The sequence below is a fragment of the Priestia filamentosa genome (assembly GCF_900177535.1).
GTDB lineage: Bacteria > Bacillota > Bacilli > Bacillales > Bacillaceae_H > Bacillus_I > Bacillus_I filamentosa.
This window is the reverse complement of the sequence record NZ_FXAJ01000007.1, coordinates 1-115,343: the sequence shown is the minus strand read 5'-3', so window position 1 is coordinate 115,343 and position 115,343 is coordinate 1. Positions and strand designations below refer to the sequence as shown.

The following is a 115,343-nucleotide window of genomic DNA, read 5'->3' as shown; positions in this document are numbered from 1 at the left end:
TATATCCATCTCTAGCTTATGAGGCTAATTTCTTGCATTCTTCTGCACATTTGAAACAAACTTCTGCACATTTTTGACAATGATCATGATCGTGTTTTTTGCACTCGGTCCCACAGGCTTCACAAATATCTGCACACACTTGAGCTAATTCAGGAACAAAGGGTGTGCCTCTTCCTAAAGCTTGTTCTAAATAAGCACAAATATCTGCACACTCTCGATCCAAACGAATGCATTGAGCCATCATTTTAACATTATCTTCTTTCAAGCAGGCATCATAACAGTGATTACAAGTAGACATACATTCATGTAGAGTTTCAATAATAGATTGATAGTTTTCATGTGACATATTAGAATTCCTCCTATTATTTTTTCTTCTTTAATTACAGTAGACTTTTTTCTCTTTTGTTAAACGTATGAATGTATAACAGAGAGTTTGCATTATGTGCAATTTTCTCTAATAATTTCACTAAAAATAATATAGGAAAGGAAGTTATATCATTGACAAAACAAAGGTACTCTAATATTTACCATAGTAGAGGTAATCAACTATTATGTTATGGTATTTAGATAATAACCTATAGTATAAATATAGATGAACGTCCAGAATAAATACATATAAATGAAAGCAGTATTTATAAGAAAGCAAGATATCCTTTAAACATAGGGAGAAATAATGGACAGAGAATAAAAGGATATAGGGAATAGGTGAAATGAATGAATACAAGACAAAAGGAAGTTCTGTTTTTATTGTTGTCTGAATCTGGTGAACATGTATTGGTGCAAGATCTTGCGGATCGAGTGAATTGTTCGGAAAAAACAATTCGTAATGACTTTAAAGCAATTGAGGACTATCTTACGAAGTATTCGAGCGCACTTCTTGTTCGCAAACCTGGACTAGGGGTGTACTTAGAGATTGAGGAATCTGAAAAAATAGATTTATTTAATAGACTGTATCGTGTTCATAATCGTACAAAGTATGAATCAGATGAAGAAAGAGTGTTGAAGATTGCTTATAATTTGTTGATGAATGTAAAATCAGTTACAGCACAGGAGATGGCTACTGAGCATTTTGTCAATCGGGCCACCATAAAGAAAGATTTAGATAACATTGAAAAGTGGTTAAGTCGTTTTGGATTAACGATCATTTCCAAACAGCGAGTGGGATTGATAATTGAGGGAAATGAAAAGGATAAAAGGAAAGCGTTGGCTAGATTACCAGATTTGATTCGTAATTCAGATTTTACGATTCAATTTATTAAGAAGCAATTTCTATATCATGAAGTTGAATTTGTGATGAATGAATTGAAAGCGCTACAAAAACGGCATTCCTTGTTCTTTACAGATGATACATTTGAAAGTTTATTGACGCACACGTTACTTATGATACGGAGAATAAAACTTAAGCAGTCTATTTCAATTTCTGAACAAGAAATTAAAATAATGAAAGAAACAAAAGAATACAAGTGGACGTTGGAGTTTTTAAAACAGCTAGAGTTGGTTTTTGCGATTCGTTTTCCAGAAGAAGAAGCGATCTATTTAACAACTCACATTTTAGGAGGGAAGCTTCGTTATCAGGAGAAAGCAGAAGGAGAGAGTAAGTTTAGTGAAAACAACTTAATTCTTTCCCAGGTTGTTCAATATCTGATTGCACGTATGTCACAGTTAAATGAAATAGATTTCAGTAAGGATTCAGTTCTTATTGATGGATTGCATATTCATTTATATCCAACATTGAATCGATTGCATTATGATCTTTCGCTATCGAATCCGATGCTTCATGATATAAAAAGAATGTATCCTTATATGTTCGATATGCTAATTCAAGTATTAGAGGAAATGAATGAGACGCTTGCTGTTTACATTCCGGAAGAGGAAGCGGCATATCTTACTTTACACTTTGAAGCCGCAATGGAACGTTTGGATTATCAAGAAAAATCTAAAAAAGTTATTATTGTTTGCCATATGGGAATCGGAATGTCACAGTTGTTACGCACAAAGATTGAACGGAGATTTCGTCATGTTCACGTGATGGGGTGTATAGCGAAAGCAGATTTGGAGTCGTACTTAGCGTCACATCAAGATGTAGAGCTTATTATTTCTACAATCGCCCTTCCTAAACTCGCTCTTCCTCACCTTGTCGTATCTCCGTTATTAGAGTGGACAGAAGAAAAAAAACTAGAAGATTTTATAAAGCAACTGGATAAAACACATTATAAAGAAAAAAAAGACTTTGTTATGTTAAACTACACAACGCCGTTTTTAGTGTTTTTACAACAAGAGGTGAACCACCCTTATCAGTTAATTGAAAAGTTAGCAGAAGCTTTGCATAGTAAAGGTTATGTTGATAAAGATTATGCAGAACATGCGATTATAAGAGAAAAAATGTCGGCAACAGCGATTGGGTCCGGGATTGCCATTCCCCATGCAAACGCTAAGTTTATTAAGGAATCAGCTATTGCCATTGCGACATTAAAAGAACCAATTGAATGGGGAACGGAGGAAGTATCACTTGTATTCATGCTAGCGGTTAAGAGCGATGGGAAAGAAGTAACAAAGAGACTATTCCAAGAGCTGTCTTATATAAGTGAACAACCATCTTTTGTTCAAAAGCTGACAAAGGAAACAAATGTAATGAAGTTTTTATCTTATTTGCATAATTAAGCAAAAAGTGAGGTTGAGATACCTCACTTTTTTATTATGGTAAAAGGTCGATTTTTCCGGAAGTTACGGTAAAAAACGAAACTTTTGTCATATTCATCTTAATATATATTAAATGTAGGCGCTTACAAAAAAGAAGTGAGGAGGATTGGAAATGAAAATATTAGCCATTACATCGTGTCCGAATGGGATTGCCCATACATATATGGCAGCGGAAAATTTACAAAAAGCAGCGGATAAATTAGGAGTTCAAATGAAGGTTGAAACCCAAGGTGGCATCGGGGTAGAAAATGAACTGAACGAGCAGGATATCCGAGAAGCAGACGGTATTATTATCGCTGCTGATAGAGCTGTAAATAAAGATAGATTTATAGGAAAGCCATTATTAGTTGTTGGAGTACAAGATGGTATTCGTAAACCTGAGGAATTAATCCAGAAAGTAGTAAGTGGTGATGTACCCATTTATCGTTCACAATCTAAAACGCTAGAAGGGAATAGAACAGCGAAAAAACAAAATCCAATATATCGTCATTTAATGAATGGAGTATCTTTCATGGTGCCATTCATTGTGGTAGGTGGATTATTAGTTGCCATTGCGCTAACTCTCGGGGGAGAAAAAACACCAGGTGGTTTAGTTATTCCAGGGGATTCTTTTTGGAAAACAATTGAACAAATTGGCAGCACATCCTTTACATTTATGGTACCAATTTTAGCAGGATATATTGCGTATAGTATAGCGGATAAGCCTGGACTTGTTCCTGGTATGATTGGTGGATATATTGCGGCAACGGGAAGTTTTTATGGAAGTGAAAGCGGGGCTGGTTTCCTTGGCGGAATTATCGCTGGTTTCCTAGCTGGTTATATGGCATTAGGAATTAAAAAAATAAAAGTTCCAAAAGCGATTCAACCTATTATGCCCATTATTATCATTCCAGTAGTTGCTTCACTTATTGTAGGGCTTGCATTTGTATTTATTATTGGGGCTCCTGTCGCACAAGTTTTTGAGTCATTAACAGCTTGGTTAGCAGGTATGCAAGGTTCAAGTTCTATTCTTTTAGCACTTATTTTAGGAGCCATGATTTCTTTTGATATGGGTGGACCGTTCAATAAGGTAGCCTTCTTGTTTGGTTCAGCGATGATTGGAGAAGGAAACTATGAAATTATGGGCCCAATTGCTGCAGCAATTTGTATTCCGCCAATTGGAATGGGGCTTGCTACGTTTATAGGAAAGAGAAAGTTCCAAACATCTGAAAGGGAAATGGGGAAAGCAGCATTTACAATGGGGCTATTTGGTATTACTGAAGGTGCAATCCCATTTGCAGCACAAGATCCCCTTCGTGTTATTCCAAGTGTTATGGCGGGTTCTATGACAGGTGCCGTTATTGCAATGATTGGTCATGTAGGAGATAGAGTAGCACATGGCGGTCCCATTGTTGCTGTATTAGGAGCGGTAGATAATGTAGTGATGTTCTTTGTAGCTGTAATTGTAGGATCTACTGTGACAGCTATTGTAGTAAATGTATTGAAGAAAGATATATCAAAGATAAAAAAGCAGGAAGTTGAACAAATAAAAGAAGTTTCAGCAACAAGAGAAATGCCACAAGTACACCAAGAAACTCAAGTAGAAAGTAAACAAATTGTTATTCAAAAACTAACGGAAATTATAAATTTAGAGCTCATTGAAACTGATTTAACAGGGGAAACACGCGAGGAAATCATTGATGAAATGATAGGGAAATTAAACCATGTCGGTGCACTTCATTCAGAGGAAAAATTTAAACAAGCCATTATGAATCGTGAGCAAGAAGGTACAACAGGTATTGGCATGAATATTGCGATTCCACATGGGAAATCAGATGCTGTTAAGAAACCAAGTGTTGTATTTGGAATTAAGCAATCAGGTGTAGATTGGAAAAGCCTTGATGGAACAGAAGCGAAGTTAATATTTATGATTGCTGTACCAAAAGAAAGTGAAGGAAATGAACATTTGAAAATCCTTCAAATGCTTTCTCGAAAACTGATGGATGACAGTTATAAAGAGCGATTATTATCTGTCCAAACAAAAGAAGACGCATACAAGTTACTAGATGAAATTGCATAAAATGGAGGATTTTAATTATGACTGAACCATTATTTTTTGCACCAGTTTTTCAAGAAAGAATTTGGGGGGGAACAAGATTAGTTTCTTTTGGATATGAGATTCCATCAAGTCAAACTGGGGAGTGCTGGGCTTTTTCAGCGCATCCACATGGACAAAGTGTTGTTAAGAACGGAAAATATAAAGGATTATCTTTAGGTGAATTATGGGAAGAACATCGAGATTTATTTGGGAATGCGGAGGGAGAACGTTTTCCTCTTCTTACAAAAATCTTAGATGCCAATCAAGACTTATCTGTTCAAGTTCATCCAAATGATGAATATGCTAGTATCCATGAAAATGGAGAACTAGGAAAAACAGAGTGTTGGTATGTAATTGATGCTGTAGAAGATGCAGAAATTATTTATGGGCATCATGCAAAAACAAAAGAAGAATTAATTGCTATGATTGAAAATCAAGAATGGAACAAACTGTTACATCGAAAAAAGGTAAAACCAGGAGATTTCTTCTATGTCCCAAGCGGAACGGTTCATGCGATTGGTAAAGGGATTTTAATATTAGAAACACAGCAGAATTCAGATACAACTTATCGATTATATGATTATGATAGAAGAGATACTGAAGGGAATTTACGTGAGATTCATCTTGAAAAGAGTATTGAAGTGACTGAGACACCATTTACACAAAATCAACTATCAATTATGCATCAAAAAGTAGAAAATTTGAGCATAACACACTTTGTTCAAGGAGATTATTTTTCGGTAGAAAAATGGGAGCTAAATGGGTTAGCCCATTTAAAACAGCAAAAGCAATTTCTTCTTGTTAGCATAATTGATGGAGAAGGGGAACTAATAAAGGAAAATAAACGTTATTTCTTCAAAAAGGGAGATCATTTTATATTGCCTACTAGCTTTGGAGAATATGAACTTGTTGGTGATACTAAATGTATTGTTTCAAGTTTGTAAGAATTGTATTTATTAAGCGTAATATATTACTTGTTACTGATAATACTAGAGAATCTGTTTAATGACATTTTCCCTACAAAATAAGTATAAAAAAGCTTTGGGCTAACCAAAGCTTTTTTTATTCCTGTTACTACAGCTATTTTACTTAATTCGATAATATTTTCTAACAATAAGTAAAATCTATTTTTGGGGAGTACGAGATAGAATCATAGTTTTCTAACCAAGCTAACTCATTATTTTTGTCAAAATTATCATTTACTTAGCAATAAAAAAATAGCAATAATGAATAAAAATTTATTGTAAATCAATAAACTATGTGTTAGATTCAAGTTGATACTAAATAAGTGAGGTGCTTTTTATGAACAAAGGAACAACCTTCTTTTTAAAGATAGCTGTTATTCTCATGGGAATTCCAGTTCTTGCTTTATGCATATTTTTAGTGCCTGAGGTAGGGAGCTATGCAGCAGAGTTGTACCCAGATATGGCGTATATAAAATATCTTATTTTCATTGATTTGTATGCAGCGGCGATCCCTTTTTACATTGCTCTGTATCAAGCTTTTAAACTTTTAAGCTATATTGACAAGAATAAAGCGTTCTCTATAATTTCTGTAAAAGCTTTAAAGAATATAAAATACTGTGCCATCACAATCAGTATCTTATATGTGGGCGGCATGCCACTTTTATATCTCATAGCGGAGAAAGACGACGCCCCAGGTATTATATTAATTGGATTGGTGATTATTTTTGCTTCAATGGTAATTGGGGTCTTTGCTGCTGTTCTTCAAAAACTATTAAAAGAAGCGATTGATATAAAATCAGAAAATGACTTAACGGTCTGAGGTGAACACAATGGCAATTATAATCAATATCGATGTGATGCTGGCTAAAAGGAAAATGAGCGTTACGGAACTTTCGGAGAGGGTTGGAATAACGATGGCTAATCTTTCTATATTGAAAAATGGAAAGGCAAAGGCAGTTCGATTATCAACTTTAGAGGCGATTTGCAAAGCATTAGAATGTCAACCAGGAGATCTTCTAGAATACAGACGTGATGAAGATACCCAAGATTAATAAAGTAGGAATATGTAACATAGAGAGGAAGAGAAAGTTATTCAGGGGTGAACTTATGTATATAACCCTAAATCTATTCAGCTACACTAAGCAGGACTTCCATATATTTAGAAAAAAACTTTGGGGAACAGAATCATGAGGGCACTAAAACAACTCGTTCGTTTTGGTTGGGAGCAGGCCCTCTCATGTTTGTTTCCTGTCGTTATTTTTGCCTCTTTGGCTTTTACACAAATCCTGCCAATATCTTTCCTGCCGCGATATGACTGGCTGCTCATCATCTGTCTTCTGATGCAGTGGTGGATGGTGCGTTCTGGGCTTGAAACACAGGATGAACTAAAGGTTATCACATTGTTTCACCTTATTGGACTCTTTCTTGAACTTTTTAAGGTACATATGGGTTCCTGGTCTTACCCAGAGGAAGGATATTCTAAAATTTTTGGAGTACCTTTGTATAGCGGATTCATGTACGCAAGTGTAGCGAGTTATCTTTGCCAGGCGTGGAGGAGATTTAAGGTTGAACTGATTAAATGGCCATCATTTTTGGTAGTTGTACCTCTTGCAGCGGCAATTTATTTGAACTTTTTCACCCACCATTATTGGATTGATATTCGTTGGTGGTTATCTGGACTTGTTATTATCGTCTTTTGGCAATCATGGGTCACATACGAAGTGAATGGAACTCGTTACCGTATGCCAATCGCCCTTTCTTTTGCGCTCATCGGTTTTTTTATATGGATAGCCGAAAATATCGCAACGTTCTTTGGAGCATGGGAATACCCAAATCAAACTGATGCATGGAGCCTCGTACATCTAGGAAAGGTGAGTTCATGGCTCTTATTAGTGATTGTTAGCTTTCTTATAGTAGCGACGTTAAAGCAGGTTAAGGGAGAAACCTATTAGGATAGATACTAGTTAATTTTTATGCTGTTAAGAACTCTCTTTTAAAAAGTCAAATCCTTAGCATAATAAGGCATTGGGTTTTTGGAAGTTGAAGTTCCTCTAGTGGATAAAATTGCGAATAAGATAAACTGAAAAAAGCAACGTTAGAATTGTTGCTTTTTTCTTTATAAATAGCTTTCCAAAATGCATTTAGTAGGGGGGGGTGAAAATATTTACTTAACCTATAGGGGGAGTTTATTTAAGTTTTTTATCGAGTACATTTATAGAGTAACAAAAAAAGAAAAGGCACAGAACTTTTAAGCGATACGGGAGCCGCGCCTCTCTAACTTTCCCAAAGATGTTTTATGTAAATTGAAAATACATAATCTATCCATTTTCTAACTCACTAAGTTATGTCTTAGTGAGTTTTTGTATGGGGAAATTTATAAACAGAAGAAAAATGGGGATATTATTAAAGTCTTGAAAGGAGACTTTAATTGTTTATAGATCGGTGGATATTATTAAGTTCTTTATTTATCGGAGTATTTTTAATATGGAAGTTTGTGCCGCGTGAGAAAGCAAGGGAAGCTTGGATTATAGCTTTATTTCTTCAAACCATCACATGGGTATCTGGCCTTTTTGTAGTACAAATGAAGTGGATTAGCTATCCTGTAGCATTATTACCAAGAGTAAATGAAATAAATAAGACAAGTTTTAATTTTGAATTTTTTTTATTTCCCGTATTAGCTATTTTATTTAGCCTAAATTATCCTACTTATCAGCCTTTATGGTTGCGATTCTTTTACTATACATTCATTATTGGCATTTTCACTTTTATAGAAGTTTTATTAGAATGGAAAACCAACCTTGTTGAGTATGATGAATGGAAATGGTATTGGACTTTCATTACGGTATGGATTTCTTTATTTCTCAACCATCAATATTATTCTTGGTATAAGAAGAAGTGGTTAAAGGAGTAAATGATGAAAAAAGAAGTTGTCATTTTAGCAATTTCATGGCTACTAGTTATTATTTTGTATATCGGTAAAGTCCCCCGTGACGTAAAAGGAAAAGCTCACATCTCGTTCTTATTTGCTCAAACTTTATCATGGATATATATTTTTTATTCCGTCTATTTTAAACGTATTGAATTTCCCTTTAGAGAATTTCCTTATGCAACAAAGCTTAGTTTTTCATTGCATTATATGATTTATCCAGCTTTCGCAATGTTTTTTGAGTTAACATATCCAAAGTCTAAAAGTGTAGCACGAATTATTCTTCATTATGTGCTTTTTGCGGGGATGACAGAATTATATGCTTTTTTGATAGGGCATTATACAGAGCTAGCAAAACCACTTAAATGGGGATATCTAAATATTATGATTTATGCTGTTTTACTATTAATTACTCATCATTTTGTAAGTTGGTTTGAAGCAGGAAAAAGATACAACTAATAAATAAAGGCTAAGGGAGATTATCTCTTGGCTTTCGTCATAATAATTTAGATTCAACCTGTAAATAATATACATATCCTGAACAATTATTCTCTGGAGGTACCTAAATTATGACGACACATCCTACTCAGCTAACTTCAGCTGAAATAGCTTGTATTTGGACGAACTATATGCAAGATAGTATGTCCGCATGTGTATTATCTTATTTCTTACAAACGATAGAAGATGAAGATATACGTCCCCTTATTCAAGAGGCGTATGATGTCTCTTGTGCTCATATTAAGGAGTTAACCATATTATTTCAACAGGAACAGATTCCACTCCCGACAGGATTTACAGATAAGGATGTGAATGTGAATGCTCCTCGGTTATATACAGATGCTTTTATCCTTCAATATTTAGCTCATATGACTAGAGTAGGGATGCTTGGATATAGTGGGTTCACCTCTATGGGGGCGAGGAAAGACCTCAAAACATATTTTATAAAAGGACTGCGAGAAACATCTGATTTATTTGATAAAACGACAGATTTATTATTAGAAAAGGGGTTATATATTCGAGCACCTTATATCCCGTACCCAACCAAAACGGATTTTGTAGATAGTCACAAATATTTAAGTGGTTTTTCTCTATTCAGTAAACAACGGCCATTAAATGCTATAGAAATTTCCCATCTATACATGAATAGTGTCACTAACCATATCGGAAGTAAACTGTCTCTTAGTTTTGCCCAAGTCTCCCCTCATGAAGAAATTCAAAAATGGATGTTAAGAGGAAGAGATATTTCCCGAAAACATATGCGGATTTTCACAAGGATTCTTCTCGATAGCGATATAGAATCGCCTATTTCATCTGATGTTGCCATTACAGATGCTACAACACCGCCTTTTTCGGATAAACTGGCTATGTTTCATATGGGGATGTTAAGTGCAACAGGAACAGGAAATTACGCCACAGCAGCATCAGCTAGTCAAAGAACGGACCTCATTCTTAATTATGAACGTTTATCCTTTGAGGTGGCTCAGTATGCTAAGGATGGAGCCGATATCATGATTAAGAATAAATGGATGGAGCAGCCTCCTACAACATTAGATAAAGAGAAACTGGTAAAAAAGAAGGAATGAATCTGTAAGAAGAGTTTATGAAAGAACAAGTTCGTAAAAATATAATAATGTAAATAAGCTTTGGATATCATCTAGATTATAAAACGAGAAGAAACGACTTGAATCAGTCGTTTTCTCATTTTTAAAGATAATAAATAACTTTATAGAAGTGTTATGGCTCAACTTCATCTTATTGATGTTGTATGAAAATGATATTCACATGTTCCTGTCAGCTGTTTCAACACTCATTCCAGGTCGCTTCATTCGTTAAACAAGTATGACAGCCAAATCCTATATAAACCAATAGATATAAGCGAAGAAGGGAGTTTTTAATGAATGGAGAAAGCGAAAATAAGCGGAATTCAACTCTTTGCTATGATGTTTATCTTTGAGTTAGGAACAGCCTTGGTTGTCAGCTACGGAGGAGAGGCGGGAAAGGATGTCTGGCTTTCCATTCTCCTAGCAATGAGTGGAGGGGTTATCTTATCGTTTATCTATTATTTTTTATTTCGTCAGTATCCTAACTTACTTCTTACGGGATATACACGTGAAATATTCGGTAAATACGTTGGATGGATTGTTGGTTTGTTATACTGTGTCTACTTTTTGTATATTTGCGGGAGAAACATACGGGAATTCGGAGATTTATTAGTTTCGTCTACCTTAACAGAAACCCCCTTATTGGCAATCAATCTTACACTTGTGTTAGTGATATGCTATGTCATTCATCTAGGAGTGGAAGTAGTAGGGAGGACAGCGGAAGTATTTATTGTTATTTTACTTTTGTTAGGGGGAGCGGGGAATTTTTTTGTTCTTGTATCAGGAGATGTTGATTTTAAGCATATCCTTCCTTTTCTTGAACACGGATGGAAACCTATCTTTACTACAGCTTTTCCTCATCTACTCATTTTCCCGTTTGGTGAAATGATAGCCTTTACGGTGATCGCGCCATATTTAAATCAACCTCAATTAGTAAAGAGAGTATGGCTGACAGCCTTAATTTCAAGCGGACTTATTTTAGGATGGACGGTCATGTTAAATATATCTGTTCTTGGTGTAGAAGTGATGCAAAAGTCTACCTTTCCAACGTTAACAGCAGTTGGGAAGGTCAATCTGTTGGATTTTATTGAAAGACTTGACGCCATTGTGGTTTTTACATTATTGATTACTGTCTTTTTCAAAGCATCGGTCTATTTGTATAGTGCGATTATTGGAATTGCTGATTTATTTAAATTAAACAGGTATCATCCCATTCTTTTACCCATAGGAATTATTGTTATTTTTCTATCTCTTACAATGGCTTCTAGTTTTTCAGAACAAGGGGAAGAAGGTTTCGTTACAGAGATTATTTCTTTCGTTATGTTTGTCATTGTTCCTTCGTGTATGCTGCTAATCTCTAGTATCCGTTCGTATTTTAAAAAGAAATGGAACGAGCAATAAATTTTATATTAATGCTTTATTAAACATGAATGAAAAGAGAATTTAGCATAATAACAGGGGAACTAGAGATTTTTACATTTGGATTAGAAACATATTTAGAAGGATTTTTCTTTGTCTTATTTCGAATTATTAATCGTTATTTTTTACCCTGTTTTGTGAACTAGCCGTGCATATCGTATGTTTATTCTATTACTAATGATTAGCTTGTTTTTGCTAAAATGTTAATTCAATGATATTAAATTTTATAATAGCAATATATCCATAATAACTAACACTCAGTATCTAATTTATACACTAAATCACTTGCCTACATTTGTATGTATTACTCCAAAAACTCATTTTTTGACATCTAAAGTATAGTGTTCATCTTTGCTCTGGTTATAAAAACAACTAAACTGATTTTTTTCCATTACTATCATTATCAATATCACCCCATAACCTGGAAATGTATCATTGAATCATCTTTCTTATCAGAAGTAGTTTTTGCTATTATTTAACGCTATAGCGATTTTCTTAATTCCTTCTTCAATTTTATATTCTTCTATATTAGAAATATTCAATTTTAAAATTCTTTCATTCAAAACGCCATCTAAATAATTTCCATCAATAGGTTCTAATAAAACTTTATGTTGATTTAAATGAGAAATAAGTAAATTTAAGTTGACTCTCTTTGGTAATACAATGTGACTATGCATACAAATTTCCGAGGGGAATTGATATACAGACAAATGTTTTCTTAAAGCATGCTGAAGTATGGTTGCGCGGGCCGCATAAGTACCGCTTACTCTAGCACGATAATGATTAAACATGCCACTCTTTATATAAAGTTCCAATGCTGCTTGTGAAATCATGGAGCTGTCAATATCCGTTGTTTTTTTATATCTCTGAAAGAGAGGCGTTAATAATGGTGGTAAGACCGCAAACCCTATACGTAATCCAGGGAACATAATTTTAGAAAAACTTTTTAAATAAATCACATGATTGTGTGTATCATACGAAAATAGCGGATCTACTTTTGTATTTTGTTCAAAATCGGCTAAATAGTCATCTTCTACAATATAAACATCATATCTAGCGGCTAAAGATAGAATGGCTTCTTTTTCTTTTTTACGATAGGAAGTGCCTAAAGGACTATGAAATCGTGGCATCGTATAGAAAAATTTAATATCATGAGAACAGAAAATTTCTTCTAATTCCTCTAAATCAATTCCATTTACGGTCCTTCTAATCCCGATTACTGGTAGCTTATAGGTTTTTATAAAGTCCATATAAAGATGATAACTTGGCTGTTCAACAAGTATCGTTTTCCGATGATTAGGGAAAGGCATGAGACTAAGAATCGCCAAAGCTTGCTGAACGCCTGAAGTAACGAAAATATGATCTGAATGTGTAAATATTTGATACGTCTCTAATAGTTTTCTAGCCTCATCAATTAAGGAAGGCAAACCATTTGGGGTTCCATAATGAAATAACTCTTCTTGATACGTATCAATTGCTTTATTCATGCAATGTTGAAAGTCTTTATAAGGAAAGGCATGCCATGTTGGAGATGATGTAGCAAAATCTATAAAATCGGTAGTAGAAGGTTTATGTGGCATTTGATGATCTACTACATAGTAACCACTTTTAGGAATAGCATAAATCAAGTGTTGATCTTCTAGTTTATTGAGAGCCGTTAATATCGTACTTTTACTACAAGTAAATTGCTGAGATAAATCGCGAATAGATGGCAACTTTTCACCCGCCTGTAAATCAGCCATTTGAATTCGATCCTTTATGTTATTGTATATCGATTCGTATTTAAACATATGAGGCCTCCTTATTATCTGTATCGGTACAGATGCGTATTTATTATATCGCAAAAAGTTCTAAGATTGATTATGATGGATTTATCGATCGGATAAAAAATAGAAGGAGTAATTTGTATGACTGAAAAAAGTAAAGCTTATATTGCTGCGATAGCCTATGCATTTATTATTGGGCTATCCTTTATGTTTGTTAAAATGACTTTGGTGGTGGCTACACCACTAGACACACTTGCTCATCGCTTTACAATTGCCTTTGTTGGAGCGACGATTTTTATACAATTCACTAAAGATAAATTAAAGATACGTTGGAGAGATATCGCTAGAATCTTACCTTTAGCACTGCTATATCCAATGCTATTTTTCGCTTTTCAAATATTTGGTTTAGCTAGGACATCTTCTTCAGAAGCTGGAATTATACAAGCTACAATACCTATTTTTACATTGCTATTTGCTATTGTAATTTTGAAGGAGAGAGCAAAACGTGTTCAGCTTGTTTTTATATGTTTATCAGTGATTGGCGTCATTTACTTACTTGTGATGAATGGGACAGGAGCTAAAACAGCAAATTTAGTCGGAAGTGCACTTATTATTATTTCCTCTATTGCTTCTGCCTTATATAATGTTTTTGCAAGAAAGCTTACACAACAATATTCGTTATTAACTATAACGTATGTTATGACATTATTTGGTTTTGTCGTGTTTAATAGTATGGCAATTGGAAGTCGTATGATAGAAGGAACAATGGGTGAATTTTTTCAACCATTTTTACATGTAGACTTTGTATTAGCTATTTTATATTTAGGAATATTATCATCACTTGTTACGTCATATCTTTCAAATTTTGCTTTGTCCAAAATTGAAGCAGCCAAAATGAGTGTTTTTAGTAATGTGGCTACGCTAATTACAATTGTAGCTGGCGTTTTATTTTTACAAGAAACTTTCCACTTCTATCATTTAATTGGTGGAATTATCATTATCATTGGTGTTGTAGGGACAAATTTTGTTGGTGTAAGGGGTAAAACCAATAAAAAGGCATAGTCCCTTACACTTGTTGTGATGAAGAATTATACGATATCCATAAATGAGATAGTGAATAAGCAAGAGCTCTTCTAAAATTAATAGATGCTTAGTTAAATATTGAGGCAGATATAAAAGTGAGCAATGTACAATAGAACTATTAACCACTTATAAGAAAATTTCTATTATAATTAATCAATAAGAAATGAAAAAACTGTATAGAAAAGAAAGAGAAGGCACAGATTCCTTGTTTACCAAGAAGTTTGTGCCTATTTATTGTGATGAAGATAAATGATCGAGACTAAAAAATTATATTTTCTAAGGTGGAACAGAGATTCTAATTCATGAAAATTTTATGTAAAATCGGTGAACTTTTTATAAAGATATGTTAGAAATATACATTATTATAAAGTGTAGATGATAGAGAAGCGGGATATTGTATCTCTACTCTAAGAAAGAACGTTGCAAACCATAAGAATAAGGGTTGCAGCGTTTTTTTCTTATATAAATATGTTGTACACGAATTTAATCCATTACTCTCCTTTTTTATATCTTACAAAAATGTAAGAGACTTTGTAAGTTAAAACAATAGGTGTTTTTAATCCTGTTTTGTAAGATCAGTAAAGGAAATATTGATAAGGAGCGTTGTTGCATGGAAAGGAATACTATAAATCCAAGAATTGAGTCACTTGATTATATTCGAGGTTTTGCATTGCTGGGCATTATTTTAGTCAATATTCTTGCTCTTCTTGACATAAATATTCCAGCACCACATACACCCGATGTAAGCTATCAACGATTTTTATACTTATTTGTAGAAGGTCGCTTTTATTCCATATTTTCATTTCTATTTGGAGTAGGGTTTTATATCTTTATTACTCGCGCAAAGGAAAAAGGGAAAAATGGCTATATTCTATTTTTACGCAGAATTATTATATTGTTGGCTTTTGGAGTCATACATTCTATATTTCAGCCAGGAGAGGCATTAAAGTATTATGCTATTTGCGGTTTTATTGTGATGCCTTTCTATAAAGTGAATAAGCATATTAATTTAGCTATAGGTATAACTTTGTTAATTTGGTTCGGAGTTATGGGAGAGAAATTACTATTAACTCTTCCACTTATTTTATTAGGTCTTTCTGCTGGACAGTACAGAGTATTTGAAAACTTATCCCAAAAAACAAAGAAAGTCTTTGTCTTTACAGTAATCACATTCTTCCTAAGTTTGTTTGGGTTAGTGGTCCAATATAGTTTAATTCCCCAATCTCCTTTTCAAAATATGATTTTATATTCTGAGGATGGAGCAATGGATCAAGCTAGTGAATTTTTGAAAATGGGTGTGACAGTCGGGCCCATTATTTCAGCTTTTTACGTGGGATTACTGCTGCTCTTGTTGCAAACAAAGATGGTAAGAATATTGCTATCACCACTCAAATATTACGGCCGTATGGCGTTAACCAATTATCTTGGACAAACAGCATTTATTTTACTAGCAGGAAACTTATTATTCAAGTCTGCTTCAGCTATGACGTATATGCAATCCCTATATATATGTTTAGCTATTTACTTAATTCAAATCATTTTCAGTCTTATTTGGCTACGATTATTTAGAATGGGACCTCTTGAGTGGATTTGGAGAATTGTGACGTATTGGAAAATGGGGCCTTTCCTCATGAAAAAATGAAGGATAGCTAAATAAAAAGAAAAATTGGAGGATAAAAAATGCAAGCATCAATTGTAGACGTGAAAAATGTCAAAAAATCATATGGTAAAAAAGGTGAAAACCAATTCCTAGCCTTAAAAGGCGTGTCATTCTCGATTCAAGAAGGTGAATTTGTTGGAATTATGGGTCCTTCTGGTTCCGGAAAAACTACATTGTTAAATGTAATCTCGACATTGGATCAAGTTACAGATGGCAGTATTCAAATCGAAGGAAAAGATATTACACAAATGAAGCAAGGGGAGCTATCTGATTTCCGTTCTCAAAGGCTCGGGTTTATTTTTCAAGACTTTAATCTATTAGATAATCTATCTATATATGAAAATATCGCATTGCCTCTTTCTTTACAAGGTGTTGCTTCTCGTCACATTGGTCCTAAAGTCGAAAAAGTTGCTGAAATGCTAGGGATTTCAGCAATTTTAAAAAAGTATCCTTCAGAGATTTCTGGTGGACAAAAACAGCGTGCTGCAGCTGCAAGGGCACTTGTTCATGAACCAGCTCTCATCCTAGGAGATGAGCCAACTGGAGCTCTTGACTCTAAAAATGCCACGAGTTTATTAGAAGCAATGGCAAATTTAAATGAAGATCAAGACGTTTCCATTTTGATGGTTACACATGATCCCTTTAGTGCAAGTTACTGCAAACGTATTTTGTTTATACAAGATGGTGAATTGTATAAAGAAATCCATCGGACTGCTTCACGTGAAGTATTCTATAAAGAAATTTTAGATGTGTTAGCTAATATAGGAACACAAAAAGCATAAGAAAGAAGGTTCAAACATGTTATTTAAGCTTTCCATGTCCGGTATGAAAAATAAACTAAAAGATTATATTGTGTTACTAGCTGGACTTGTAATGTCTATTTCGATATTTTATTTATTTCAAACACTAGCATTGAACAAAGCTTTTATTGAAGGAAATTCTATCATTCAGTCTATTGGATTCGTTTTTCATACTGGTTCATTTTTATTAGCAGTTATTACGTTCTTCTATATTTTATACGCCAACTCATTCCTGCTGTCGTTACGGCAAAAGGAATTTGGAATGTATATGATGTTAGGGGCCAAAAAACATAAAATTACAATACTTATGTTTATTGAAACCATCGTTTTAGGAGTTGTCTCTCTTTTCATTGGAATTGTCTTAGGCATTGGTCTTGCACAAGGAATTGGTCAGCTACTCATGAAACAGCTAGAATTTACCGGAGGAGGATATCATGCATTTTATATCCCATCTATGACTATAACGAGTATCTTTTTCCTTATCATGTTTACCTTATCAGCTATGATGAATAGTATAAAACTTTCACGTGTAACCGTACTCCAACTTGTTCATTCAGAAATGCAAGTAGAACGTGTTTATATGAAAGGAAAGAAGAATGTTATTGGTTCATTTCTAGCATTTATTTTATTAGCTATTGGTTACACTTCTATGATCAAGATGGGTGTACTTAAAGAAGTAGGAATCATCATTGCATTAATTGCAACTACTTCAGGAACGTATCTGCTTTTTATCTCACTTCTTCCTTTCATTATTAAAAAATTGAAGAACAATAAAAAGCTGAGAGAAGAGGGGATAAATGCTTTTACATTTGCTCAGCTGAATTTTCGTGTTAATAGTTTAACAAAAGTATTAGCAACTGTAGCCATGTTAGTTGCTCTTGGAGCGGGAGCGATTTCGGCTGGGATGGCATTTAAAAATAATGTTCTACTTATGGCAAATGGTTCGGAAATATATGACATTGTCACACATAACCCAACAGCACAAGAAAATAAAATTTTAAGTCAGATTACATTTAAACAAAAATATCAATATCGTTATAAAACAGATGATAAGTATGTCTATTATCTAAAAGAAGATTTAGAAAACAATCGTCCTTTGGTGCATAGCAAGGAAGGTAGAGAAGGGTTTAATGAATTTAAGCCGGTTTCTGAAAATCTTCCTTCAGGGTCTGTTTTAGAAGATAGTATTGAAAAGAGTAACAGTTCTGTCCAAATTCCAACCAAATGGCAAGAAGCCCTCAATGGGATTGAACCTTATTATGTACATCCAGATCACAAAATTAAAATCGTAGATGAGAACATTTATGGAAAGATTCAAGGAAAAGAAGGTAGTGTTTTTATCGGAAACACAGGAGAGTTTGAATCTTATAAAGAACAATGGAAGAAACTTGATGATTTACAACTCCATAAATATCAAAATATAGACGCTGAGCAACTGAGAAGTAAATACTCAACTTATGAGATGTTTTATGGCGTTTCAAGTGGGACAGTATTTATGGGTTTCTTTTTAGGGATTGCCTTCTTAGCCATGATGGCAAGCTGTTTAATGTTTAAGATTCTTTCAGGTGCATCAAAAGATATTATGCGTTATCAGATGCTTCGAAAAATCGGAGTGCGTCAGGAATTGTTAACGAAGTCCATATATAGAGAGATATTTTTGGTTTTCTTATTTCCAGCTCTTATTGGAATTGCACACGTATTGATTGGGATGAATATTTTCTCATTTATTTTAATTAATCCTTACTTCCGTGTTTGGTTTCCAATTGTTATTTTCTTAATTATATATGCTGTATATTACTTGATTACTGTTCGATTATATAAAGGGATTGTTCTTCCGAAGAAAATTGAAGAATGAAATGGGCTAATTAGCTTCATTAAATTAAAAGCAGGGATAACTTAATCTTATTTATTATCCCTGCTTTTTTCTGTTGCCTTTTGTTCTTGTTTACGACAAGTTTTAGGTTTTCGAAAAAACAAACGTGAAAGTTGTTCCTACACCTATTTGACTTTGAACTTGAATAATTCCATTATGTCCTTCAACGATGGCCTTGCTTAACGAGAGACCAATTCCCACAGATCCAGATTTTTTGTTTTTCTTTCCTTGATAAAACCTTTTGAAAATATTTCGTATTTCATCACGTTCTATGCCGTTTCCTTGATCACGGATATGTATCTTACATAAAGTATCACTCTTTTCTAACATAATTGAAACATTTTTACCTGGTGGAGTATGCTCGATAGCGTTTTTAATGACATTCACTAATGCTTCTGTCATCCAATCTGAATCGTGTTTCAAATTATAATCTTGTGCTTCTAAAACTGTTACTTGAACTCCTTTTTGTATTGCAAGTTCTTTTAAAATGTTTACACTTCCTTCAATTGTGCGAACAAGAGAGTCATGCTTTTTCTGAAATTGAATAGCACCGATATCTAGCTTGGCGAGCTTTAAAAGACTCTGTATAAGCCAATTCATTCGTTCTAGCTGTTGCTTTCCTTGTTCTAAAAACATAAATTGCTGATCTTTTGACAGCTCTTTTTCGGTCATAATATCGTTATACATTGTTAAAGCGGCTAAAGGGGTCTTCAATTGATGAGAAATATCTGACATTAAATTTACAAGAAAACGTTTTTCCTTCTTCAACTCAGCGATGTTTTCTTGGATTACGACACGCATCCGATTAAAACTATGTAAAAGTTTTGAAATGTCGCCTTCTCGAATTTCAGGAAGTGATGAAATAGATTTTCCTTCTAATACTTGATCAGCGTAGGCTGTTAGCCCGCGAATTTTAGTATATATTCTTTTTGAGAACCAGTAGTGTATCCCTATTAAACAACCAAAAAATAATAGGAAAATGAAAATAGCACAAATCATGAACGTTTTAAAAAACTCATTTAATTTTGGGAAGAACACCATAGAAAGGTCGGATGAAATTCCGTGTTCGTGTAGAATATTCATTCCTATCCTTTTGTCATCCTCGCTCACATCTTTCGTAAGGAGGACCATTAAATCTTCTTGAAGCTCTGGATGTTGATCCAATAGTGCCCCCGTAATAGCAGCGTTTGACTCTACATATTCAGTTTTAAACTGCTGGCCAAAAAAGTAGGTTCCATACCCAATAATGACAGTAAACAGAAGTGAAAAAATAAGAAAAAACCTCCGCATACTTTTCATCTCAGGATTTTGCCATAACTCAAAGAAACTTATTCTCTTATTACTCGTTTGTTCCATTTATACCCGAGCCCCCGATGTGTCAAAATATACTCTGGATAAGCAATCTCGTCCTCAATTTTTTCACGTAATCTTTTAATATAAACCGATAATGTATTATTTTCGAAAAATCCTCCTCCGCCTTCTAGAAGTAGATCAAAGATTTTTTCCCTACTTAATATTTTTTCTGGGTTGTTCATCAATATTAGTAATAACTTGTACTCTTGTGCGGAAAGGGGAATTTCTTTGCGATCTTTTTTCAATAGCACACGTTCTATATCAAGAGTAATTGAACCGCTTTTTAAAAGATGACCAGAATCAGTTTTTCCTTTTCTTCTTAGTACGGCTCGAATACGTGAAAGTAGTTCTCTCACTCTAAAGGGCTTTGTAATATAATCATCGCCTCCAATATCTAGACCAAGTACAACATTTACTTCATCATCCATTGCAGTAAGAAAGATGATAGGGATATCAGATTGCTCCCGAATATATTTACACATTTCATAACCATTTCCATCTGGAAGTGTAACATCAAGAAGAGCTAAATCGAATGACTCCTCCTTCTCAAAGACTTCCTTACACTCTTGAACCAACTCTACATGCGTAATATCATATCCTTCTTCTTTTAGTGAAAAATCCAGCCCCAATGCGAGTGAGGCATCATCTTCTAATAATAGTATTCGTGTCATATTTCTCTCTCCGTTTCTTATTCATTTCGCAATGTATCCTTCCATTGGATCTTTTTGAGTATTCTTGACGAAACTCTCGCTGAGATATAACAAATGATTAAAATTCCAAACCAAGAAGTAATATATAATTTTAAATGTCCTGTCCCTTGTGGAGTTCCACTACTTAAAAACAGTAAAAATCCCACAACTTTTGCTACAGTACTTCCTATCATAACGCTTATAATCCCATAGAGTATTCCTTCTGCTGTAATCATCCTTCTCATGCTTTTTATAGACATTCCGATGGCTTGTAAAGTCGCATATTCACTTTTACGCAGAATGATGTTCATAAAGGTAGTGTTAAAGATATTTAATACTGCTATAAAGCCAATTACAATGAGGAATCCATAGAGCAATATTTGTACCTGTAAATACAAAGATGATAAATTGCGCTGAATTTTCAATTCATTAACAATATCGATATTAGGATATTGAACTGCTAATTTATTTAAACTTTTTTCAACCTTTTTTTCATTGTTATTACTATTTAAGAAAAGTGAAATGCGATTTACCTTTTGATTATTTATAAAAGAAAGGACTTCAGGATAAGCCATAATTTTGTTCTCGAATTGATTGAGCTTAACTATTCCTGATATTTTCACCTTTTTCACATCATTTAAACGATCTGTGTCATTAGTTTGAAGCCGAACGTAAACTTCATCCCCAACTTGCACCGAAGATTTGCTATTATTTGCTTGAATGTAAATGACTCCTTGCTCTTGAATTAATTTTTTCTTATTTAATGAACCATCTATAAGCTTCTTCATCAAAAACGTTTTATTTTCATCAGTAAGAGAGGTAATTGTTAAATTTATAGAGGAGAACGACTTTCCATCTAAATTTACAACTTGATTTCCTTGTACCTTCATTTTATCTGAAGCCATCGATGGGAGTAACATTTGAGCAGGGGAACTTTCATAATGAATGTACTTTTCTTGCACCTCTGAAATATTTTCTAAATCTCTCCATAGCGAAGTAGGTAATCGCTCTGGCTCATAAAAATTAAGTTGAAACTCTCCATCTGTTTTTTCCTTTAACTCCATATCGAGTAATTCAGTAGAAAAAATTGAAAAAGTAATAAATAAGAAGACGCTGAAGGACAGAGAAAATATAATAGTTAGAGATCTTAACTTGTTGCGTCTAATATTCCTTATTGCCATAACAGTTTCAATATTTATCCACTTTTGCATAAACGTATTTATCTTTTTAATTTTAAAAGTATTACGGTTAATAGGGGTTTTTATAGTAGCTAATGGAGATATTCTGCTTGCAATTTTTAATGGGATTAATCCTGAAATGATAAGGGATAATAATCCGATTAAACTACTTAAAATAAAAACAGTAGGAGACAAAATAATCTTGAAATAAAATAATGAAAGTTCATTCTCTTCAAAAATGAACTGATAAGCGCTTAAAATAGCCCAAAACCCTAAAATCCCTAATAGGAGACCAATCGGTATGCCGATTACTCCCAAAAGAGCCATTTCGTATACAATCATTTTTTGAATTTGTCGTTTTGTAGCACCTACTGTTTTTAATAAACCTATATGACGAAGGCGTTCTACAACACTAATTTGAAAAGTATTGAAAATAAAAGCTATCGTTGCAATAACAACAATGACAGTTGGCAAAATATAAATTACAGATTTAAATGCATTACCATTTCCATCTCCAGTGTTATTCCAATATTCAAGATCAATTAATTGATAATTTAGTTCAACATTTTTTTTAGGAATATAAGTTAAAACCTGGTTGTATACTTCATGAAAGTTTGCCTGTGGGTCTAATTTAACATAAACTTCCATATCATTGGTCTTTTGGATTGTTTTATGAACGTTAAATGCTTGCAAATCTTGGTCTTCTCGAAGACTTTGATTATTCTCTACGATCTCTTGTATATAAAAAGAATGTTCTAATCCGGAGGCATCCATTAGGTTTACAGTTTTTTTTATATTTCCATCTTTTTTATATTTGGCTGCTGCCCATTCTTCCATAATTAGGCCATTCTTCTTTTGTTTATGGATAGTATGGAAAGGCAACATAGAATAGGCTTGCATGTCAATTGATTTAAGTTTAAATTTACTGTTATCGTTAAAAAATAGAGTTTGTTGAGATGATAAACCGACTTTTTTAACTTGTGGGTTTGCCTGTAAACGTTTAGCATCTTGAATATTAACATGCTCTATTTTTATATGATAAGAACCATACTCAATTCTCGTTTTTTCAAGAGAATATTGCTGATAGCTAATTAAGAATGTTCCGATTGAAGTAATGAGTGCAATAGATAAAATAATTCCTAATAACGTAAGTAAGGTTCTTTTTTTATGATGCAATAAATACTTTTTTGTTAACATTTGATGAATTAGCATTTCTATTAAGCCCCTTAATGATAAGACATATCTTTTTGTATAGAACCATCTTCTATTTGTATAATTCGACTAGCTCTTTCTGCTATCTTCATATCGTGCGTAATGATAAGCAAAGTTTGTTTATATTTCTTTGCAGTTAATTGGAGAAGATCTATCACATCATTGCTTGTCTGACTATCTAAATTTCCAGTAGGTTCATCAGCCAATATATAAGAAGGTCTATGTATTAAAGCCCTAGCAATTGCCACTCTTTGTTGCTGTCCTCCAGAAAGATTTGAGGGTGATGCATAAAGCTTATCTTTTATATCTAAATAATTGATAATCTCATCATAATAAGCATGATCAACTTTCTGATGATCAAGCAACACGGGTAATTGTATATTTTCTTCAACATTCAGAATAGGTACGAGGTTAAAGGATTGAAATATAAAACCAATTTTTCGACGACGTAAAATAGAAAGGGCTTCATCTGATAAAGAGTACATGAATTCACCTTCTATTTTAACTTTGCCTTCTGTAGGGGCATTAAGACCACCAATCGTATGAAGTAGGGTACTTTTCCCAGAACCTGATGAACCAACAATTGCAACAAACTCTCCTGACTGAACGTTTAAATTGATTGTATTTAAAGCCGTAACCGCATTTTTTCCTTTGCCATATACTTTGCTAACGTTCTCTAATCGAATAACCTCCAACTTGTTCTCCGCCTTCCTACGTATTAATTTAGGTTTAGTATACTATACTTAAATGTTTTTCTATTCTAACTGCAGAAAGAGAAAACAGGCCTGCTCGTTTTATAGGGCAGACCTGGACATTTTTATTTTCCTACTTTAACTAGTTGAACTTCATCCACATTGAATTCGCTTAGTTTTTTATCAGGATTTTTATCATATTTTATAACAGCCATTTTCTTTTCCGTTCCCTTAATTGCAGTAAACTGAGAGTCATCTACAATTAAAAACTCATCAACGTAGCTTCTTCCATCTCCTATAATTTTATTTCCTCCATATATTATTTTTGAGTTTTGGCCAGCAAGATTCATTTCTTTAACTTCTTGTTTTGCAAAAAGTGCGTTAATATCCTTTGTCACTTTCGGTAACGATGTAATAGCTTCAGTATCATTATCCTTTGTTACTTCTTTAAGTAGTTTTTTTTCGACGAGAGCTTTTGCAGTTGTTTTATCCAAAATCATCATATCTTGTTTTCCATCTTCAGCAACCTTAATTGTATACTCATCTTTTTCCTTAATATCTTTCTTATCTTGATTTAAAGCATCGCTAATTTGCTGTTGATTTCCATATAAAATTACTCCGTTAGCCTTTTGAAACGCATCCTTGGTAGCGCTACACCCACTCATTAACGATCCTACAACAATGACTGTAGCACAAATACTTAATAATCTTTTCATTTCTTAAATCTCCTTTTTGGTTTTATATTGAAAGCATTCAAGTTAAATGAAATGTTTCTTTTCATTTAAATGACTCAATCCATATACCGCTTTTGTTTCATCAATCGAAACTTCTATAACCACTGAATCATTTATTATCTTTTAGTTAATTCAATTGTAGAAGATAAACTCATTCTTACCTATCTATCTAGATGACAGCTGTCTTACAATTCTGTAAGACAGAATTAAAAAAGTGAACTTTTCCATTTAGGAAAGTTCACTTTTTACTCTTTAAAATCAATTATTTATATGATAACAAGTTATTAAATATAAGAAGGGGAGTTAATCCTTAAATTCGATAATTAAAATTATATAAATTAGATTTCTACCTCTACAACTATCCTAAACATCTAACACTTGTCCTTTTAGCCAGCGGTTATCTGAAGAAGCAAGAAACGCGGCTACATCTGTAATGTCTTCAACTTACCCTAATCGTTTGAAAACAGAAGATTCAGTAGTAAAGTGTCTTATTTCTGGATTATCGAGTAACTTAGCATTAATATCTGTCTTCGTATAGCTGAGTATATAGGATAAAGAGAAGGAGCCTTATATGGAATAAGGCTCTTTATTATCTAGTCATGTTATTTATGTTTGTAACAGGGATTATGTAGAAGAACATTCAATTTGGTGGTTGTCCGTATTTATGATATTTGTTGATCCTTTCGGTTGTGCATAATAAGTGCTTTTTAAACCGAGTATGCCTAAATAAGAGACTAATCCTACACCAACTAATAATAAAAAAACAATACTTATAATTCGTTTATTAATGTTCATTTTTAGCATCCCATGTTCCGATTCTTCTCCTGTCTGCGCCTCCGTAAACTTGGTTATTTTCTTCATCAACAACAAGCGCTTGGACGCCTCCATAAAAAAATGGATTCTCCTTTATATATACGTCATATCCTCTTTGTGAAAGTTCCCCGATGATATCATCTGACATTGTTTCTTCAACATATATCTTGTTTCCTTCTATAATAAATCTCGGTGCATCAATTGCTTCTTGTAGCTCTTCCCCATACACAATGTGACGAAGTAATACTTGAGATAAAATCATCGGAATTCGTTTTCCTCCTGGTGAACCGATGCCAATTAACTTTTCATCACTAGCTAAGATCATTGGAGAAGAATGGCTTCTTGGACGTTTTCCTGGTTCTTTTTTGTTTAGGGAGTTTTCATTTGTTGAAAAGTGACTAAGAGAATTGTTTATAAACATTCCATTAATCATTGTACCTGAACCAAAAAAGTTTCCAAGTGAGTGTGTGGCTGAAATCATTGTTCCTTCTCGGTCAGCAATGACAAAGTGAGTTGTATTATCATAGCCTTTTTTATCTGCTGTTGAATCTTCCAATAAAACATCACTTGGCAAATCAGAAAGATCAAGATCTTCTTTTAAAGATTCAATGTATGAATCCGTCACAAGTTTGTCCATATCTTTTGAGAAATAACGTGGATCTGCAACCGTATCTAATCGTTTCTCATAGGCTACTTTGATAAACTCTCCTAAAGAATGAGGGAAATCAGCCTGATCTGGTTCAATATTTTTGAGATCAAACATCTCAGCTAATTTTAAAATTTGCTCAAGAGTTGTTCCTCCTAAAGGTGGTGGTGCGCTAAAAATCCGGTAGCCAAATACCGTTGATTCTACAGGAGGTTCTTTTTCGACTTCATATCTCTGAAAATCACTTTTTTCCACTCCTAGTGCTTGAGATAACTCGGTTGCCATCTCTCCTTCGTAAAAATCCTTTGCTCCGTTTTCTTTTACTCTTTCTAGCGTTTCAGCAAGCTCTGGTTGCTTGATCGTCTCACCAACTTTTATAACAGTATCTTCATTGAAAAATGGGGATGCTGATGATTTTGAAATGCGATAAGATGCAGCTTGGAGGCGGTCAACTAAGTATTGATCGGCTTCAAAACCTTCTTTTGCTAACTTAATGGCTGGTTCCATTAGCTCGCTCATCTCAAGTGAGCCATAATCTTCGTGAAGTTTTTCAATACCCTTCACAAAACCAGGAATACCTGCTTGAATTTCTGGAGTTTCTCCGGAATATGGAGCAATTTCTTTATAATCATAGGACATTGCTTTTCCATCTTGCAAAACAATAGCTGCGCCTCCCCCTCCAAGCCCTGAACCAAAAGGCTCGACAACAGCTAGTACATAGGAAACAGCTACAGCCGCATCTGCAGCGTTTCCTCCTTTCTTTAACACATCCATACCTGCTTCAACAGCGAGGGGGGTGATTAGCACTTACCGCAAAAGCTTGATTATTCTTGTTCTCAACTGGCTTTGGGTTATTCATCAATGGTTCGTATGAAGGCACACCCAACTGAATGAGACCTGCACGCTCATACCCCCATACAATGAGAATACAGGTAAATAAAATAAGTATGATCCATCTCCAATATTTTCTCATGGTTTGTTCTCCTGAGTTATGTATTTGCTTTCTATTATACATTTCATTTTATAGCTTTATAATTATTTTGTATTCTCTTATTTTTATCACACCACAATGTATCCTTAGGATATAAATACTAGAAGAGTAGATAAGGAGAGAAAACGATGGTGTATAAAATCAGGTTAACAGGCTATCCGACGAGCTTAACTCGTACTTGGCTTTTGATAGAGAGGAAAAAGGAGAAGACAAGAAAGGAAGATTTGAAAAGATATATTTCATAAATTGAATCCGGATAAAAGTACGATAAGGTTGTTTAGGGGAGGGGTGATGGAGTTTTCTATTGCGAAAAAAGCATAAAAACAAAATAAAAACCTTTCTTTTTAATGCTCTGTTTTTTATTATTATTAATAATCCTTTTTCTAGATCATACTTGATAGGTAAGATATATTTTACTGAAATACGTTAAATATGATCTATATTTATCAGGTTTATATATTGGAAAGATTTATAAATAATAAAAAGAACACAACTAATATAAGGTTTTTCTTTTATATTTTTTTAAGAAACGGGATTTTCAGCGAATGAACGTTAAAATCAAAGGAGTTGAAAAAATTTGTTAAAGGGGCACTTTTTAAACCTTTCATGATAAAATTATTAAATAGCCTTCTCTTATTTCCCGAGCAAATTTCAAGGGAAGAGTGGAGTATCCAGTCATCATAGTAGCATGTTTTTTAGCGGTGTTCATTATACACTTTAAGTAAAAGTGACAATAGATCTCTTTTTTTCAGAGGGATGAAGTAATAAATTCTACATTTTTTCTTGGTTCTATCGTAAATAACGACAATAAGGATAGTAATACTGTATAATTTTTACTTAAGTTAATATTATAAGATAAGTACTTAACCTCAATCTATTAGGCAGAAAATAAATGGTGAGTTTTGAAAGGGGATACATAGTTTTGAACACAAAATATCTAGATTTACTTGCACAAAAGTATGATTGTGAGGAAAAAGTAGTAACTGAAATTATTAACCTTGAAGCTATTCTTAATCTTCCAAAGGGGACAGAACATTTTGTCAGTGATTTACATGGAGAGTATCAAGCTTTTCAGCATGTGTTAAGAAATGGTTCGGGGAATGTAAAGGAGAAAATCAAAGACCTCTTTAAAAATGTTTTATCTGAAAAAGAAATCGATGAATTTGCTACATTAGTTTATTATCCTGAAGAAAAGTTACCGTTAATGAAGGCTAACTTTAGAAATAAAGAAGAATTATATCAATGGTATACGGAAATCATTGACCGCATGATTAACCTAGTTTCGTATGCTTCTTCTAAATATACGCGTTCTAAACTACGTAAAGCATTGCCAGATCAGTTTGTTTATATTATAGAAGAGCTGTTGTACAAGAAAAATGAGTTGGCAAATAAAGAACATTATTATACAAAAATTATCCAGCAAATTATTTCTTTAAAACAAGCTGACAAACTTATTATAGGTCTTGCTTATACAACACAGAGATTAGTTGTGGATCATCTGCATGTAGTAGGGGATATTTATGATCGTGGACCTGAACCGGATAAAATTATGGAAACGTTAATCAATTACCATTCTGTTGATATTCAGTGGGGGAATCATGATGTACTATGGCTAGGTGCTTTTGCAGGTTCAAAAGTTTGTCTTGCTAATATTATTCGTATTTGTGCTAGATACGATAATTTAGATATTATTGAAAATGTATATGGAATCAATCTTAGACCCCTATTAAATCTTGCGGATAAATACTATGATGACAATCCAGCCTTTAGGCCAAAAGTACAGTCAGAGAAAAAACTATCCCATCAGGAGCTATCACAAATTACGAAAATTCATCAAGCTATTGCGATGATTCAGTTTAAACTAGAAGCTCCTATTATTAAAAGACGCCCTTATTTTAATATGTCAGAAAGGCTTCTGCTTGAGAAAATCGACTATGACAAAAATGAAATAACGATATATGGGGAAACGTATTCACTAGAAAATAGCTGTTTTGCAACGGTTAATCCGCTACAGCCGGATCAATTATTAGAAGAAGAAGAGCAAGTGATAGAAGGGTTATTATTTTCAGTTCAGCATTCAGAAAAGTTGGCTAGACATATGAATTTTCTGATGAAGAAGGGCAGTCTTTATTTGAAATATAACGGAAATTTACTAATACACGGCTGCATTCCTTTAGATGAAGAAGGAAATATGGAGAAAATGGCAATTGAAGATAAAACGTATTCAGGACGTAATTTACTTGATGTGTTTGAACGCTATTTACGCCATGCTTTTGCACATCCTCAAGAGACAGATGACCTTGCAACAGATATGATCTGGTATTTGTGGACAGGAGAATATTCATCACTCTTTGGGAAAAGAGCGATGACAACTTTCGAGAGATACTTTATTAAAGATAAGAAAACGCACAAAGAGAAGAAGAATCCATATTACTATTTGCGTGAAAATGAGGAAGTCTGCCAGAAAATTCTAGCTGAATTTAACCTTAATCCTGAGCATGGCCATATTATAAATGGTCATACACCTGTTAAAGAAATTGAAGGAGAAAATCCAGTTAAAGCGAATGGAAGGATGATTGTTATAGATGGGGGTTTTTCAAAAGCATATCAATCTACAACAGGTATAGCTGGATACACTTTATTATATAACTCCTACGGGATGCAGCTGGTTGCCCATAAACATTTTAATTCAAAAGAAGATATCCTCTTAAACGGAATGGATGTTTTGTCAGTAAAAAGATTGGTGGACAAAGAACTAGAGCGGAAAAAAGTTATAGAAACTAACGTCGGAAGAGAATTACTACAGGAAATTTCTATTTTGAAAGATCTGAGGGAATATCGATATAGTTAAAAGTTAAAAAAATATTATAACAACATATTAAATTGTAGAAGTTTTGCGGGCAGTTAGGACGTTCATTTAGATTTTAATGATAGCTTCTTAATTGTCCTTAAAAATAAACTTGGGGAAAGAGAAAGAGCACAAACTCATTGCCACTCAATGGGTTTGTGCTCTTTTACTTTTTCAAAGGTATGGTATGTAAATAAAGTTTATTTTCTAACTACAGCTAACAGTTTACGGGATGTCACTGAAAAGTATGGAGGGTAACCATTTGTTCATTAATCTTCCTTACACATAATGTTTATTAGCAGAAGAAAGCAATCTTTAAGAATTACTTTTAATTTTCATTTTTTGCATTTAAAACCAAATAATTACAAAAAATGTTTGACTTTGAATCACCCAATATATAGAATTATATTGAATTAAAGATATTTTATTTTAGAATAAATGATCCCAGGGGGAAAAATCTGATGACAAAAGATTTTTATTCAGTCTTAAAAGAAAGACGCTCGTATTATGGAATTAATAAAGATGTTCAAGTATCCGATGAGAGAATTAAAGAAATAGTAGAATTTGCTGTAAAATATACTCCGTCTGCTTTTAACTCTCAAACAGCACGTCTTGTTGTATTAACAGGAGAAGCTCATGATAAACTATGGGATATTACAACTGAGACTTTAAAAAAAGTTATGGGAGATAGAGATTTTACTAGAACCCAACAGAAAATGGATTCATTTAAAGCAGGATATGGAACGGTATTATTCTTTGAAGATGAAAAGGTAATCGAAGGTTTTCAGGAACAGTTCGCTTCCTATGCTGATAACTTCCCTCTTTGGTCACATCAAGCATCAGGTATGCACCAATTAGTAGTATGGTCTGCATTAAAAGCAGAAGGACTAGGAGCGTCTTTGCAACACTATAACCCCCTTATTGATGATGAAGTGAAAAAAGAATGGAATATCCCTTCTAATTGGAGATTAATTGCTCAAATGCCTTTTGGGAATCCAACTACAGAACCAGGTGAGAAAGAATTTAATTCTCTCGAAGATCGTGTAAAGCTTTATAAATAATAAAGGATAGCTAAATATTTAACTCTCTTGTTAAAATGCATGGATTACCCCTCATTAGGTTTAGCTATAAATTGATCAAAATAAATGGTAGGTGAACCGTTCAATTCATGGACGGTTCATTTATGTTCAAACACCTTTAGTAAAAAAGAACCCCTTATATAAATAGAGGGATACATAAGTAGTCTGTCTAATTTTATAGATTTATATACATATATTTTTTAAAAAGTTTTCCTGAGTGATTTATGTTTGATAACCAACATTCTAGTAGCTGATTTTGTATATCGTATATAAAAAAAATAAAATTTTTATTGAATTTTCTGAAAGAAGTTAATAGAATATATCTGTTAAATAATTAAATGAGGTGTTGAAATTGAAAAAGTTGATTTACCTTTTTATTTTTTTGTTGTTTACAGGAATATTAGGTTATACAGCTCAAGCTCAAACACCAACTAAAGAACGTGCTTCTAAAGAAAGACTTCATATTAACAAACTAGATGTTGATGAATTTTTCGCTAATGAGAATGGAACTTTTTTATTACGTGATGTTAAAACAGGAAAAACCTTTGTCTATAATAATCGGAGAGCAACTACAAGGCTCACACCAGAATCTACATTTAAGGTTCCTAATGCGTTGATTGGATTACAAGTTAAAGCTGTTCGAGATGAATATGATGTAAAACGTTGGGATGGGGTAGAGAGAGAATTTGATACCTGGAACCGCGATCATACTCTTGGATCAGCTATGCGTGAATCAGCCATTTGGTATTATCAAGAGATGGCTAGAGATATTGGAGAGCCGCGTATGAAAGAGTGGGTACACAACATCTCATACGGAAACGAAGATATTAGTGGAGGAATTGATCAGTTTTGGTTAAACAGCTCTCTAAAAATTAGTGCCCTTGAACAAGCTAACTTTATAGAAAAATTGTATAAAGAAGAGCTTCCTTTTGATAAATCAGTTATGAAAACGGTCAAACGAATGATGATTCAAGAGGAAGGAGATCACTATACACTTTATGGGAAAACGGGAACAAGGCTGTCTGATATGGGACTAGGATGGTATGTTGGTTTTATAAAAGTAGACAATCATTCTTATGTCTTCATAACAAATGTTGATGATTCGGGGACAAAAGCTAAAAATATCACATTGAATATCTTAAAAAAGTACAACTTAATGACAGAATGAAAAACAGAGGATACTGAGGTTTATTTAAAATAAAGCATAAAATGATTAAAATTAACTATAGAGAAATAGTACTAATTAAAAACGCTTAGGTCATTAATGGTCTAAGCGTTTTTATTATCTATAAGGGTGTTATGTGAAAATAATGCCTTTTAAAATGATGGATGTTTTGTACAGTCTTTCATGTTATCAGTATAAATTACGAATGATTTTATTGATTTTCACTTAATTTTCACTTTTCCTGGATAAAGTATAGATTACTAAAGAAGCACCTACTTTGTTGGGTGCTTTTTCGGTTTCATGTAGAAGAATAAAAAAGGGAGTATACGTTATGAAACACATGTTACTAAAATCAATGACTATTTTTACTTTACTCATGATCTCGTTATGCGGAATGGCAGGCGAACAAACAGAAGCTAGCACAACAGATTATCACGACCTCATTATTGTTAATAAGTATTACAATAAAATTGCTTATTACCGCAACGGTTACTTGGAGATGCTAGAGCCTGTAGCTACAGGAATGAGTTGGGATAAAACACCGGTAGGTTTTTTTGAAATTGTAAACAAAATTAAAAACCGTCCCTATTATACAGGTAATATCTCTGGAGGAGATTCAAGAAATCCATTGGGTAAGCGTTGGTTAGGAATAAATGCGAATGGTACATCTGGTGATACGTATGCTATCCATGGGAACAACAATCCGAGTTCTATCGGAAAATACGTGAGTCAAGGTTGCATTAGAATGGATAATACAGCCATTGAGAAGCTCTTTGATCAAGTTCAAGTAGGAACGCCAGTGGCGATTACGTATTCTTACAAAAGTTTTGCAGAATTAACTGATTTATATGGGTATGACATACGCTCATAACCGCGTTTATTTTTTCTATAACTATTACATTTATTGAGAATACTGGAGGGATAAAGACAGCGTGCTTTAATCAACATCATCATTTATAACATGTCACATAATATAACCGTTAATGAATTTTAATTGATAGAAAAAAGAAGTTCAGCGACATCTTCATAAATCAAATTGTTTACTTAGTCTAAAGAATTTTAAATTCTTCTAGTTTCAAATATCCGTCATTAATTTAGTTAATAAAAGGTAAGATTGCGAAGTTATCAGTGCATTCTATCCTTGTGTATTGGAATGAATTATATGGAGTTGATTCTTTATCAAGATAATTTAAGCATAACCTTATTCGTTTTCATTTAATTTTCACTTTTCCTTGATAGAGTATAAATTGTGAAAGGGGAGGTGCAATTTTTAAGCTATCTTCTTCTTAGTTTTCAAACCTTTTGTGAATTGAATGGCACTGGATTAGACAAGATTCATCTTTTAAGGAAGAGAAGACACTAGAGAAGGCCCCCTGAGTTAAAATATTGAGGAGGAAAATACAATGATAAACAAGAAAAAGGTATTAGGATATGTGATGGTTGGAGCTTTAGGTTTGAACATGTTAGGAGCAACTTCTACGTTTGCAGCCGAAAAGGAAACCTCAAACAAAACTCATTCATCATCTCGAGTAGAAGCTTCTGTATCGCACGATAAGACTACAGTAAACATAGAGTTGAAAAAACTACAAACCGAGGCAAAGAAACTTAACATTAAAGTGGATGGGAAAAAAGCAGATGTTTTAAAGAAAGAAATTGAAGAATGTCAAAATCTCCATAAACAAGCGAAGAAATTAGGTCTTGAACCAGATGGAAAAACACCTGATACTCTAAAGAAAGAAATTGAAGAGTGTCAAACCCTTCAAAAACAAGCAAAGAAGTTAGGTCTTAAACCAGATGGAAAAACACTTGGTACTCTAAAGAAGGAAATTGAAGAATATCAAACCCTTCAAAAACAAGCAAAGAAGTTAGGTCTTAAAGTAGATGGAAAAACACTTAGCATTCTCAAGATAGAAGTCCAACAACATCTCAAACTTTAAATATAGAAAGAGGAAATTTTTCCTTTTAATGTGAAATCATAGGAAAGAAGGAGAAAGATGAATCAATCTATGAATTCATGCCGTGTATCATATAATCGCCAGAGAATGACATTAAAAATTAAGCAGGAGTCCATGAGACAACTAAATGAATTAGCAAGTAACATGAAGTATAGCCGAACAGCTGCAATAGAAGAATGTATTCAATTTTTCTACAAAGGAGGAGGGGTGAAAAAGAAAGCTCTGAATCAGAAAACGATTAATTAGAATGAGTCAGGTAACAAAAGGGGTTGGGCATCTTTCATATGTCTAACCTCTTTTGATTAAATTTATCATTTTTCCTTGAATAGTATGAAAATATGCTTTTTTGTTTGGATTTTTCTTTATGAACAACCTTACTTACACAGTAGATAAAGTGAAATGAGAATCAATTATAGTAAACAATCTCATTTAAGGAGTCATAGAGTGTAAAAATCTTGAAATGCCTTAGAAGCTTTCCTTGCTATGTGAAATTCAAATCACTTTCACTTCTGAAAAATTCATATTCTATGTTGAAGTTGTTCCTACCTATTGTATAAACATCTTGATACTCCAATGATTTTTTAAAACTTTTTCCGATTTCTTCTGAGAGCTCTTTGTTATTCTCTTTATAAAACTGAGACTTTAATAATATGGAACAAGTAGGATAGAGGAGTGAGTCAGAAGTAATCTCCAATTTCAAACAATTTAGTTAGTATTAGAAGATAATACATTCATGGAAATATAAGATGGGAGAGCTATGAATTTGAGGCTTAATTTTTTGTTAAATATCCGTAAATCACGAAATAGAAAGAGAAAAGATATAGTTAGAAGCACTCAAACTAGTTTGACTTTTTTATTTAGTGCGGTTCTTGTGCTATTTCTTATTCTATTTATCGTAGGGATTTATTTATTGCTTTACATCAACATTTTTAATAACCAAGAACGTGAATTAGAATCTACCATTAAGCGGGAGGCACATCTTGTAGAAGCTTATTTAATAGAGAATGATGAAGAAACTTTTCAAGAGGGCGAAAGTCAAGGCCTCATTGCCGCGAATCATGATCACTTTTTCTACTATATAACCAATCCTCAAGGTAATTTACTTGTAGGAGATGAAATGGTTCCTCCACTACGTAACCAATTAACAAATTTAGTGAAGAATTGGACTCCAAAACATAATGAAATACACCAAGCCGTCGTTCAGGTAAAGGATATGAGAGATAGAGAGATCCTAAATGATACATCACCTGATTTTACGAATGTTCAGGAAGTCCGGCTTATGATTGCAGGTCAATCGATTTATTATCAAGATCAATTAATTGGAACGCTTTATATGGGAAAGAATATCTCGTTTGTTTATGATTCATTTAAACGGCTGCCGCTTTTTTTAATCGGAATCATTATTTTATTTGGTGGTGTGGCAGTATATATTAGTCACTTAATGTCAAAAAAAGCGATGATACCGATTACGCAAGCCTTTTCTCGGCAAAAGGAGTTTGTTGCTGATGTGTCTCATGAACTGCAAACTCCGCTAAGTATACTTTTATCCTCCATTAATTCAATGGAGATGAACGAAAATTCAAGTAGAAAAGAATATGCTTCAAAATTATTAGAAATGATGAAAAAAGAAGTTAAGAAAATGACGAAATCAGTAAGCACTTTACTGACATTAGCACGTTCAGATACGGGCATAATAGAACGACCGGATAAAACATTCGATTTCCGCCCTTCTGCCAAGAAAACCGTTCATTCTATTGAAAACTCAGCAACAAAAAAACAAATTAAGCCTCAAGACCAAGTCAGCTGCTTTTACGAGGAAACCAAGAAAGACTAACCCAATTGTTATACAAATTATTAAGTAATACAGTGAAGTATATACCAAACGGAGGCGAAGTTTACTTGATTTTGTCTATTGAATCCTCTAGTCCTTAAATGTTTCAAATAGTTGTACAAGAAATAGGGATTTGAAATCACCGTGCGAGTGCTGAATATATATAAGAACCATTTATAAAAAATACGGGAGTTTTAATAATTACTACTAGATAAATAATAAAAAGGAGTTTGTTAATGATGAATATCCTCTTAGCAGAAGATGACTTGCAACTTGGTGAATTAATAAGTTTTATGCTTAAAAAGAAAGAGGGATATAAAGTAGATTGGGTAATGGAAGGATCGGATGCCTATGATTATGCTCTTGCTGCTCACTATGAAATTTTAATACTAGACTGGATGATGCCCAATGGAGATGGAGTAGAAGTATGCCGCCGTTTAAGAAAAAAGGGGTATTCTGGAGCGATTTTAATGTTAACAGCAAAGGATACTGTCCAAAATCGGATAGAAGGACTTGATTCAGGGGCAGATGACTATCTTATTAAACCATTTGAAATTGAAGAGTTACTTGCCCGTTTGCGTGCTCTTTCGCGTCGAAATTATGCTCCTATCAAGGAAGAAGAAATCCATCTCCTTGATATGATACTAAATCGCACAAGTCAGACAGTTCTTCAAGATGACCAAGAAATTCAGTTAAGTCCACGTGAATTTCAATTGTTAGACTTATTACTGCAAAATAGGGGACAAGTATTACCTCGTGAACTGATTCTTGATCGAATTTGGGGATATGATACAGATGTGTCCATTAAAACGATTGATGCAACAGTTAAGCTATTAAGAAAGAAACTCGGTCAATTTGGGAAACATGATATGATCCAAAGTATAAGAGGGGTGGGGTATAAGTGTGAAAATTAACTTTCTTTCACGTATACGCAATGTAAGGAAGCGGCGGGAAAGGGATCTTTTTAAAAGCACTCAAGCACGTTTAACACTTTTATACAGTGGACTGCTTATACTGTTTCTTATTGCTATTGTGACAATTGTTTATTTAGTATTTTACACAGTTAATTTAAATGGTCAAAAACACGAACTTGGAATATTAGTTAGACGAGAAACAAGTCTTGTAGAAGATTATTTAAGGGAAAATGGAAGAGAAGCTTTTCAAAGGAGGGAAAGTCAAGACCTCATTGTTGCGGATTATGATCGGTTTTTTTATTATATAACAGATCCCCAGGGAAATTTACTTATAGGAGATGAAATGGTTCCTACACTACGTAACCAATTAACAAATTTAGTGAAGAATTGGACTCCAAAACATAATGAAATACACCAAGCCGTCGTTCAGGTAAAGGATATGAGAGATGAAAAAATCCTGAAGAATACACCGCCTGATTTTACGAATGTTCAAGAAGTCCGACTTATGATTACCGGTCAACCGATTTATTATAAAGATCAATTAATTGGAACGCTTTATATGGGAAAGAATATCTCCTTTGTTTATGATTCATTTAAACGGCTGCCGATTCTTTTAATCGGAATCATTATTTTGTTCGCTGGTGTGGCAGTATATATTAGCTACTTGATGTCAAAGAAAGCGATGATACCAATCACAAGAGCCTTTTCTCGACAAAAAGAGTTTGCGGCTGATGCTTCTCATGAGTTGCGAACCCCTTTAAGTGTGCTCCTTTCTTCGATTAATGCCATTGAAATGGTCGGAACCCTGAATGAAAAGGACTATGCTCAAAAATTATTAGGCACGATGAAAGAAGAAGTCAAAAGGATGACGAAACTAGTGAGTGCTTTACTGACATTAGCTCGTTCAGATTCAGATTTAATAGAACGGGCGGATGAGATATTTGACTTTCGTCCTGTTGTTGAAAATACGGTTCATTCTATTGAAACGTTGGCAAAAAGAAAGCAAATCAAGCTTCATTTACAAGCTCCTAATCAGTTGCTGATACGGGGAGATTCAGAAAAGCTAACTCAATTGTTATACATTTTACTAGATAATGCAGTGAAGTATACACCGAACGGAGGAGAGGTTTACCTGACTTTATCCATTGAGTCCTCTAGTCCTCAAATGTTTCAAATAATTGTTCAAGATACAGGCATCGGTATTGCCCCGGAAAGTTATGATCTAATATTTGCACGCTTTTACAGAGAGGATAAAGCACGTTCAAAACAAATTGCCGGACATGGGCTAGGTCTCTCGATTGCGAAATTGATTGTGGACGTTCATCAAGGAACAATTGCCGTTTCGAGTGAACTAAATAAAGGGAGTACTTTTAAAGTCCAAATTCCTTTTTCAGTTAAACCTCACCAAAAAGCAGAAGGTAAGATTCATTAACCTTAAGCTTTTGGTGGGGTTATTATAATTTTAAAATAAAGTTTGATGAAAAACGTATAAACGGATATTTTACGCAGAATTTATTTTAATTTAACACCTGCTTTGATTTTCACTATTCTTTCACCATTTTCTTTTAGAATGAGATTGAAGGAAAAGAAAGAGAACATTAAAAATACGATATTTAAAAATGAAAATAATTAGGAGAGATACAATGAACCGATCATTATACATAGACTGGCTTCGTATTCTTGCTACTATAGCCGTTGTTACGATTCATCTAGCTTATGAAACTTTAGCTGTTAATTTGCATGATCAGCACTTATCCAATTGGTTAACTGGAAATTTATTTGATTCAATGTCTCGTTTTGCCGTTCCTGTTTTTGTAATGATTAGTGGTGCTTTATTATTAAACGATAAGAGGGAGTTAACGTATAAATTCTTTTTTCAGAGGCGTTTTAATAAAGTACTCATTCCTTTTATAGGGTGGAGTGCTATTTACTATGTATACGAAGTTCATGAAGGGAATTTTCAACTTTCGATATCTGATTTTATCGAATTAATCTTATCGAATAGCATTAGTGTTCATCTTTGGTTTATGTATATGATATTGGCCATGTACATCGTTACCCCCCTATTAAAGATTTTTGTAAAGCATGCTTCTAAGAAAGATATACTATATTGTTTATCATTATGGTTCCTTGTAGCCGTCCTGCTTAGAATTTTAAATCAATACTTTGAACTTAGTTTCTACATTGAGCTTAACTATACCGCAAATTATGTAGGATACTTTATTCTAGGATATTATTTATCACATTATGAGATTCCAATAAAGTGGAGAAGAATGAGTTATATAGGGATAGTAATTGGTTTGTTTTCTACATTCGTTGGGACGTATCTTGCTACTCTGCAAACAAAAGGAGTTTTGAATGAATTTTGGTATGAAGATCAATCTCCTAATGTGCTTTTAGTATCCATTGGTTTATTTATCTTCTTTAGATATCAACTTACAAAGAGAGAGATGAAGATTCCTTATCTTGCTCAACTTATAAATACATCAAGTTTTGGAATCTACTTAATTCACATTCTAGTAATAAGAGTTCTCTATGATTCTGTCATTATGAAGTTATTCTTGAATTTACATGCATTTATTGCAATACCTATCAGTATATTAATCGTAGTATGTATTAGCTCCATCACCGTTTTTATTATAAAAAAAATCCCTGTAGTAAAAAAACTCGTTCCGTAAATCAAGTATTAATATAAGAAAGAAAATGAATATATGTCTTTACTTTTAAAAAGTATAAAAAGCTCAGATTGGTAAAATCTGAGCTTTTTTATTTTGCTAAAAACTATTTTGTTTTCATCGTTTTTTCACTTTTAAGAAGTAAAGTTACATGTATAACTTACAATAATTAATATTTCACCTTAGGAGGTCTTCATATGATAAAGAAAAAAATATTTGGCTATGTAATGGCCAGAGATTCATCTGCACGTTTAGGAATAATATATGACTACTCTGCAAATCAACAAACCGAAAGGCAGGATATAAAAACTTTATTCAAATATTTAAATAAAAATGCTGAGGAGGATGACTACAAACATTTTATCAAGTCTTATTCCGTTGAAGCGGCAACAGATATAGCTGCACTTTATGATAAAGCGCCTTTAGAACTTAAAGAATTAATAGATACGTTATATCAAGAAACTGGATCAGACTTTGTGGTTATGAACATGTTAGGAATAAAAGTACCGAAGTCATAAAACGGAAGTTAAAAATAAAAAAGTTGCTAATTAAACTATAAAAAGATGACTAGAAGCATAGAACTTTTACAATTTGTCATATAGATGACTATTTCACTTTAAACGATGACTTAAGGAACATGGACAAGTTAGATAGGCGCCGTTTATAGAGAATAAGTCATTAATTGACTGTAGATTGTAGTCTACATATCTGTACTAAAACTTCTTAAGAGATTTGTAGATATATTAAAAAGCTGAAACTGTTTTGTTTATAGAATCAAGGAGTGGTAATTCTGTTTAAGAAAATTCTTTTGAAGTTGCGTGACTATAGATTGTCAAGAAAATCGAAAAAAACAGAGGGAACAAGTTTTATCTTTCAGGATTTATCTGGAAAACGATGGTCAACAATTAGGATAGCTACAATTATATTTATGATATTTACTGTTGTTGTTAGTTCAGTGATTGGTGTAAGTTTGTTCAAAAATCCAAATTTAGCGGCATTAGAATTAGAAGAGGAAAGCAATATTACATCAATTAATGAATCAATTACATCTTCAAGTGAGGATTCATTTCAAGTAAGTTTGAATAATCAAAACGCTGTTTCTGAAGTAAGTGAAGATGAAATATATGCTTTCTATCAAAAAGACGATGATACTAGTAAATCTTCGTTAGTAGAAAATATTGAGTCCCTCGGCGTCGTCATTCCTGACTGGTATAATTTAACCTCCAATCAAACAATTACAAAATCCATAGAAGACGAAATTGATGCGTTAGCCAAAAAAAATAATGTAAAAGTAATACCTCGACTAAGTTTAGAAAGTGCATCAGATCAAGAAACATTACATGAGTTACTTCATTCATCTAAGTCACGTACAGCATTCATTAACTCTTTATACGAACAAGTGAAAGAGGACAAGTACGCTGGAATTAATATTGATTTTACAGGGTTGAATGAGGATGATAGGCAACTTTTTACAACGTTTATGTCTGAGCTGTATGATCTATTTTACAGCCATAACCTACAGGTTATCTTAACTGTGCCACCAGATGATGGAGCCTATGATTATTCTTCCCTTTCAGAAACCGTAGATCGTATGATTTTAATGCTTTTTGATGAACATTACGAAGCAAGTGAGCCAGGATCTGTGGCTTCTGCTAATTGGTCTCAACAAATATTGGATGAGTTCCCTGTTTCCTCCGATAAGCTAATCGTTTCCTTAGCGAACTTCGGATATGATTGGACTGTAGATAGTGAAAAACAAGGGGAATATTTAACATATTCAGAAATTATGGAAAAAGTATCTGAATCAGACTTAAAAGTCCAGTGGGATCAAGACAGTAGAACGCCTTACGTAAGATATACAGAAGATTATCAAGAGCATATCATTTGGTTTTTAGATGCAGTAACATCCTATAACCAATTAAAATTAGCTATGGAACATGGAATAAAAGGAGTTGCTATCCAAAACCTTGGTTATGAGGAAAGTAGTTTTTGGGATATTTTAGATGATACAACTTCTATAGAGGATAATGTTAGTGAGCTGAAAACAATAGAAAATGTAACACCAATTCAATTCACAGGAGATGGCGATATTATCAAAATCTCTTCAGATTCTGAGGAAGGATTAAGGAGTCTTAAATTAGATAGAGAGGGGCTTATCAGTCTCGAAACTTATAAAAAATACCCTGTTCCTTATTATATTGAACGGTTTGGAGGAACAGAAAGTAAAAAGGTAGCCTTAACCTTTGATGATGGACCTGATCCAACTTTCACACCTCAAATACTTGATATTTTAAGCGAAAAAAATGTAAAAGGAACGTTTTTTGTTTTAGGAAAACAGGCCGCTCTTTATCCTGAAGTAGTAGAACGAATATATAGAGAGGGACATACAATAGGAAGTCATACGTTTAGTCACTCAGATATAACAGAAGATAGTTCTTTGACATTAAAAGCAGAATTAAATTCTACTCAACGACTTATCGAACAAATTACAGGTCATTCTACAAATCTGTTACGTCCGCCTTATACTACGGATGCTGATTATTCGGTAGATGAACTTTCGTCCGTATTTGAATTTCAGGAAATGGGTTATACCATGGTTGGTTCTTTAATTGACAGTAGGGACTGGGAATCTGAATCGAGTGATGAGATTGTCAAACGAGTAACAGAGACGAATCTCGGTAACGGTAATATCATCCTTCTTCATGATGCTGGAGGAGACCGGTCTACTACCACCGAGGCTCTTCCTGAAATCATTGATACTTTGCGTGAGAAGGGCTACACTTTTGTAACACCTAATGAGTTAATAGGAAAAGATCGTAACGATGTTATGCCTACAGTGGAGGAAAGTTCGAATTTATATATGGTGTTTTATAAAATAGCGGATACTGTATATATTTTCTTATCAAAGTTTGGAACTTTATTCTTCACGCTCGCTATTATTATAGGGATTACTCGCTTATTATTCTTAGTGTTCTTTAGTTTTAAACATAAAAAGAACTATAAAAATAGACAAAGAAAAGAAGGGTTTAATCCATCTGTCAGTGTTATTTTGCCAGCTTATAATGAAGAAAATGTAATCGAAAATACGATTCATTCTATTCTAAAGAGTGACTACTCCAATTTCGATCTTATTGTTGTAGATGATGGTTCTACTGATCAGACAGCTAAGATAGTTTCTGATCGATTTCAACATGATGAGAGAGTGAGTCTTATTACAAAACAAAATGGCGGAAAATCATCGGCAATTAATAGAGGGTTTAACGAATCTAACGGAGAAATCATCGTTATTTTTGATGCTGATACTTCTATTGCCCATAATGCCATATCATTACTAGTTGATAATTTTAGTGATGAGCAAATAGCAGCTGTCGCAGGTAACGTTAAAATAGGAAATGTCCGAAATCTTCTAACCTTATGGCAACATGTTGAGTATGTAACAGGTTGTAACCTTGAAAGACGTTCTTTTGATGAACTGAATTGTATCACGGTTGTACCGGGTGCTATCGGAGCTTGGCGTAAAAAAGCTGTTGTCGAGGTGGGATATTTTGAAGACGATACATTAGCAGAAGATACAGATGTTACCTTAAAACTGTTGCGTAAAGGATATCAGATCACTTATGAGCCAAATGCTTATGCTTATACTGAAGCACCGGAAAACCTAAAAAGCTTTATAAAACAACGTGTCCGATGGTCGTATGGCATTTTGCAATGTTTATGGAAACATCGAGGGGCTTTATTCAATCCAAAACAAAAAACGTTAGGATTTGTTGGCCTTCCAAATATGTGGTTACAGTATGTTCTGCAAGCATTGGCACCTTTAGCTGATTTAATTTTTGTGGTTGGATTGTTTGGAGATACAACTAAAATTCTTACTTTCTATGTTGGATTTCTAGTTGTTGATCTCTTAGCTTCGCTTTATTCGTTTAGATTAGAAAAAGCAAATGTGAAACCTCTTTTATTATTATTTGTCCAGCGTATTGTTTATCGTTACTTCTTAACTTATACAGTCTGGAAATCCATTATATCTGCTTTCAAAGGAATTCTAGTAGGCTGGAATAAGCTAAAACGTTCAGGAAATGTTAAGCTTCCTGACAAAGAGATAGAGAAAGGAGCGTAAAGATAAATCATTACGATATGTATTTTTGTAAGTTAGTCAGGAGATGAGGAAAAAATCAAATGGGGAAAATAAAAGTATATCTTTTACTTATAGTCATTGCAGTAGGTGCCTTTATTTTTTACGAAGTAAGTGCAGCTCCGGATGAGGATAAGGATAAAAAGTTTATCATGTCTTATCTGTATGAAGGAAATACTAGTAACTATCTTCAAAACGTTAAAAGGACACAGGGAGCTTTAGATGAAGTCTCCCCTGCCTACTTTAACTTGAATGATGATGGAACACTTCAGGAAACCGAAAAGATTAACTCCTCATTCATAGAAGAAATGCATGAACAATCGGTTGCGGTTGTCCCATTTTTAAGTGATCATTGGGACAAGGATAAGGCTAAAGCTGCTCTAGAAAATAAAGAGGAGTTAGCTTCTCAGATTGCTAGTACAATCGAACAATATAACCTTGATGGAATCAATGTTGATATTGAGAATGTTACAGCAGAAGAAAGGGAAGATTATAGCGAGTTTGTAAAACTTATAAAGGAGAAACTGTCTGACGAAAAGACGCTTTCAGTTGCAGTCGCAGCAAATCCTAAAGGATGGAATACAGGTTGGCAAGGAGCTTATGATTATTCTACATTAGCTCAATACAGTGATTATCTAATGTTGATGGCATATGATGAGCATTCGGTTGATCATGAGACTTCTGGACCAGTAGCAAGTTTTTCCTTTGTAGAAAAAACAATTAAATATGCTTTATCACAGAACGTGCCATCTGAGAAAATTGTTTTAGGAGTACCTTTCTACGGAAGGCTTTGGAATGATGATGGAACAATTCTTGGAATTGATATTCCAATGAAAAACGTAGACGCTCTTATCGAAAGATATAATGGAGAAATCGATTACGATGAAGAGTATCAGTCAGCTAAGGCTACCTTTACAGTTAAATCAACTGATGAGCCAAGTACGATCAATGGAACAAAACTTACGCCTGGAACTTATACGCTTTGGTATGAAAATGAACAATCTATTAAAGCAAAGCTTCAATTAATTCAAAAATACAACTTAAAAGGTGCAGGAATATGGAATTTAGGTAAGGAAACGGCTCAAACATGGGATTATTTTGAACAGTCATTAAATGCATCATCTGAAAAATAAACAGATATTTACATGTGTATAAAATGAACTAGGACAGTAAAACCGATTTAAAACCGGTTTTACTGTCCTAATTTTTTTGATTAGAAAACCTTAAACCTTTATACATTGCGATTTCCTTGTAAAATTTATAGCTCTAGGAAATCTTCTCATGGAATCTTTTTTCTAATTGGTGTTTCACTATCTCTTTTTCCCATTCGGGATAGTCATGAGTTAGAATCCAGTGAAGTTGATGATAGTCCATGAATGATGCTAGCTGTTTGAAAAACTTTTTTCTCCATTTATTCCTATACATAAATGATCTCTTCACCCTTTCTCTTATCAGAAATAAATGATTGATCTTTTATAGTTCAAAATCTTTTTAAATTGGTCCTCAAGTGAATATTCTCAGGAAAAATGATGATAATCTTAGGACTACTATAAGATGAAAATTACTATCTTTTTTGTTAAATTTAACTAGAAATACTATATATTAAGATTATTATTAATTTTGACGAATTATGGTTAATAAAGCAAGTTTAAATAAATGGTAAATTGATGTGGGGTGATTAGTAACGATGTAAAAGATGATTCCCATATAAGAATTTTATAGGGGAGAAAGGGATGTAGAGAGGTCTGCTGAATCTGTTCTTATTATATCACCATTCCAAATAATTAATGAACAGGGATTAAAAAAAAGCCTTTTTTAATGGAGAACAGTCACTGAGCTCATCGTCTAAATTCATTTGATTCGCAATTTCATATGGGGGTATTGAATTCTACATACTCATATTTCTTTTCATTTTATGAGCTATAATGCTCGTTATGCGAACTATAAATTATAGTTTATATAGGATATACTACATAGCATTATTATTGTAGGTTAACAAACCACATTCTTTATAAGGTAGGAACGCAAATGTAATATTGATAGAATGGAGCAGGCTGCTAGGATATAGTTTCTTAACAAACTGAAAAAAGCTATTGAAATTAAAAATTTCAATAGCTTTTAATGTAAAATCTAATGTTTAATTGTTTACTCTGTAAATTCTCCAGCATAATCCATTAGTTTATCACGCCATACAGTGTGGAAATGAGCATCATTTGAAACATCGTCTTGGTAGGCAACACCTTCTTGTGAAGCTATTTCTAACCATAAACGAGGCCCATCAATTCGTAGCGCGCCCGTAAGGGACTTATTCGATTGCCTTATTAAGGATGGAGAAGACGACTCTCTATCGTCAACCACCTTATCCTAAGGGGAAACCTAAGGGGGAGTGTAGCATGGTGTGTAAAGGCACAAGTCAGGTAAACCATACATCCTGCGACTGAGTGTCGAGACGAAACGATTGAGAAGGAATAAAGCTGGATTGCCTGAACCCTAGTGCAAGGAGAGTAATGGTGTTCCGTTACCTACGATGGTTAAGAGGTAATGCTGTTATGATTAGCGTATTTGACTATTGCGTCTAATAGAAGTATAGAACATTTTACGATTGTTCTATATGTCGTCCTATATAACAGTCCACGCTCAGTATAGAGTGAACGCACGAAAAGGGGTTCCTAACTCAATCATACTTATCGATAAGTTACTAAACGGGGATTACCTAAGTTGGAATGCCTACTAAGTAGGCTATTGAGGATGATACCAAGTGGTGAAACACAAGGTATGTGGCTCATGAAAATTCAATAAGGTAACGGAGTTCTCGTAGTAGTCCGAGCTAGGGAAAGCCTAGCACATGGCGAAGGAGAACAGTCTATTCTATCTAAAAATAAAGGAAGGTTATGGTGGATGCCATGCGAAGACCCGAATTAATTTTAGACATTCTAAGAAAAAAAGCCGGAGATAAAGATTATGTATTTGAAGGGCTCTACAAAAATCTCTATAATCCTGATTTCTACCTAAAAGCATATGGGAAGATATATGCCAAAGAAGGGAATATGACAAAGGGAACAGACGACAAAACCATAGATGGCTTTAATCTCGAACTTGTAGAAAAGTTAATCGAATCGCTAAAAGACGAGTCTTACAGACCCAATCCCGCAAAAAGAATATACCATCCTAAGAAAAATGGAACAAAAAGACCATTAGGAATACCAACTTTTAGAGATAAATTAGTCCAAGAAGTCATAAGACAAATTCTTGAAAGTATATATGAGGAACGTTTTCTTGACTCATCACATGGCTTCAGACCTAGAAGAAGCTGTCATACGGCACTAATGAATGTAAAAGGTAAATGTTCGGGTGTGAAATGGTGGATTGAGGGAGACATTAAAGGCTTCTTTGATAACATTGAACACCACATACTAATCAAATTACTGAGAAAAACGATAAAGGACGAAAGATTTATCAATCTAATTTGGAAATTCCTAAAGGCAGGATATATAGAGGATTGGAAGTTCAACAACACATATAGTGGGACTCCGCAAGGAGGGATTATAAGTCCTATCCTGGCTAACATCTACCTTCACGAATTAGACAAATTCATGGAGGAACTGAAAATAAACTTAAATAATGGGAAGAGACGAAAAAATAATCCCGAATATCGCAGTCTAAATAGCAAGATATGGAACCGTAATAAAAAACTTAGGGAACAAAAATTAAGCGAGGAAGAAGTAAAACAGGTGAAAAACGAGATTAAGGAACTATCAAAACAAAGAGAAAAACTTTCGTCAGAGGACCCGATGGACAAAAACTTTAAGCGATTACAATATGTCCGATATGCAGACGACTTTGTCGTCGCAGTCATAGGGAGTAAGGATTTCGCAACACAAATTAGAGATAAAATTGCTGATTTTCTAAGTAGTAACCTGAAATTGGAACTCTCAATAGAAAAAACACTTATAACTCATGCCAACTCTAAGCGAATACCCTTCCTAGGGTATGAGGTAAGTGTCGGAGGGAACAGAAAAACAACCTCTTCCAATGGCATCGTTAGAAGAAGTATAAAAGGAATTCCAATGTTGCATCTACCACATGAAAAGATGAGGGATTTTTTATTTAAAAATCAATACATGGTAGAGAAAAATGGACAATGGAAAGCATGTCATCGCGCAAACCTAATCCATAGTGACGACTTGGAAATCTTAACAACTTACAATGCAGAGATAAGAGGGTTCTATGAGTACTACAAATTAGCAGTAGATGTCAGAAAATTAAGTGGCGCCTACAATATAATCAAAACGAGTTGCGCTATGACATTAGCCAACAAATACAGAACATCTTGTAGAAAAATCTATAGAAAGTTTGACAAAAACGGCACCTTCGGTGTCACCTACAAAACGACGCAAGGAACAAGGTTTCGTCCCTTGTATAATGAAGGGTTCAGAACAGTCAAAACCCTTCCCGAAAGGGATAAACACCTATTAAGCTACGATACTGATTCCCAACCTAATCAAATGAAATATAAAGGGCGCACCTCTCTCGAAGATAGATTACTAGCTAACAAATGTGAATACTGTGGGAAAAACGACAGGTGCGAAGTACACCATGTAAGGAAACTAAAAGACCTTCGTGGGAAGAGAAAATGGGAAGAAATGATGATAGCTAGAAAACGGAAAACGCTTGTTCTTTGTAGAGGATGTCATGTCAAACTTCATGCCGGAAAAATGGATTAGAATGATTCTAGGATAGATGGCGAGCCGTATACTCTGAGAGGAGTACGTACGGTTCTGAGGGGAGTTCTCGGAAACCTACTGTAGAAATACGGAAAGGCGCTGGGTTCTTACCCTACCATATGAACCCACTTCATTGTAGTCTGTTGATCCTGACCATCCAATATAAGTTTTAGATAATGCTTCTTTTGATAAATAAGCTTTTAAAAGTTTATTAGCTGTTTTGGAGTCTGCATCTTTTACCCAAGCTTTAATAGCTTTTTGAACTAATTTTTGTTGATTTTTAGTTAAATCTGTATATAAAATCCCTTCGCTCTCTTCTGGGAACTGTCCATCCTTGTCTGCTCCTACTACTACATCTCGAAAGGTTTCTGAAATCTTGGCTTCATTAAGCTGATTTGTTGTGAGTGATTCGAGGATAGAGTACATCCCATCTCGACGTGTTTCAATAGGAGAATAAGTTGTCCCATCTAATTCAAAAGTTTGAGGTTCAGAACCTGTAAATTGAGGGGTAGCACTTACTTCTTCTTTCCCATCAAATACGATATTTTCGGCTAAATGATGGCCACTAATTTGCAACATCCATTCACCATTTTCAGATGGTGTACCTAATATTGCAATATAATATAAACCTGATCCCCATTCTGTTCGACCTGTATCAGTCGTTAAAAACTCATCTGCCTTAATAATTTCAGTTAATGTCTCATATCCTTGCTTACTCAGAGAAGCCTTTGCGAGTTTTAAAGCAGCCTTTACACTTTCATTAGATAAATCACCCAATGCTACTCCATTCCGATTTTGAGAATTTGCAGGTAAGTTTGTCCAATGTGCAGCATTTTCCTCTGTAAATTCATATTGAACGGTACTTTTTTGCTCATCTGTTAAAGTTGATAAGAATTTATTGGCCAGTTTCACCTCGTTTGCCCCTTGTTGTGTTACCTTACTTTCTGTTACTTGATTAAGTACGTCAAGGATAGAATCTTTAGGTTCTGATTGAAGAAAATCTCCTCCTTGTAGGGCAGTAGTACTTTGTGTAGTTGATTCAGTTGTATCACTTGCATCACTTGCTGCAAAAGCTGACATTCCTGACCCACCACCTATCACTCCTACAGATAAAGCTCCGGTCATTATATATCCTACTAACTTCTTTTTCTTCATTTTACTCATTCCTCCTTCATCGGATTAGTACAGGATAAAATGCAATGGATATCCTTTACTTTTGCTATGTTACTATCCAATGGTGAAAAAATAATGAAAATTAGATATAGAGGAAATTAAAGGACATCTCATTATCCCATTAGCTACTCTTTTTATTGTCAAGAAGTCGTGTTATGTTCATTATGGTTTGTTAAAGTATTAGGAAGATGATAAGCCTCCAATATCTATTTCTAAATATTAGAGGCTTATTTGGTCATGAAAAATGTATTTATATATATTAGTTCGCGAAAGTCAATAAGAATCCAGTTTACTCTGTAGTTATAGAAGCAATACATATGTTTAAAAAGAAACAAGTTCACCACGAAGTAAAATCTATACAAAATAAAATAGAATTCATACATAATTATTTAGAATCGCTTTATAAATTAGAAAATAACAGTTAAATCAACCTGTATTCTTTTAGACAATTATTTTTTGCTCTCCAATCTATTATTGTATTTCCTCATAATCTCCTCTGCTTGCTCTAACTGTTTCCGATCATTAATACCCATCACTTGTGCATTATCAAATAATAAATATGAGCCAAACTTTTTGTTTTGTTTATTAAAAATAGATACCATATCAGTTAAATAATATTCATTTTGTACATTATTATTTTCAACAAGTGGTATACCTTCTATTAACGCTTTATTTTTAAAAACAAAAATTCCTGTATTCACTTCTTTAATTTTCCTCTGTTCATGATTGGCGTCTTTTTCCTCGATTATATCAATTACTTCTCCATCGCTGTTACGAATAATTCGGCCGTAACCTGTAGGATCTTCAAATTTTGTGATTAATACTGTCCCATCATTATTAGCTTGTTGGTGTTTTTCTAATAAAGATAATATCGTTTTTTCTTGAATAAGAGGTGTATCACCTGTGATAATCAACGTATTGCCTTCCTCTCTAAGTTGAGGAATCGCTTGCATTACCGCATGGCCAGTTCCTTTTTGCTCCAATTGATACGCATATTTGACACCATTTCCTATTGTTTCTCTTACCATTTCACCTTTATGTCCAATTACAACTATCTTATCCTGAATTCTAGATGCCTCTAGCTTTTCGAGTATATGCATAATCATAGGTTTTTCGCAAACAGGATGGAGAACTTTTGGTAGTTCTGATTTCATTCTTGTGCCTTTTCCAGCTGCCAACACAATTGCACTTGTCATAATAAAATTGCCTCCAATATAAATAGGGATTAAGTTAGTTAAAACGATAAACTTGCTTTAATCTATACTCTATCTAAAAAAAATGAAAATTAAGTGAAAATTAACGAGATTATCAATAATGAAGATCTATATCATAACAATGTTCTTTCAATATTAACTATTTGTTTTTACCTTTTAAAATTCTAGTGATAATAATTCATTATATGGAAATATAAGGCATTTGTTGAGAAGTTACACAATGTTTTAAAGAGTATATAACATATATTTCTATAAGAAGGTGTAAAAGTGTTCTTCAAGGTGGAGGAAGCTTTTTTGAAGTAAAGGGTTGGGTTAGATGTAGAAGAGCGGTTAAGAGGACTGGAAATTTCAAATAAAAAAGCAGAGTTTAATTAGAGATTCAGTAAATTTTTTTACCATTTTATTAACTATCATATTCATCAATAAGGAAACATAACGGAAAAAAACACAGCTTTTGCTTGTGGGTGGAAAAGGGTTAAAATTAGGGGGATTAAAAATTCAAGGAATACAGGAACCTACAAGTACCAGAAGGATGTTATGTTACAACTTTTATACTGTACATGAAAAACGTTGATATATAGGGTTTTTTAAAACTGAAAATTCTATACTGGATGCACCTTGTTTTTTTATTTGGGTACCAAAGGTTGATGCAGAGTTTTGCTTCTTCTTCAACAGTAAAAACTAGAAAATGAAAATAAATATATCTCTCCCAGTTTAATTATAAAACATAAATAAGATAAAATATAGACTGTTTATGTTTAGAGTTAAGTTCTAGAATTTATACATATGTCATTGATCTGATTTATGCATAGAGGCTTTGCAACTTGCAAAGGTATCGAACCAACTCTAATGAAGACATACTCCAAAAAATTAGAGATATGCTCCAAATTATCAAAGGTGGGATTGTGACATATAAAGTTTAAAAGAAGGGGAGAGTTGAAATGGGTTCTTATGTTCTCAGTTTTCAGGAGATTGATAAAACGCAGCTTTTACTCGTCGGAGGAAAAGGATTGAATTTAGGGAAACTATCGCAAATTCATGGAATACAAGTACCGGCAGGATTTTGTGTTACAACAGAAGCCTATCAAAAAGCTCTCGAACAAAACGAAGTGTTTCACGCATTGTTGGATCAATTAACACTGCTAAAAGTAGAGGATCGAGTTCAAATTCGTGAAATTAGCAGGAAAATTCGAAAAATCATTATGGAAGTAGAGATTCCTTCCGACGTTGGGAAAGCTGTTGCTCACTATCTCTCCCGGTTTGGCGAGGAACATGCTTATGCAGTGCGTTCTAGTGCAACTGCTGAAGATTTGCCACATGCCTCTTTTGCGGGTCAACAAGATACCTTTTTAAATATCACCGGCAAAGAAGCAATCTTGCAGCATATCAGCAAATGCTGGGCTTCCCTATTTACGGATCGTGCGGTAATCTATCGTATGCAAAAGGGATTTGATCACAGTCAAGTTTATTTATCCGTAATCGTGCAAAGGATGGTTTTCTCACATGCTTCAGGGATTTTATTTACCGCTGATCCAATTACCTCTAACCGAAAGGCGCTATCAATTGATGCCAGTTTTGGACTTGGAGAAGCACTAGTCTCTGGCTTGGTATCTGCAGATTGTTACAAAGTACAGGAAGATAAAATCGTCGATAAGAGGATAGCAACCAAAAAATTGGCTGTCTATGGACGAGAAGAAGGCGGAACAGAGACACAACAGATCGATCCGGATCAGCAAAAGACACAAACACTTACTGATCAACAGATTTTACAACTAGCACGCATTGGAAGACAGATCGAAGCTCATTTTGGTTTCCCCCAGGACATCGAATGGTGTTTAGTTGATGATACATTTTATATTGTTCAGAGTCGACCAATTACTACTTTATATCCCATCCCTGAAGCAAATGATGAAGAGAATCACGTTTACGTATCTGTCGGTCATCAACAAATGATGACTGATCCCATGAAACCATTGGGCTTATCTTTTTGGATGTTAACGACTAATGCACCGATGCGCAAAGCTGGTGGAAGGTTGTTTGTTGATGTCACACATATGCTGGCTTCACCTGACAGCAGAAAAATGATATTAGGTGGCATGGGACAACACGATCCACTCATGAAAGACGCACTTATGACCATAATAGAGCGAGGAGATTTTATAAAGCTTTTACCAACTGATAAGCGCGAACAGAGTTCCGATATAAGCGATAAAAGTTTGTTGCCCAAGGGTTCTAGGACACAAATCGAAAACGAGCCCACAATCGTTTCTGATTTAATTAAGAGAAGTCAATCATCGATAGAAGAGTTAAAACAAAATATCCAAACGAAATTAGGATCGGATTTATTTGACTTTATTCTGGAAGATATCCAGAGATTAAAGAAAATTTTATTTGACCCACAAAGCTCTGCTGTGTTTATGGCTGCTATAGATGCTTCATCATGGATCAATGACAATATGAAAGAATGGTTAGGTGAAAAAAACGTAGCAGATACACTTTCCCAATCTGTTCCAAACAATATTACTTCGGAAATGGGTCTGGCGCTATTGGATGTTGCAGATGCGATTCGCCCTTATCCAGAAGTAATCCATTATTTACAACATGTAAAAGATGATAACTTTTTGGATGAACTGGTTAAGATTGATGGGGGACAGGAAACCCATGACGCAATAATTGCTTATCTTAACAAATATGGAATGCGATGTGCCGGAGAAATCGATATTACTAAAACTCGTTGGAGTGAAAAACCAATTACACTTGTCCCTATGATTCTCAATAATATTAAAAACATTGAGCCTAATGCTAGCTATAGGAAATTTGAGCAAGGACGGCGTGTTGCCTTGAAAAAAGAACAAGATTTATTAGATCGATTGAAGCAATTACCGGAGGGTGAACAAAAAGCTAAAGAAACAAAACGAATGATTGATATAATCCGGAATTTCATCGGATATCGAGAATATCCAAAATACGGCATGGTTAATCGCTACTTCGTTTATAAGCAGGCTTTACTAAAAGAAGCTGAACAACTCGTACAAGAGGGCGTTATTCATGAAAAAGAAGATATATACTATCTCACTTTTGAAGAATTTCATGAAGTCGTACGCACAAATAAACTAGATTATAGGATCATCAGCGAACGAAAAGACGAGTACAAATTATATGAAAAACTAACTCCACCGCGTGTTATCACGTCTGACGGTGAAATCATTGCAGGTGAGTACAAACGAGAAAATCTCCCATCCGAAGCTATTGTAGGTCTACCGGTTTCTTCTGGAGTTATCGAAGGAAGAGCACGTGTCATCATAAACATAGAAGATGCTGATCTAGAAGATGGAGATATATTAGTCACCTCCTTTACCGACCCTAGCTGGACACCATTGTTTGTATCGATAAAAGGTCTAGTCACCGAAGTTGGTGGACTGATGACCCATGGAGCAGTTATTGCACGTGAATATGGTTTGCCAGCAGTTGTCGGTGTAGAAAATGCCACCAAGCTGATAAAAGATGGGCAACGCATTCGAATAAATGGAACAGATGGATATATCGAAATATTGTAATTGCTGAATACGTCTCTAATTGACTTGTTCCCGCTTTATTTTCAATTAGTTGTTTTTCAACATTAGGTGAATCATTTGCATCATGATGTTACTTTGCGGTCTATGGTAGGAATCCTGTCGCTGGGCCATTAAGTATACTTAAGAGAAAGGAAAAAGCGCAAACATTGCTGTTCAATGATTTTGCGCTTTTTTCATTCCTTCGAATTTAGGTTATGGTATATAGAAGAAAATCTTTAATGATCAATCCTAAAAAATGGAAAATTGTATAGCCTCATATGTTGATACTTTACATGCTTTAAGACCTTTTATTAAAACGGTTAGAGTATTAAAGGTAGAGGAGCTAATATCTCTCCCTTTTATTTCGGTAATAGAAACGATACATATTCTTAAAAAAGAACAACGCACTTTAAAGGAGCAGTTTGTCCAAAATTAAGTGAAGTTCATTCATCAATTAAAACGATTCCTCAAATCGAAGAGCTTTCTGTAGATTGAGGATTTGATTTTGAATATTTGAGAATCCTTCTATTTCAGGTACATGTTTCTCGATTGGGTATTGATTGTTCTCTAAAGTAAGAGCCATTGTTTCAAAAACATAAAGCAATTGAGCAAGGTCCTTATCTGGAAGAGTAGGCCTTTCATAATATTTAAAGCTAGATTCAAGATAATATCCTATTTGGTTTACGGAAAATATAACGGGCCATAGCGATTCTAATTTGGCCTTATTACTAAATAGTTCACCTAAAGCTGTATCATAGACTGTTAATAAATTAACTAAATTTGTTTGCATTCTGTCTCTTTCTTTACACTCTTCAAAATGTATACTTTGATTATTTTTTGAGAATAAACTCAATAAAAATTGTCCTTGGCTTCGAATTGTAGCAACAGTAAAATGATTAAGCACACTAGAAGCTGATTTTCTTCCAACTAAAAATATGCCAATAAGTCCAATAATAACACCTACTATAATATCTGTAATTCTTACAGTAGCAAAGAAGGAGAATTTATATACTTTAGCTGAGTATTCTGCCATAACCAAAGCTGATGGCGTAAAAAACATAGCAGCTATTCCATAATTTCGAACGATAAAAAGCTCTGTAAGAAACGTTAAACACAAAATAATAAAAGCAACCATGTATCCATTGTGTACAGATACAAGAATTACACTTGCTAATAGTACGCCAATAATGGTCCCAAAAGTTCGTTGAACAGCACGGTGGAACGTTGCTATAACTGTTGGTCCAGACATGACTGCAGCACAAGATAAAGGGACCCAGTATGATCGATCAAAACCGAATGAATAGGCAATAATAGAAGCGAGCATAAGGATTATTCCAAATTTTATAGCAGAGAGAAACACGATTGAATTTTTATCAAAAGCATTTAAAAAAGTGGTTTTGAGAGAAGGTTTTGAAATTCTTACTTCTTGTTGTATTTTCTCAATAGGGTCATTTAGTATTCTACTGGCATTATGAATTTTCATGAATAAGTTTTCCAACTCTTTACCTACTCCATGTAACCTTAAAATGTTAGCCGTCTTTCTCTTTTTAGTCCCAATAGCCTGAGCTAAATTTCGGAGGGATTGTGCTAATTCAGATGGTATTGTTAGATTTTTCTCCATGGATAAATCGAGAGTCTCTAAAAATATTCGGTTAGCCTGTTCATTTAACAGAAACAACCTTGTAAATGTGTCTGTCTTCCTCTTAGAAGAATAACCTGCTAATAGCATATTTTCTGCTTGTTTCATTACTAAAACTGTTTGATGTCTTGCAATATCAAAATTTGCTTTACCAATTGAATCTAAGAAATAGGCTAATTCTACGTATACTTTTTTTATGGCAGTTATCTCAGGTCCATGAGGAGATATAAACCAACCTGCCATGCAAATTATCCAAGATAGTCCGCCTCCTAAAAAGACAAATCCCCCACGCAAAAGAGCAAGTGATGGATCGCTAGGCATACCAGTAGCCATTGCAAAACTTAAGACAAAAAATAGAGCAGAGGGACCCGTAATCTTTAAAGCCCCAAAAATAAATATAGCTACGGCTCCAATGAGTCCCATAACTATAGAAGTTCCGAGCGGATAGGGAGCTAAAAGGGAGCCAAGGACCATAGATAAAGACATCCCTAGCGCTACACAAAAAATTCTTTTAGCTCTTTGTGCATAGGGTTGATTAAATACATAAAGATAGGTAAATGCTCCAATACTAGCCAGCAAACCATACTCTAGATATCCTAAAGAAAATCCAATAACTATAGGTAAAGCAGCAGCTAGTCCAGCATTTAAAGCTTTTATCCAGGGGAAAGGGTTCTTTTTTATGATAAAAGCTTGTTTAAACGTTGTATGAATTGTATTTAATTTAGGATGAACAGGTTTTGATGGTTTTCTTTGTTGACTTTTGTTCATTCTACTATCTCCTTCTCAAAATATGTCACGTTACGTTTTGTATTATTTTTTAATATGGTAGTTGGGTAATTCTTTATGATTATAGAGAATTCTGCGAAAAATTAACTTCTAGCGTTATCATTTATTCTTTGTCTTTAGGGTGGGACTATGTATGATAAGTCCATATCATTCAGTTTTTCTCATTTAGACGATACAGATAATGATTCAATATAGTGTAAAAGCCATGTCCTACTCATGATAGAACATGGCTTTCTTTAATTTATATACCGATAACTTACTTTATGGTGACTAAAACACCATACGATAATAAAGTTTTATCTTAACGTTATTTGTGTAATTATAGGTTACCTAAAATTTTAGAAATGCAAAGGAGAAAGTTCAAACCTACTTATAGTTGGAGGAGGTAGGACTACAAGATGGATTTTCTGTATTCGTTGATTGTGCTAATTTTGTTAAATAGTAGCATTCTTCTCTCATCATGTGATCTGCCATTAGAGCAGAAAATGTACTGAGCATTTCGTTTGATAGTTCTAATTCTTCGATCTCATGAAGAAATACTTGAAATAATTCTATTTCTAACCTAACGTCTTTGTTCATTTTCTTTAATGCGGGAAAGGATTCGAGATTTGTTCTTAAATATCCGGTCAACTCTACAGCTTTCAGATAAAAATGTTCAAAGTGGGTAGAGAACTGCATACTCTTTTGCTTCAGCTTCTTTTCTACTGCGTCAAGACTATCGGAAATAGCTCCAGCATGCCCTGCAGCATCTAAAGTCCATAGTAAATGATGGTGAAGTTCATGAAAGATGGGTGGAACTTGTTTCTTTTCTAAGTAGCTAAGAATTAATAAATACTCATCAAGTTCATTGACCATATGGTTTAGGAAAGTAGGTGTAAGATGAATAGTAAAGTCAGTTGTTAAGTGCTTTTTTAATAAGGATAATTTAAATTCTTTAAGTGCTAATGCTTGGGCTTTAGCCTCCATTGTAAGCTTTTCTATATGATAAGGTGGACCCTTGATGTTGTCTAACAAAGTACTAAACGATTGAATGAACGTTTTAGCTATTTGTATTTCTTCTTTCTCTTTTTCTGCTAAAGAATCTAAGATAAATTGTGAATGGTCTTTTAAAACTTGAATCCAAAAGGTATGTTCAAAAATTGCATTTTGAGTATAGTTATTATTCATTGTTTTCCTCCCTTAATAAGCAATAAGATAGCCACCTTTTATACATATTAGAGAGGACCTATTTATATTAATGTATAAGAGAAAATTTAGAACATTTAAGCTATGTGTTTTATGTAAACAACTAATTAGCTATAAATCATATATACGTCAGACCGCCTCATATATCAATGAATATTGGACGGGTTTTACTGTGGAGATAACCATGACTATTATTTATGAGAGGTTAAATCCGTCCTTATATTTTAAAGGCTCCTTATATCAATGAATATGACTTCTAGTTAACCGTACATAGGAGTAAACATACGTCCATTTTTAATACTGTTTTATTTTAACTGTGTTTATTTAATACATATAGTCTTCTCCATTTTCTTATTAAATAAGGTGAGTCTAAAATATAGCGACTTTCTTGTAAAAGATAAATATTACAATGTCATAGAAAATACCCCCACTGCTTCAGAGCTGTGGGGTTGTCAACGTGATACTATTATTATCTCTAATTTGGCAGGTCACATGGATATAGATCTTCTAGAAAATAATGATTGGTTAAGAAGTTTTCAGAATACATTTATAGGACTTTTTCTTGATGAACGTAACCCATTTTAGAAGAAATTAAAAAAGCAGCATCTTTAACGATTTTTTGGTAATTTGTTATGTTTTCCTGAGAAAATCTACTTGTTGGTCCAGAAATCGAAAGAGATGCCTTGACAACTCCGTTTATATCAAAAATCGGTGCAGAAACAGCTGAAGAGCCGATTTCTTCTTCGTCAATACTACTACAAAAATAGACTGTTTTTATTTCTTCCAATTCATCCATTAACTGTGGTCTAGGATTGACTGCAGTTTCTAAAACCATTTGAATAAACTCCTCATTTTGAAAAGCAAGTAGTGCCTTTCCTCCAGCGCCTGCCCATAAAGGGTGCTTTACTCCAATTTTAATACTATGACTTATCGTATTAAGGCCTAGCGCCTGCTCAATACATACTCTATAGATTCCTTCTAAAGTATGTAAGTTAATGGTTTCCTTTGTTTCATCTCGTAATTTTTCCATAATAGGTTTTGCAATAGTTTTTAACTCAATGGATTTACCAGCTATATGACCCAAATAATAAATTTGTTTACCAAGTTTATATTTAAGGGTTGATAAATCTTTTTCTACATATCCATTTTGTTCTAGGGTTGCCAAAAGTCTAGTTGTTGTAGATTTAGCTAATCCTATCTTTTCTGAAATTTGAGTTAAATTTAATTGGGGTTGTTTTTCATCAAAGCAAGCGAGAATATCCAACGCTCTTTGAACGGTTCGTATTCCTTGTCCTCCATTTTCTTTTTCTAATGGCATCTTTTCATCATCCTTTTATGTGTAATAAAATGGTTTGTTGATTAAAATGAATTCCACTAGTTGGAACTTGTTTACATCCTACACTGAATTTTATTTGCAATCAAGTTTTTTTAGATGTCATCCCTTTCCCTATTAAAAGTAACTATAACTCAATAATTAAGAACTTTATAGATAATTTTTTGAAAATTTTATATTGATAAACTATTGAAAAAACAAAAAAATTGATATACAATCACTTTAAAGTTTCATAGAGTGTAATCATGTTCCGCTCAGTGGAATATAGATACGAAGTTTGATGAGTATAAATAAACAAAAAAGGGGAGACCATCAATTATCTGTAATTAGTTGTCGAAAAAAACCAAAAATGAAAGCGTTTATACTATTTTTATTTAAACCTAAAGTAATTAACAAACTATCATTTAGAAAGATAGGTGATAAAACATGATAAAAACGACTGTAAAAAAAGCACATCCTTATATTAATGGGGAATGGGTTGAAACAAATCGTGAAAGTGTTTTAATTAAAAGTCCTTACTCCGGAGAAGTAGTTGGTGAGCAAGTACTCGCAACACCAGAAGATGTAGAAAATGCTTTGGCCTCTGCTTATGCATCAAAAAAACAAATTGCTAATATTCCTTCTCATGAACGAGGAAAAATTTTAAAGCGGGCAGCTAGCTTACTAGAACAAGGGAAAGAGAGATTTGCTGAGCTTATTTCTCTTGAATTAGGAAAACCTTTAAAAAATACGCTTGATGAAGTATCTCGCTCCATTGAAACATTAGAATTATCAGGTGAAGAAGCAAAACGCTTAACAGGAGAAACATTGCCTGGTGATGCTTCTGAAAGAGGAACGAAAGCGATTGCTTCTACTTTTCGGGTACCTGTTGGGGTCGTTGCTGCTATTACACCATTTAATGCGCCTCTAAATCTTGTTTGCCATAAAGTTGGCCCAGCATTTGCAGCAGGAAATAGTGTGATTTTGAAGCCGGCTCCTCAAACAGCGTTAATCGCGACTGAATTATTAAAGTTATTATTAGAGGCTGGGCTTCCTAAAAACGCTATCAATATGGTGCTTGGCGGAGTGGAAATTGGACAGCAAGTTGTAAAAGATGACCGCATTAATGTGATTTCTTTTACAGGCGGGGTAGTGGCTGCTAGGAATATATGCGAATTAGCTAATATGAAAAAAGTACTCCTTGAGCTTGGTGGAAACGCTTCTACTATTGTCCATGAAGATGCAGATTTAAAGCGTGCTGCCACTTTGTGTGCAAGAACAGGTTTCAGTAATTCAGGACAAAGCTGTATTTCTGTTCAACGAATTTATGTACATCAATCAATTATTCCAACATTTACGGACCTGTTAAAAGAAGAGGTATTAAAACTTAAAATTGGAGATCCTTCATTACCAGATACAGATGTTGGCTGCTTAGTTGATGAAAATGCAGCGAAACGGGTGATGAATTGGATCAATGAATCTATTCAGCTAGGAGCGACGGTTGTATGCGGAGGCAAACAACATGGTGCAACAGTAGAACCAACGATTTTATTAAATCCTCCTAAACATAGTAAAGTCGTTTGTCAGGAAGTGTTTGGACCGATAGTAAGTATTATTCCTTACGAAACTATTGAAGAAGCCATTGCAGAGACTAATGATTCGTCCTTTGGACTCCAGACAGGACTGTTTACAAATAAAATGGATTTGGCTTATAAAGTTGCCCACTCACTAGAAGTTGGTGGTGTTGTGATTAATGGAACGTCGAATTTCAGACTAGATCATTGGCCTTATGGCGGTGTGAAGAATAGTGGAATTGGGCGTGAAGGTCCTCGTTACGCGATTGAGGATATGACAGAAACAAAAATGATAGTATTACAGCTTCCTATTAACGAATAGTGAACATGAGGTAGCTTGTTGTAAGCGTTAACAAGGGTGGGGAAGGATAATGAAGGGCGTCAGTAATTAATTGCTTCTATGATTCTTCCTTTCGCGGAGTATAAACAGACCTTTGAAGAGACTGTTACAGGAAAGCATAGAAAAACGATTCTGAATTTTAAGGAGGAACAAAAACAATGAACAATCTCATCTCTCATCAATTAGTCAAGTATTTAGAAGATAGAGGAGTCGAACATATCTTTGGTCTTTGCGGACATACAAATATTGCGGTTTTAACAGCTTTGGAAAATAGTTCAATCAAATTCGTTAATGTTAGACATGAACAAATATCTGCTCATATGGCTGATGGGTATGCGAGAGTAAAAAAACAAACGGCTGTTTTATTAAGCCATTTAGGACCTGGCTTAACGAATGCTGCTACAGGAGTTGCTAACGCAGCTTTAGATTCGATTCCAATGGTCGTGATCGCCGGGGATGTTCCAAGTCACTACTATGGTAAACATCCTCATCAGGAAGTTAATTTACATGCTGATGCTTCACAATATGAAATTTACCGTCCGTTTGTTAAGCGTGCATGGCGTGTGGATCGTCCTGATTTATTTCCTGAAATTATGGAGAAGGCTTTTCAATTGGCGGAAAGCGGAAATCCTGGTCCTGTCTTAGTATCAGTACCAATGGATATTTTCTCGAAAGAAGTGGATCCGGCGTTATTTGAAAAGTTAAACCATAATACGAAAATGCTTAATAAGCCTTCAATTGATGAGATTACAGCGAGAAAGATCATCGAAACGCTTGTAAATGCCCAAAATCCTCTCTTATATGTAGGTGGAGGGATTTTGCTAGCAGATGCAGCTCAGGAACTGAGAGAACTAGTTGACCATTTGAATATTCCAGTTGCTCATTCTCTTATGGGGAAAGGCGCTGTTTCTGATGACCACCCATTTACATTAGGGATGACAGGCTTCTGGGGAACGAAGTTTATTAATGATAAATGTAAAGAAGCAGATTATATTTTTGCCTTAGGCACTCGTTTTGCTGAAGCGGATAGCAGTTCATGGGAATCAGAATATACCTTTAACTTCCCGCCTACAAAATTGATTCAAATTGACATTGATCCAAGCGAAATTGGCCGGAACTACCCAGTCGAAATTGGAGCGGTAGCAGATTTAAAACAAGCGTTAACTGTGTTAAATCGTGTGGCAAAAGAATTAGTTCCAGAAGGATTACAAAATGAGGAACTTAAACAAGAAATTGCTTCTTATCGAGAAGAATTCAAAAAAAGTAATCAAAAATTTATTACAGATAATTCTTTCCCAATGCAGCCTCAGCGCATTTTAGAAGAAGTGCGCGAAGTCCTTCCGAAGGATGCGTACATTACAACAGATGTAGGCTGGAATAAAAATGGAGTAGGACAGCAGTTTCCAATATATGAAGCAGGCAGTATTTTAACACCTGGCGGTTTTGCTACAATGGGGTTCGGAGCTCCAGCGGCCCTAGGAGCAAAAATTGCTCAACCGGATAAAGTGGTTGTTTCGTTGGTAGGCGACGGCGGTTTTGGGCAGAATCCTGCCTTACTTGCAACAGCGGCTGAAGAAAATATCCCAGTTGTGTGGATTATCATGAATAATTATGCGTTTGGTACGATTGCAGGATTGCAAAAAGCCCATTATGGAACAACTCTTGGTACGTTGTTTGAAAGAGATGGAAACCCTTACTCTCCTGACTATGCAGCTATCGCAAAGGCTTATGGAGTGGAAGGAATTAAAATTGAAGCAGCGGAAGAATTTAAACCTGCTTTACAACGGGCCATTGAATCAAACAAACCAGTTGTCATCGATGTCGCTATGTTAAACAATCCTGTTCCAACCTCTGGACACTGGAATATAATGGATATTTATTCTCCGGATAAGAAGGTTCATCACGTATCTGTATAAATCTAAAAAACACTCTACACTTGGAGGGATAAAAGAAGATGACAAATCGATTTTCCTTAGCCCACCTTACAACACTTGGTTGCACACCACCAGAGATGACTTACCTTGCCGCGAGAGCCGGTTATGATTTCGTCAGCCTTAGACCCATTTATATGGGTCTACCTGGCGAGCCTAACTATGCGTTAGCTGAAAATAAACAGATGATGCGGGAAACGAAAGAGGCACTTGCTGAAACAGGCATACAGCTTCTAGACATTGAGCTAGCACGTATCTGTGATGACGTTGATCCAAAGAAGTATGTACCTGCTATGGAAGTTGCGGCTGAACTTGGCGGGCGCCATGTTCTTAGTAGTATCTGGACGAATGATCGCGATTTATATATGGAGCGTTTTATTGAACTTTGCGAGCTGGCTAAACCGTTCGGACTAACTATAGAATTAGAGTATGTTCCTATTGCAAGTGTGACAAATCTTGCGGAAACTCTTAATGTTCTACGTGCAGCAAATCAGGAAAATGCTGGTCTTATGATCGATATCCATCATTTCCATCGTGCAGGGGATAAGATTGAGGATTTGGACGCAGTACCACGTGAATGGTTCCGATTTCTCCATCTTTGCGATGCACCTGCGAAAATTCCGGCATCAAAAGAAGAGATGATCAAGATTCTTCGTGAGGAACGTTTGTACATAGGAGAGGGGTGTATTGATATTGCGAGTATCGTGGAGCGTATTCCTGAGATTCCTTACTCAATTGAGCTGCCGCATAATAAACGCGCTCAAGAGTTAGGATATGAGGAACATGCGCGGCGTTGCTTGCAGACTGCAAAGGCGTATTTCGAAGCTTACTCTTTTCAGAAGCGTTAATAAATGCAGGTCGAGTAAATGTACATGAATTTTGAAAACGTGGTCTCACCTCACAAAAACGTGATGAGTCTGAAGATGAAAATTGTTGCTATAAATATAATAACAACTTAATCTATTGAACAATATTACGCGAAATCAACTAAAAATGATATTGAATGGGGAGATAACGTTTATTGTATTTGTAAGATATTTGCTTATTGTTATAGAAGGATGGGAATGCCCATTCTATAAAAATAAAGGGGGAGATAATATGAAAAAAATTCTGATGTTACATGGAATCAATCATGATATGTTTGGAAAAAGGGACCCTGTTCAATATGGTACAATCACCCTTGATCAGATCAACGAGCAACTAAATGAACTAGCGAATGAGTTAGATGTTGAAATAGAATGTTTTCAGACTAATCATGAAGGAGAGATGTGCGAAAGAATTCATCAAGCCTTTCTAGAGAATAAGGATGCCATTATCATCAATGCCGGTGCATGGACTCATTATAGTTATGGGCTGCGTGATGCGCTTGCCATTCTTACTGCACCAATTATTGAGATTCATATGTCTAATATTCACGCAAGAGAAGAGTTTCGGCATCATTCGGTTTTTGCTGAAATTGCAAAAGGACAAATTTGCGGTTTTGGGGTGGAAAGCTATCTTCTTGGTTTAAGGGCAGCTGTAGCGGCGATAAAGTAGTCTAATCATAGAGGGGCGGCCTATCAGTATCGGCATGTTCCTCCTTTATTTGGGAACTGTTGGAATTTGCATATGATATTCAACTTAAGTTAAAAAACTGAATATTTAGTATAGTGGTGGCGATCTAAGAAAGAAAAGTGATGGATAAGAGAAAGAAAATGTTATAAAAACAAATACAATAGATCAATAAATTGACAGCGGTTACAAAGATCACTTAGTTTTTTTGAAAAATTTCTTTCTATATAAAGTCCTAAGAAGATAGAACGTTAAAATACTTTTATTTTTTAACTTTAATGAGGTTGATTTAAGTAATTCGGATTTCAGCTTGTAAGTATTCACGATTCCAATTGTATAAATACCTGTATGATCTAAATTAACCGGTCTTTTCGAAAACTTTTTCCGGTAGATAGGGGTTGTTGGAAATGTATATAAAGACAGCACTAAGCATGTATACAAGTTATCTTTTACTAGGTATGGTGAATATCATACTGATTTCAAATATGACTTCGTTAACGGGTCAGTGGAGTACGGACAGCGCTGGGATTAGTTATATTATTTCTGCAATTGGAATTGGAAAGCTGCTTACTTATGCGTTATCAGGGCGTCTATCAGACAAGTTTGGAAGAAAGCCATTAGTTATTTTTGGAGCTTTTGGATTAGCCGTTTTTCTGGCAGGCATTCCGTTGGCTCCAAGCTATCAAATTGCATTTGCTCTTGCACTGTTGGCTGGATGCGCCAATTCAGCACTTGATGCAGGCGCGTATCCAGGTTTAGTTGAGATTTTTCCAAAGTCAGCTGGATCTGCCAGTGTAATGGTCAAAGCTTTTATGGCAGTGGGCACAGGACTTTTGCCATTAATGATTTCGTTTATTGCAAGTAAGGGAATGTTTTACGGCTATGCTTTTTTTATACCTGCTGCTATTTACTTTCTAAATATGTTGTTTTTGATTACGGTTCCTTTTCCAAATCATCGTACAGTGCAAACTTCCGAGAGGGACCAGTCTAATGGAAGCACCAAGTTTCTCTCTGAACCAAATTTTAAGAAAGAGGGGCTTGCCCTTGTGGTTATTGGCTTCACTTCTACCGGACTATTTACTGTGGCTCAAATTTGGCTGCCTTCTTTTGGTCAGCAAGTATTAGGGATGACAGAAGTTCAATCCATTAAATTACTCAGCTATTATAGTGTCGGGATGTTCGTATCTGTTTTATCACTAGCTGTATTACTGAAAAAATTCCTGCGTCCTGTCACAGTCCTTGTGATTTATCCCATCATTACATTTACTTCAATTGTAGCTATTTTAACCATTAGGTCGCCTGAAATCGTATCGGTAGCCTCCTTTTTTGTCGGGTTTTCAACTGCTGGTATTTTCCAATTGTCAATTGCAACGATTAATGAACTATTCTGGAAAAAGAAAGGAACTGCGACAGGAATTCTTGCTACAGCAGGGGGACTTGCCTCTGTCGTTATGCCACTTGTGACAGGGTTTATGTCGAAAAGTGGTAATATTAAATTCATTTTTATTTTTGATGCATTTTTGTCAATCATTGGTTTAGTGTGTGCGTTATTTGTTTTTTACCGTTATAGAAAGTTAGTTGATGGACATAGGGAAATAGCATTCAACAAGAGTGATGAAAAAATAATGGATAAAATGTCTTAAAGGGCAATCTTTTGAATCATTGATGCGTCAGAAGTCAAGTGTGATTTAAATTTATCAGATGAGCGAGAGATGGCTAAAAGTTCAGGATGAATCCATACCTTATTGTAATTTTACAGTCATTTAGTTAAGTGAAACTTTCATGCTCCAACGAATGATAGAATAGGAGTGACCAAAATGAGATATATAGAAATCGGAGGAATGGATCGTGGGTGCTCACAACTTATTTTAGGGACTTCGAGCTTCTCACCGGACTGTAGAGCTCTTTCGTTTAAGATGTTAGACGCATTTGTAGGACAAGGAGGAAACACGATAGATACAGCATATCTTTATGGCCAAGGTTATGCTGAGCTTACGTTAGGTATGTGGCTAGAAGAAAGACAGAACCGTAAAGATATAATTATTATTAGCAAAGGGGGTCATCATTTTGTAAATGAAAATGGCCTTCATGATGGACGGAAAAAAAGAGTCAATCCTAAAGATATTACGCATGATTTAATGATAAGTCTTGAGAGACTTAAAACGGATTATATAGATCTGTACTTGCTTCATCGTGATGATCCATCCGTACCAGTGGAGATCCTTATGGATATGCTACAATATTTTAAAAATAGGGGTTATATAAAAGCATTTGGGGTATCCAATTGGTCAACGGAACGTATCGAAGAAGCGAATAAATATGCTGATGAAAAAGGGTATAATCGTTTGCTTGTAAATAGCCCATCGTTCAGTTTAGCCCGAGTCAACGAACCCCGTTGGCCAGGAACTGTATATGTGGACGAGACTGATCTTAAATGGCATAAAAAAAGGAACTTCCCACTTTTTTCATGGGCTTCCCAGGCAAGCGGGTTTTTTACAGGACGCTTTTCACCTGAGGACAAATCAAACAAAGATATTGTTCGAGTCTACTACAATGACACTAACTGGGAACGTTTACGAAGAGCCAACGAGTTAGCTAAACAAAAAGGACCTAAATATAATGCCAATCATATTGCTTTGGCATTTGTACTAAATCAGTCGTTTCCTTCTTGTGCGGTGATAGGATCACAAAACATAGAGGAGTTAAATTCGAGTATCCAAGCTCTAGATATTCAATTGACTTCAGAGGAAATACAGTGGATTAATGGTGAAGATTCAAACATGGTTGCAAATTCATATAAGCTAATTTGAGTTTTTTTAAAAAGAACGGGTGACAAGAGTTTAAAAGAAGGAGTTGCTGCAGCAGCTCCTCTTTCATTGTACTAAACGAGTATAACGGATTGAATAAAAAGAAGGTTTAAGAGTATGTAATAGAGCTGACTTTGCATTTATTGATAGAGTATTTGGCTACAATGATTGTCGCCTTTTCTATCCGGAAAATTATGGTTTATGAGAACATTAAAATATAGTCAATGTCTTTCTGAAAATAAAATGTACCCTATTAATCCTGTTAATCATAAGTCTCCATCTCCTAAAGTGCTTATAGATTATTTTTTATAGATGTTATAAAGTGGTATTACAGGAGGAATGATGGAGTTGGATTTAGGTGAGCGATTACAGAATTTAAGAGAGTCAAAAAATATGTCTCGAGAGGATCTCGCTAAAAAAATGAATGTATCTAGAGAAACCGTTTATAAATGGGAAAATAGCGAATGTTATCCTAATAGTCAAAACCTTTTAAAGTTAAGTGAGATATATGAAACAACAGTTGTTAAACTAATTAAGGTTAATTTCTTAACCTCGCAAATGGAGGAAACGATTGATAAAAGAGAAGAAACTATTTTGAATATTTTGTTTTATATAGGAATGGCAATCATATTTTTTGGTTTTTTCCTTGATTTACTCTTTGGTTTATCCATCTTTTTTGTAGTTTTAAATATTTTAGGAACTTTAATTGTCTGTTTTCCAAAAAAATCGAAGAAGCATATATTTCACATAATTATAGACTTCAAAAAAAGCTTTACTTCACAATAACAAAAGATCTTGGTCAAACAGCACCAAGGTCTTTTTCATATAAGCTGTATTAAGTGAACTCGCTTTGTGTAGCATATTTAGTTCTCTCCTTTTCTAAAAAAGGGACATTGTCTTTATTTTGTACATGAGGGTAGAAATTATTTAATCCTTTCCGATAAAATCGTAAATTTAAAATAGCCAAGATGTAGGATTATGGGATGGGTTTTACATCATGAAAAAGAATAGATATAAGCAAGTTGTTAATTGTAAAAAACAATAAAAATCGGACAGAACATTTATTGAAAATTCATTATCAAAAAACATTGACAGAAAAAAATATAAGTATTACAATTATCTCATATTCAAGATATTTTAATTTGAGATAATTCGATTGAAGTTATTTTGAAAGGAGGAAACCAAATGCAGCGGAAATGCACGAATTTGCCCTTTTTGGTATTAATGCAAACATCTAAAGCAGTTCATGAGAGAATGAAGGAAGAGATGTCGAAAAATAAGCTAAATATAATGGAGTTCTCTGTTTTAGAGGTGCTTTACCAAAAAGGGAAACAAACGATTCGCCAAATTGGGGATTATATATTAGTTTCAAGTAGTTCGATGACCTATGTTATAGATAAACTAGAACAAAAAGGTTTATTAAGTCGAAACACTTGTCAAGAGGATCGTCGTGTAATCCATGTTTCATTAACACATGATGGAAATGAATTAATGAAAGAAATCATGCTGAAACATTATAAGATAGTTAATGATATGTTTGATTCATTAAATCCTGACGAGGCAAAAACGCTTGTCCATCTTTTGGAAAAAGTAAAAGATAAAGTTTAGACACTATTTTTTTAGTTTATTATCTCGAATTCGAGATAAATATTATTTAGGAGAATTTAAAATGATAAATGTTGGTTTACTGATCATTCGTTTGGTAATTGGTTTACTATTTGTTGGCCACGGTGCTCAAAAATTATTTGGTTGGTTCGGCGGTCATGGTTTGAAAGGTACAGGAGGGTGGTTTGAATCCATTGGGATGAAGCCAGGAGTAAAAATAGCTCTTTTTGCAGGATTAGCAGAACTTATTGGAGGAATTTTGTTTGTATTAGGATTTTTAACACCACTTGCAGGAATTATCATTGCAGGCACAATGGTAATGGCTATTGTAAAGGTGCATGGTCCAAATGGATTATGGGCAACAGATAATGGATATGAATATAATCTAACTTTACTTGTTGTTGCGATAGGCGTAGCTTTAACAGGTCCTGGTCAGTATGCTCTTGATGCATTTTTATTCTAGATTGTATTAAAGTAGAGATTTTTGGGTTTGAAATGAATATTAGTAGATTTTTACTTTATAAGCCGGTATAACATAAAGTATCAACCTGTTTTAATAATCAGATTTTATATAACAAAGGAGTGTTAAAAATGAGTAAAAAAACAATGGGTATTCACCACATTACAGCAATCGTAGGGCATCCACAGGAGAATGTCGATTTCTATGCAGGTGTGTTAGGTTTACGTTTAGTTAAGCAAACCGTCAATTTTGATGACCCGGGTACGTATCACCTTTATTTTGGAGATGAAGGTGGTAAGCCGGGAACCATTATTACTTTCTTTCCATGGGCAGGTGCTCGCCAAGGTACGATAGGAGCGGGTCAAGTAGGCGTCACTTCTTATGTAGTTCCTAAAGGTGCTATGGAATTCTGGGAAAAAAGGCTAGAAAAATTCAATGTTGCGTTTACTAGAATGGAACGCTTTGGAGAATACTATTTAGAATTTGATGACCCTCATGGTCTTCACTTGGAGATTGTTGAAAGAGAAGAAGGCGAACTCAATACATGGAGTTTTGGTGATGTAACACCTGAAGTCGCTATTAAAGGGTTTGGGGGAGCAACTTTACTATCAACTCAACCTAATAAAACAGCAGAATTATTGGGAAAGGTAATGGGTCTTGAATTAGTCGGTAAAGAAGGAGACTTCGCTCGTTACCGTTCTACAGCTGAGTTAGGAAATATTATTGATCTTAAATTGACTACTATTGGACGTGGACAAATGGGTGTCGGTACCGTACACCATATTGCATGGCGAGCTATTGACGATGAAGATCAACTAGATTGGCAAGAATATATTGCAACAAATGGTTATGGTGTCACACCTGTACGAGATAGAAATTATTTTAATGCGATTTACTTTAAAGAACATGGCGAAATCCTGTTTGAAATTGCAACTGATCCTCCAGGATTTGCTCATGATGAATCACAAGAGACAATGGGCGAAAATTTGATGCTTCCATTACAATATGAGCCTCAGAGAGAGAAAATTGAACAAGTGTTACTGCCGTTTGAAGTAAGAGAACTAGACTAATGTTGCGAAAGGGATGATTTCTTTGCTTTCAATTGAGCCAGGTTCTATGTCCGAAAGAGAAATTTATAAATTTCTAATAGGGAGCATTATACCTAGACCTATTGCTTTCGTCACTACGATTTCAAAAGACGGTAATTTAAATGGTGCCCCATTTAGTTACTTTAATATTGTATCATCGAACCCGCCTATGATTTCTCTATCTATTCAACGCTCTGCGGGGAAACAAAAGGATACAGCGAGAAATATCATCGAGTCTAAGCAATTTGTTGTGCATATTGTTGACGAACAAAATGTTGAGAAAATAAATCAAACAGCTGCAAGTCTACCTTCTAATCAAAGTGAGATTGAGTTAGCTAATTTAACTCCCATAGAGAGTGTAAAGATTTCGGTACCCGGTGTAAAGGAAGCGAAAATTCGAATGGAATGTTCATTAGAGCATTCCTTAGAATTGGGAGGTTCAGATACCCCTGGATGCGATTTGATTATAGGAAAAGTCGTTCAATTTCATATTGAAGAGGATATTTATAAAAATGGAAGAATCAATCCTAATGGATTGGCTGCAGTAAGTCGGTTAGCTGGAAATGATTATGCGAAAATTGGTGAAATCTTTGAAGTAAAAAGACCTAAATAAATCCTTATAAAATCCCATGGATGAAACGGAGAGGATAAAATGCAAAAAACCTCAGGTATCCATCATATCTCAGCAATGGTAAACGATGCTCAACGAAATATCGACTTTTATGCAGGCGTACTTGGGTTACGACTTGTTAAAAAAACTATCAATTTTGATCGACCGGAAGTCTACCATCTGTATTTTGGGGATGAAACAGGTCAACCAGGTAGTGTTATTACTTTTTTTCCATGGGCTAAACAGCTAAAAGGTCGAATTGGGACGGGGCAAGTTGGTGTGACTAACTATGTTATACCAAAGGGTTCGCTTTCCTTTTGGGAGAATAGGTTACGGAAGTTCAGAGTCGAATTTACTTCTTCCATTCGCTTTGGTGAAAAATATTTACAATTTAATGATCCTGATGGACTCCAACTTGAATTAACAGAACGAGACGGGGGACCGGCGAATACTTGGAACTTTGGAGGAGTTGGAGCTGAACATGCGATTAAAGGGTTTGGTGGTGCTGTTTTGTATTCTTCACAGCCGCATAAAACAACCCACGTGCTAGAAAATATTTTGGGATTAGAATGCATGGGCCAAGAAAAAGAATTTCTTAGATTTAAATCTGAAGGTTCTATAGGGAATACGATTGATATCCGGTTAAATCCTTCAGTTCGGGGGTTGATGGGAGCAGGAACGGTTCATCATATAGCATGGCGAGCTATTGACGAGGAAGATCATCAAATGTGGAGAGCACTTCTTCTAGAAAACGGGTATTATCCAACTGAAATTCTCGATCGAAACTATTTCAAAGCTCTTTATTTTCATGAAGAAGGAGGAATCCTCTTCGAAATAGCAACTGATCCACCAGGTTTTTCAGTGGATGAACCTATCCATGAACTTGGAAAAAAACTGATGTTGCCATCTTGGTTAGAGTCAAAAAGAGAAGAATTAGAAGAAACCTTACCGCAAGTAGAGGTTCGTGTTCTGGAGGGGGATAAATAATGAAGCATATTTTCAATAAAGGGAAAGATTCCACAAAACCAACATTATTATTACTACATGGTACTGGTGGAAATGAATTAGATTTGTTGCCTATCGCAGGAAGAATTGATGATGAGGCTTCTGTCTTAAGTGTTCGAGGAAATGTATTAGAAAATGGAATGCCTCGATTCTTCAGAAGATTGGCTGAAGGGGTATTTGATGAAGAAGACCTTATTTTCCGAACAAAAGAATTAAATGAATTTCTTGATGAGGCAGCAGAAAAATATAGTTTTGATCGTGATAATATTGTCGCCATTGGCTACTCAAATGGAGCGAATATAGCAGCTAGTTTATTATTTCACTACCAAAATGCTTTAAAGAGTGCTATTCTTCATCACCCTATGGTACCGAGAAAAGGGATTGATCTTCCGGACTTATCAGGTAAGTTTGTGTTTATTGCTGCTGGGACAAATGATCCGATTTGCTCGCCAATGGAATCGAATGAGCTTCAATCCTTATTAGAAAAAGCTAATGCACATGTAGAACTTCATTGGGAGAATAAAGGCCATCAATTAACAATTGAAGAGGTAGAAGCTGCAAGCCAGTGGTATCAAAAAATACAGTCGAAATAGTGTAAATGAGTAGGCATGACATTATATCTTGTGATAAATGGAAGCAAAGTGTTCACAGTTAATCAGCTAACTTATAAATTCGATAAGAGGTAATGACTCGAAAATCTTAGAATTTAATACAATAAAGATATTTTGTGAAACATTACCTTTAATAAGGAATGCCACATTGAGTGGATGATTCACTCACCCAGATTTAGATAAGTATCAATTAAATCAGCTTAATCTACCTTAAAAAATAAGACATTTACACATTATATCTAAAAAAAGTGCAAACTCGTTGATTAATAACGGGTGTGCGCTTTTTGATTACTGATGGTCAGATGGCCGAGTAAATTAATAAGCATAATTATTTTAAAGTATTCTTTTATTTTTATAATGAATGGATAGTAATAATAGGGATACTAAGGGTAGAATGCATAATAAGCAAAGGTTTTTAGTCTGTTATTCATATCCTCAAACCGTTTTGGTACTGTATTTTATCTTGACAAATGAAGAGAATGGTTTAAATTCACAGGAAAGAAAGAGAAATTAAATATAAGATGAAAGTCAACATTAAAATCAGTGAGAAATAAATTTTTATTTGACAAGCTAATAAAACAGGTGTAACCTATTTTTAAGTTAAATAAATTGAATATTCTTATCTCGAGAGGTGGAGGGACTGGCCCTAGGAAACCTCGGCAGCGGACTATTAAAGTACTGTGCCAATTCCAGTAGCGATTTGCTTGAAGATAAGAAGAGCACCCATTATGACAATTACCCTCTTCTTATTTTTAAGAAGAGGTTTTTTAATTTTGAAAGAAAGAAGGAAATGAAATTATGACAAAGACATTAGTAAAAGCTCCATTTAAAGCAGATCACGTAGGTAGTTTTTTAAGAACAGCACCTCTTAAAGAAGCAAGAACAGCTTATGCAAATGGAGAGATTGATAAGGATGCCTTAAAAGCTGTAGAAGATAAAGAAATTGAAAAGCTTGTCCAAAAACAAATTGAGACAGGCCTTAAATCGATTACTGATGGTGAATTTAGACGCTCTTGGTGGCATTTAGACTTTTTATCAGGCTTAGAAGGTGTAGAGGAGTTTGAAACGGAATATATCAGTCAATTTAAAGGGGCAAAAACAAAAAATAAGGCTATTAAAGTAGTTGGTAAAGTGAGTTTCAACCATCATTATATGCTAGAACACTTCACGTTTTTAAAAGAAGCTGTCGAACAATATGGTGATGGAAGCCAAGTTGCTAAATTCTCCATTCCAAGTCCTAACATGTTATTCACTAGAATTCAAGAGGATTCATATTATGGGGGGAACCGTGAGCAGTTTTATAATGATACAGTAGCTGCTTATCAAAAAGCCATTCAAGCTTTTTATGATGCGGGATGCCGTTATCTACAATTAGATGATACTTCTTGGATTGATTTTGTTTCGGAAGAACGTATAAAAGCAGTTGTTGAAAAGCTTGGCATGGATGTACAGGATATTATTGATACGAGAGTAAGCTGCTTAAACGATGCGATTTCTAAGAAGCCTGAGGATATGCTGATCACAATGCATATTTGCCGTGGGAATTTCAGATCTACTTATATCACAAGTGGCGGCTACGATAATATCTCGGATGCAATCTTCGCTAACTTAAATGTAGACGGACTTTTCCTTGAATATGATGACAACCGTTCAGGTGATTTTGAACCATTAAAAAACTTTACTCGTAATAACCAAACCGTTGTACTAGGATTAATAACATCTAAATTTGCTAAACTAGAAAATCCTGAAACAATTAAAGAAAGAATTCAAGAGGCAAGCCAATACATACCTCTAGAAAACTTATCACTAAGTCCTCAATGTGGATTTGCAAGTACAGAAGAAGGAAACGAGTTAACAGAAGAAGAACAATGGAATAAAATCAGTCATGTAATTAAAATCGCTCAAGATGTTTGGGAAAATAACTAAAGAGTGATTTTTACAAAACCTTTCCTTTCACTTAGGAGGGGTTTTTAATCGAAGGTTTTGGTGCAAAGTCATCCATTCAAACAATCTCTAAAACCTGGATATATTAATCCTAGTCACCTACAAAAGATGGGTAATCAGTAAGAAAAAACAACAACTTAAGATGAGCTTTGTATAATTTAAAAATGGTTTGTAAAAGTATATATAAACAAAAATAAAAAGCGCAGGCTTGATGTTACTGAGCAAGTTTGCGCTTTTATTACTTCCTTTAGATTGTATATTAACTAGCATTTGCAGATCATATTCATCCATTTATGATTGTGAGGAATCTAAATTATCGAGTTTCCAATGAGCATTTGCAAACGGATCATTTTTACTATCTATGTATAAATAGAAGTTTTCTAATTCCTCTATAGCCTTAATTGAAAAGGAAACATCAAAAACTATAGATTGTCCTTGAGGGAGATTTGTAAACTTCTGAGCGTCGTTAGGAAGAGCTTTTCCTATAAATTTTTGGTTTGTTTTCTCATTTTCTATCCAAAATTCTAAAGGCAAAAGGGTAACACCTGTACCATCGTCATGAACATTCTTCACTTCAACTTGAGCCTTAATGGTACCTGAACCTTCATTGGTTTTTTCGTATGTCCCATCTAAAACAGAAACACCATAATCTCCGCCTTTTACATTTTCTCCGTAGAAGAGAATTCCCTTTTCTAATTCCTCAATTTCTAACTGTTGTTGCTGCTCTTCAGGAGATAGAGTATTTTCAACTTCTTTTGAAGGTTCAACTTGAGCAGTTTCTTTTTCTTCACTACAGGCTGTCATTAAGCTTGTAAGTATAAATGCCGCGCATGTTACTTTTAAAAAAGATTTCATAAAATTCCCTTTCTATATCCAATATTTAAATCATAAAGATAATTTTACATTAGGGATAAATGTTTATAAAGGAATTATAAGGTTTTTTTATTCTTATAATGTAGATGATGTGAAGTTTAATTGTAAAGAATCTAGAACAGGATTAGTTATGGTCTAATCCCGTTTTCTAGTTAACTCTGAGCTTCTGTAATGTATGTCTTAACAGATGGGGGTTGATATGTATGAAATTGATCAAGCAAGCCTTGTGGTTCTGTATCTACAAGAACCATAGTCCGATATTTTTCTTGTAAGAATTGTTCTTCTGTCATGTGATTAAATAAGGAAACAAGAGGGGTGTAATACTCGTTAATGTTTAAGAGCCCACACGGCTTTTGATGTAATCCTAATTGAGCCCATGTGAAAATTTCAAAGAACTCTTCTAATGTCCCTGGTCCGCCTGGTAATGCAATAAATCCATCTGCAAGTTCAGCCATCTTCGCTTTTCTTTCATGCATCGATTCTACCACAATAAGCTCCGATAGGTTTTTATGAGCAATTTCTCGTTCTTCAAGAAAAGTAGGCATGACTCCAATAACATGACCACCAAATTTTAATACAGAATCTGCAACAGCTCCCATTACCCCAACACTTGCTCCTCCGTATACAAGAGAAATGTCCCGTCTAGCAATTTCCTCTCCTAACTTTTTGGCTTCCTTGATATAAAGATCAGTTGCTCCATTACTAGATCCACAGAATACAGCTATTCTTTTCAAAAGTATCTCCTCCTATTTAAGTCACTGTTATTGATTATACATAATAAGGAATCATTTGTTAAACTTAGTTGAAGTCATAAGATAGAAGGGGAATAATTCAATGAATGTGACAGAGTTTCAGGAATGGGTAAAAGAGTACTATGAAATGAGAGGATGGTCAGATTTAGATATCTTCATTAGAATTGGCTTCTTAGCTGAGGAAACGGGAGAAGTAGCTCGAGCCATCCGCTCTTTAGAAATTGGAAGAGATAGACCGGATGAAGGAAATGGAACCTGGGAGGAACATAAAAAAGAATTAACAGAGGAATTAGGAGATGTACTTGGTAACCTCATTGTAATTGCTAATAAATATGATATCCCACTAGAAGAAATTTTTAAATCGCATAAGGCTAAACTTTCAGAACGATACTCTAGTTAAACGTTAATAGTTACATAGCAAATAAAAATTATAAATGAAAAAGTATAAGGTGAGACAAGGGATACAGTATAGTTAGAATCCTTTGTCTTATTCTTCTACCTAGTATATTTTTTGTTTTTTTTAGAAGGTGAGATGGAGAGTGAGGGGGATAAAATCCTTAATATTAGTCGAATGGTTAGGAGTTATCTTTATGTTAACTCTGCTTCTAGGAAGTATAATATCACCGAAAAGGGTGGATTATATGGGTACAATAGAAATCAATGAGTTTAGAAAATAGATTGACACCTTCAAATGAGTCATGGTATAAACACAATAGGAAACTTTAGTACATAAAAGCGTAAAAGTTAAAAATAATATTAATAAAAGCAGGATAAACAGGAGGAAATTATTTTCATGGAACTTAATAGTAAAATTATAGACTGCACCATTCGTGATGGAGGATTAGTTAACAATTGGGATTTCAGCATCGAATTTGTTCAAGACTTATATAATGGTTTAAGTGCAGCAGGTGTTGAATACATGGAGATCGGCTATAAAAATTCTGCAAAACTTCTTCAAGCGACTGAGCCCAATCCATGGAGATTTCTTGACGATAACTTCTTAAAAGAAATTATCCCTGAGAAAAAGTTCACGAAGCTATCTGCTCTAGTAGATATTGGACGTGTAGATCCAAATGACATTCTACCACGTGAGCAAAGTGTTTTAGATATGATTCGAGTGGCATGCTATATTCGTGAAGTAGATAAAGGCTTAGAGCTTGTGCAAATGTTTCACGATTTGGGCTATGAGACTTCACTTAATATCATGGCTCTATCTAGTGTACCGGAGAAACAGCTTATTGAAGCGTTCAAGATGGTGAAGGAAAGTCCTGTAGATGTTGTATATATTGTTGACTCCTTTGGAAGCTTAGATCCTGCCGATATTGAGCATCAAGTGAAAAAATTCCAGGCGATGATCCCTAACAAACAGCTTGGAATTCATACGCATAACAACATGCAATTAGCATTTGCCAATACATTAACTGCGATGCGAAATGGGGTTACATTTCTTGATTCGTCTGTCTATGGCATGGGTCGTGCAGCGGGTAACTGCAACACAGAGCTACTCGTTAGCTACATACCAAAACCGAGCTACGAGCTTAAGCCAGTGCTTGGCATCATTGAAAAACACATGCTAGAAATGCGTCAAAAGTGGGAGTGGGGCTATATCATTCCTTATATGATTTCTGGTGTCCTTAATGAACATCCACGCGTTGCTATGGCTTACCGTAATAGCGCCGATCGTGACAAATTTGTAGATTTTTATGACAAAGTAACTTCACCGGAAGTTACGCTAGCTCCAGCTTCAAAATAGGTTAGATTGCTAAAAGTACCTCTGTTCATGGGGGTACTTTTTTATCTTTACTAAACAGATTATATGTGAAGGTGTAGCCTCATAAGATTAGATGTTCTTTTTTATAGATAAGCACCTGAAAATCAATGTTACGAAGATTATATACGTTTTTTATAATTTAAGAGAAGTATTTGCAGTATATGTAGATGAAAGAAACTTTCAGGTTAGTTTAGTACACTCTTTCTAAAAGCTTCCTAAAATTCTCTTTCTAATTGATGTTTTTGAAAACGTTCCCTTTTACAGCAATACTGTTAAGTTTATAAGCAATATAACTTAGTGTATTTATGTTTTTATTATAATAAAGTAAATTCATTAACTGAAGCAAGGAGTGAAGAAATGAATTTAGGTGAACAGTTAAAAAGTTTAAGGGAACAACACAATATGAGTCGAGAAAAACTAGCTCAAAAAATGATTGTATCTAGACAAACTGTTTTTAAATGGGAAAAAAACAAAGCCTATCCTACTCTTGATAACTTGGTTAAGATGAGTGAGTTATATCAAATAACATTGGATGAGTTAGTTAAAGGTGAACGAACTTTTCCAAAAAGTTAACTTGGTTGAAAAGCGTAACATGGTTAAAGTCGTGAATGTATTCCGTCAACTGTTTCTTAATATATAGTAGTGTGAAAACAATGACGCCGGCTACATAGAAATAAAAAATACAAATTCGCTCATAACGAGGAGAGTGAGATTTGTTTCAATTCATGTCTCCAAAGTTGTTTAATTTGAAGTTTAGTACAATAAAGGTTTGATTGTTTACAAGTGAAAAAAAGAATGCTGTTTTCTTCTGAAAACAGCATTCTTTTTTATGAAGGGTCAATCATGTTTTTTTGAATCACTAGTCCAATTAATATACATGGAATTACAAATAACATTGGTAACCATATAGGACCGAATAGCACCTCAAGTAGCTTTAATTTTAATGAATCAATCAATCCTACCGTCATAAAATAAGCTCCAAAAACAAACAGGAAAAATGAATAATTAACCTTTCTTATTGCTTACTCATATAAGCATTGCCCCATTTTTCTATGGATTTAAGTATTGGGACAAGTTCTTCTCCAAGAGCTGTTAAATAATATAAAACTTTTTTAGGATTATCGTTCGTTTCTTCTCTTTCAACGATACCATCTTTTTCGAGGTCTCTAAGTTGTAGAGTAAGGATGCGTTGAGTAATACCTGGTATTTCACGGCGCATTTCATTGTAATACATTGGAGATTGCGACAATAGGGATAAAATGATGCCTTTCCATTTACCACCAATAATATGCATCGTTAATTCAATTGGACAAGCATGCTTCACAGTTAACGTACAAGTACCATATTGATCGCTTTTAAAGCCTGACATTTTCTCACCTCAATGGGTAGTAACAAAATTGTGCCTTCTTGTTACACCTTTTTTTTCTTATTAAACTTATGATATCAAATAAATGAAAAGAAGGTGTATGAATTGGAATTTGTTCAAATTTCTGAACACGTTTATAGACTCACTTATAAAATCGTTGTCGGCATTCCGGTCAAAATTAATACATGGTACGTGGTGGATGGCAAGGATGTTTATATAATTGATACTGGAATGGAAGATTATGCACGTACTCAGCTGAATGCAGCAAAATCTTTAGGTGTTCCTAAAAGTATCTTACTGACACATGGACATCTCGATCACATTAATGGTGCCAAGTATTTACAAGAGAAATTAAATATTCCTATTTACTCGCATAAAATTGAAATTCCGTTTATTAATGGTGAAAAGCCATATCCAACCAAAGCAGAAGAGGAAAGAACAGGTGTTGAATATCAAGTTGAAGGTTTAAGTGACAGTATCATTAAAACGTTACCTATAGATGTATATTTAACACCAGGTCATACACCGGGACATGTGATATATCATCATAAAGATGACAATGTGTTGCTAACTGGAGACTTATTCATTTCTCATGCTGAAACTTTACACCCACCGATTCAAAAGTTCACAGTTGATATGAATGAAAATATTAATAGTGGGCGGGTTATAGATGAAATTAAACCTTCTATTATATCTTCATCACATGGCGAAGATGTTAAATACAATGATGAGTTATATGCCATTTATAAATTTAGATATGAATAGGAGGGAGAAAAATGAAAATACAATTATTTCAAATTGAGATTATAGAAGGAGAAGTTGAGCAAAACGAAAGCCGTATTAAAGCCTTGTTTGAAGAAAAGCTCGAAGAGGATACTGAGATTGTGGTGATACCTGAAATGTGGAATAGCGGTTATGATTTACAACATTTAGAAGAAAAAGCAGATATCGATTTAACAAGAAGTCTTCCTTTTATCGAAAGTTTAGCAACCAAACATCGTGTGGATATTATTGCAGGTTCAGTTTCAAATAAACGCGATGACAACATTTATAATACAGCTTTTGCGGTATCAAAAACGGGTGAGCTGCTCTATCAAAAAGATAAAATACATCTCGTGCCGATGTTAGATGAACATCAGTATTTAACAGCTGGAGATGAGGTGCCAGAAGTATTTGAAATTAACGGTATCAAAGCGAGCCAAATTATATGTTACGACTTACGTTTTCCGGAACTTACACGCTACCCAGCGTCTCAAGGTGCCAAAATCATATTTTATGTTGCACAGTGGACTACAAAAAACGTAAATCATTGGAGAACACTATTGAAAGCAAGAGCTATAGAAAATGGCGTCTATGTCATTGCATGTAACAGCGTGGGAGATGTGAATAATAAAAAACATGTCGGCAACACATACGCGGGACATTCAATCGTGATTGATCCAAATGGAAACATTGTAGAAGAAGCGGGCAACCAAGAAGAGAGCATAACAGCAGAAATCGATATACAGAAAGTAGCAGAACAACAACAAAACATTCCAATATTCAAAAACCTGAGACCGGATATTTATAAGTATGCGGAGAACAAATTGGGTAGAAGATGACGTAGAAGCCTTTTAAATAGCTAAACAACATGTAGTATATTTGCTACATATTGTTTTAGTATTCTACTTCAAATAAAGGTTATTTTCTATCTAAACACGTAAAAAAATGGAGAAATGGTTTAAAACACGTCTGTAAAAGTATATAAACGAAAATAAAAAGCGCAAACTGTTTGTTACTGAGGAGGTTGCGCTTTTATTACTTCCTTTAATGTAAGACATGTGACCTCAAGATAAATATTATATTCTTTAAATTAACTCTCTCCATAACACTGTTATTTTAGAAACAGCTTGCAATAGAAACGATTTTAAGGCTGGTTCTTGTGGTCTTTGATCTTCAGGATATTGAACATACTCTTTATCTTTAGCAATAAGTGTACTTTTTGAAAGTGTATCATCTATTGCTTCCATTAGAATAGCTGAAAATTCTTCACTATCAATTAAAAGCATGGATTCAGTATTCAAAAAAGTAGAACGTGAGTCAATATTAAATGAACCTACAGCACTTAACCTCCTATCATAAATAATGGATTTACCATGAATGGAATGGGGACCTTCATATTCATAAAGACGTACACCTGACTGAACAATTTCGTCTCTTGATTTTATATATCCAGCAAAAGCAAGAGGATTAGGAGTAGATGTTAATGAATTGGTAAGAATCGTCGGAATAACTCCTTCCTGTTCTTTATTTGGTATATATTTCTCCATGTTTTTTGTTGGAATAACATAAGGACTTTGAATAAAAATAGACTCTTTTGCTTGTTCGCCAAGTGCAAGAAGCTGCTGCCAAACAATGGGTTTTTTTCGCAAACGTTCAATTGGGTTATGAATAAAAGTCACTTGATTAGTAGGAACAGTAGCTGTTTTCCATTGGAAAATAGGATTAACAAAGTCCTTTTCTAAATGTTTCGCCTTCTTATATTTTCTTTTTAACTCTTCTCTTACTCTTTCACCTTTTTCTCTTTCGCTCTTTGAAAGATTTTTGAATACAGTAGCTGTATAGCGATGATTCCATAACATATTGATATAGTTTTTCATTGTGAAAATAATACTATCCTTCTGCTGTTTTTCATTAAAAACAACAACATCTCGATCATAAACAAAATCTTTAGAAGGAGTACGTGCTAAATACTTATCTGCAATATTTCTTCCACCACTAATAGAAATATTTGTATCAGCAATCATAATTTTATCATGGAGTCGATTGTTCCATGTCCATGGTTTAAGAAGAGTAAAGGGTTCATAATATTTAAATTCAATGTTTGGATGGGATGCTAAAGCATAACGAACATCACTTCTTTTTCCTCTTAAATTATGAGAGATTCCGTCTAAGAGAACGCGAACATGAACTCCTCTGTCCGCTGCTTCCATAAGCGCTCCTAAAATTAATTCTGTCGATTCTCCCTTTCCTAAAGCATAGTACGCAATATCAATAGAATGTCTCGCTTCCTGAATCATTTTTATACGAGCAACTCCTGAGTTATAGCCATCTTCAAGCAAGAGAACTCGGTCTGTTGATTTCTTTGTTCCTAAGAAATGGTTAATATTTGTTGGGCTTATTTTCTCTTTCTTCACCGGTAGATAAAAAAGGACAATAGCCGTTATGATTGTGTATATAAAGTATAAAAGCAAAAGAGCTCCAAGTATTTTTAATAGCATTTTTACTCTCATGTCCCTTCATCTCTTTATAATTGATTTCTCTTTTAGAATCTATAAAATAGAGGCATTTTATACTTAAACTCTTTTAATTGTTCACATACTTAAAAAGATCTTCTTTGTATATAAAGAAGATCTCTTTTCTTACCTATTCGAACATATTTTCTGTAAACTAACTTTGTATATCAAATACAACTTGAAGAAGAGTATATTTTGTAAAGGTAAGCTATGTAATATGAAATTTTAATTTGATATAATATTGTGTTGAATTTTCTACCATATGATTCAATAGGAGGATACAACGAAATGAGCAAAAAACAGCTTTGCTGCTTGTAGATATCCAAAATATTATGTTTTCTTATGAAGGTGGAACTGTATGGAATGAACAACAAGTGCTCCGCAATATTTCTTCTCTACTGACAAAAGCTCGTCAATCAAACATAACAATTATTCATATACAGCATACTGATCCTAGTTCCGATAGTATGCTTAGTGAAGGGAAATTTACATAGGAAATTCATCGTGATGTTCGCCCATTACCAGCAGAAAGTGTTGTTCGAAAAGCTTCTTGGGATGCATTTTATCTTCAAGAACTTGGAATTAGGAATTTAGTCATTGCAGGTATGCAAACTGAATTTTGCTTAGACACTACTTGTAGAAGAGCATATAGCTTAGGTTACAAAGAGAATATCTTAGTAAAAGATGCTCATAGCACATTTGATACGGATGTTCTTTCAGCTGATAAAATAATAGAACATCATAATAATATATTAGGTGGCAGATTTGTCACGTTAAAAGAATCAAGAGAAATTATATTTTAAACCAATTAATTATCATAGGAATAAGAAGAGAACCTTTGCTTAGCATTAGCAAAGGTTTTTTACATATCTAGTGTAAAATTATTAGCTATCAATTCTTTACACTATGTCTGATGAGGGGATTATGAATATAAATTATATTTTTAGAAAGATAGAATATTCAAAATTTTATAGACTGGAACTAGGAATTAAGATTTCAAAAGAATGAAAGTAGTGATTAAATGAAGAAATACATCAGAAATTAAAAAAAGAGGGAAAATACGATCAACTTCTATTGAGGTATCTATAAGGAAGGAGATGAAGGGAACTATATAAATGAATTAGCAAGTTATAGGGAAGATTAAATAGCCATTCATCATTTCAGAAGTCACGTGCGGACTGGATGATAATTTTCATGCTGATTTGTCCTAAAGTTTGAGTATACGAGGAAATACCAAATCTACGTATGAATTTCATCATTAGCCATTTAAAACTATAAAAAGCGAGAGTTTCATAGAAAAAATATATCTTATGGATAGGGGACTTTTATGGAGACATTTATAAATTGGCTCAATGGAATTGTTTGGAGTTCAGCCTTGGTTTACGTTTTCCTAGGAGTAGGGTTATTTTATTCTCTTGCTACACGTTTTCTTCAAATTCGGCATCTTAAGGACATGAGGAAATTAATTTTTGATGGGGGAGGTTCTGCGACGGGAGTATCTTCTTTTCAAGGATTAGCCATGACACTTTCTAGTAGGGTAGGAATTGGAAATGTGGCAGGTGTGGCTACTGCTATCGCATATGGTGGACCAGGTGCTCTCTTTTGGATGTGGATTATGGCGTTTTTAGGAGCTGCAACTTCATTTGTTGAAACAACGCTTGCCCAAGTATATAAGGTGAAAGAGAACGGACAATTACGGGGAGGTCCATCCTTTTATATAGAAAAAGGATTAAAAATGAAATGGCTTGCTGTATTATACGCCATTGTCACAGTAGTTGCACAGGGAATGCTATTACCAGCTCTACAAGCAAACACGGTTGCAGTTGGTATAGAAACAGCATTTGAGATAAAACCGTCAGTAACTGGGATACTAATGGTTATGGCTCTTGGAGTCATTATTTTTGGCGGCGTGAAACGAATTGCAAAGTTTGCAGAAATACTTGTGCCATTTATGGCTATTGGATACATTTTAATTTGCTTCATTATCTTAGGTGTAAACTTTTCTGAAATTCCTCATATGTTTTCACTTATTATTACGAGTGCTATCGGTACAGATGCAACATTTGGAGGTATCATAGGATCGGCAATTGCCTGGGGAGTTCGAAGAGGTATTTATTCAAATGCAGCCGGAGTAGGAAGTGAAATTTATGGAGCCGCAGCAGTAGAAGTTTCTCATCCTGCTAAACAAGGGTTAGTTCAGTCTTTTGCCGTCTACGTTGATACGCTACTTATTTGTTCTGCCACTGGGTTCATGATTCTTTCTACAGGTATGTATAATGTGACGCCAGATGGGATGAAACCACTTGTGAATAATTTGGGAGGTGTTGAGCCAGGAACAATTTACACACAAAAAGCAGTGGAGTCAGTGCTAACAGGAGTTGGTGCTCCTTTTGTGGCTCTTGCCATTTTACTCTTTTCTTTTACAACATTAGTTGCCTATTATTACAGTGCAGAAACGTGCCTTGGTTATGCCCTGGGAAAGGTAAAGCGAGTTTGGATAGAACATATCCTAAAGTTTATCATATTGGCTATTGTCTTCTATGGCAGTATTAAAGCAGCCACCCTTGCGTGGGGATTAGGAGACCTAGGCATTGGAAGTATGGCTTGGTTGAATATTTTTTCTATTTTATTCTTGTCCAAACAAGCGTTTAAAGTATTAAAAGATTACGAGAGACAGAAGAAGGAAGGAAAGGATCCTGTATTTGATCCTGCTATGTTAGGTATTAAAGGGGCTGATTATTGGGAGAAAGAGCATAAATATTCAGAATATTATAAAGGCGATGAGGCTCAGGAGGAGCATAAACAAACATTTATTTCTTCCTAAATGAAAGACAAAACCAGTTATTTTTCTCAACCTTTGCGAGGATTCTTAAGTAGAAATGTAATATTTGTATAAATCATTTTAGGTTACATTTAACTTAACCCTTATTTGTCCATAAATGGGTCAATCTTAGATTAAGAGAAAGGAGGAACTTACATGGATATGAATGTGGTGATTACAGGGGCTGGAAGTGGATTAGGGGCCTCTTTGGCAAAAAAATATTCTGATTTAGGTTGTCATGTATGTTTGCTCGGACGAACTCAAACAAAACTTATTCGAACAGCTGAAACATTAACAAACAACCATTCTATTTATGAAGTAGACGTTTCATCTAAACAGGATGTAGCAAAAGTTATGCACTTAATTAAAGAAGAGGTTGGAGCAATTGATGTATTAATCAATAATGCAGGAGTTGGAAGCTTTGATTTGACGGAGAATTTAACCGAGGAATCTATTCATCAAATGATTGATATTAACTTAAAAGGCACAATCTTTTGTACACAAGAAGTATTAGATGACATGAAAAAGAGAAATCAAGGTTATATTGTCAACATTATCTCTCTTTCAGGGAAGAGAGGAAAAGCTACAGAATCGGTTTATAGTGCAAGTAAATTTGGTGTAAGAGGATTTACTGAAAGCTTAGCGCTAGAACTTGAGCCGACGGCTGTTAGGATATTTGGAGCGTATATGGGAAATATGAAAACTGAATTATGGGGAGGAGCTAGTACAGAAGAAACCTTTATGGAACCTGACGATGTTGCGGATATTATCATGGGAAATATCAAACCGCAAAAAAACATATTAGTTGAAGAAGTTGTGATTAAGAATGATAAAAATAAGTATTAATAGAAAAACTGCAGGTGTAAAATTAAGAATATTCAATTTATTATTTAATTTTCAGGGGTAGTTGTGCTAATTATTAGTAACGGTATTGTCTTTCTTAAGAATTAAAAAGATATGTGTGAGTAAGGTCTAGTTTATTAAGATAAATTAATATTGATAAATTGGGAGTTGTAGAAATGAGACTTAAAGATAAAGTAGCGTTGGTGACAGGAGCTGGATCAGGCATGGGTGCTGCAATTGCCCAAGGATATCTTAAAGAGGGGGCACGAGTTATCTTTGCGGATATTAATATAGAATCAGCACAAAAGGTGGCTCAAGATTCAGGAGCATCAGAGGATATGTGGCTCGCTACATACATCGATGTTGGTAACCAAGCTAATGTAAAGGAGTGCATAGAACAGACGATTCAAAAATTTGGACAGTTAGATATCCTCGTGGCCAATGCAGGAATTACCATACGGAAACCATTTCTCGAATTAACCGAAGAAGATTACGACCGTGTGATGCAAGTCAATGCGAAAGGAGTATTCCTGTGTAGTCAAGAAGCTGCTCGTGTTATGGCCAGACAAGGAGGTGGTTCTATTATTCATATTTCTTCTACTACTTCTGTGATTGCAGAACCAAATGCGGTACAATATGGGGCTTCCAAAGGAGCCGTTGCTTCTATGACTCGTCATATGGCGTCAGATCTTGGGACTATGAAAATCCGGGTAAATGCAATTGCGCCAGGAACCATCCATACTAACCTGACTGGAGCACGACTCTCAGATCGAGAGGTAATGGAACGTGAAAGTGGGCTAACCATCCTTAACCGAGTGGGAGAGACGGATGATATTGTAGGACCAGCTATTTTTCTAGCCTCAGACGAATCGTCTTTCATCACTGGAACTCATATTTTCGTAGATGGAGGTTATTCAGTGAAATAATGATGTACTTACAAATCACGAGAAATCTTACAAAATTGAGTGTTGATCTAAAGGAAAAAACTTGATCTATGTATAGTTTTTTTGTATAAGAGAAGTTCATGTTTTTAAAAAACAGTCTCCAAATTGAAAGTATTCATAAATAAAAATCGCAAACTTGCTGTACTGAGCAGGTTTGCGATCTTATTACTTCCTTGAATCAACTACTATGTTAACTAACTTTATATACCGTATATAGGTTGAAAACAGAAAGACTCCCCACTGCAAAAGGGAGTTTTTTCTGCTTTTGAATATCACACATAACATAAAACAAGGAGCCACTAGAAATCTTTCACTTTATTACATTTTCTTCAAGTATTTGCACCAGAACCAATTCACTTATCTCTTACAAAGAACCTCGCCACTTACCTACCAATTGAAAAAGGCTTTTAACGCAATCATTGTGGCGGCATAGACAAGAGCTGAGATTAAAAAGGTTGGCAAGTGCGCGTTCTTTTCGACAGGGAGTTCTTTGCTGATAACATTAAATAACATTGCACCTGAACTAAAAGCAATCATCGACTCAACAAATAGACCTGATGAGGGACCGAAGATGCCTGCGATTGCTCCAAACAAAGTTGCTCCGGCAAGCATATAACGACCTCTGTTTTGATGCAAGCGATGATGTTCTTTTCCTAGATGGTAGGACAACCCAATAAAGTGAAGGCTGATAGCCAATCCATAGAATAGTGATTCGACTCGCTGGACATCAGATGAAAACACGACATAAGAAATGATAAAAGAATAAACCATAAAGAAACTCACCTGTACCATATAAACGGTTTGTTCCTTTAGCTGTGTTGCTGCATTTGTCTCAGCGAATGAATAAACCGAAAAATAGACTAGTAAGCCGAGAAGACCAAGAAAATAAAGTTCAGTATCAAGGGCCAGCGATCCTCCAAGTTTTTCTTGTTTTCCGTGAAGCGTCGGTAAGATATAAATAAACACATAAGCAATAGCTACACCGCCTGATAAGGAGAGCAGCTTTTGCTCTCCTATTGGAGAGCGTTCGACAATTGTTAATGCGTATAGTTGAATGATGATGAATACAATACCTATTACGATCGATTCAATTGTAACCATGATTGTCTCCTTTTAAGGTTGACTTTTGGAGTTTAATTCCCTTTAACATAAGGACAGAAACCAGACTTTAGATGGAAACGTTGTTAAATAATAGGTAGATGTATTTAACTTAATTATGTAAAAGACTGAGTGTAACAAGAAAAGTAAGATTAGGAATACTTACAATAGCGAAACAGGTAATTAAATAGAATAGAAAGTATGTATTCTATTTTATGTAAACTTATTTATATGGATAGGGAAATACACTAATAGGTTTTCCAGTTTTATAGATTCATATACATATGTAGCTTGAGAAATTCTCCTGACTATTTTATGTTAATTAGGTTTGTATAGAGTATACATTTTTTAGATTGCTGATAATAAGGGGATCTGAACAAAGTACAGATTTAAAGCATTTCCAAGAATTAATTTTACAAATATTTTACATAAGTTTATTAATAATTACATTGACATAACTAGTTGAACTTTACTAAAATTTAGTAGTAATATAATTGATTGAATTTTATTAAAATTTAGTAATGAAAAAATTAATTAAAATTTATTAACACTCAGTAATAACAGATTAGTAAATTACTAAGGTTATTTAAATAACTTTATAAAGGGGTAGCAAGCCTAAAATATGACAAATGTATGCTAAGATGCAACAACATCTAAAATTCATCTGATTTGATTCTAAAACTCATTGCTAACAAAGCACTATTATTTCTGATAATAGGAGTTCTCGGCGATTATTTAGCATATAAAGTTCGTGTTTTTTGCTCTAGGCTCCTTAATTTAAAAATGAAGGAAGTGAGACTAGTGAAGATAGCAGACAAACACTTAGCAATTATCTGCCAAAATAAACATTTACCTTTTGTTTTTGAGGAGGCACAAGATTTAGGTGTAGAAGTAACTTTCTTTTATAATGCTAATGATACTAGACCTAAGAATCTTTCTGGTATTAACAGATATATTCCTATCCGTTTATTTGATCAGCAGGAAGAGGCACTTAACATTGTCAAACAGGCATATCAAGAAAGTCCTTTTGATGGAGTAATGACCCTATTTGAACCAGCATTAGACTTTGTAGCAAAAGTAGCAGAAGAGTTGAAGCTCCCATCCCTCCCTATTTCTGTAATAGAAAAGTGCCGAAATAAAAATGAAATGAGGAGAAGTTTGAAAGAAAACAACCTTAATACACCTACTTTCTATGAATTAGCATCAGATGAAATTCTAGATGAATTATTATTTGAGTTTCCTTTAGTTGTGAAACCTACTAATGGATTTTCTAGTCAAGGTGTGACTCGAGTAAATAATAGAGAAGAGTTAGTGAAAAGTATAAATAAGGTAAAAAAGATTAACAAAGACGAACTCGGTAAATTTACGCAAAACAAGATTGGAATTGTTATTGAACAGTTTATAGATGGACCAGAATTTGCTATTGAAACCTTCTCGATAAAAGGCGAAGTTTATGTTTTATCAATTGGATATAAGGGAGATTGTAAAGGACCATTCTTTGAGGAAGGAGTTTATATAGCTCCAGCTCAGTTAGATGAAAATTTAAAAAGTACCATAGCTAATGAAGCATCTCGTGCTGTAAAAGCATTAGGAATTGAAAATGGTCCTGCTCATACTGAATTACGATTAAACCAGGATGGAGTACCTTATGTGATTGAAGTGGGAGCACGGATTGGAGGTTCAGGTGTCTCTCATTATATTGTAAAAGAAAGTACAGGTATTAACTATATGCAGTTAGCTATTCAAAATGCAGTTGGAGTTTTAGATCCCCATTGTATTTTACATAATATTATTGCTAAAAATGTAGCAGGTAACTATATTATTCCAGTTCAAGGATCTGGTGTTGTTGAAGAAATTCAAGGAATTGAATCCTTACAAAAAGACTCACGAGTAAAAAGAATTCTCCAATTTATTGACAAAGGGACTGAAATCTTACCTTACCCGTATTTCTCAGGGTACCCTGGTTTTATTTTGACAAGTCATCAGTCTTATGAGGATTGTGAAAACTATTACAAGAATTTAGATAAAAAGATTAAAATTACTTATAAAAATAATATAACAATTTAGGGGGCTCAAATTATGGCGACTATTATGCAAAATGTTCAGGAATTAAATCAAAAGGTGAAAGTTGTTCACACATTAGGTCCAGCAGGAACAAATTGTGAGAAGGCTGGTTTATTATGGCTTGAGAAACAACAAATAAAAGGGAAAGTTGTTCTACATAAAACACTAGAAGAGGCACTACCCTATGTTAAAGAGACTGAAAATTCTATACTTATAGGTTGCGCTGTTTATCCTTATCTTCATGACATAGTATTTAAGAATTTATCTAATTTAGAGCTTATAGATAGCTTTATCATGCCAACATACAATATGGTTCTTGCAGCAAGACAAGAGTTTAATTTCTCTAAAGATACCGTAATCGCTTCTCATCCAGCTCCAGCTAATCTTGCTCAAGCATTTAGCAGTAATATAAAGCTAGTGGACAGTAATGCTCAAGCAGCACTAGACTGTTCATTGGGAATAGTAGATTCTTGTATTACTACAATTAAAGCGGCTGAACAGCACAATTTATTTATTGTTAAAGACTTCGGTGAGGTACCTATGTGTTTTACCGTACATGCTAGAAAATAAGAATTTAAGTGAAATTGTTATGCTAATAGATACAAAGGAAACAAGGTGACGTATTATGAGTTCCAAATTATTTCGTATCCATGCTCCCCTCCTATTTGGACTTTTATGTTTGATAGGAGGGACCACATGGGCCTTCCAAAAAACCGGACTAGAAGGTAGCCTTCCCTTTTGGTCGGCTGGTATGAGGTTTTTAATTGCAAGTATATTAATTGCAGGTTATTTGTTTTTAAATAGAAAGCTTTCTTTTTCAAAAGAGGTTCTAATTATTTCACTTCTTAATGGTCTTATGTATTTTGCAATACCATTCGGCTCAGTTTATTGGGCTTCACTTTATTTACCAAGTGGACTAGTTTCTGTGTTAGCTGCTAGTATTTCTGTTTTCGCTCTTTTAATTAATCGTTTATTTAAAGGTACTCCAGCCTCTAAAGGACAAAAAATGGGTGTAATACTATCTTTATTTGGAATCATTTTTGTATTTGGAAATCAATTACTAATTAAAGGGGATTTAATTGAACTCATAGCCATGGCAGTCATCCTAGTCGCAATGTTCGGCTCTGCTTTAATTACTATTCAAGTACAAATGAGAATTAAATCCTTACCAATTATGACCTTTAATTCCCTATCTATGTTTAGTGGGGGCACAATCTTACTAATATTGAGTCTAATTCTGGAGGATGGTAATCGTACTTTTTCTGGTTCCAGTCTTTTTTCCTTACTATACTTGGCCATTGTTGGCTCAGTATTAGGCTTCTGGATTAATATCTATTTACTAAAGCAGTGGCATATATCAAAGGCAACTGCACATCTATTTATTTCTCCAATTATTGCTTTATATGTAGGATTCATTTTTCTAGACGAAGCTTTAAACAATCAAATCTACCTAGGGACTATTTTTGTTCTTATAGGAGTTATATTTATTAATTTAAAAAGGAAAGGGGTAGATCACTCCACCAAAGAAATTAAAGAGACATCTAGCAGTTCTTTACCAAAATAAGCATAGTCCTTTTATTTTCCAAAGAGAGCAAACTCCTTAGGAAAGAGTGACTCTTTTATGATAATGACGTTTAATCTAGAAAAGTTTAAGAGAATGCTATATGTTCCCTTATAAATAATTTTAGGAGGATTTCCTTTATGCTAACTAAAACAAATACGGATCAGCTATTAACTGTTTTACGAGATGAAATTTTACCTGAGATAGATGAATTAAGAAAATATCAAGGTACACAAGGGCAAATTGTAGAGAATAAACAAAGAGCACAAGAAATTTTAATGGATTTAATTAAAAATACCGAGGTAATTTATAATTCCCTCAACTTAAAAGAAGTTGGAGTTGCATTTAAAGAAGACATATTAAATTGGATAAAGAGAGGGCTAGATGAAGCCCCATATTTTGATAACACACTTATTACATATCGTCCACCTGTTAATGGAGAGGTTACATTTTTTTTAGGCCCTATTGTTACACCAAATGGGCCGAATAAGAGAGGTTTTTATTTTGAGGCATTTCTAGCTCTTCGTGATGAACCAGAAATAATGGAATCTATTGAAAAGGAACTACCTCATCCTAAAAACGGGTGTGAATCTCTAAAAATTTTAGCAGGTACACAGGGATTTATGGAAGAAAAATGTATCGTTTTCTTTCCTGAAAACGTAAAAACTAAAGAAAAAGTAACTAGCCAGAATTTTGCTATATTTTTCTTTAATAAATTCCACGACATTTATAATGACGATACATTAAAGAGAGCAAATAGTATATTTCCAAAGTTCAAATTTAAATCTAAAGATATGGATAGAGAGATAACTTATGAGGCAAGAGTTATATGGGGTTATCTACATGATTACTACCATCATTGTGGAAATAAACCATTTGATCAAAACATCCAAGCTAAAATGAACTTTTTTGCTGGAATTCTTGAGGAGATTAAAGTGGACTGCCAAACAATCATTACTCTTAATGAACGTAAATATCCTTATTGGGAGGAGATTACTGAGTTTGTCTTATTTGAACGTCTCTTAAGGTATCCAAGTCAACATAATGCTTCTAGAAATTTTGATTCGGGAACAGGCTTTTTCCTATTCAGTTGGCTAATAGAAAACGGCCAATCGATTTATAGAGATCGTGGACATACCCATTTAGATTTACCAAAATGTATTGAAGAGTTAAAAATATTAGTTTCAGAAATTGAAGAACTCGAAATTATTCACAATGATATAGAGTACAAGGATCAAGCTGAACAATACGTTAGAAAACATCTACTTCCTAGCAATAATAATGATAAATTCACTATTCCTGAAAATTACTTTATTTATCAAGAAAATCAAAATGTTAATGTGCCTTATTTAAAATTTAGTGCAGGGACTATATAGAAAGTTGGTATAATCTTGTCAGATTTAGAACTTAGTAAAATTGGACAGAAGATGATGAATAAAGTAGGGGTTAGGGCAATTATGCATGATATTCAAGAAGTTCTTAACTCAAATCCTAGTAAGTATATTAATTTAAGTGCTGGAAATCCAACACTTTTACCTGAAGTTTATAAGATGTGGGAGGATTCTTTAAGAAATATTCTCAATAACGGCGAATTAGAAAATATGGTGAGTAAATATGGTTCTAGTTATGGAACTTATGAACTGATAGATTGTATTAGGGAATATTTTTATAATAACTATGACGTTAAATTGGAACGTGAAAATATTCTTATAACATCAGGTAGCCAAAATTTATTCTTCCTAGCTCTAAACTCATTTTGCGGTACCAATGACAAAAGTGATTTAAAACGTGCTCTAATACCTATGTTACCCGACTATGCTGGCTATAGTGGCGTTGCATTAGAAAAAAATATTATTGGGGGGATTCCTCCTCTTATCTCAAAAATAGATAATCATACATTTCGTTATGAGTTAGATAAAAAAAGTTTCTTAGAAAGGGCCATGAATAATAGAGACATTGGAGCTATGGTATTATCGCGCCCTAACAATCCATGCGGAAATGTTCTATCAGAGAAAGATATTTTATTTATTTCAAATGTATGCAGTGAATTAAATATTCCGTTATTGGTTGATTCTGCATATGCTCCACCTTTCCCAGCAATTAATTTTGTTGATATGAACCCAATATTAACAGACAATATTGTCCATTGTATGAGTGTTTCAAAAGCAGGTTTACCAGGGGAAAGAGTTGGGATTGCTATAGGAAAACCACAATATATAAAGGTGATGGAAGCATTTCAATCAAATATATCAATTCATTCATCCAGATTAGGACAAAAAATGGTTGCTGAGTCACTTCAAAATGGTCAACTCCCTGTTATTTCTGTTAAGTATATACGGGAACACTATAAACAAAAGTATTTAACTCTGAAAAAAGCTTTAACTATATTTATGCCTGATAATATACCTTGGTTTCTACATTGTGCAGAGGGCTCACTATTCAGTTGGCTATGGTTAGAAAATCTTCCATTGGAGGATAGGGAATTCTATAATAAATTAAAGGAACAGAACTTAATTGTTGTACCAGGTAGTTCTTTTTTTCACGATAGTTATGATGTTTCTACACATGCTAGAGAGTGTATTAGAATAAGCCTTACAGCCACAGATGATGATATCATGAGAGGGATAGAAATTCTCTCTAATGTAACTAAAGAGTGTTATAAAAGTATATCTATCAGTACTTCTTGAAATTCCCCTTTATTTACAAATGATATTCATTAAATGTTACTTACTTTGCTGCAAATGGGACATTAGCTCCCTCTATCCCTAGAAGGACGTCTTCAAGACGTCCTTTTATTTTGTTTTTGAGAAGGGAAAGTCTTTTGAGTTTACTCGAAAGAAGAGGAGCATCGGTTGAATGAAAAATAGACGAAAAAGAGGATTCCATTCTAAAACGAGATTGGGCACGTACTTTTTAGGCTTGTTTATTTACAATTGATCTTCATTATTTGTGATCAGAACGGATGATCATTAAATGTTAAAGATAATGGTGAGGGAACATTTTTTGTTAAGTTTTCTAATTCTAATTTCTTTACGGAATGGTTAACAAATTATAGTTTAACACTGTATAACATAAATAGGTTAAAGGCTAAAAGTAGATGAAAGAATACTATAAAATGTAGTAACAGATTAGAACCCTTAGTTATGCTAAGGGTTCTGATTTATATTCTAATTAATATGAGGTAGGTTAATCATTTAATTCCTAACCCTTAGTAGCAATATATAAGAAGTAGAAACCCCTGTCTGATTTAAAGTCTAATGTAATTATTTTTATTTTAGATCATAATAATCATAATTTTCATTCACAATTCAATTTAATTGTGGTAAATTATATCCAATTGGTGCATTTGATGCATCTTTTATAAAAAATGAAGCATAAACTTCATTAATGAAAGGATCAGTGTAAGTGGAACAGGTTTTATTCGAGAATTTAGTGAAAGAAAAGTTTACACAATTATCTGCAGGACAAAAGAAGGTAGCTACCTATTTGATTGGAAATCTTGATAAAGCCACTTATCAAACCGCTTATCAGATTGGAAGGGAGGCGGAAGTTAGCGAGACTACAGTAATTCGTTTTTCTTATGCGTTAGGGTTTGAAGGTTTTAGTGAACTACAGTCCAGAATTCAAAAACAACAGATTCAACAAAATAAAATGAGTATACCCCCTAGAGAAGTAATCAATCGCTCTAAGGAAGAGAAGGATACATTTACGAAAGTAATTGAAAAAGAAATTCATATTTTAGGGCATCTTTTAGATCCAATGAGTGTCAAGAATATCTGGAGAACAGTCGACACTTTAATAGAGGCTGATCAAATTTTAATTACGGGTCATGGAATTTCTCATGTGGCTGCCCATTGGTTTTCCCATGCTCTAGGTTCTATAAGAGGGAATGTAAGTTTATGCTCGCTAACAGGGGAATTTTTCGAAAAGTTTTCCAATCTTACGGATAAATCTGTTGTTGTTGTTTTCTCTTTCCCAAGATATGCAAAGGAAACGTTAAAAATTGCAGAGTGCACGAGGGAACAGGGAATTAGCCTAATTTCCGTTACAGATCGTCTTCTTTCCCCTGTTGGGCGTATTTCTACTATTACTTTAACAACAGAAGAAAATGTTGAAACTGGCATGAACTCCATTGCATCCGTAATTAGTTTACTAGACTTAGTGATTGCTGGTATTTATGAGAAAGACAAAAAACGAATCCAGATACATCAACAAAAATTAGAAAAACTGTATTCGAATTATGAAGTATTTGTCGAATAGAAAGGAGTATTTATGATAAATCCAATTAAATATATTGATAATCATAGAGATTTCATAATAAAGACGTACCGTGAACTTCATTCTTTGGCAGAGCCTAGCTGGCAAGAGAAAAAAACATCAGATTACCTATTGAAGTCTTTGAAAGAGGCTGGATTAAAAGTGAGAACATTTCAAGAGCATTATGGAATTGTTGCTGAAATACCTGGGCGGCTGAATAGCGTTGTTGCCTTAAGGGCTGATATGGATGCACTTCTTCAAGAAGTAGATGGGGAGTTGAAACCTAATCATTCATGTGGACATGATGCTCACAGCACAATGGTTTTATATACAGCCTTAGCCATCTCTCGAAGTGGTAGTCAACCTAAGCATACTCTCCGTTTCATATTCCAGCCTGCGGAGGAAAAGGGTGAAGGTGCTCTTAAAATGATAGAAGACGGCGCTTTAGAAGACGTTACATACTTATTTGGGCTGCACTTACGCCCCCATAAAGAAGTACCTTACGGAAAAGCTTCCCCAGTCATTGTCCACGGGGCTGCTGGAACGATAAGAGGAACGATTAAAGGGATGCAGGCTCATGCCTCCCGTCCAGAAGAGGGGATCAATGTGATTGAGGCAGCAGCTTTACTTGTTCAAAAGTTGCAGCAGATTTATTTATATTTATCAAATGAAACTCCCTACTCTATTAAAATGACCCAACTTCAAACAGAAAATAAAGCATCAAACATTATTCCAGAAACGGCGTCGTTCTCTATTGATGTACGAGCACAAACAAATGAGGTTATGAATAAACTCAATGATTATGTAAATGAGATTTTTGAGCAAACAAAGCAACAAACAGGTGTAGCTATATCTAGTTGTATGAAAGAATTTGTTCCTGCGGCAGTCACTAATAAGAACGCTATCAAAATAACCGAAAGTGCTATAGCCCGTGTTCTCGGCAAGGAAAACATCATTCCAGTCTGCATTTCCCATGGAGGTGAGGATTTCCATTTTTATACCGCTAAGAATCAAGGAGTTTCAGCGACCATGATTGGACTAGGGTGTGGGCTAGAACCTGGACTTCATCATCCACAGATGGAGTTTAACTTAGAAGCCCTTCATTATGGTACAAAAATATTGACCCGAACAATACTATTAGCTTCGGAAGAATAACACTTATAAAAGGTAAAAAAAGAGGTGTTATATGCAAACTCCCTTGTCTAATAATAAAAGCAACATACAAACGGGTTCGAATGAAACACATTTGAAGAGAAAGCTAAAAACAAGACACCTATCTATGATTGCAATCGGGGGAACCATTGGAACAGGCTTATTTTTAGCTAGTGGCTCCATTATTAATACAGCTGGACCTGGTGGTGCAGCAATTGCTTATCTCATTGCTGGAATTATACTGTATTTTTTAATGACAAGTTGAGGTGAAATGGCCGCTTTTATTCCAGTCACAGGATCTTTTTAGTACCCACACATCTGCAGGAAGCTAATTTCAATCAGAAATAAATATTTTATGGAGGTTGATCATGATGAATACACAAGAAATTGAAATTCGCTCTCTTCATACAATTCAAGAGCTCGAAGATGTAAAAAAGTTGGAATCAAATATTTGGGGAGAGCATGACTCTACTCCTACGCATCAGACAGTAACAGTCGTAAAAAATGGAGGAATAATGTTAGGCGCATACTGTAATGGAAAGCTGGTTGGATTTCAATATAGTTTTCCAGGATTCAATGGGCAATCCGTGTACCTTTGTTCTCATATGCTAGGCATTGATAAAACGTTTCGCAACAATGGAATTGGCGAAAAGCTAAAGCAAGCGCAGCGTAAAGAAGCAATCAAGCTCGGCTATTCCCATATTACTTGGACATATGATCCATTAGAAAGTATTAATGCTTATTTAAATATCACCAAGCTTGGAGGCACCTGTACCACTTATATGGAAAATTGTTACGGAGAGATGGATGACCTTTTAAATAATGGGATTCCTTCAGATCGTTTTCTCGTTGAGTGGCCTGTTCTTCAAAGGAAAGAAAAGAGCCATCAATGGAAAGAAACCGATATAGAGTTTGTACAAGAGAAATCACTAATTCAGTGGAAAGTTGATGAAAAAGGATTACCTATTCCTTCTTTCAGCCTTCCTTTACCTGAACAGGAATATACCAAAGCCTTTATAGCCATTCCCAAGGACTTTAAAGCTTTAAAAGAGGGCAATATGGAAGCGGCAAGAAAATGGCGATTAGTAACAAGGGAAATTTTTAGCAAGCTAATGAAGCAAGGCTGGCAGGTGACGGATTTTATTAGAAATTCTGAGGAAGAAATGTCTGTTCAATTTTATGTGTTTTCCAAGAAGTAATAGATAGCTATAGGAGAAGAGGGGAATGGGATAAATGAGAATAAAAGAAGTAATTTTGCGACATTTGAAGCTAGACTTGTTGCATGCTTTTACAACCAGCTTTGGAACAGAATATGATAGAGAACTTATTCTTATTGAGGTTATAAGTGAAGATGGTATTTCTGGATGGGCAGAATCGGTTGCTATGCTAGATCCCCTGTATAGTGAGGAAACCTTAAAAACAAACTGGCATATTCTTGAAGACTATTTAATTCCTATTTTATTGAAAAATGAAATAAGGCACCCTGATGAACTCTCGGAGAAGTATTTTAATCATATTCGAGGTAACTATATGGCTAAAGCAGCTTTAGAAGGGGCCGTTTGGGATTTGTACGCGAGAAAGCAACATGTTTCTCTTTCAAAGGCTTTAGGGGGAAATAAAATTGAAATAGAAGTGGGCGTGAGTATCGGAATCCAGAACTCAATTGAACAGACACTTGATATAATTGAATCACGTCTTGAGGAAGGATATAAACGATTCAAATTAAAGATTAAACCAGGCTGGGATGTTGAACTAATTGATAGTGTGCGTAAAGTGTATCCTAATATTCCTCTAATGGCAGATGCAAATTCAGCATATACAATTAGGGACGTGAAAAGGTTAGCTGCTTTGGATGACTATGATTTAATGATGATTGAGCAGCCACTGTCCTATAATGATATCATTGATCATGCGGATCTGCAGGCGATGTTAAAAACCCCTATTTGTTTGGATGAAAGTATTCATTCACTAGAGGATGCCAGGAAAGCTATTAAATTAGGGAGCTGTAAGATCATTAATATTAAAATTGGTCGTGTCGGAGGTCTAACGCAATCCAAGAAAATCCATGATTTGTGCCAAGAACATGGGATTCCACTTTGGTGTGGAGGAATGCTAGAGACTGGTATTGGTAGGGCGCACAATATTGCGATTACTTCACTGCCAAATTTTGTTTTGCCTGGTGATACTGCTGCATCATCGCTCTATTGGGCCGAAGACATCATTGAGCCTGAAGTCACTGTTGAAAATGGAATAATTTTGGTCCCAACTTCACCAGGAATTGGCTATAAACCAAACAGGGAGAAAATCAATAAGTATACGTTACACACTCAAACATACCGATGATATATTCATATCTAAAGGTTATCTTCCTAGTGCTTCAAGCACTAGGGGCTTCTTTGCTTACCACTATTTTAAATTCTTATTAATAGGTTATGAGAGTGATTATTAGAATCCCAAACAGGATTCTAGATGTATCCTGATATGGTGTTCGATGATCTAATGGCGCCCTTACATAGCTTTTTGATTATTTTCTGGCACATCCATTTTTAAGATTCAGAGCAACATTAATCCTGAGACACACGAAATTATTGATCATTATAGTCCTTATTATGTCGCCAAATAGAGGAAATTAGATCTTGGTCTTGTATATTATTAAAAGAAAATTGTATTTAATCCATTAGGAATAAAAATAATGAGGGGGAACTAACATGACAAAGAGGAATGAAATCATTGATAAAAAGGGATTGTCACAAGAACAAACTGCAGAATTACTCACAGTATTGAAAGACCGTTTTGAGAAAAACATGAACCGCCATAAAGGTATTGAATGGGCTAAAATCCAAGCAAAGCTGGATGAGAATACTGAAAAAATTTGGTCACTTAATGAAATGGAAAGAACTGGCGGAGAACCAGATGTTGTTGGTTATGATAAAAAGAAGGACGAATACATTTTTTTTGACTGTTCAGTGGAAAGTCCTAAAGGCCGTAGAAGTGTTTGTTACGACCGGGAAGCGCTAGAGTCAAGGAAAAAACATAAGCCTGAAAATAACGCGATTGATATGGCAGCTTCTATGGGCATAGAACTTTTGACTGAAGAGCAATACCGAGCGTTGCAGGAACTTGAAAACTTCGATAAGAAAACGTCGAGTTGGGTGCAAACACCCACTGATATTAGAGAACTTGGCGGTGCACTTTTCTGCGATCGTCGCTATGGTCACGTCTTCGTCTATCACAATGGAGCAGAATCCTATTATGCTGCAAGAGGTTTTCGCGGCTCACTAATGGTCTGAATTTTTTCCAGATAGATGAATTTGGATTTGAGAAACAGATCAACTAGAGAAGAGTTTAAATTCTATTTTTTATCTATTGGTTTTCAGTATTATGTAAAATAAGAATGGATAATCATGTATTGCTGAATTTTGCAAAAATGTACTGCATACCATTGTCGCAACTGTACCAATGAAAAAAGAGCGTAGCAATTTTGAAATTAAAGCATATGTTAAAAGGAATTTCTCATAACATCTGAACATTATATAATTCCCTAATACTGGAAGGTGAGCGCGGTGGAATTTAGGAAATAGTGTTTTCGTAAAGTGCTTCTCTTTTTTATTTTATAGGACAACTTTTTACTGAGGGCACCTCATTTTGTAATAAGTGTTCTTCGTTATTGATTAACGGAACAAAGGGATAATTCAAAAAATTATTTATTGACACCCCTAAGAATTTGCTCTATGATGCAAATAGAGATTAGTCATTAGTAAAGTAGATAAATAGGAATAGTGAGTTGTAGCTTATGGCATTAAAAAAAGAACATCGTATTGGACGTCATGCTACTTTGCTTGTACTGACGGACGATCGGAGCGAACAGGAACAGATTACGAATCAACTGAACTGGAAAAGTTGTAGTGGGAAAGTAGGTTCAATGGAATCGCAAAAAGTTGTCGCAGCTATAGAAACTGCTGCCAAGCAGCAAGGAATTATTAAAGATAATGTTTACCGAGAAACCCATTCTCTATATCACGCAATTATGGAAGCGCTTTACGGTATTACTCGGGGACAAATGCAATTAGGTTCGGTTATGCGGACCGTTGGATTACGCTTTGCCGTTGTACGTGGTAATCCTTATGAGGATGAAACGGAGGGAGAGTGGTTGGCTGTCGCAATCTATGGAACGATTGGGGCACCAATTAAAGGATTAGAACACGAGACGTTAGGTCTTGGGATTAATCACATTTAAATAGCTTATTAGTTTTTAGCCCAGAGCATTTAGTGAATAGGGGGCTGTACTGGAGAAATCACATGATTTCTTTAGTATGGTTCCCTATTTTCTTTTTGCTTCAGTAGAGTAAAGTATAAAGAAAGAAGGTGGCGTCATGATAGTATTGACAGGAAATTCTCTTACATTAAAAGAAATGAGCAATATTCTTTTTAACTATGAAAAAGTGACTGCTTCGGACGATAGTTGGAAGCGCGTTGAAGAAAGCCGTAAAGCGGTGGAACAAATCGTTAAAGAAAACCGGGTGGTTTATGGGATAACAACTGGGTTTGGAAAGTTCAGTGATGTATTGATTAATCCAAAAGATGTCGAAGCATTACAATTGAATTTGATTCACTCCCACGCCTGCGGGGTTGGAGATCCATTTCCAGAACTTGTTTCAAGAGCAATGTTAGTACTAAGAGCAAATGCCTTGTTAAAAGGGTTTTCGGGAGTAAGAAAAGTTGTAATAGAACAGTTGCTTAAGTTTGTGAATACAGGTATTCATCCGGTTATTCCACAACAAGGTTCTCTTGGGGCAAGCGGTGATTTAGCACCATTATCCCATCTTGTTCTCCCTCTTCTTGGTGAAGGAGAAGTATTTTATAAAGGTAATCGGACGAATGCCCTTGAAGCAATGACGACAGAAGGTATTTTCCCGATTACTCTTACTGCAAAAGAGGGATTGGCATTAATCAATGGAACGCAAGCGATGACGGCAATGGGTGTGTTGACGTATTTGGAAGCAGAAAAGCTCGCTTATCAATCGGAAGCGATTGCGGCGATGACAATTGAAGGTTTAAAAGGTATTATTGATGCGTTTGATGAGGATGTTCATATTGTACGTGGTTATCCAGAACAAATTACAGTTGCCAAACGGATGCGGGGACTTTTGGAAGGCAGCAAATTAACAACAAAGCAAGGGGAAATACGCGTGCAAGATGCCTATTCGCTTCGTTGTATTCCCCAAGTTCACGGAGCAACGTGGCAAACGCTGAACTATGTAAAAGAAAAACTAGAAATTGAAATGAATGCGGCAACAGATAATCCGTTGATTTTTGATGGAGGAAAAAAGGTGATTTCTGGTGGGAACTTCCACGGTCAGCCAATTGCCTTGGCGATGGACTTTCTCGGTATTGCGATTGCTGAATTGGCCAACATTTCTGAGCGTCGAATTGAGCGACTTGTAAACCCGCAACTGAATGATTTACCGCCATTTTTAAGCCCTGAGCCGGGACTTCAGTCAGGAGCGATGATTATGCAATATTGCGCGGCTTCACTCGTGTCAGAAAATAAAACACTCGCCCATCCGGCAAGTGTTGATTCGATTCCGTCTTCAGCAAACCAAGAAGATCATGTCAGCATGGGAACTATTGGTTCAAGGCATGCCTATCAAATTGTCTCTAATACGAGACGGGTACTTGCAATCGAATCTATCTGTGCGATGCAGGCAGTCGAAATTAGAGGTGCAGATGGTATGGCACCAGCGACGAAAAGCGTGCTAGAGGAAGGTCGTAAGCGAATTCCGTTCATCGAGAAGGACCGAGTATTTTCAAACGATATCGTAGAGGCTGAAAACTGGATGAGAAATGCCTTTTCAATTGACGAGATTAAAAAGTTTGAAAAGGGAGCAATCGTTGAGGAAAGGGTTTAACATGAAAAAAGTAAGCATCTAAACATCAAGTTAAACAAAGTGATTATAAATAAGAGCTAACATGTCAGGAAAGTAAGATATCAAGGGAACAGCGTCGCTCGGTGTTTATGTTTGATACACCGAAGACGTGCAGTTCCTATTTTTTAAGATTTTAAAAATAATTAGAAAATTCAATTTTCATATTTTTAACTTTAAATAATAAACACCTCCAAAACTGAAAGGGTGATCTGATGTTCAATGCGGTAGTAATTTCAGTTATTGTTATGACCATATTAAGTCTTCTTCGTATCAATGTGATGCTGGCCCTTCTAATAGCTGCTGGTGTTGCTGGTTTAATGGAAGGTTTGACTCTAACTGAAACGATGAATATGCTTATATCCGGAATGGGAGGACAAGCAAACACGGCATTAAGTTATGTTCTGCTTGGGATATTTGCCGTTATGGTTAGTTATTCGGGAATTACAGGATTTCTTGTAAAAAAAATTGTAAGCGTTTTAAAAAGAAAACGTTCAATTATGTTGCTGACGATTGCCGGAATCGCTTGTTTATCCCAAAATGCTGTTCCGATACACATTGCGTTTATCCCGATTTTAATTCCTCCTTTGCTTCACTTATTTGATAAAATGAAGGTCGATCGTAGAGGCATCGCTGTGGCATTAACTTTTGGATTAAAGGCACCGTATATGATGATTCCAGCTGGATTCGGTTTGATCTACCATGGGATTATTACGGATGAAATGAAAGCGAGCGGCGTAGACATTGCTCTTCCATCTGTTACATATGCAATGTTCATACCAAGTCTTGGAATGATTGCAGGGTTGTTCATTGCAATTTTTATTTCTTATCGCAAAGATCGTGAGCTACTTGATGACAAACAGGATGCTATTAGCGAGGTGGCGGCAACAGAAGAGACGAAATTGTCATTTACATGGTGTCATTTCCTTACTATTATTGCGATTATAGGTGCCTTTATCATACAACTTGTGACAGGCTCACTTGTTCTAGGAGCACTGACAGGAATTATTCTTATGTTTTTGTTTACTATTGTCCCGTTTAAAGAAGGAGAAAGAATTGTAAATGAAGGGATTATGATGATGGGGATGATTTCATTCGTATTGTTAATTGCTTCAGGGTATGCGACGATTTTAAAAGAGACCGGCGCTGTTGAGGACCTGGTGCAGTCCACAATAGGAATACTAGGAGATAATAAAATAATCGTTGCCATCGCAATGATTACGGTTGGTCTGTTAATTACAATGGGCATTGGTTCTTCGTTTGGAACAATTCCCCTTATTGCTGCCTTATTTGTTCCAATCTGCACAACAGTAGGTTTTTCTCCATTGGCGACTGCCGCATTAATCGGTACTGCTAGTTCACTTGGGGATGCAGGCTCACCAGTGTCAGACAGTACTCTTGGCCCAACAATAGGACTGAACGCAGATGGAAAGCACCATCATATCTGGGACACATGTGTGCCAACCTTTTTACATTTTGGCATCCCTTTGATGATTTTCGGTATTTTTGCTGCAATGGTGCTTTAATCAAAACAAACACATATTTCAAAACAGATCTGTCTGTTTGGTTATCAACGCTATCACAATAAAAAAAGAATGAGTATCTCTTTTACTTTGAATAGGAGTTTCATAGAAAATGGACTACCTTAAAAAATGTATTTTTTAAGGTAGTCTGTTTTAAACTTCTCTATCACTAGTTTTGATAAAGTAATAATTCTACCATTTGATTTTTCTCATAAAACCTTCCTAATTTCTTGATAGCTGACTTCATAATCCATTAATCCTATGAAAAACCTGAATTTTATAAAGATTTTATATAGGTCTTTTTTTCTAGATACTGAAGTCAAACAATGAGTCACCAACATTAAAAAGTATAATCTTGTATTTCATAGATACACCGCTTAGTTATGACCGGTTCAGTGTCAAACCTTGTGTTTATTCATGTAAATATATCATATCTCCTGTCTTCTTATTTATAAAAACGGGAAGGACCTATATTAATTATTCTCTAGAAATATAAAATGAGTTCAATATACATGTATATTTGCTATGATGAAAGAAAAGGGCAAAAAAGAAGGTGTAACAGCATGGAAATTCATTTAATAGCAAAAGATGAGTTAGAAGCTCAAGGAATTCGGTGGTTGGTAGAGTCTCATTTTACTGGAGTTCGATTGGTTCCGTGGAATACAATGGAGGAATTTGGAAGTGGTATAAAAAAGCAGAAGCCTGAGCTTGTTATTCTGGATATGGACGGGTGGAAGGATGAGAGTGAACAATTAGGTAAGATGATGCAACAAAATAGAATTCGCTGGTTAGGGATTTCATCTGAGCGAATCTTCCAAACTGCTTATCGTGCGCTCCGTTTTCGTGCAGAAGATGTTTTATTCCGGCCGTTTTCTCCGTCAGATCTAATCAAACATATTCAACAACTGCGCTATCAGTTGCGAAATGATCGTCGTTACTTTGAGAATAGGGCAACAGAAGAAGGCGGTTCGCTTCCCATCGATTATCCTGACCTTTTCCTGACAGAGCGAAAACTCGTTAGTCCGATAACAATGGTTGCCCTTTTAACTCCCCATCCAGAAACACTTCCATTAGTATACGATGCATTGCAACGTTATTCTTTTACCGGAAAGCATCGGATCTTTGCTCTATCGGATTTTATTGTATGCATACGGGAAACCCAAGGGATTGAAGTGCTCAAGGAAGAATACCACGCCTTTCTTGCATATTGGAAAGACCTTATGAATGAACCCCTTACTATTGTAATTAAGGAAACTTCCTCAGGTGATTCATTAAAAAAAGCCTATCAGCAAATACGTCAGTTAACAAGGCTAGTTTTTTTCGAAGGGTATGATATCGTTTTAGTGGAAAATGAACAAATGATTCCTCAGGAAATGGACCCCTTCCTTACTCCGTTGGAACAACGTCAGTGGATTGAAATGCTTGAAAAAAGAGATATAAAAGCCATTCGGGATTGGGTGGAACGTGAATTTTTAACCTTTCAGCAGCCATATCCTGATCCAGAAAACGTGCGTGTTCGTCTTACGAGTGTGCTCGCGCAGATTCGTCGATATATGAAGTCACACAATCTCCAAAGTGCAGACTGGGAAACATTCTATCATGAAGTTTTTCAACAAATTGTCCATAAGCCAGTCATTTATCAAATTATCCAAGGGTTGCTTATGTTTATAACCCGTTTGCTTCAGCAGAATCAGGAGCAAATGCAGGAAGGGTCACGAACACTGGTTGAGAAAGCAAAAGAGTTGATTGAGTCTAACTATTGGGATGCTCAGTGGAATTTAGCGGCATGTGCTGATGCACTTCGTATCAATAAGAGTACTCTAAGTCGTCGCTTTGCAGCGGAATCCGGCCAGTCTTTTCGCAAGACGTTGCATGGTGTACGGATTCGAGAGGCTAAACGGCTATTGCGAGAAACGGATTTATCATTGGAGGAAGTGGCACGATTAACCGGTTATTCTCACCAAACTTATTTTAATACTAAATTCAAACAGATTGAGGCATGTATCCCATCAGCTTACCGATCTGGATTATAAAAAACGATTCAGTATATACTGAATCGTTTTTAATTGGTTTATAAGTAAATATATTTTGAAACCATTTATAAAAACGAGAATTAAAAAGAATTACTTAGAAATATTTTATAAGAAAATCATCAAATTATAATAAAATATTAGAATTTTTACTATAAACTGAATATAAGCAAATAAGGAGGTAAGAAAAATGAATGCGTTTACAAAAAACAAGGTGATACGTTATGAAGGTACTGAATTACATACAAAAGGATGGCAACAAGAGGCTGTACTTCGGATGTTAATGAATAATTTAGATCCTGATGTGGCTGAGCATCCAGAGGAACTTGTTGTATACGGGGGAATCGGGAAGGCTGCCCGAAATTGGGAATCATTTGATGCAATTGTTCAATCTTTGAAAAAATTAGAAGAGGATGAAACCCTACTTGTTCAGTCAGGAAAGCCAGTAGTTATCTTTAAAACCCATCAGAATGCACCACGCGTACTGATTGCAAATTCGAATATTGTACCAGCTTACGCAAATTGGGATACATTTCATGAGCTTGATAAAAAAGGATTAATGATGTATGGACAAATGACAGCAGGTAGCTGGATTTATATTGGTTCTCAAGGAATTGTGCAAGGAACGTATGAAACATTTGCAGAGCTTGCGAAACAACATTTCAATCATACACTCAAAGGTACTATCACTGTAACGGCGGGTCTTGGCGGTATGGGTGGAGCTCAGCCTCTTGCTGTCACGATGAATGGTGGCGTCTGCATTGGTATTGATGTTGATGAGACAAGGATTGATCGACGAATTGAGACTCGTTATACAGATGTAAAAACGGATTCACTGGATGAAGCAATCCGTTTGGCTGAAGAAGCAAAAAAAGAAGGAAGAGCTTTATCAATCGGTCTATTAGGCAATGCTTCTGAACTTTTACCGGAAATGATTGCACGCAATTTTATCCCGGATGCATTAACAGATCAAACATCAGCGCACGATCCATTGAATGGATATATTCCTTCAGGAATGTCATTTGAAGAAGCAGCAGAATTGCGAAAATCTAACCCTGAAGAGTACGTGAAACGTTCAAAAGCATCGATGGCAACACATGTGAAAGCAATGCTTGAGATGATGGAAAAAGGTGCGGTGACGTTCGATTATGGTAACAATATTCGTCAGGTTGCAAAAGATGAGGGCGTAGCTAATGCCTTTGACTTTCCTGGATTCGTTCCAGCCTATATACGTCCGCAATTCTGTGAAGGAAAAGGTCCTTTTCGTTGGGTAGCATTGTCAGGGGATCCTGAAGATATTTATAAAACGGATCAGGCTATCTTACGTGAATTTAGTGATAATGAACATTTGTGTAACTGGATTCGTATGGCACAGGAAAAAATTCAATTCCAAGGTCTCCCTTCCCGTATTTGCTGGTTGGGCTATGGAGAGCGTGCTCGGTTTGGAAAAATCCTAAATGATATGGTGGCTAGTGGCGAGTTAAAAGCACCAGTTGTGATTGGACGTGACCACTTAGATTCTGGCTCTGTTGCTTCACCAAATCGTGAAACAGAAGCCATGAAAGACGGATCAGATGTGGTATCAGACTGGCCAATTTTAAATGCGATGATAAACGCAGTGGGTGGTGCTACTTGGGTTTCCGTACACCATGGAGGCGGCGTCGGAATGGGCTACTCTTTACACGCAGGAGTAGTTATTGTGGCAGATGGTACGAAGGAAGCGGAAGAACGCATTGAGCGAGTGCTGACAACTGATCCAGGTATGGGGGTAGTACGTCACGCTGATGCGGGATATGAATTGGCAAAGAAAACAGCTCGTGAAAAAGGGATTAATATTCCAATGCTTGATAAAGGGACTGATCAGTAATGACAAAACCAATTTGGATTAAACATGCGACTCAGCTTGCTACGCTTGCAGGTGAAGGGAAAGGTCCGCGCTCACAAGAAGCTATGTCAGAGCTTGGATTAATTGAAGATGGTAGTTTGTGGATAGAGAATGGAATCATTCAGGCTGTCGGTACAACAAATGAACTGGAAAAACGCTATGCGGAGAAATTGCATACAGCGGACATTGTGGAGGCTTCCAATCATTTAGTCACGCCTGGGCTTGTGGATCCCCATACACATGTTGTGTACGGGGGGAGTCGTGAACGTGAGTTTGAAATGCGCCTTGAAGGTGCAACATATATGGACATTATGAACGCAGGGGGAGGAATTCATGCAACAGCCCGTATGACACGAGAGGCAATAGAAGAAGAATTACTCGAACAAACAATGAGTCGTCTCGATTCATTTCTTGCTCATGGAGTTACGATGGTAGAAAGTAAAAGCGGCTATGGCATGAACCTGGAAACTGAGCTTAAACAATTGCGTGTAATGAAAGAATTGCAACAAAAACACGCAATTGATCTTATCCCTACTTTTATGGGAGCTCACGCTGTACCTCCAGAATTTAAAGGAAAAGAAGATGAATTTGTTGATTATTTAATTGATAAAATGCTGCCAATAGTAGCTGAGGAAAACTTGGCTGAGTTTAACGATGTTTTTTGTGAGAAAGGTGTTTTTACCCCTGAGCAGTCAAAACGGATACTAGAAGCCGGAAAAGAATATGGGCTAGTGCCTAAAATACATGCCGATGAAATTGAACCTTATGGGGGAGCAGAGTTGGCTGCAAAGGTAGGAGCTATCTCGGCTGAGCATTTATTAAAAGCATCAGATGAAGGAATACATGCTATGGCGAAAGCTGGGACCATTGCTTGCTTATTACCAGCTACAGCATTATATTTGCGCGAAGAAGCTGCAGCCGGAAGAAAGATGATTGATGCAGGTGTACCTGTAGCTATTTCCACTGACTGCAATCCCGGGTCATCACCGACGACTTCTATGCCACTCGTTATGAATTTAGCTTGTATTTCGATGAGACTTACTCCAGCAGAAGCCTTGACAGCAGCAACATATAATGCAGCTTGTGCTATTAATCGTCAGGAAAAAGTTGGGTCAATCGAAGTAGGGAAGCAAGCAGATATTGTCTTATGGGATGTTAAAAACTATCAAGAATTACAATATTTATTCGGAGTTAATCATGTCAAGGCTGTATGGAAAAAAGGTGTAAAGGTGGTGGGATAGGATGAGTGAAAAATGGCTTCAAGCCCCTGAATGGTCTTGGAATACATCGAAAGAAGAAACAGCTTATGTTCATCAGTGGATTCAGCCTCTTAATGAACTAAGAGGTCTGCCTGACCTGATTCTTTACGGAGCGCCAATTTCGAGATCATCAATTAGTGTGTCTGGGGCTTCCCTGTATCCAACGGAATTTCGGAGAATGTGGAAAAGCTATGCCACTTACAACCTGGATGAAAATATCGATTTGACAGCGCTACAAGTAGCGGATGCAGGGGATATTGTAATGCATACGACAGATATCCCTTTATCACATCAACGTATTCAAGAGACATCAGCACATCTTGTGGCACGCTATCCTCATACTATCACATGCATGATTGGCGGTGATCATTCTACAACGGCTTGTGCTGTGCGAGGAATCAAAGAAGTTTGTAAGCAAAAAACGATTGGAATTTTGCAACTTGACACACATCTTGACGTGCGGGATCCGGAGGAACTAGGTCCTGCAAATGGAACGCCAATCCGCCAATTAATTGATAGCAATATTGTTAAAGGAGAGGATGTCATCAATATCGGTTTGCATGGTTATTTTAATGCAAAGCCACTTATTGATTATGCCGAGAAACACCAGATTCAGGTGGTGACATTAAAACAAGCACGCAGAAAGGGTCTTATCAATACCATTCAAGAAGCGCTTGAACGATTGTCAGCAAAAGTTGACCTTGTTTATGTTACAGTCGACATGGATGTACTCGATATTTCCATTGCACCAGGGGTACCAGCATCTACCCCCGGCGGTATGACATCAACTGAGCTGTTTGATTCATTGCTAGAAATCGGTAAGCACCCAATTGTTCAGCATATTGATTTTGTTTGTCTAGATCCTAGCAAAGATTCACCAGTTGCTGAAACAGTCAAGGTTGGGGTGTACGCATGGCTGCAGTTTATAACTGGTTATATTTTACGCTCTAGATAAAGCGATAGACAATTCAGTAAAGAGAAAAAAAGACCAAGATGAATATCAATCAAGATTAATCTGAAAGTATATGTTAGGCAAGAAGAAATATCTCATCCTCTTCTTGCCTTATCCAAAGTAATGGATTGGAAAATAAAATTGATTGATAATAAGAAATTAAAGCAATTGTTCCAGCAATTGCCTTTTTTTTATAAAAATAATGCTTTAGAACAATCAATTTAAACAACTTATAACATAAGAGGTGTAACAAATGAAAGTGGAATCCCCTGTTAAAAGTGATCAAATTCAAGAGCTGGACCATAAGCAAAGTGGAACATTAAATTTATTAAATTCAACTCAACTTATTATAAAAGAAGCGGTTCGGAAGCTAGGCTATAACAATAAGATGTATGAATTATTAAAAGAACCAATTAGAACCTTAATGGTGCGTATCCCAGTTCGAATGGATAACGGTTCCATTGAAATTTTTACCGGTTATCGTTCTCAACATAACGATGCTGTGGGTCCTACAAAGGGAGGTGTCCGATTTCATCCTGAAGTAAATGAAGAAGAGGTCAAAGCCTTGTCTATTTGGATGAGTTTAAAGTGTGGCATTGCTAATCTTCCTTACGGAGGAGGAAAAGGAGGAATTATTTGCGACCCAAGGAACATGTCACTTGGGGAATTAGAGAGATTAAGTCGCGGATATGTTCGGGCCATTAGCCAAATCGTTGGTCCGACAAAAGATATTCCAGCCCCTGATGTTTATACGAACTCTCAAATTATGGCGTGGATGATGGATGAGTACAGCCGCCTTCGTGAATTTGACTCTCCTGGATTTATTACAGGAAAACCGATTGTATTAGGGGGATCACAAGGTCGTGAAACGGCAACGGCGCGCGGTGTAACAATTTGCATTGAAGAAGCCGTCAAGAAAAAAGGTATTAAATTACAGGGGGCACGCATTGTGATTCAGGGCTTTGGGAATGCCGGAAGCTTTCTGGCTAAATTTATGCATGAAGCAGGGGCCAAAGTGATTGGGATTTCAGATGCACATGGTGCTCTTTATGATCCAACAGGGCTTGATATTGATTATTTACTTGATCGACGAGATAGTTTTGGGACTGTAACCAATTTATTTACTAATGTTATGACAAATCAAGAATTACTTGAGCAAGAATGTGAAATTCTTGTTCCAGCAGCCATTTCTAATCAAATTACGTTAGAAAATGCCGATCGCATTCATGCATCCATTGTGGTAGAAGCAGCAAATGGACCTACAACCTTAGAAGCTACCAAAATTTTAGATGAAAGAGGTATCCTCCTTGTGCCAGATATACTAGCTAGTGCAGGTGGTGTGACTGTTTCGTACTTTGAATGGGTTCAAAATAATCAAGGATATTATTGGTCAGAGGAACAAGTAGCTGAAAAATTGCGAAAAGTAATGATCAATTCCTTTGAAACTATTTATCAAATGTCCCAGACCCATGAAGTTGATATGCGTTTAGCCGCATATATGGCCGGAATCAGAAAATCGGCTGAAGCCTCGCATTTCCGAGGATGGGTATAAAATGTAAAATTCGCGGCTCTATTGCAAGTCAACTATATGACCTTATTTCAAGAAAAGAAGGAATTTCTGCTACAGTTGAAAGAGCTTTGGATGATTTAGCTAAAAAAGTAGACGTTATGTATCTGACAGTAGATATGGATGTTCTTGATAGTGCTTATATACCTAAAGTTCCAGCAAAAAACACAGAACTAATAAGAACAGATGAATTATTTGAATGCGTATACATTACAGGCTCATATTCTTTAGTACAGGCAATAGATATGGTATGTTTAGATTCTTTGCGTAATAAATCTAGCATCACTATTAAAACAGGAATTCATATATTCTCGAAGTTTTCAATTAGCTTTGTAAGAAAAACATAAAATGATAATCATTTATTTTTTCCTATCTTTTTGAAAGGGAAAAACACTTAGTAATTTATTATGAAATTTCTATCTCAGCAGAGAAAATTAGATTATGAGAGTGAGGAGAGAGGTAATTAATGAAAAATAATTATCGTTACTTTATTATCTTCATGATTGTTATTATAACAGTTATAAATTACATAGATAGAGGTGCCCTATCATACGCACAAGCTGAGATTATAGAAGAATTCAATTTAGATCCCATAAGTTGGGGAGCAATTCTAGGTTATTTTGGATACGGATATATTTTTGGAGCACTATTTGGTGGTGCTTTAGCAGATAAGAGAGGACCTAAATTTATGTGGATTCTGGCGGGAACTACATGGTCTATTTTTGAAATAGGAACGATATTCGCTGGTCACTTAGGTGCAACATTTTTTGGTGGTTCGGCGTTAGCAGGTTTTGCGGTATTTCGCGTTTTATTTGGATTAGCTGAAGGTCCTACATTATCTACAATGAACAGAACAATGGCAAATTGGGTATCCCCAAAGGAAAAAGGTTTCTCAGTAGCACTTGGTTTAGTCGGTACTCCTATTGGAGCACTAATTACTGCTCCCGTTGTAGTAGGACTTTTAACATTCACTAATTGGAAAGTAACATTTATTATTCTTGGATTATTAGGTTTTATTTGGGTATTAGTATGGAGAAAAGTATTTACAAATTTACCTGAAGATCATCCCAAGGTCTCGAAAATTGAACTTCAGAAAATTCGCAGTACAAATGACTTAATAGAAGGTGAAATAAAATTAGAAGAAACAATAACAAACAACGTACCATGGTATTATTTCTTTAAAAACTCTACTTTAACAATGAATGCTATCGGGTATTTTGCATTTTTATATGTGAATATCTTATTACTTACTTGGACCCCAAAATATTTACAGGATGAATTTAATTATTCCTTGGCGTCTCTTTCATATATAGGTATGATTCCATGGATAGGAGCCATTATTACGGGGCTGTTAGGTGGCAAAATTTCAGATAAGTTACGTGAAAAAACCGGAAATTTGCGTATAGCTAGATCTTGGTTTACGGTAGTTTGCTTGTTTTGTACAGCTATTTGTTTTATGTTAATTCCAACAGTTGAAAGTGCTACAGCAGTACTTTCATTAATGTGTATAGGTAACGCATTTAATTACCTACCAAACTCTATATATTGGACAGTTATTCTTGATACAGAGCCAAATAAAGCAGGAACTTTTGGTGGGGTAACTCACTTTATTGCAAATTTAGCTACTATTATTGCACCGACGTTAACAGGCAGTCTCGTTGCATCTCACGGATATAATGCTATGTTTACTGCTGCTGCTATTGCTGTGATAGTCGGAATGGTATCTATGATGTTTGTAAAACCTGGAAAACGAGATTATACGTCAGTAAATCAAACCCAAAAAGATACTACATTATATTAAGTAATTCTTAGAATAAAAAGTGATAGCCATACTAAGTAAATTTCCCTTTTAACTCTTAATTTATTATCGCAGAGTTAGGAACAGTGATGCGTGTCGTTTATCCAACTCAAGAAAATATAATTATGAAATTTACTCTACTGCTTATCACTTTTGAAATAGTTATGAAGAGTTTTATCCCCTTAAAAGATCAGATATTAAAGGACAGGTTCAAAAACGGATAGTAATAAAATTGAAAAATAAAGCAATTGTTAAATTATTAGCATTCTATATGTTGATTTAGGGCTCTAATTATATATATTGGATAATTATCTGAACAAACGTTAACAACATAAGAACAAGTAAATGGGAAAGTGTGTGTTATTGAATAAAAGAGCTATAAAAAAGTCCATTAAAGATGTTCTTACAGAAGATTCCACATTCAAGATTACTCTTACAATTCAAAAAAGCACATTAGCTAATTAATTAGCTAATGTGCTTTTTTGTTAAGAATTTTTATTTTCGTTTTTTCAACTTTCCAATTCCATATTCTTTCGCTTCTTTGTTAAGAGCTTTAAGTAGACTAAACGTCATTAAGGCCATAACGATTGAAAAGGGAAGGGCTGCAATAATCATGGTATTTTGCAGAGCCTGCAGGCCTCCTGAATAGAGAAGAACAAGAGCTATAGTTGTAAGTAATATTCCCCAAAGGACCTTTACACTGTTACTAGGGTTTTGAGACCCATTCGTTGTCATCAT

General features: G+C 34.9%; 93 protein-coding genes, 3 pseudogenes and 1 riboswitch. Of the genes and pseudogenes, 73 read left to right on the top strand and 23 right to left on the bottom strand.

What is annotated here, in order from left to right; all coding sequences use genetic code 11:
* Positions 1 to 16: 16 nt before the first annotated feature.
* Positions 17 to 346 carry a four-helix bundle copper-binding protein gene (locus tag B9N79_RS20850; RefSeq protein ID WP_046217024.1) on the bottom strand — a complete coding sequence of 110 codons (330 nt, stop codon included), beginning with the start codon at positions 344 to 346 and terminating at the stop codon, positions 17 to 19.
* A 368-nt stretch (positions 347 to 714) separates the two neighbouring features.
* On the opposite strand from B9N79_RS20850, the gene B9N79_RS20845 reads away from it, so the two are divergent.
* The 10 genes from B9N79_RS20845 (at position 715) to B9N79_RS20800 (ending at position 11,670) form a co-directional block, all read left to right on the top strand.
* The gene (locus tag B9N79_RS20845) at positions 715 to 2,661 is read left to right on the top strand and encodes a BglG family transcription antiterminator (protein ID WP_085118907.1); all 1,947 of its coding nucleotides are present in this window, start codon (positions 715 to 717) and stop codon (positions 2,659 to 2,661) included.
* A 151-nt stretch (positions 2,662 to 2,812) separates the two neighbouring features.
* The gene (locus tag B9N79_RS20840) at positions 2,813 to 4,759 is read left to right on the top strand and encodes a PTS fructose transporter subunit IIABC (protein ID WP_040058056.1); all 1,947 of its coding nucleotides are present in this window, start codon (positions 2,813 to 2,815) and stop codon (positions 4,757 to 4,759) included.
* Between the two features lie 17 nt (positions 4,760 to 4,776).
* Entirely contained in the window at positions 4,777 to 5,721 is a 945-nt protein-coding gene (gene manA / locus B9N79_RS20835; RefSeq protein ID WP_085118904.1) for a mannose-6-phosphate isomerase, class I, read from the top strand.
* 358 nt (positions 5,722 to 6,079) lie between these two features.
* A complete protein-coding gene (locus B9N79_RS20830; RefSeq protein WP_040058054.1) occupies positions 6,080 to 6,562 on the top strand; it encodes a DUF2975 domain-containing protein in 483 nt (160 codons plus the stop codon).
* A gap of 10 nt (positions 6,563 to 6,572) precedes the next feature.
* Positions 6,573 to 6,794 (top strand): helix-turn-helix domain-containing protein, encoded by a 222-nt coding sequence (locus B9N79_RS20825; RefSeq protein WP_019390732.1) that lies wholly within the window; start codon positions 6,573 to 6,575, stop codon positions 6,792 to 6,794.
* Between the two features lie 135 nt (positions 6,795 to 6,929).
* Positions 6,930 to 7,694 (top strand): DUF817 domain-containing protein, encoded by a 765-nt coding sequence (locus tag B9N79_RS20820; protein WP_085118902.1) that lies wholly within the window; start codon positions 6,930 to 6,932, stop codon positions 7,692 to 7,694.
* Between the two features lie 476 nt (positions 7,695 to 8,170).
* Complete coding sequence (locus tag B9N79_RS20815) at positions 8,171 to 8,653, top strand: CBO0543 family protein (protein ID WP_040058052.1); 483 nt, start codon at positions 8,171 to 8,173, stop codon at positions 8,651 to 8,653.
* A 3-nt stretch (positions 8,654 to 8,656) separates the two neighbouring features.
* Positions 8,657 to 9,127 carry a CBO0543 family protein gene (locus B9N79_RS20810; RefSeq protein ID WP_048896750.1) on the top strand — a complete coding sequence of 157 codons (471 nt, stop codon included), beginning with the start codon at positions 8,657 to 8,659 and terminating at the stop codon, positions 9,125 to 9,127.
* Positions 9,128 to 9,237: 110 nt separating this feature from the next.
* Positions 9,238 to 10,251, top strand: coding sequence for a DUF3231 family protein (locus tag B9N79_RS20805; RefSeq protein ID WP_040058051.1), 1,014 nt, complete (start codon positions 9,238 to 9,240; stop codon positions 10,249 to 10,251).
* A gap of 315 nt (positions 10,252 to 10,566) precedes the next feature.
* On the top strand, positions 10,567 to 11,670 hold the full coding sequence (locus tag B9N79_RS20800; RefSeq protein WP_040058050.1) for a GerAB/ArcD/ProY family transporter: 1,104 nt from the start codon (positions 10,567 to 10,569) through the stop codon (positions 11,668 to 11,670).
* A 470-nt stretch (positions 11,671 to 12,140) separates the two neighbouring features.
* Here B9N79_RS20800 and B9N79_RS20795 read toward each other — a convergent pair whose 3' ends face one another.
* Positions 12,141 to 13,478, bottom strand: a complete 1,338-nt coding sequence (locus tag B9N79_RS20795) for an aminotransferase-like domain-containing protein (protein ID WP_040058049.1) — start codon at positions 13,476 to 13,478, stop codon at positions 12,141 to 12,143.
* Positions 13,479 to 13,595: 117 nt separating this feature from the next.
* Here B9N79_RS20795 and B9N79_RS20790 point away from each other — a divergent pair, with 117 nt between their 5' ends.
* From B9N79_RS20790 to B9N79_RS20775, 4 genes are all read left to right on the top strand, one after another.
* Positions 13,596 to 14,516: a DMT family transporter gene (locus tag B9N79_RS20790; RefSeq protein WP_046217027.1), complete on the top strand. Its 921-nt coding sequence runs from the start codon at positions 13,596 to 13,598 to the stop codon at positions 14,514 to 14,516.
* Between the two features lie 631 nt (positions 14,517 to 15,147).
* A complete protein-coding gene (locus tag B9N79_RS20785; RefSeq protein ID WP_046217028.1) occupies positions 15,148 to 16,179 on the top strand; it encodes a DUF418 domain-containing protein in 1,032 nt (343 codons plus the stop codon).
* 38 nt (positions 16,180 to 16,217) lie between these two features.
* A complete protein-coding gene (locus tag B9N79_RS20780; RefSeq protein ID WP_040058046.1) occupies positions 16,218 to 16,979 on the top strand; it encodes an ABC transporter ATP-binding protein in 762 nt (253 codons plus the stop codon).
* 16 nt (positions 16,980 to 16,995) lie between these two features.
* Complete coding sequence (locus B9N79_RS20775) at positions 16,996 to 18,852, top strand: FtsX-like permease family protein (protein ID WP_048896751.1); 1,857 nt, start codon at positions 16,996 to 16,998, stop codon at positions 18,850 to 18,852.
* A 102-nt stretch (positions 18,853 to 18,954) separates the two neighbouring features.
* Here the strand turns inward: B9N79_RS20775 and B9N79_RS20770 are convergent, their stop codons facing one another.
* The 8 genes and pseudogenes from B9N79_RS20770 to B9N79_RS20730 all read right to left on the bottom strand — a co-directional run bounded on the left by B9N79_RS20770 (position 18,955) and on the right by B9N79_RS20730 (position 27,160).
* Positions 18,955 to 20,226, bottom strand: a complete 1,272-nt coding sequence (locus B9N79_RS20770) for a sensor histidine kinase (RefSeq protein ID WP_048896752.1) — start codon at positions 20,224 to 20,226, stop codon at positions 18,955 to 18,957.
* The gene (locus B9N79_RS20765) at positions 20,199 to 20,894 is read right to left on the bottom strand and encodes a response regulator transcription factor (protein ID WP_040058044.1); all 696 of its coding nucleotides are present in this window, start codon (positions 20,892 to 20,894) and stop codon (positions 20,199 to 20,201) included. Before B9N79_RS20765 ends, B9N79_RS20770 begins: the two co-directional genes overlap by 28 nt.
* Before the next feature lie 17 nt (positions 20,895 to 20,911).
* A complete protein-coding gene (locus tag B9N79_RS20760; protein ID WP_046217029.1) occupies positions 20,912 to 23,302 on the bottom strand; it encodes an ABC transporter permease in 2,391 nt (796 codons plus the stop codon).
* Positions 23,303 to 23,316: 14 nt separating this feature from the next.
* The gene (locus B9N79_RS20755; RefSeq protein ID WP_040058042.1) at positions 23,317 to 23,997 is read right to left on the bottom strand and encodes an ABC transporter ATP-binding protein; all 681 of its coding nucleotides are present in this window, start codon (positions 23,995 to 23,997) and stop codon (positions 23,317 to 23,319) included.
* 122 nt (positions 23,998 to 24,119) lie between these two features.
* Positions 24,120 to 24,710 (bottom strand): lipoprotein BA_5634 family protein, encoded by a 591-nt coding sequence (locus B9N79_RS20750; RefSeq protein ID WP_085118900.1) that lies wholly within the window; start codon positions 24,708 to 24,710, stop codon positions 24,120 to 24,122.
* A gap of 381 nt (positions 24,711 to 25,091) precedes the next feature.
* Positions 25,092 to 25,265: pseudogene (locus tag B9N79_RS20745) on the bottom strand (SDR family oxidoreductase); the annotation flags it as partial.
* A 247-nt stretch (positions 25,266 to 25,512) separates the two neighbouring features.
* Entirely contained in the window at positions 25,513 to 26,955 is a 1,443-nt protein-coding gene (locus B9N79_RS20735) for a gamma-glutamyltransferase family protein (protein ID WP_167555140.1), read from the bottom strand.
* A 13-nt stretch (positions 26,956 to 26,968) separates the two neighbouring features.
* Positions 26,969 to 27,160: a hypothetical protein gene (locus B9N79_RS20730; RefSeq protein WP_085118896.1), complete on the bottom strand. Its 192-nt coding sequence runs from the start codon at positions 27,158 to 27,160 to the stop codon at positions 26,969 to 26,971.
* Between the two features lie 940 nt (positions 27,161 to 28,100).
* Here B9N79_RS20730 and fbp point away from each other — a divergent pair.
* From fbp to B9N79_RS20665, 13 genes are all read left to right on the top strand, one after another.
* On the top strand, positions 28,101 to 30,029 hold the full coding sequence (gene fbp, locus B9N79_RS20725) for a fructose-1,6-bisphosphatase (protein WP_040058040.1): 1,929 nt from the start codon (positions 28,101 to 28,103) through the stop codon (positions 30,027 to 30,029).
* A gap of 458 nt (positions 30,030 to 30,487) precedes the next feature.
* Entirely contained in the window at positions 30,488 to 31,087 is a 600-nt protein-coding gene (locus B9N79_RS20720; RefSeq protein ID WP_040058039.1) for a nitroreductase family protein, read from the top strand.
* 370 nt (positions 31,088 to 31,457) lie between these two features.
* Positions 31,458 to 32,273 carry a class D beta-lactamase gene (blaOXA, locus tag B9N79_RS20715; protein WP_040058038.1) on the top strand — a complete coding sequence of 272 codons (816 nt, stop codon included), beginning with the start codon at positions 31,458 to 31,460 and terminating at the stop codon, positions 32,271 to 32,273.
* 328 nt (positions 32,274 to 32,601) lie between these two features.
* A complete protein-coding gene (locus tag B9N79_RS20710) occupies positions 32,602 to 33,141 on the top strand; it encodes a L,D-transpeptidase (protein WP_085118892.1) in 540 nt (179 codons plus the stop codon).
* Between the two features lie 532 nt (positions 33,142 to 33,673).
* Positions 33,674 to 34,207 (top strand): hypothetical protein, encoded by a 534-nt coding sequence (locus tag B9N79_RS20705; protein WP_040058036.1) that lies wholly within the window; start codon positions 33,674 to 33,676, stop codon positions 34,205 to 34,207.
* Between the two features lie 57 nt (positions 34,208 to 34,264).
* The gene (locus B9N79_RS20700) at positions 34,265 to 34,471 is read left to right on the top strand and encodes a hypothetical protein (protein ID WP_085118890.1); all 207 of its coding nucleotides are present in this window, start codon (positions 34,265 to 34,267) and stop codon (positions 34,469 to 34,471) included.
* Positions 34,472 to 35,069: 598 nt separating this feature from the next.
* Positions 35,070 to 36,059, top strand: coding sequence for a sensor histidine kinase (locus tag B9N79_RS20695; protein ID WP_167555139.1), 990 nt, complete (start codon positions 35,070 to 35,072; stop codon positions 36,057 to 36,059).
* Between the two features lie 236 nt (positions 36,060 to 36,295).
* The gene (locus B9N79_RS20690; RefSeq protein WP_040058461.1) at positions 36,296 to 36,970 is read left to right on the top strand and encodes a response regulator transcription factor; all 675 of its coding nucleotides are present in this window, start codon (positions 36,296 to 36,298) and stop codon (positions 36,968 to 36,970) included.
* Positions 36,960 to 38,402, top strand: coding sequence for a sensor histidine kinase (locus B9N79_RS20685; RefSeq protein ID WP_046217033.1), 1,443 nt, complete (start codon positions 36,960 to 36,962; stop codon positions 38,400 to 38,402). Before B9N79_RS20690 ends, B9N79_RS20685 begins: the two co-directional genes overlap by 11 nt.
* Before the next feature lie 211 nt (positions 38,403 to 38,613).
* Entirely contained in the window at positions 38,614 to 39,648 is a 1,035-nt protein-coding gene (locus tag B9N79_RS20680; RefSeq protein ID WP_046217034.1) for an acyltransferase, read from the top strand.
* A gap of 194 nt (positions 39,649 to 39,842) precedes the next feature.
* Positions 39,843 to 40,163, top strand: coding sequence for a hypothetical protein (locus B9N79_RS20675; RefSeq protein ID WP_046217035.1), 321 nt, complete (start codon positions 39,843 to 39,845; stop codon positions 40,161 to 40,163).
* 311 nt (positions 40,164 to 40,474) lie between these two features.
* Complete coding sequence (locus B9N79_RS20670) at positions 40,475 to 43,762, top strand: trifunctional glycoside hydrolase family 18/polysaccharide deacetylase/glycosyltransferase family 2 protein (protein WP_046217497.1); 3,288 nt, start codon at positions 40,475 to 40,477, stop codon at positions 43,760 to 43,762.
* 59 nt (positions 43,763 to 43,821) lie between these two features.
* Complete coding sequence (locus B9N79_RS20665; RefSeq protein ID WP_053102076.1) at positions 43,822 to 44,910, top strand: glycosyl hydrolase family 18 protein; 1,089 nt, start codon at positions 43,822 to 43,824, stop codon at positions 44,908 to 44,910.
* 1,012 nt (positions 44,911 to 45,922) lie between these two features.
* On the opposite strand, the gene B9N79_RS20660 is transcribed toward B9N79_RS20665, so the two are convergent.
* Positions 45,923 to 46,135: a DUF3500 domain-containing protein gene (locus tag B9N79_RS20660; protein ID WP_085118888.1), complete on the bottom strand. Its 213-nt coding sequence runs from the start codon at positions 46,133 to 46,135 to the stop codon at positions 45,923 to 45,925.
* Positions 46,136 to 46,680: 545 nt separating this feature from the next.
* Here B9N79_RS20660 and B9N79_RS20655 point away from each other — a divergent pair.
* Complete coding sequence (locus B9N79_RS20655; protein ID WP_085118920.1) at positions 46,681 to 48,501, top strand: reverse transcriptase/maturase family protein; 1,821 nt, start codon at positions 46,681 to 46,683, stop codon at positions 48,499 to 48,501.
* A 75-nt stretch (positions 48,502 to 48,576) separates the two neighbouring features.
* Here B9N79_RS20655 and B9N79_RS20650 read toward each other — a convergent pair whose 3' ends face one another.
* Positions 48,577 to 49,656 (bottom strand): DUF3500 domain-containing protein, encoded by a 1,080-nt coding sequence (locus tag B9N79_RS20650; protein WP_167555138.1) that lies wholly within the window; start codon positions 49,654 to 49,656, stop codon positions 48,577 to 48,579.
* A gap of 467 nt (positions 49,657 to 50,123) precedes the next feature.
* Entirely contained in the window at positions 50,124 to 50,870 is a 747-nt protein-coding gene (locus B9N79_RS20645; protein WP_052264291.1) for a sugar phosphate nucleotidyltransferase, read from the bottom strand.
* 959 nt (positions 50,871 to 51,829) lie between these two features.
* Between B9N79_RS20645 and ppsA the strand changes: the two genes are divergently transcribed.
* Positions 51,830 to 54,445, top strand: a complete 2,616-nt coding sequence (gene ppsA, locus B9N79_RS20640; RefSeq protein WP_046217037.1) for a phosphoenolpyruvate synthase — start codon at positions 51,830 to 51,832, stop codon at positions 54,443 to 54,445.
* Between the two features lie 451 nt (positions 54,446 to 54,896).
* Here ppsA and B9N79_RS20635 read toward each other — a convergent pair whose 3' ends face one another.
* The 3 genes from B9N79_RS20635 to B9N79_RS20625 all read right to left on the bottom strand — a co-directional run bounded on the left by B9N79_RS20635 (position 54,897) and on the right by B9N79_RS20625 (position 59,370).
* Positions 54,897 to 56,849: an FUSC family protein gene (locus B9N79_RS20635; protein ID WP_085118882.1), complete on the bottom strand. Its 1,953-nt coding sequence runs from the start codon at positions 56,847 to 56,849 to the stop codon at positions 54,897 to 54,899.
* Between the two features lie 384 nt (positions 56,850 to 57,233).
* Positions 57,234 to 58,034: a DUF2935 domain-containing protein gene (locus tag B9N79_RS20630; protein WP_040058029.1), complete on the bottom strand. Its 801-nt coding sequence runs from the start codon at positions 58,032 to 58,034 to the stop codon at positions 57,234 to 57,236.
* Positions 58,035 to 58,599: 565 nt separating this feature from the next.
* The gene (locus B9N79_RS20625; RefSeq protein WP_019390706.1) at positions 58,600 to 59,370 is read right to left on the bottom strand and encodes an IclR family transcriptional regulator; all 771 of its coding nucleotides are present in this window, start codon (positions 59,368 to 59,370) and stop codon (positions 58,600 to 58,602) included.
* Between the two features lie 441 nt (positions 59,371 to 59,811).
* Here B9N79_RS20625 and B9N79_RS20620 point away from each other — a divergent pair, with 441 nt between their 5' ends.
* From B9N79_RS20620 to B9N79_RS20555, 14 genes are all read left to right on the top strand, one after another.
* Positions 59,812 to 61,260, top strand: coding sequence for an aldehyde dehydrogenase family protein (locus B9N79_RS20620; RefSeq protein WP_085118880.1), 1,449 nt, complete (start codon positions 59,812 to 59,814; stop codon positions 61,258 to 61,260).
* A 176-nt stretch (positions 61,261 to 61,436) separates the two neighbouring features.
* Positions 61,437 to 63,194: a thiamine pyrophosphate-binding protein gene (locus B9N79_RS20615; RefSeq protein ID WP_040058026.1), complete on the top strand. Its 1,758-nt coding sequence runs from the start codon at positions 61,437 to 61,439 to the stop codon at positions 63,192 to 63,194.
* Positions 63,195 to 63,232: 38 nt separating this feature from the next.
* Positions 63,233 to 64,057, top strand: a complete 825-nt coding sequence (locus tag B9N79_RS20610; RefSeq protein ID WP_040058025.1) for a sugar phosphate isomerase/epimerase family protein — start codon at positions 63,233 to 63,235, stop codon at positions 64,055 to 64,057.
* Positions 64,058 to 64,307: 250 nt separating this feature from the next.
* Positions 64,308 to 64,745, top strand: coding sequence for a type II 3-dehydroquinate dehydratase (gene aroQ / locus B9N79_RS20605; RefSeq protein ID WP_019390701.1), 438 nt, complete (start codon positions 64,308 to 64,310; stop codon positions 64,743 to 64,745).
* A 422-nt stretch (positions 64,746 to 65,167) separates the two neighbouring features.
* The gene (locus B9N79_RS20600) at positions 65,168 to 66,403 is read left to right on the top strand and encodes an MFS transporter (RefSeq protein ID WP_040058024.1); all 1,236 of its coding nucleotides are present in this window, start codon (positions 65,168 to 65,170) and stop codon (positions 66,401 to 66,403) included.
* 174 nt (positions 66,404 to 66,577) lie between these two features.
* A complete protein-coding gene (locus B9N79_RS20595; protein ID WP_085118878.1) occupies positions 66,578 to 67,570 on the top strand; it encodes an aldo/keto reductase in 993 nt (330 codons plus the stop codon).
* Positions 67,571 to 67,915: 345 nt separating this feature from the next.
* The gene (locus B9N79_RS20590) at positions 67,916 to 68,353 is read left to right on the top strand and encodes a helix-turn-helix domain-containing protein (RefSeq protein WP_026009440.1); all 438 of its coding nucleotides are present in this window, start codon (positions 67,916 to 67,918) and stop codon (positions 68,351 to 68,353) included.
* A gap of 399 nt (positions 68,354 to 68,752) precedes the next feature.
* On the top strand, positions 68,753 to 69,175 hold the full coding sequence (locus tag B9N79_RS20585; protein ID WP_040058022.1) for a MarR family winged helix-turn-helix transcriptional regulator: 423 nt from the start codon (positions 68,753 to 68,755) through the stop codon (positions 69,173 to 69,175).
* A gap of 61 nt (positions 69,176 to 69,236) precedes the next feature.
* The gene (locus B9N79_RS20580) at positions 69,237 to 69,635 is read left to right on the top strand and encodes a DoxX family protein (protein WP_019390696.1); all 399 of its coding nucleotides are present in this window, start codon (positions 69,237 to 69,239) and stop codon (positions 69,633 to 69,635) included.
* Between the two features lie 128 nt (positions 69,636 to 69,763).
* The gene (locus B9N79_RS20575) at positions 69,764 to 70,702 is read left to right on the top strand and encodes a ring-cleaving dioxygenase (protein WP_085118875.1); all 939 of its coding nucleotides are present in this window, start codon (positions 69,764 to 69,766) and stop codon (positions 70,700 to 70,702) included.
* A gap of 22 nt (positions 70,703 to 70,724) precedes the next feature.
* Positions 70,725 to 71,333: a flavin reductase family protein gene (locus B9N79_RS20570; RefSeq protein WP_040058020.1), complete on the top strand. Its 609-nt coding sequence runs from the start codon at positions 70,725 to 70,727 to the stop codon at positions 71,331 to 71,333.
* A gap of 39 nt (positions 71,334 to 71,372) precedes the next feature.
* Positions 71,373 to 72,317, top strand: coding sequence for a ring-cleaving dioxygenase (locus tag B9N79_RS20565; protein ID WP_085118872.1), 945 nt, complete (start codon positions 71,373 to 71,375; stop codon positions 72,315 to 72,317).
* Entirely contained in the window at positions 72,317 to 72,928 is a 612-nt protein-coding gene (locus tag B9N79_RS20560) for an alpha/beta hydrolase (RefSeq protein WP_019390692.1), read from the top strand. The genes B9N79_RS20565 and B9N79_RS20560 overlap by 1 nt, the downstream gene beginning before the upstream one ends.
* Positions 72,929 to 73,562: 634 nt before the next feature.
* Positions 73,563 to 73,663: riboswitch (SAM riboswitch) on the top strand.
* An 81-nt stretch (positions 73,664 to 73,744) separates the two neighbouring features.
* The gene (locus B9N79_RS20555) at positions 73,745 to 74,872 is read left to right on the top strand and encodes a 5-methyltetrahydropteroyltriglutamate--homocysteine S-methyltransferase (protein ID WP_040058018.1); all 1,128 of its coding nucleotides are present in this window, start codon (positions 73,745 to 73,747) and stop codon (positions 74,870 to 74,872) included.
* A 309-nt stretch (positions 74,873 to 75,181) separates the two neighbouring features.
* Here the strand turns inward: B9N79_RS20555 and B9N79_RS20550 are convergent, their stop codons facing one another.
* Entirely contained in the window at positions 75,182 to 75,745 is a 564-nt protein-coding gene (locus B9N79_RS20550) for a hypothetical protein (protein ID WP_085118870.1), read from the bottom strand.
* Positions 75,746 to 75,915: 170 nt separating this feature from the next.
* Positions 75,916 to 76,497, bottom strand: a complete 582-nt coding sequence (locus tag B9N79_RS20545) for an LOG family protein (RefSeq protein ID WP_085118868.1) — start codon at positions 76,495 to 76,497, stop codon at positions 75,916 to 75,918.
* 100 nt (positions 76,498 to 76,597) lie between these two features.
* Here B9N79_RS20545 and B9N79_RS20540 point away from each other — a divergent pair, with 100 nt between their 5' ends.
* The 3 genes from B9N79_RS20540 (at position 76,598) to B9N79_RS20530 (ending at position 78,859) form a co-directional block, all read left to right on the top strand.
* Positions 76,598 to 76,915, top strand: a complete 318-nt coding sequence (locus tag B9N79_RS20540; RefSeq protein WP_040058016.1) for a MazG nucleotide pyrophosphohydrolase domain-containing protein — start codon at positions 76,598 to 76,600, stop codon at positions 76,913 to 76,915.
* Between the two features lie 393 nt (positions 76,916 to 77,308).
* Positions 77,309 to 78,268: an aldolase catalytic domain-containing protein gene (locus B9N79_RS20535; protein WP_085118866.1), complete on the top strand. Its 960-nt coding sequence runs from the start codon at positions 77,309 to 77,311 to the stop codon at positions 78,266 to 78,268.
* A 375-nt stretch (positions 78,269 to 78,643) separates the two neighbouring features.
* Positions 78,644 to 78,859: a helix-turn-helix domain-containing protein gene (locus B9N79_RS20530; RefSeq protein WP_019390685.1), complete on the top strand. Its 216-nt coding sequence runs from the start codon at positions 78,644 to 78,646 to the stop codon at positions 78,857 to 78,859.
* A 254-nt stretch (positions 78,860 to 79,113) separates the two neighbouring features.
* Here the strand turns inward: B9N79_RS20530 and B9N79_RS26250 are convergent, their stop codons facing one another.
* Both B9N79_RS26250 and B9N79_RS20525 read right to left on the bottom strand, forming a co-directional pair.
* A complete protein-coding gene (locus tag B9N79_RS26250; RefSeq protein ID WP_158512808.1) occupies positions 79,114 to 79,254 on the bottom strand; it encodes a hypothetical protein in 141 nt (46 codons plus the stop codon).
* 47 nt (positions 79,255 to 79,301) lie between these two features.
* Positions 79,302 to 79,655, bottom strand: a complete 354-nt coding sequence (locus tag B9N79_RS20525) for a winged helix-turn-helix transcriptional regulator (RefSeq protein WP_019390684.1) — start codon at positions 79,653 to 79,655, stop codon at positions 79,302 to 79,304.
* 102 nt (positions 79,656 to 79,757) lie between these two features.
* Here B9N79_RS20525 and B9N79_RS20520 point away from each other — a divergent pair, with 102 nt between their 5' ends.
* Both B9N79_RS20520 and B9N79_RS20515 read left to right on the top strand, forming a co-directional pair.
* The gene (locus B9N79_RS20520; protein ID WP_040058013.1) at positions 79,758 to 80,417 is read left to right on the top strand and encodes an MBL fold metallo-hydrolase; all 660 of its coding nucleotides are present in this window, start codon (positions 79,758 to 79,760) and stop codon (positions 80,415 to 80,417) included.
* A gap of 11 nt (positions 80,418 to 80,428) precedes the next feature.
* Positions 80,429 to 81,253: a carbon-nitrogen family hydrolase gene (locus B9N79_RS20515; RefSeq protein ID WP_085118864.1), complete on the top strand. Its 825-nt coding sequence runs from the start codon at positions 80,429 to 80,431 to the stop codon at positions 81,251 to 81,253.
* A 246-nt stretch (positions 81,254 to 81,499) separates the two neighbouring features.
* Here the strand turns inward: B9N79_RS20515 and B9N79_RS20510 are convergent, their stop codons facing one another.
* Positions 81,500 to 82,924, bottom strand: coding sequence for a phospholipase D-like domain-containing protein (locus B9N79_RS20510; protein ID WP_085118862.1), 1,425 nt, complete (start codon positions 82,922 to 82,924; stop codon positions 81,500 to 81,502).
* Between the two features lie 308 nt (positions 82,925 to 83,232).
* Between B9N79_RS20510 and B9N79_RS20505 the strand changes: the two are divergent.
* The 4 genes and pseudogenes from B9N79_RS20505 to B9N79_RS20490 all read left to right on the top strand — a co-directional run bounded on the left by B9N79_RS20505 (position 83,233) and on the right by B9N79_RS20490 (position 87,517).
* Positions 83,233 to 83,730 (top strand): annotated as a pseudogene (locus tag B9N79_RS20505) (isochorismatase family protein).
* 524 nt (positions 83,731 to 84,254) lie between these two features.
* Positions 84,255 to 85,751 (top strand): alanine/glycine:cation symporter family protein, encoded by a 1,497-nt coding sequence (locus B9N79_RS20500; protein ID WP_085118859.1) that lies wholly within the window; start codon positions 84,255 to 84,257, stop codon positions 85,749 to 85,751.
* 153 nt (positions 85,752 to 85,904) lie between these two features.
* A complete protein-coding gene (locus B9N79_RS20495) occupies positions 85,905 to 86,594 on the top strand; it encodes an SDR family oxidoreductase (protein ID WP_046217047.1) in 690 nt (229 codons plus the stop codon).
* 173 nt (positions 86,595 to 86,767) lie between these two features.
* Entirely contained in the window at positions 86,768 to 87,517 is a 750-nt protein-coding gene (locus tag B9N79_RS20490; protein WP_040058008.1) for an SDR family NAD(P)-dependent oxidoreductase, read from the top strand.
* Positions 87,518 to 87,922: 405 nt separating this feature from the next.
* Here B9N79_RS20490 and B9N79_RS20485 read toward each other — a convergent pair whose 3' ends face one another.
* Positions 87,923 to 88,636 (bottom strand): hypothetical protein, encoded by a 714-nt coding sequence (locus B9N79_RS20485; RefSeq protein WP_019392456.1) that lies wholly within the window; start codon positions 88,634 to 88,636, stop codon positions 87,923 to 87,925.
* A gap of 798 nt (positions 88,637 to 89,434) precedes the next feature.
* Here B9N79_RS20485 and B9N79_RS20480 point away from each other — a divergent pair.
* The 21 genes and pseudogenes from B9N79_RS20480 to B9N79_RS20380 all read left to right on the top strand — a co-directional run bounded on the left by B9N79_RS20480 (position 89,435) and on the right by B9N79_RS20380 (position 114,608).
* A complete protein-coding gene (locus B9N79_RS20480; RefSeq protein ID WP_046217048.1) occupies positions 89,435 to 90,700 on the top strand; it encodes an ATP-grasp domain-containing protein in 1,266 nt (421 codons plus the stop codon).
* Positions 90,701 to 90,712: 12 nt separating this feature from the next.
* Positions 90,713 to 91,267, top strand: coding sequence for a hypothetical protein (locus tag B9N79_RS20475; RefSeq protein ID WP_046217049.1), 555 nt, complete (start codon positions 90,713 to 90,715; stop codon positions 91,265 to 91,267).
* Between the two features lie 55 nt (positions 91,268 to 91,322).
* Entirely contained in the window at positions 91,323 to 92,261 is a 939-nt protein-coding gene (locus tag B9N79_RS20470) for a DMT family transporter (RefSeq protein ID WP_040058007.1), read from the top strand.
* A 137-nt stretch (positions 92,262 to 92,398) separates the two neighbouring features.
* Positions 92,399 to 93,634: a DUF6421 family protein gene (locus B9N79_RS20465; protein WP_019392460.1), complete on the top strand. Its 1,236-nt coding sequence runs from the start codon at positions 92,399 to 92,401 to the stop codon at positions 93,632 to 93,634.
* Between the two features lie 15 nt (positions 93,635 to 93,649).
* Positions 93,650 to 94,945 (top strand): valine--pyruvate transaminase, encoded by a 1,296-nt coding sequence (locus B9N79_RS20460; protein ID WP_085118857.1) that lies wholly within the window; start codon positions 93,650 to 93,652, stop codon positions 94,943 to 94,945.
* A gap of 718 nt (positions 94,946 to 95,663) precedes the next feature.
* Positions 95,664 to 96,518, top strand: a complete 855-nt coding sequence (locus tag B9N79_RS20455) for a MurR/RpiR family transcriptional regulator (protein WP_019392462.1) — start codon at positions 95,664 to 95,666, stop codon at positions 96,516 to 96,518.
* A gap of 12 nt (positions 96,519 to 96,530) precedes the next feature.
* Positions 96,531 to 97,670 (top strand): amidohydrolase, encoded by a 1,140-nt coding sequence (locus tag B9N79_RS20450; RefSeq protein ID WP_082023610.1) that lies wholly within the window; start codon positions 96,531 to 96,533, stop codon positions 97,668 to 97,670.
* Between the two features lie 31 nt (positions 97,671 to 97,701).
* A pseudogene (locus B9N79_RS20445) lies at positions 97,702 to 97,929 on the top strand (amino acid permease); the annotation flags it as partial.
* Between the two features lie 106 nt (positions 97,930 to 98,035).
* On the top strand, positions 98,036 to 98,866 hold the full coding sequence (locus B9N79_RS20440) for a GNAT family N-acetyltransferase (protein ID WP_231573127.1): 831 nt from the start codon (positions 98,036 to 98,038) through the stop codon (positions 98,864 to 98,866).
* A gap of 34 nt (positions 98,867 to 98,900) precedes the next feature.
* Entirely contained in the window at positions 98,901 to 100,010 is a 1,110-nt protein-coding gene (gene menC, locus B9N79_RS20435) for an o-succinylbenzoate synthase (protein WP_040058004.1), read from the top strand.
* Positions 100,011 to 100,375: 365 nt separating this feature from the next.
* Positions 100,376 to 100,957: a DUF4256 domain-containing protein gene (locus tag B9N79_RS20430; RefSeq protein WP_040058003.1), complete on the top strand. Its 582-nt coding sequence runs from the start codon at positions 100,376 to 100,378 to the stop codon at positions 100,955 to 100,957.
* 503 nt (positions 100,958 to 101,460) lie between these two features.
* Positions 101,461 to 101,904, top strand: a complete 444-nt coding sequence (hutP, locus tag B9N79_RS20425) for a histidine utilization transcription antiterminator HutP (RefSeq protein WP_019392468.1) — start codon at positions 101,461 to 101,463, stop codon at positions 101,902 to 101,904.
* Between the two features lie 136 nt (positions 101,905 to 102,040).
* Positions 102,041 to 103,576 (top strand): histidine ammonia-lyase, encoded by a 1,536-nt coding sequence (gene hutH, locus B9N79_RS20420; RefSeq protein WP_019392469.1) that lies wholly within the window; start codon positions 102,041 to 102,043, stop codon positions 103,574 to 103,576.
* A gap of 230 nt (positions 103,577 to 103,806) precedes the next feature.
* The gene (locus B9N79_RS20415; protein WP_085118854.1) at positions 103,807 to 105,117 is read left to right on the top strand and encodes a Na+/H+ antiporter family protein; all 1,311 of its coding nucleotides are present in this window, start codon (positions 103,807 to 103,809) and stop codon (positions 105,115 to 105,117) included.
* Between the two features lie 560 nt (positions 105,118 to 105,677).
* The gene (locus B9N79_RS20410; protein WP_040058001.1) at positions 105,678 to 107,147 is read left to right on the top strand and encodes a response regulator transcription factor; all 1,470 of its coding nucleotides are present in this window, start codon (positions 105,678 to 105,680) and stop codon (positions 107,145 to 107,147) included.
* 187 nt (positions 107,148 to 107,334) lie between these two features.
* Entirely contained in the window at positions 107,335 to 109,011 is a 1,677-nt protein-coding gene (gene hutU, locus B9N79_RS20405; RefSeq protein ID WP_085118851.1) for a urocanate hydratase, read from the top strand.
* A complete protein-coding gene (hutI, locus tag B9N79_RS20400) occupies positions 109,011 to 110,270 on the top strand; it encodes an imidazolonepropionase (protein ID WP_040057999.1) in 1,260 nt (419 codons plus the stop codon). Before hutU ends, hutI begins: the two co-directional genes overlap by 1 nt.
* 1 nt (position 110,271) lies before the next feature.
* Entirely contained in the window at positions 110,272 to 111,243 is a 972-nt protein-coding gene (locus tag B9N79_RS20395; protein ID WP_040057998.1) for an agmatinase family protein, read from the top strand.
* Between the two features lie 250 nt (positions 111,244 to 111,493).
* Complete coding sequence (locus B9N79_RS20390) at positions 111,494 to 112,792, top strand: Glu/Leu/Phe/Val family dehydrogenase (RefSeq protein WP_085118849.1); 1,299 nt, start codon at positions 111,494 to 111,496, stop codon at positions 112,790 to 112,792.
* Positions 112,783 to 113,154: an arginase family protein gene (locus tag B9N79_RS20385; RefSeq protein WP_046217050.1), complete on the top strand. Its 372-nt coding sequence runs from the start codon at positions 112,783 to 112,785 to the stop codon at positions 113,152 to 113,154. The genes B9N79_RS20390 and B9N79_RS20385 overlap by 10 nt, the downstream gene beginning before the upstream one ends.
* 119 nt (positions 113,155 to 113,273) lie before the next feature.
* Positions 113,274 to 114,608, top strand: a complete 1,335-nt coding sequence (locus tag B9N79_RS20380) for an MFS transporter (RefSeq protein WP_019392478.1) — start codon at positions 113,274 to 113,276, stop codon at positions 114,606 to 114,608.
* Positions 114,609 to 115,100: 492 nt separating this feature from the next.
* On the opposite strand, the gene B9N79_RS20375 is transcribed toward B9N79_RS20380, so the two are convergent.
* Positions 115,101 to 115,343, bottom strand: a 243-nt coding sequence (locus B9N79_RS20375; protein WP_085118847.1) for a BCCT family transporter, incomplete at its 5' end; no start/stop codon positions are given.

Bases quoted from the DNA above. Each gene is read 5' to 3' on its own strand.
- B9N79_RS20575 (WP_085118875.1), top strand. From the start codon at position 69,764: ATGAGTAAAAAAACAATGGGTATTCACCACATTACAGCAATCGTAGGG.
- B9N79_RS20615 (WP_040058026.1), top strand. From the start codon at position 61,437: ATGAACAATCTCATCTCTCATCAATTAGTCAAGTATTTAGAAGATAGA.
- B9N79_RS20450 (WP_082023610.1), top strand. From the start codon at position 96,531: ATGATAAATCCAATTAAATATATTGATAATCATAGAGATTTCATAATA.
- B9N79_RS20555 (WP_040058018.1), top strand. From the start codon at position 73,745: ATGACAAAGACATTAGTAAAAGCTCCATTTAAAGCAGATCACGTAGGT.
- B9N79_RS20595 (WP_085118878.1), top strand. From the start codon at position 66,578: ATGAGATATATAGAAATCGGAGGAATGGATCGTGGGTGCTCACAACTT.
- B9N79_RS20585 (WP_040058022.1), top strand. From the start codon at position 68,753: ATGCAGCGGAAATGCACGAATTTGCCCTTTTTGGTATTAATGCAAACA.
- B9N79_RS20475 (WP_046217049.1), top strand. From the start codon at position 90,713: ATGGCGACTATTATGCAAAATGTTCAGGAATTAAATCAAAAGGTGAAA.
- B9N79_RS20845 (WP_085118907.1), top strand. From the start codon at position 715: ATGAATACAAGACAAAAGGAAGTTCTGTTTTTATTGTTGTCTGAATCT.
- B9N79_RS20465 (WP_019392460.1), top strand. From the start codon at position 92,399: ATGCTAACTAAAACAAATACGGATCAGCTATTAACTGTTTTACGAGAT.
- B9N79_RS20680 (WP_046217034.1), top strand. From the start codon at position 38,614: ATGAACCGATCATTATACATAGACTGGCTTCGTATTCTTGCTACTATA.
- B9N79_RS20390 (WP_085118849.1), top strand. From the start codon at position 111,494: ATGAAAGTGGAATCCCCTGTTAAAAGTGATCAAATTCAAGAGCTGGAC.
- B9N79_RS20635 (WP_085118882.1), bottom strand. From the start codon at position 56,849: ATGAACAAAAGTCAACAAAGAAAACCATCAAAACCTGTTCATCCTAAA.
- hutP (WP_019392468.1), top strand. From the start codon at position 101,461: ATGGCATTAAAAAAAGAACATCGTATTGGACGTCATGCTACTTTGCTT.
- B9N79_RS20655 (WP_085118920.1), top strand. From the start codon at position 46,681: ATGCGAAGACCCGAATTAATTTTAGACATTCTAAGAAAAAAAGCCGGA.
- B9N79_RS20665 (WP_053102076.1), top strand. From the start codon at position 43,822: ATGGGGAAAATAAAAGTATATCTTTTACTTATAGTCATTGCAGTAGGT.
- B9N79_RS20440 (WP_231573127.1), top strand. From the start codon at position 98,036: ATGATGAATACACAAGAAATTGAAATTCGCTCTCTTCATACAATTCAA.
- hutH (WP_019392469.1), top strand. From the start codon at position 102,041: ATGATAGTATTGACAGGAAATTCTCTTACATTAAAAGAAATGAGCAAT.
- B9N79_RS26250 (WP_158512808.1), bottom strand. From the start codon at position 79,254: ATGACGGTAGGATTGATTGATTCATTAAAATTAAAGCTACTTGAGGTG.
- aroQ (WP_019390701.1), top strand. From the start codon at position 64,308: ATGAAAAAAATTCTGATGTTACATGGAATCAATCATGATATGTTTGGA.
- B9N79_RS20650 (WP_167555138.1), bottom strand. From the start codon at position 49,656: ATGAAGAAAAAGAAGTTAGTAGGATATATAATGACCGGAGCTTTATCT.
- B9N79_RS20765 (WP_040058044.1), bottom strand. From the start codon at position 20,894: ATGACACGAATACTATTATTAGAAGATGATGCCTCACTCGCATTGGGG.
- B9N79_RS20485 (WP_019392456.1), bottom strand. From the start codon at position 88,636: ATGGTTACAATTGAATCGATCGTAATAGGTATTGTATTCATCATCATT.
- B9N79_RS20710 (WP_085118892.1), top strand. From the start codon at position 32,602: ATGAAACACATGTTACTAAAATCAATGACTATTTTTACTTTACTCATG.
- manA (WP_085118904.1), top strand. From the start codon at position 4,777: ATGACTGAACCATTATTTTTTGCACCAGTTTTTCAAGAAAGAATTTGG.
- B9N79_RS20610 (WP_040058025.1), top strand. From the start codon at position 63,233: ATGACAAATCGATTTTCCTTAGCCCACCTTACAACACTTGGTTGCACA.
- B9N79_RS20500 (WP_085118859.1), top strand. From the start codon at position 84,255: ATGGAGACATTTATAAATTGGCTCAATGGAATTGTTTGGAGTTCAGCC.
- hutI (WP_040057999.1), top strand. From the start codon at position 109,011: ATGACAAAACCAATTTGGATTAAACATGCGACTCAGCTTGCTACGCTT.
- B9N79_RS20775 (WP_048896751.1), top strand. From the start codon at position 16,996: ATGTTATTTAAGCTTTCCATGTCCGGTATGAAAAATAAACTAAAAGAT.
- B9N79_RS20535 (WP_085118866.1), top strand. From the start codon at position 77,309: ATGGAACTTAATAGTAAAATTATAGACTGCACCATTCGTGATGGAGGA.
- B9N79_RS20540 (WP_040058016.1), top strand. From the start codon at position 76,598: ATGAATGTGACAGAGTTTCAGGAATGGGTAAAAGAGTACTATGAAATG.
- B9N79_RS20750 (WP_085118900.1), bottom strand. From the start codon at position 24,710: ATGAAAAGATTATTAAGTATTTGTGCTACAGTCATTGTTGTAGGATCG.
- B9N79_RS20780 (WP_040058046.1), top strand. From the start codon at position 16,218: ATGCAAGCATCAATTGTAGACGTGAAAAATGTCAAAAAATCATATGGT.
- B9N79_RS20580 (WP_019390696.1), top strand. From the start codon at position 69,237: ATGATAAATGTTGGTTTACTGATCATTCGTTTGGTAATTGGTTTACTA.
- B9N79_RS20415 (WP_085118854.1), top strand. From the start codon at position 103,807: ATGTTCAATGCGGTAGTAATTTCAGTTATTGTTATGACCATATTAAGT.
- B9N79_RS20620 (WP_085118880.1), top strand. From the start codon at position 59,812: ATGATAAAAACGACTGTAAAAAAAGCACATCCTTATATTAATGGGGAA.
- B9N79_RS20820 (WP_085118902.1), top strand. From the start codon at position 6,930: ATGAGGGCACTAAAACAACTCGTTCGTTTTGGTTGGGAGCAGGCCCTC.
- B9N79_RS20830 (WP_040058054.1), top strand. From the start codon at position 6,080: ATGAACAAAGGAACAACCTTCTTTTTAAAGATAGCTGTTATTCTCATG.
- ppsA (WP_046217037.1), top strand. From the start codon at position 51,830: ATGGGTTCTTATGTTCTCAGTTTTCAGGAGATTGATAAAACGCAGCTT.
- B9N79_RS20795 (WP_040058049.1), bottom strand. From the start codon at position 13,478: ATGTTTAAATACGAATCGATATACAATAACATAAAGGATCGAATTCAA.
- B9N79_RS20625 (WP_019390706.1), bottom strand. From the start codon at position 59,370: ATGCCATTAGAAAAAGAAAATGGAGGACAAGGAATACGAACCGTTCAA.
- B9N79_RS20840 (WP_040058056.1), top strand. From the start codon at position 2,813: ATGAAAATATTAGCCATTACATCGTGTCCGAATGGGATTGCCCATACA.
- hutU (WP_085118851.1), top strand. From the start codon at position 107,335: ATGAATGCGTTTACAAAAAACAAGGTGATACGTTATGAAGGTACTGAA.
- B9N79_RS20800 (WP_040058050.1), top strand. From the start codon at position 10,567: ATGGAGAAAGCGAAAATAAGCGGAATTCAACTCTTTGCTATGATGTTT.
- B9N79_RS20850 (WP_046217024.1), bottom strand. From the start codon at position 346: ATGTCACATGAAAACTATCAATCTATTATTGAAACTCTACATGAATGT.
- B9N79_RS20705 (WP_040058036.1), top strand. From the start codon at position 33,674: ATGATAAACAAGAAAAAGGTATTAGGATATGTGATGGTTGGAGCTTTA.
- B9N79_RS20785 (WP_046217028.1), top strand. From the start codon at position 15,148: ATGGAAAGGAATACTATAAATCCAAGAATTGAGTCACTTGATTATATT.
- B9N79_RS20515 (WP_085118864.1), top strand. From the start codon at position 80,429: ATGAAAATACAATTATTTCAAATTGAGATTATAGAAGGAGAAGTTGAG.
- B9N79_RS20490 (WP_040058008.1), top strand. From the start codon at position 86,768: ATGAGACTTAAAGATAAAGTAGCGTTGGTGACAGGAGCTGGATCAGGC.
- B9N79_RS20760 (WP_046217029.1), bottom strand. From the start codon at position 23,302: ATGCTAATTCATCAAATGTTAACAAAAAAGTATTTATTGCATCATAAA.
- B9N79_RS20470 (WP_040058007.1), top strand. From the start codon at position 91,323: ATGAGTTCCAAATTATTTCGTATCCATGCTCCCCTCCTATTTGGACTT.
- B9N79_RS20380 (WP_019392478.1), top strand. From the start codon at position 113,274: ATGAAAAATAATTATCGTTACTTTATTATCTTCATGATTGTTATTATA.
- B9N79_RS20720 (WP_040058039.1), top strand. From the start codon at position 30,488: ATGACAAAAGATTTTTATTCAGTCTTAAAAGAAAGACGCTCGTATTAT.
- B9N79_RS20600 (WP_040058024.1), top strand. From the start codon at position 65,168: ATGTATATAAAGACAGCACTAAGCATGTATACAAGTTATCTTTTACTA.
- B9N79_RS20395 (WP_040057998.1), top strand. From the start codon at position 110,272: ATGAGTGAAAAATGGCTTCAAGCCCCTGAATGGTCTTGGAATACATCG.
- menC (WP_040058004.1), top strand. From the start codon at position 98,901: ATGAGAATAAAAGAAGTAATTTTGCGACATTTGAAGCTAGACTTGTTG.
- B9N79_RS20770 (WP_048896752.1), bottom strand. From the start codon at position 20,226: ATGGAACAAACGAGTAATAAGAGAATAAGTTTCTTTGAGTTATGGCAA.
- B9N79_RS20530 (WP_019390685.1), top strand. From the start codon at position 78,644: ATGAATTTAGGTGAACAGTTAAAAAGTTTAAGGGAACAACACAATATG.
- B9N79_RS20810 (WP_048896750.1), top strand. From the start codon at position 8,657: ATGAAAAAAGAAGTTGTCATTTTAGCAATTTCATGGCTACTAGTTATT.
- B9N79_RS20700 (WP_085118890.1), top strand. From the start codon at position 34,265: ATGAATCAATCTATGAATTCATGCCGTGTATCATATAATCGCCAGAGA.
- B9N79_RS20630 (WP_040058029.1), bottom strand. From the start codon at position 58,034: ATGAATAATAACTATACTCAAAATGCAATTTTTGAACATACCTTTTGG.
- B9N79_RS20430 (WP_040058003.1), top strand. From the start codon at position 100,376: ATGACAAAGAGGAATGAAATCATTGATAAAAAGGGATTGTCACAAGAA.
- B9N79_RS20675 (WP_046217035.1), top strand. From the start codon at position 39,843: ATGATAAAGAAAAAAATATTTGGCTATGTAATGGCCAGAGATTCATCT.
- B9N79_RS20690 (WP_040058461.1), top strand. From the start codon at position 36,296: ATGAATATCCTCTTAGCAGAAGATGACTTGCAACTTGGTGAATTAATA.
- B9N79_RS20510 (WP_085118862.1), bottom strand. From the start codon at position 82,924: ATGAGAGTAAAAATGCTATTAAAAATACTTGGAGCTCTTTTGCTTTTA.
- B9N79_RS20495 (WP_046217047.1), top strand. From the start codon at position 85,905: ATGGATATGAATGTGGTGATTACAGGGGCTGGAAGTGGATTAGGGGCC.
- B9N79_RS20565 (WP_085118872.1), top strand. From the start codon at position 71,373: ATGCAAAAAACCTCAGGTATCCATCATATCTCAGCAATGGTAAACGAT.
- B9N79_RS20550 (WP_085118870.1), bottom strand. From the start codon at position 75,745: ATGAAATCTTTTTTAAAAGTAACATGCGCGGCATTTATACTTACAAGC.
- B9N79_RS20525 (WP_019390684.1), bottom strand. From the start codon at position 79,655: ATGTCAGGCTTTAAAAGCGATCAATATGGTACTTGTACGTTAACTGTG.
- B9N79_RS20825 (WP_019390732.1), top strand. From the start codon at position 6,573: ATGGCAATTATAATCAATATCGATGTGATGCTGGCTAAAAGGAAAATG.
- B9N79_RS20790 (WP_046217027.1), top strand. From the start codon at position 13,596: ATGACTGAAAAAAGTAAAGCTTATATTGCTGCGATAGCCTATGCATTT.
- B9N79_RS20805 (WP_040058051.1), top strand. From the start codon at position 9,238: ATGACGACACATCCTACTCAGCTAACTTCAGCTGAAATAGCTTGTATT.
- B9N79_RS20385 (WP_046217050.1), top strand. From the start codon at position 112,783: ATGGGTATAAAATGTAAAATTCGCGGCTCTATTGCAAGTCAACTATAT.
- B9N79_RS20645 (WP_052264291.1), bottom strand. From the start codon at position 50,870: ATGACAAGTGCAATTGTGTTGGCAGCTGGAAAAGGCACAAGAATGAAA.
- B9N79_RS20410 (WP_040058001.1), top strand. From the start codon at position 105,678: ATGGAAATTCATTTAATAGCAAAAGATGAGTTAGAAGCTCAAGGAATT.
- B9N79_RS20730 (WP_085118896.1), bottom strand. From the start codon at position 27,160: ATGAGAAAATATTGGAGATGGATCATACTTATTTTATTTACCTGTATT.
- B9N79_RS20560 (WP_019390692.1), top strand. From the start codon at position 72,317: ATGAAGCATATTTTCAATAAAGGGAAAGATTCCACAAAACCAACATTA.